The organism is Enterovirga rhinocerotis, from assembly GCF_004363955.1.
Lineage (GTDB): Bacteria > Pseudomonadota > Alphaproteobacteria > Rhizobiales > Beijerinckiaceae > Enterovirga > Enterovirga rhinocerotis.
The window spans coordinates 1,405,886-1,521,228 of record NZ_SNZR01000011.1; the positions used below are offsets into that span (position 1 = coordinate 1,405,886).

The 115,343-nt window shown below is 67.8% G+C and carries 102 protein-coding genes, 1 tRNA gene and 2 pseudogenes (2 of these 105 running past the window's edge); 74 read left to right on the top strand and 31 right to left on the bottom strand.

Annotation, left to right across the window (positions count from 1 at the left end):
- The 10 genes in view from EV668_RS07340 to EV668_RS07385 are tightly spaced (at most 53 nt apart) and all read left to right on the top strand, a layout consistent with a single transcriptional unit that may run on beyond the window.
- Nucleotides 1-326 carry the 3' portion of a DUF1833 family protein gene (locus EV668_RS07340; protein ID WP_133769126.1) on the top strand. The gene continues 217 nt to the left of window position 1, outside the view, so the window shows 326 of its 543 coding nt (coding positions 218-543); its start codon lies off the left edge, out of view; it ends in the stop codon at nucleotides 324-326.
- Entirely contained in the window at nucleotides 323-718 is a 396-nt protein-coding gene (locus tag EV668_RS07345; protein ID WP_208111488.1) for a glycoside hydrolase, read from the top strand. Before EV668_RS07340 ends, EV668_RS07345 begins: the two co-directional genes overlap by 4 nt.
- Complete coding sequence (locus tag EV668_RS07350; RefSeq protein WP_133769127.1) at nucleotides 718-5,724, top strand: host specificity factor TipJ family phage tail protein; 5,007 nt, start codon at nucleotides 718-720, stop codon at nucleotides 5,722-5,724. Before EV668_RS07345 ends, EV668_RS07350 begins: the two co-directional genes overlap by 1 nt.
- A 42-nt stretch (nucleotides 5,725-5,766) precedes the next feature.
- Complete coding sequence (locus EV668_RS07355; protein WP_133769128.1) at nucleotides 5,767-7,401, top strand: carbohydrate binding domain-containing protein; 1,635 nt, start codon at nucleotides 5,767-5,769, stop codon at nucleotides 7,399-7,401.
- Between the two features lie 10 nt (nucleotides 7,402-7,411).
- A complete protein-coding gene (locus EV668_RS07360) occupies nucleotides 7,412-7,771 on the top strand; it encodes a hypothetical protein (protein ID WP_133769129.1) in 360 nt (119 codons plus the stop codon).
- 53 nt (nucleotides 7,772-7,824) lie between these two features.
- Nucleotides 7,825-8,049 (top strand): DUF7940 domain-containing protein, encoded by a 225-nt coding sequence (locus tag EV668_RS07365; protein ID WP_208111489.1) that lies wholly within the window; start codon nucleotides 7,825-7,827, stop codon nucleotides 8,047-8,049.
- On the top strand, nucleotides 8,046-8,525 hold the full coding sequence (locus EV668_RS07370) for a lysozyme (protein WP_133769131.1): 480 nt from the start codon (nucleotides 8,046-8,048) through the stop codon (nucleotides 8,523-8,525). Before EV668_RS07365 ends, EV668_RS07370 begins: the two co-directional genes overlap by 4 nt.
- Complete coding sequence (locus EV668_RS07375) at nucleotides 8,507-8,953, top strand: hypothetical protein (protein ID WP_133769132.1); 447 nt, start codon at nucleotides 8,507-8,509, stop codon at nucleotides 8,951-8,953. Before EV668_RS07370 ends, EV668_RS07375 begins: the two co-directional genes overlap by 19 nt.
- Before the next feature lie 28 nt (nucleotides 8,954-8,981).
- Nucleotides 8,982-9,176, top strand: a complete 195-nt coding sequence (locus tag EV668_RS07380; protein ID WP_133769133.1) for a hypothetical protein — start codon at nucleotides 8,982-8,984, stop codon at nucleotides 9,174-9,176.
- A gap of 1 nt (nucleotide 9,177) precedes the next feature.
- A complete protein-coding gene (locus tag EV668_RS07385; RefSeq protein ID WP_133769134.1) occupies nucleotides 9,178-9,498 on the top strand; it encodes a hypothetical protein in 321 nt (106 codons plus the stop codon).
- Nucleotides 9,499-10,097: 599 nt separating this feature from the next.
- Here the strand turns inward: EV668_RS07385 and EV668_RS07390 are convergent.
- Complete coding sequence (locus EV668_RS07390) at nucleotides 10,098-11,198, bottom strand: F0F1 ATP synthase subunit B (protein WP_133769135.1); 1,101 nt, start codon at nucleotides 11,196-11,198, stop codon at nucleotides 10,098-10,100.
- A gap of 815 nt (nucleotides 11,199-12,013) precedes the next feature.
- Between EV668_RS07390 and EV668_RS07405 the strand changes: the two genes are divergently transcribed.
- The 23 genes from EV668_RS07405 (at nucleotide 12,014) to EV668_RS07515 (ending at nucleotide 37,230) form a co-directional block, all read left to right on the top strand.
- Nucleotides 12,014-14,251: a TonB-dependent receptor family protein gene (locus EV668_RS07405; RefSeq protein ID WP_133769138.1), complete on the top strand. Its 2,238-nt coding sequence runs from the start codon at nucleotides 12,014-12,016 to the stop codon at nucleotides 14,249-14,251.
- A gap of 431 nt (nucleotides 14,252-14,682) precedes the next feature.
- Nucleotides 14,683-15,048, top strand: coding sequence for an NADH-quinone oxidoreductase subunit A (locus tag EV668_RS07410; protein WP_133769139.1), 366 nt, complete (start codon nucleotides 14,683-14,685; stop codon nucleotides 15,046-15,048).
- On the top strand, nucleotides 15,039-15,617 hold the full coding sequence (locus EV668_RS07415; RefSeq protein WP_133769140.1) for a NuoB/complex I 20 kDa subunit family protein: 579 nt from the start codon (nucleotides 15,039-15,041) through the stop codon (nucleotides 15,615-15,617). The genes EV668_RS07410 and EV668_RS07415 overlap by 10 nt, the downstream gene beginning before the upstream one ends.
- A gap of 5 nt (nucleotides 15,618-15,622) precedes the next feature.
- A complete protein-coding gene (locus EV668_RS07420) occupies nucleotides 15,623-16,222 on the top strand; it encodes an NADH-quinone oxidoreductase subunit C (RefSeq protein ID WP_133769141.1) in 600 nt (199 codons plus the stop codon).
- Between the two features lie 11 nt (nucleotides 16,223-16,233).
- Nucleotides 16,234-16,653: a GFA family protein gene (locus EV668_RS07425; protein ID WP_245512915.1), complete on the top strand. Its 420-nt coding sequence runs from the start codon at nucleotides 16,234-16,236 to the stop codon at nucleotides 16,651-16,653.
- Entirely contained in the window at nucleotides 16,646-17,947 is a 1,302-nt protein-coding gene (locus EV668_RS07430) for an NADH-quinone oxidoreductase subunit D (RefSeq protein WP_133769143.1), read from the top strand. The genes EV668_RS07425 and EV668_RS07430 overlap by 8 nt, the downstream gene beginning before the upstream one ends.
- Entirely contained in the window at nucleotides 17,947-19,026 is a 1,080-nt protein-coding gene (nuoE, locus tag EV668_RS07435) for an NADH-quinone oxidoreductase subunit NuoE (protein ID WP_133769144.1), read from the top strand. The genes EV668_RS07430 and nuoE overlap by 1 nt, the downstream gene beginning before the upstream one ends.
- Nucleotides 19,026-20,330, top strand: a complete 1,305-nt coding sequence (nuoF, locus tag EV668_RS07440) for an NADH-quinone oxidoreductase subunit NuoF (protein WP_133769145.1) — start codon at nucleotides 19,026-19,028, stop codon at nucleotides 20,328-20,330. Before nuoE ends, nuoF begins: the two co-directional genes overlap by 1 nt.
- A 154-nt stretch (nucleotides 20,331-20,484) precedes the next feature.
- Complete coding sequence (nuoG, locus tag EV668_RS07445; protein WP_133769146.1) at nucleotides 20,485-22,563, top strand: NADH-quinone oxidoreductase subunit NuoG; 2,079 nt, start codon at nucleotides 20,485-20,487, stop codon at nucleotides 22,561-22,563.
- A 9-nt stretch (nucleotides 22,564-22,572) separates the two neighbouring features.
- Nucleotides 22,573-23,637, top strand: coding sequence for an NADH-quinone oxidoreductase subunit NuoH (gene nuoH, locus EV668_RS07450; protein WP_133769147.1), 1,065 nt, complete (start codon nucleotides 22,573-22,575; stop codon nucleotides 23,635-23,637).
- Entirely contained in the window at nucleotides 23,634-24,122 is a 489-nt protein-coding gene (nuoI, locus tag EV668_RS07455) for an NADH-quinone oxidoreductase subunit NuoI (protein WP_133769148.1), read from the top strand. The genes nuoH and nuoI overlap by 4 nt, the downstream gene beginning before the upstream one ends.
- A gap of 103 nt (nucleotides 24,123-24,225) precedes the next feature.
- On the top strand, nucleotides 24,226-24,849 hold the full coding sequence (locus EV668_RS07460) for an NADH-quinone oxidoreductase subunit J (RefSeq protein ID WP_133769149.1): 624 nt from the start codon (nucleotides 24,226-24,228) through the stop codon (nucleotides 24,847-24,849).
- Complete coding sequence (gene nuoK / locus EV668_RS07465) at nucleotides 24,846-25,154, top strand: NADH-quinone oxidoreductase subunit NuoK (protein WP_133769150.1); 309 nt, start codon at nucleotides 24,846-24,848, stop codon at nucleotides 25,152-25,154. Before EV668_RS07460 ends, nuoK begins: the two co-directional genes overlap by 4 nt.
- A 13-nt stretch (nucleotides 25,155-25,167) precedes the next feature.
- Entirely contained in the window at nucleotides 25,168-27,228 is a 2,061-nt protein-coding gene (nuoL, locus tag EV668_RS07470; RefSeq protein ID WP_133769151.1) for an NADH-quinone oxidoreductase subunit L, read from the top strand.
- Entirely contained in the window at nucleotides 27,228-28,739 is a 1,512-nt protein-coding gene (locus EV668_RS07475; RefSeq protein WP_133769152.1) for an NADH-quinone oxidoreductase subunit M, read from the top strand. Before nuoL ends, EV668_RS07475 begins: the two co-directional genes overlap by 1 nt.
- A 12-nt stretch (nucleotides 28,740-28,751) precedes the next feature.
- Entirely contained in the window at nucleotides 28,752-30,200 is a 1,449-nt protein-coding gene (nuoN, locus tag EV668_RS07480; protein WP_133769153.1) for an NADH-quinone oxidoreductase subunit NuoN, read from the top strand.
- A 4-nt stretch (nucleotides 30,201-30,204) separates the two neighbouring features.
- Nucleotides 30,205-31,017, top strand: coding sequence for a biotin--[acetyl-CoA-carboxylase] ligase (locus tag EV668_RS07485; protein WP_133769154.1), 813 nt, complete (start codon nucleotides 30,205-30,207; stop codon nucleotides 31,015-31,017).
- 53 nt (nucleotides 31,018-31,070) lie between these two features.
- Nucleotides 31,071-32,684, top strand: coding sequence for a ribonuclease J (locus EV668_RS07490; protein WP_133770048.1), 1,614 nt, complete (start codon nucleotides 31,071-31,073; stop codon nucleotides 32,682-32,684).
- Nucleotides 32,685-32,722: 38 nt separating this feature from the next.
- On the top strand, nucleotides 32,723-33,127 hold the full coding sequence (mce, locus tag EV668_RS07495) for a methylmalonyl-CoA epimerase (protein ID WP_133769155.1): 405 nt from the start codon (nucleotides 32,723-32,725) through the stop codon (nucleotides 33,125-33,127).
- A gap of 14 nt (nucleotides 33,128-33,141) precedes the next feature.
- The gene (locus tag EV668_RS07500; RefSeq protein ID WP_245513070.1) at nucleotides 33,142-33,462 is read left to right on the top strand and encodes a DUF1467 family protein; all 321 of its coding nucleotides are present in this window, start codon (nucleotides 33,142-33,144) and stop codon (nucleotides 33,460-33,462) included.
- A gap of 419 nt (nucleotides 33,463-33,881) precedes the next feature.
- Entirely contained in the window at nucleotides 33,882-35,222 is a 1,341-nt protein-coding gene (gene proS, locus EV668_RS07505; protein WP_133769157.1) for a proline--tRNA ligase, read from the top strand.
- Nucleotides 35,219-36,523 (top strand): lipoprotein-releasing ABC transporter permease subunit, encoded by a 1,305-nt coding sequence (locus EV668_RS07510; protein WP_133769158.1) that lies wholly within the window; start codon nucleotides 35,219-35,221, stop codon nucleotides 36,521-36,523. Before proS ends, EV668_RS07510 begins: the two co-directional genes overlap by 4 nt.
- A gap of 5 nt (nucleotides 36,524-36,528) precedes the next feature.
- Nucleotides 36,529-37,230 carry an ABC transporter ATP-binding protein gene (locus EV668_RS07515; protein WP_133769159.1) on the top strand — a complete coding sequence of 234 codons (702 nt, stop codon included), beginning with the start codon at nucleotides 36,529-36,531 and terminating at the stop codon, nucleotides 37,228-37,230.
- 22 nt (nucleotides 37,231-37,252) lie between these two features.
- Here EV668_RS07515 and EV668_RS07520 read toward each other — a convergent pair whose 3' ends face one another.
- Nucleotides 37,253-38,347, bottom strand: a complete 1,095-nt coding sequence (locus tag EV668_RS07520) for an acyltransferase family protein (protein ID WP_166652379.1) — start codon at nucleotides 38,345-38,347, stop codon at nucleotides 37,253-37,255.
- Between the two features lie 176 nt (nucleotides 38,348-38,523).
- Here EV668_RS07520 and dnaE point away from each other — a divergent pair, with 176 nt between their 5' ends.
- Complete coding sequence (dnaE, locus tag EV668_RS07525; RefSeq protein ID WP_133769161.1) at nucleotides 38,524-42,024, top strand: DNA polymerase III subunit alpha; 3,501 nt, start codon at nucleotides 38,524-38,526, stop codon at nucleotides 42,022-42,024.
- Between the two features lie 112 nt (nucleotides 42,025-42,136).
- Here dnaE and EV668_RS07530 read toward each other — a convergent pair whose 3' ends face one another.
- Nucleotides 42,137-43,513: a multicopper oxidase family protein gene (locus EV668_RS07530; protein ID WP_133769162.1), complete on the bottom strand. Its 1,377-nt coding sequence runs from the start codon at nucleotides 43,511-43,513 to the stop codon at nucleotides 42,137-42,139.
- Nucleotides 43,514-43,630: 117 nt separating this feature from the next.
- On the opposite strand from EV668_RS07530, the gene lpdA reads away from it, so the two are divergent.
- Nucleotides 43,631-45,052 carry a dihydrolipoyl dehydrogenase gene (lpdA, locus tag EV668_RS07535; RefSeq protein WP_133769163.1) on the top strand — a complete coding sequence of 474 codons (1,422 nt, stop codon included), beginning with the start codon at nucleotides 43,631-43,633 and terminating at the stop codon, nucleotides 45,050-45,052.
- Nucleotides 45,053-45,132: 80 nt separating this feature from the next.
- Nucleotides 45,133-46,308, top strand: coding sequence for a GGDEF domain-containing protein (locus EV668_RS07540; RefSeq protein WP_133769164.1), 1,176 nt, complete (start codon nucleotides 45,133-45,135; stop codon nucleotides 46,306-46,308).
- Between the two features lie 28 nt (nucleotides 46,309-46,336).
- Here EV668_RS07540 and EV668_RS07545 read toward each other — a convergent pair whose 3' ends face one another.
- Nucleotides 46,337-47,122 (bottom strand): toll/interleukin-1 receptor domain-containing protein, encoded by a 786-nt coding sequence (locus EV668_RS07545; RefSeq protein WP_133769165.1) that lies wholly within the window; start codon nucleotides 47,120-47,122, stop codon nucleotides 46,337-46,339.
- Between the two features lie 94 nt (nucleotides 47,123-47,216).
- Here EV668_RS07545 and lipA point away from each other — a divergent pair, with 94 nt between their 5' ends.
- Complete coding sequence (gene lipA / locus EV668_RS07550) at nucleotides 47,217-48,191, top strand: lipoyl synthase (RefSeq protein ID WP_133769166.1); 975 nt, start codon at nucleotides 47,217-47,219, stop codon at nucleotides 48,189-48,191.
- Nucleotides 48,192-48,203: 12 nt separating this feature from the next.
- Nucleotides 48,204-48,659, top strand: coding sequence for a type II toxin-antitoxin system RatA family toxin (locus tag EV668_RS07555; RefSeq protein WP_133769167.1), 456 nt, complete (start codon nucleotides 48,204-48,206; stop codon nucleotides 48,657-48,659).
- A gap of 99 nt (nucleotides 48,660-48,758) precedes the next feature.
- Here EV668_RS07555 and EV668_RS07560 read toward each other — a convergent pair whose 3' ends face one another.
- Complete coding sequence (locus EV668_RS07560; protein WP_133769168.1) at nucleotides 48,759-49,232, bottom strand: CinA family protein; 474 nt, start codon at nucleotides 49,230-49,232, stop codon at nucleotides 48,759-48,761.
- Nucleotides 49,232-50,443 carry a bifunctional 2-C-methyl-D-erythritol 4-phosphate cytidylyltransferase/2-C-methyl-D-erythritol 2,4-cyclodiphosphate synthase gene (locus EV668_RS07565; RefSeq protein WP_245512916.1) on the bottom strand — a complete coding sequence of 404 codons (1,212 nt, stop codon included), beginning with the start codon at nucleotides 50,441-50,443 and terminating at the stop codon, nucleotides 49,232-49,234. Before EV668_RS07565 ends, EV668_RS07560 begins: the two co-directional genes overlap by 1 nt.
- A 151-nt stretch (nucleotides 50,444-50,594) precedes the next feature.
- On the opposite strand from EV668_RS07565, the gene dusB reads away from it, so the two are divergent.
- From dusB to hflX, 7 genes are all read left to right on the top strand, one after another.
- Nucleotides 50,595-51,533: a tRNA dihydrouridine synthase DusB gene (dusB, locus tag EV668_RS07570; RefSeq protein ID WP_133770052.1), complete on the top strand. Its 939-nt coding sequence runs from the start codon at nucleotides 50,595-50,597 to the stop codon at nucleotides 51,531-51,533.
- Nucleotides 51,530-52,630: a two-component system sensor histidine kinase NtrB gene (locus EV668_RS07575; protein WP_133769169.1), complete on the top strand. Its 1,101-nt coding sequence runs from the start codon at nucleotides 51,530-51,532 to the stop codon at nucleotides 52,628-52,630. Before dusB ends, EV668_RS07575 begins: the two co-directional genes overlap by 4 nt.
- A gap of 10 nt (nucleotides 52,631-52,640) precedes the next feature.
- On the top strand, nucleotides 52,641-54,089 hold the full coding sequence (gene ntrC / locus EV668_RS07580) for a nitrogen regulation protein NR(I) (RefSeq protein WP_133769170.1): 1,449 nt from the start codon (nucleotides 52,641-52,643) through the stop codon (nucleotides 54,087-54,089).
- Nucleotides 54,090-54,206: 117 nt separating this feature from the next.
- Nucleotides 54,207-56,447, top strand: coding sequence for a sensor histidine kinase NtrY-like (locus tag EV668_RS07585; RefSeq protein ID WP_133769171.1), 2,241 nt, complete (start codon nucleotides 54,207-54,209; stop codon nucleotides 56,445-56,447).
- Nucleotides 56,444-57,814, top strand: coding sequence for a nitrogen assimilation response regulator NtrX (ntrX, locus tag EV668_RS07590; protein WP_133769172.1), 1,371 nt, complete (start codon nucleotides 56,444-56,446; stop codon nucleotides 57,812-57,814). The genes EV668_RS07585 and ntrX overlap by 4 nt, the downstream gene beginning before the upstream one ends.
- Before the next feature lie 150 nt (nucleotides 57,815-57,964).
- The gene (gene hfq / locus EV668_RS07595; protein WP_133769173.1) at nucleotides 57,965-58,213 is read left to right on the top strand and encodes an RNA chaperone Hfq; all 249 of its coding nucleotides are present in this window, start codon (nucleotides 57,965-57,967) and stop codon (nucleotides 58,211-58,213) included.
- 82 nt (nucleotides 58,214-58,295) lie between these two features.
- Nucleotides 58,296-59,720, top strand: coding sequence for a GTPase HflX (hflX, locus tag EV668_RS07600; protein WP_133769174.1), 1,425 nt, complete (start codon nucleotides 58,296-58,298; stop codon nucleotides 59,718-59,720).
- A 1-nt stretch (nucleotide 59,721) separates the two neighbouring features.
- On the opposite strand, the gene EV668_RS07605 is transcribed toward hflX, so the two are convergent.
- Nucleotides 59,722-59,988, bottom strand: a complete 267-nt coding sequence (locus EV668_RS07605; RefSeq protein WP_133769175.1) for a hypothetical protein — start codon at nucleotides 59,986-59,988, stop codon at nucleotides 59,722-59,724.
- 143 nt (nucleotides 59,989-60,131) lie between these two features.
- On the opposite strand from EV668_RS07605, the gene EV668_RS07610 reads away from it, so the two are divergent.
- Nucleotides 60,132-61,805, top strand: a complete 1,674-nt coding sequence (locus EV668_RS07610) for a Na/Pi cotransporter family protein (RefSeq protein ID WP_280960100.1) — start codon at nucleotides 60,132-60,134, stop codon at nucleotides 61,803-61,805.
- 18 nt (nucleotides 61,806-61,823) lie between these two features.
- Here the strand turns inward: EV668_RS07610 and EV668_RS07615 are convergent, their stop codons facing one another.
- A complete protein-coding gene (locus EV668_RS07615; RefSeq protein WP_133769176.1) occupies nucleotides 61,824-62,255 on the bottom strand; it encodes a hypothetical protein in 432 nt (143 codons plus the stop codon).
- Between the two features lie 798 nt (nucleotides 62,256-63,053).
- Entirely contained in the window at nucleotides 63,054-63,818 is a 765-nt protein-coding gene (locus EV668_RS07620; RefSeq protein ID WP_133769177.1) for an SDR family oxidoreductase, read from the bottom strand.
- A gap of 214 nt (nucleotides 63,819-64,032) precedes the next feature.
- On the opposite strand from EV668_RS07620, the pseudogene EV668_RS25230 reads away from it, so the two are divergent.
- Nucleotides 64,033-64,222, top strand: a pseudogene (locus EV668_RS25230) (IS3-like element ISMxa1 family transposase); the annotation flags it as partial.
- 1,611 nt (nucleotides 64,223-65,833) lie between these two features.
- Here the strand turns inward: EV668_RS25230 and EV668_RS07625 are convergent.
- Nucleotides 65,834-66,874, bottom strand: a complete 1,041-nt coding sequence (locus EV668_RS07625; RefSeq protein WP_133769178.1) for an AI-2E family transporter — start codon at nucleotides 66,872-66,874, stop codon at nucleotides 65,834-65,836.
- A 1,114-nt stretch (nucleotides 66,875-67,988) separates the two neighbouring features.
- On the opposite strand from EV668_RS07625, the pseudogene EV668_RS25565 reads away from it, so the two are divergent.
- The 3 genes and pseudogenes from EV668_RS25565 to EV668_RS07640 form a co-directional block, all read left to right on the top strand.
- A pseudogene (locus tag EV668_RS25565) lies at nucleotides 67,989-68,915 on the top strand (calcium-binding protein); the annotation flags it as partial.
- A gap of 379 nt (nucleotides 68,916-69,294) precedes the next feature.
- The gene (locus EV668_RS25735; protein ID WP_425359590.1) at nucleotides 69,295-69,630 is read left to right on the top strand and encodes a hypothetical protein; all 336 of its coding nucleotides are present in this window, start codon (nucleotides 69,295-69,297) and stop codon (nucleotides 69,628-69,630) included.
- Nucleotides 69,597-70,010: a DUF2177 family protein gene (locus tag EV668_RS07640; protein WP_133769180.1), complete on the top strand. Its 414-nt coding sequence runs from the start codon at nucleotides 69,597-69,599 to the stop codon at nucleotides 70,008-70,010. Before EV668_RS25735 ends, EV668_RS07640 begins: the two co-directional genes overlap by 34 nt.
- Nucleotides 70,011-70,029: 19 nt before the next feature.
- Here the strand turns inward: EV668_RS07640 and EV668_RS07645 are convergent, their stop codons facing one another.
- Genes EV668_RS07645 through EV668_RS07670 form a run of 6 tightly spaced genes read right to left on the bottom strand, consistent with a single transcriptional unit; the run spans nucleotide 70,030 to nucleotide 74,103 of the window.
- Nucleotides 70,030-71,052: an SAM-dependent methyltransferase gene (locus EV668_RS07645; protein WP_133769181.1), complete on the bottom strand. Its 1,023-nt coding sequence runs from the start codon at nucleotides 71,050-71,052 to the stop codon at nucleotides 70,030-70,032.
- Nucleotides 71,053-71,056: 4 nt separating this feature from the next.
- A complete protein-coding gene (locus EV668_RS07650; RefSeq protein ID WP_133769182.1) occupies nucleotides 71,057-71,851 on the bottom strand; it encodes a DUF1295 domain-containing protein in 795 nt (264 codons plus the stop codon).
- Nucleotides 71,848-72,474, bottom strand: a complete 627-nt coding sequence (locus EV668_RS07655; protein ID WP_133769183.1) for a ChrR family anti-sigma-E factor — start codon at nucleotides 72,472-72,474, stop codon at nucleotides 71,848-71,850. The genes EV668_RS07650 and EV668_RS07655 overlap by 4 nt, the downstream gene beginning before the upstream one ends.
- Nucleotides 72,471-73,061 (bottom strand): sigma-70 family RNA polymerase sigma factor, encoded by a 591-nt coding sequence (locus EV668_RS07660; protein WP_245512920.1) that lies wholly within the window; start codon nucleotides 73,059-73,061, stop codon nucleotides 72,471-72,473. Before EV668_RS07660 ends, EV668_RS07655 begins: the two co-directional genes overlap by 4 nt.
- Before the next feature lie 59 nt (nucleotides 73,062-73,120).
- Nucleotides 73,121-73,492: a DUF2147 domain-containing protein gene (locus EV668_RS07665; protein WP_133769184.1), complete on the bottom strand. Its 372-nt coding sequence runs from the start codon at nucleotides 73,490-73,492 to the stop codon at nucleotides 73,121-73,123.
- Nucleotides 73,489-74,103 carry a hypothetical protein gene (locus tag EV668_RS07670; RefSeq protein WP_133769185.1) on the bottom strand — a complete coding sequence of 205 codons (615 nt, stop codon included), beginning with the start codon at nucleotides 74,101-74,103 and terminating at the stop codon, nucleotides 73,489-73,491. Before EV668_RS07670 ends, EV668_RS07665 begins: the two co-directional genes overlap by 4 nt.
- A gap of 149 nt (nucleotides 74,104-74,252) precedes the next feature.
- On the opposite strand from EV668_RS07670, the gene EV668_RS07675 reads away from it, so the two are divergent.
- From EV668_RS07675 to EV668_RS07700, 6 genes are all read left to right on the top strand, one after another.
- Nucleotides 74,253-75,593 carry an NAD(P)/FAD-dependent oxidoreductase gene (locus EV668_RS07675; RefSeq protein ID WP_133769186.1) on the top strand — a complete coding sequence of 447 codons (1,341 nt, stop codon included), beginning with the start codon at nucleotides 74,253-74,255 and terminating at the stop codon, nucleotides 75,591-75,593.
- Nucleotides 75,590-76,393 (top strand): DUF1365 domain-containing protein, encoded by an 804-nt coding sequence (locus tag EV668_RS07680; protein WP_133769187.1) that lies wholly within the window; start codon nucleotides 75,590-75,592, stop codon nucleotides 76,391-76,393. Before EV668_RS07675 ends, EV668_RS07680 begins: the two co-directional genes overlap by 4 nt.
- Nucleotides 76,393-77,634, top strand: coding sequence for a class I SAM-dependent methyltransferase (locus EV668_RS07685; RefSeq protein ID WP_133770058.1), 1,242 nt, complete (start codon nucleotides 76,393-76,395; stop codon nucleotides 77,632-77,634). The genes EV668_RS07680 and EV668_RS07685 overlap by 1 nt, the downstream gene beginning before the upstream one ends.
- Before the next feature lie 405 nt (nucleotides 77,635-78,039).
- Nucleotides 78,040-78,564 (top strand): hypothetical protein, encoded by a 525-nt coding sequence (locus EV668_RS07690; protein WP_133769188.1) that lies wholly within the window; start codon nucleotides 78,040-78,042, stop codon nucleotides 78,562-78,564.
- Nucleotides 78,565-78,763: 199 nt separating this feature from the next.
- Complete coding sequence (locus tag EV668_RS07695) at nucleotides 78,764-79,192, top strand: hypothetical protein (RefSeq protein ID WP_133769189.1); 429 nt, start codon at nucleotides 78,764-78,766, stop codon at nucleotides 79,190-79,192.
- 104 nt (nucleotides 79,193-79,296) lie between these two features.
- Entirely contained in the window at nucleotides 79,297-79,668 is a 372-nt protein-coding gene (locus tag EV668_RS07700) for a hypothetical protein (protein ID WP_133769190.1), read from the top strand.
- A 21-nt stretch (nucleotides 79,669-79,689) separates the two neighbouring features.
- Here EV668_RS07700 and EV668_RS07705 read toward each other — a convergent pair whose 3' ends face one another.
- The 3 genes from EV668_RS07705 to EV668_RS07715 all read right to left on the bottom strand — a co-directional run bounded on the left by EV668_RS07705 (nucleotide 79,690) and on the right by EV668_RS07715 (nucleotide 82,044).
- Complete coding sequence (locus EV668_RS07705) at nucleotides 79,690-80,544, bottom strand: exonuclease domain-containing protein (protein WP_133769191.1); 855 nt, start codon at nucleotides 80,542-80,544, stop codon at nucleotides 79,690-79,692.
- A 341-nt stretch (nucleotides 80,545-80,885) separates the two neighbouring features.
- On the bottom strand, nucleotides 80,886-81,809 hold the full coding sequence (locus tag EV668_RS07710; RefSeq protein WP_133769192.1) for a tyrosine-type recombinase/integrase: 924 nt from the start codon (nucleotides 81,807-81,809) through the stop codon (nucleotides 80,886-80,888).
- Between the two features lie 145 nt (nucleotides 81,810-81,954).
- A tRNA-Ser gene (locus EV668_RS07715) sits at nucleotides 81,955-82,044 on the bottom strand.
- Between the two features lie 357 nt (nucleotides 82,045-82,401).
- On the opposite strand from EV668_RS07715, the gene EV668_RS07720 reads away from it, so the two are divergent.
- The 10 genes from EV668_RS07720 to mazG all read left to right on the top strand — a co-directional run bounded on the left by EV668_RS07720 (nucleotide 82,402) and on the right by mazG (nucleotide 91,395).
- Nucleotides 82,402-83,043: a ParA family protein gene (locus EV668_RS07720; RefSeq protein WP_133769193.1), complete on the top strand. Its 642-nt coding sequence runs from the start codon at nucleotides 82,402-82,404 to the stop codon at nucleotides 83,041-83,043.
- Nucleotides 83,027-83,338, top strand: coding sequence for a ribbon-helix-helix domain-containing protein (locus tag EV668_RS07725; RefSeq protein ID WP_133769194.1), 312 nt, complete (start codon nucleotides 83,027-83,029; stop codon nucleotides 83,336-83,338). The genes EV668_RS07720 and EV668_RS07725 overlap by 17 nt, the downstream gene beginning before the upstream one ends.
- A 286-nt stretch (nucleotides 83,339-83,624) precedes the next feature.
- Complete coding sequence (locus EV668_RS07730) at nucleotides 83,625-84,617, top strand: septal ring lytic transglycosylase RlpA family protein (RefSeq protein ID WP_133769195.1); 993 nt, start codon at nucleotides 83,625-83,627, stop codon at nucleotides 84,615-84,617.
- Nucleotides 84,618-84,667: 50 nt separating this feature from the next.
- Nucleotides 84,668-85,345 (top strand): dTMP kinase, encoded by a 678-nt coding sequence (tmk, locus tag EV668_RS07735; protein ID WP_133769196.1) that lies wholly within the window; start codon nucleotides 84,668-84,670, stop codon nucleotides 85,343-85,345.
- 1 nt (nucleotide 85,346) lies between these two features.
- Complete coding sequence (locus tag EV668_RS07740; protein ID WP_133769197.1) at nucleotides 85,347-86,369, top strand: DNA polymerase III subunit delta'; 1,023 nt, start codon at nucleotides 85,347-85,349, stop codon at nucleotides 86,367-86,369.
- A gap of 28 nt (nucleotides 86,370-86,397) precedes the next feature.
- Entirely contained in the window at nucleotides 86,398-87,945 is a 1,548-nt protein-coding gene (gene metG / locus EV668_RS07745; RefSeq protein ID WP_133769198.1) for a methionine--tRNA ligase, read from the top strand.
- A gap of 8 nt (nucleotides 87,946-87,953) precedes the next feature.
- On the top strand, nucleotides 87,954-88,766 hold the full coding sequence (locus tag EV668_RS07750) for a TatD family hydrolase (protein WP_133769199.1): 813 nt from the start codon (nucleotides 87,954-87,956) through the stop codon (nucleotides 88,764-88,766).
- Nucleotides 88,763-89,560, top strand: coding sequence for an MBL fold metallo-hydrolase (locus EV668_RS07755; protein ID WP_133769200.1), 798 nt, complete (start codon nucleotides 88,763-88,765; stop codon nucleotides 89,558-89,560). Before EV668_RS07750 ends, EV668_RS07755 begins: the two co-directional genes overlap by 4 nt.
- Nucleotides 89,561-89,757: 197 nt before the next feature.
- The gene (locus EV668_RS07760; protein WP_133769201.1) at nucleotides 89,758-90,447 is read left to right on the top strand and encodes a TerC family protein; all 690 of its coding nucleotides are present in this window, start codon (nucleotides 89,758-89,760) and stop codon (nucleotides 90,445-90,447) included.
- 75 nt (nucleotides 90,448-90,522) lie between these two features.
- On the top strand, nucleotides 90,523-91,395 hold the full coding sequence (gene mazG / locus EV668_RS07765; protein ID WP_133769202.1) for a nucleoside triphosphate pyrophosphohydrolase: 873 nt from the start codon (nucleotides 90,523-90,525) through the stop codon (nucleotides 91,393-91,395).
- A gap of 102 nt (nucleotides 91,396-91,497) precedes the next feature.
- Here mazG and EV668_RS07770 read toward each other — a convergent pair whose 3' ends face one another.
- A complete protein-coding gene (locus EV668_RS07770) occupies nucleotides 91,498-92,082 on the bottom strand; it encodes a DUF4337 domain-containing protein (protein ID WP_133769203.1) in 585 nt (194 codons plus the stop codon).
- Between the two features lie 94 nt (nucleotides 92,083-92,176).
- On the bottom strand, nucleotides 92,177-93,445 hold the full coding sequence (locus tag EV668_RS07775) for a flavin monoamine oxidase family protein (RefSeq protein WP_133769204.1): 1,269 nt from the start codon (nucleotides 93,443-93,445) through the stop codon (nucleotides 92,177-92,179).
- Nucleotides 93,446-93,499: 54 nt separating this feature from the next.
- Between EV668_RS07775 and EV668_RS07780 the strand changes: the two genes are divergently transcribed.
- From EV668_RS07780 to EV668_RS07805, 6 genes are all read left to right on the top strand, one after another.
- Nucleotides 93,500-94,210 (top strand): sulfate transporter family protein, encoded by a 711-nt coding sequence (locus EV668_RS07780; RefSeq protein WP_342636821.1) that lies wholly within the window; start codon nucleotides 93,500-93,502, stop codon nucleotides 94,208-94,210.
- Entirely contained in the window at nucleotides 94,207-95,418 is a 1,212-nt protein-coding gene (locus EV668_RS07785) for an NAD(P)/FAD-dependent oxidoreductase (RefSeq protein ID WP_133769205.1), read from the top strand. The genes EV668_RS07780 and EV668_RS07785 overlap by 4 nt, the downstream gene beginning before the upstream one ends.
- A gap of 122 nt (nucleotides 95,419-95,540) precedes the next feature.
- A complete protein-coding gene (ugpB, locus tag EV668_RS07790) occupies nucleotides 95,541-96,854 on the top strand; it encodes a sn-glycerol-3-phosphate ABC transporter substrate-binding protein UgpB (protein ID WP_133769206.1) in 1,314 nt (437 codons plus the stop codon).
- A gap of 179 nt (nucleotides 96,855-97,033) precedes the next feature.
- Nucleotides 97,034-97,915 carry a sn-glycerol-3-phosphate ABC transporter permease UgpA gene (gene ugpA / locus EV668_RS07795; protein WP_133769207.1) on the top strand — a complete coding sequence of 294 codons (882 nt, stop codon included), beginning with the start codon at nucleotides 97,034-97,036 and terminating at the stop codon, nucleotides 97,913-97,915.
- Nucleotides 97,915-98,766, top strand: coding sequence for a sn-glycerol-3-phosphate ABC transporter permease UgpE (gene ugpE, locus EV668_RS07800; protein ID WP_133769208.1), 852 nt, complete (start codon nucleotides 97,915-97,917; stop codon nucleotides 98,764-98,766). The genes ugpA and ugpE overlap by 1 nt, the downstream gene beginning before the upstream one ends.
- A 172-nt stretch (nucleotides 98,767-98,938) precedes the next feature.
- Nucleotides 98,939-100,000 carry a sn-glycerol-3-phosphate import ATP-binding protein UgpC gene (locus EV668_RS07805; RefSeq protein WP_133769209.1) on the top strand — a complete coding sequence of 354 codons (1,062 nt, stop codon included), beginning with the start codon at nucleotides 98,939-98,941 and terminating at the stop codon, nucleotides 99,998-100,000.
- Nucleotides 100,001-100,014: 14 nt separating this feature from the next.
- Here the strand turns inward: EV668_RS07805 and EV668_RS07810 are convergent, their stop codons facing one another.
- A complete protein-coding gene (locus tag EV668_RS07810) occupies nucleotides 100,015-100,815 on the bottom strand; it encodes a TerC family protein (protein WP_133769210.1) in 801 nt (266 codons plus the stop codon).
- Between the two features lie 11 nt (nucleotides 100,816-100,826).
- Nucleotides 100,827-101,750, bottom strand: coding sequence for a lipid kinase (locus EV668_RS07815; protein WP_133769211.1), 924 nt, complete (start codon nucleotides 101,748-101,750; stop codon nucleotides 100,827-100,829).
- 204 nt (nucleotides 101,751-101,954) lie between these two features.
- Between EV668_RS07815 and EV668_RS07820 the strand changes: the two genes are divergently transcribed.
- Both EV668_RS07820 and grpE read left to right on the top strand, forming a co-directional pair.
- The gene (locus EV668_RS07820; protein ID WP_133769212.1) at nucleotides 101,955-104,672 is read left to right on the top strand and encodes a [protein-PII] uridylyltransferase; all 2,718 of its coding nucleotides are present in this window, start codon (nucleotides 101,955-101,957) and stop codon (nucleotides 104,670-104,672) included.
- A gap of 61 nt (nucleotides 104,673-104,733) precedes the next feature.
- Nucleotides 104,734-105,354 (top strand): nucleotide exchange factor GrpE, encoded by a 621-nt coding sequence (gene grpE / locus EV668_RS07825; protein ID WP_133769213.1) that lies wholly within the window; start codon nucleotides 104,734-104,736, stop codon nucleotides 105,352-105,354.
- A gap of 67 nt (nucleotides 105,355-105,421) precedes the next feature.
- On the opposite strand, the gene EV668_RS07830 is transcribed toward grpE, so the two are convergent.
- The 8 genes from EV668_RS07830 to EV668_RS07865 all read right to left on the bottom strand — a co-directional run.
- Nucleotides 105,422-106,375 carry a hypothetical protein gene (locus EV668_RS07830; RefSeq protein WP_133769214.1) on the bottom strand — a complete coding sequence of 318 codons (954 nt, stop codon included), beginning with the start codon at nucleotides 106,373-106,375 and terminating at the stop codon, nucleotides 105,422-105,424.
- Between the two features lie 108 nt (nucleotides 106,376-106,483).
- Nucleotides 106,484-107,116 (bottom strand): alpha-ketoglutarate-dependent dioxygenase AlkB family protein, encoded by a 633-nt coding sequence (locus EV668_RS07835; protein WP_133769215.1) that lies wholly within the window; start codon nucleotides 107,114-107,116, stop codon nucleotides 106,484-106,486.
- A complete protein-coding gene (dapB, locus tag EV668_RS07840) occupies nucleotides 107,113-107,916 on the bottom strand; it encodes a 4-hydroxy-tetrahydrodipicolinate reductase (RefSeq protein WP_133770062.1) in 804 nt (267 codons plus the stop codon). The genes EV668_RS07835 and dapB overlap by 4 nt, the downstream gene beginning before the upstream one ends.
- Before the next feature lie 12 nt (nucleotides 107,917-107,928).
- A complete protein-coding gene (aroC, locus tag EV668_RS07845) occupies nucleotides 107,929-109,041 on the bottom strand; it encodes a chorismate synthase (RefSeq protein WP_133769216.1) in 1,113 nt (370 codons plus the stop codon).
- A 202-nt stretch (nucleotides 109,042-109,243) separates the two neighbouring features.
- The gene (locus EV668_RS07850) at nucleotides 109,244-113,287 is read right to left on the bottom strand and encodes a Pls/PosA family non-ribosomal peptide synthetase (protein WP_133769217.1); all 4,044 of its coding nucleotides are present in this window, start codon (nucleotides 113,285-113,287) and stop codon (nucleotides 109,244-109,246) included.
- Nucleotides 113,288-113,386: 99 nt separating this feature from the next.
- Nucleotides 113,387-113,974: a histidine phosphatase family protein gene (locus EV668_RS07855; RefSeq protein ID WP_133770064.1), complete on the bottom strand. Its 588-nt coding sequence runs from the start codon at nucleotides 113,972-113,974 to the stop codon at nucleotides 113,387-113,389.
- A complete protein-coding gene (gene fabI, locus EV668_RS07860) occupies nucleotides 113,971-114,795 on the bottom strand; it encodes an enoyl-ACP reductase FabI (RefSeq protein ID WP_133769218.1) in 825 nt (274 codons plus the stop codon). Before fabI ends, EV668_RS07855 begins: the two co-directional genes overlap by 4 nt.
- Before the next feature lie 96 nt (nucleotides 114,796-114,891).
- Nucleotides 114,892-115,343 carry the 3' portion of a DnaJ C-terminal domain-containing protein gene (locus EV668_RS07865; protein ID WP_133769219.1) on the bottom strand. The gene runs 439 nt beyond the window's last position, so the window shows 452 of its 891 coding nt (coding positions 440-891); its start codon lies off the right edge, out of view — the gene reads right to left on this strand; it ends in the stop codon at nucleotides 114,892-114,894.

Sequence of the window (115,343 nt, forward strand, 5' to 3'; positions counted from 1 at the left end):
TCCGCCCGGGCGCGGAGAAGAACGGTCCCACTCCCGGCCGTCTGCGGATCCTCGGGATATCGGGTGAAGCCTACCGGCTCCTGAAGGGAGCGCTCGGTTACGACGCGCCGATCGATGTCGTTCTGCGCGAATACGCCGTGCATTCGAGCGTCGCGGCCCTCACCGGGCCGGGCGCCACCGTCGACGATCTCGAATTGACGGCCGTCGATCTCGACGGCGGCGCGGCCGAGGGGGCGCTCGAATTCCCGGATGGCCGTAATCTCAACGTCCCGACGGGGCCCCACGCCTTCTTCGACCGCTTCGACTACCGGACGCTGTTCGCATGAGCAGGGCCGCCTTCGTCGACGATCTGCTCGGCACCCCGTACGACCAGCGGTCGGCGCATTGCTGGTGGCTCACGGGCCTCGTCCAGCGCGTGGTCTTCGGCCGCATCCTGCCGGGCGCCGACGATCCGCTGCCGGCGCCTCGGGATCGGGCCGGCGCTCTCCGTGACGGCGTAGCCGCCCTTGGCTGGCGTGAGCATCCGGCACCGGAGGATGGCGACGTCGTGATGATGAGCCGCCTCGCCGGCGGCCCGCAGGACCATGTCGGCACCTTCCTCGCCGATCGCCGGGGCGTGCTCCACACCGACACCTGGCACGGCGTCGTGATCGACACCCTCACCGAGCTGCGCCAGCTCCGCCGCTGGCATCCGCACTTCTATCGCCCGGATCGCTGATGACCCTCGTCGTCGCCGTCAACCACCTGCACCGGGAGCAGGGCGGACCCCTCGTGCTCGCCCCGCGTCGGCGGCGCCTGTCGACCATCATGCGCCGTCACGGTCCGGCCGATCGGCGCGTCGTCGCGCTGGTCTTCCGAAAGGGCGAGGATTGGCGCCGGGCCGATCGGTCGATGCTCGACAAGGCGGCGCGGCTCCGGAAGCAATACGCGACGACGCTCGTCGGCCCGCACGACACGGTCGTGCTCGTCCGACCTGCGCTCGGCGGCGGCCAGTCGGGCGCCGGCATCGCAATGGCCATCGCGGCGATGGCGCTCATGGTCGTCGCGCCCTTCGCCGCACCAGCCATCGCGGGGGTCGTTGGGCTCAGCGCCGGATTGGTCCAGGCCGGGCTCGTCCTCGGCGCGGGCGTGCTCGCGGCCGCGGCGATGCAGGCGACTGCCGCGAAGAAGAAAACCGAGGAGGACTTCCTCTCGCTCTCGGCGAGCGGCAACGTCGCCCGCCGCGGCGATCGGCGGCCTCTGATCTATGGCCGCTGCTGGACCTCGCCGCCGCTCTCGCAGCGCGATTTCATCCAGTATGTCGGCAACAAGACGACGATCCTGACGAAGCGCCTGACGGTCGGCCTCGGCAAGTTCGACATCGAGGAGATCAGGGTCGGGGAATCGACCTTCTGGAAGAAGGGCGTCGGCATCCTGCCGCCCTTCAATGCGATCCCGAAATACGCGCCACCGGCGGCCGTCGAGTTCCTCTACGAACAGCCCTCGACGATCCTGCCCGGCGACGTCGCGACCTCCGACAGCGTCGTCGGCCAGGAGCTGCCGCGGCCCGGCGAGAACCCCGAATGGACCCCCTGGTATCGAGCGGCGCCGATCGGGGTCGCGACGAAGAAGGTCTATCTCGCCTGGAACTTCCCGAGCGTCATGCGCCGTGGGAGCAAGGGCGAGGCGAAGCCGATGGATTGCGGCATCGTCTTCCAGTACCAGCGGCTCGACCCCGTCACCGGCAACCCGACCGGCCCGATCCATCGCGACGAGAACACGGCCTACGCCTATCTCGATGAGGGCGGGCATTTCGGCAAGGAGCTGGAGTTTCCCGACCTCGCCCAGTGGCAGGTCCGGGCGGCCAATGCCTGGTTCGACCCTGACACGATCGAGCTCGAAGCCTCGAACGCGGTCTATTGGGACGAGATGTCGGCGCTCCTGCCCGACACTCGCATCCGCGAGAAGACGACCGAGATCGTCATCCGCATCTCGGGCATCAAGGGACTCTCCTCGCTCGGCGACGTCCAGGTCCTCGCGACGCGGATCCTGCCGGTCTGGACCGGCTCAGCCTGGATCGAGCAGCCGACGCGCAAGTGCCTTTGGGCCTATGCCGATCTCGTGCGCAATGAGTACGCGCTCTATCGGCCCGATGCGGCCGACATCGAGAAGACCCTCGCCTATGTGGCTCGGCCCGATCTCGAGGGCTTCGACACCTATGACGGCGTCCTGCCGTCGGTCTCGTCCTTTCCGGACGCCGCAAACGAGGTGCTGGCGCCGCTCCGCGCCGAATACGTCAAGATCGGCTCGATCTACAGCTTCGTGCGTGACGAGAGCGCCGAGGAAGCGGGCGGCCGACGCGTCATCACCCGGCGCCAGACCATCCGGGACACGTCCTCACAGCGGCTCACCTTCGTCAAATCGGACTCGGCGCAGGGCGACGTCATCGTCGAGTTCAATCGCGATGGCGACCCGAAGCGCCCCGACGAGGTGCGGCAGACCCTCTTCGCACCGACCCGCACCCCGAAGCGCTACAAGCCGCCCGGGATTTCCTCGGGCGCGCACGCGCTCGCCTATGTGAACTGGCTCGCGGCGATCGACCGCTATCGCACGGCGGAACGCAAGATCACGGTCGAATGGGAGGGGCGCCTCGTCTATCCGGGGACGCATATCCTTTCGGATCTGTGGTTCCTCGACGGCAAGGCCGCTGTCTCCGTTGTGTGGGCGGAGGGCGCCGTCCTCACCCTCGGCGAAGAGCCGCCGCTTCTGGCCGGCCCGACCTATGCCTCGATCCGAGATCGGCGGGGCCGCGAATGGGGGATCCTGCGCGCCACCTATGACGGCGCCCGCACGCTGACGCTGAACGCGACCGACCTCGCCGCCCGTGTGGCGACCACCGGCAAGGCGCTCGCCGAGATCCTCGCGCTCGACACGCAGGATCCGACCACGGTCACGCTCGGCGATCTCGTCGAGCTGCAGGAGACCTATATCGCCCGGGCGGCCCGGCCGGTCGATGCCGACAACGTCGAGATCGAGATGGTCCTCGACGATCCGCGCGTCTGGCTCGCCCTCGGCGAGACGCCCATCGTGCCGGAGCCGGTCACGCCCGAGGGCCCGCAGGAGATCCTGCGTCCCGTCATCCAGTCCCTCCGGGCGCAATGCCAGCGCACCGAGACCGATATCCGTCTCGTCTGGTCGATCGGCCAGCCGCGCGGCGGCGTCACCTATGACGTCGAGTTTGCCATCGACGACGAGACCGGGCCCTCCGACGACTGGCAGGAGATCCAGAGCAACCTCGCCTCGCTCTCCGGCTCGACGCCGATCCGGCAATCGCCGCTGCCGGTGCGGATTCGGGCGAGGGCCTATGGCCGGACGGGCGAGCCGGGGCCGTGGACGCAGACCACCTTCCAGACCCTCAAGCCCCTGATCGACGGCTCGACGACGGACATCGTCGAGATCTCCCTCGGCCAGCTCACCGGGGAGCTTCAGGACAAGCTCACCGGCACCGGGCCCGGTTCGGTCGGCGAGGCGAAGGCGATCGCCGAAGAGGCGAAGGCCCGCGCGAACACGGCCTTCGGGAACATCGAAGACCTCAAGCTCGCCCTGTCGCCCTCGCCGGCGGATCGGGCGCGGTCCGGCCTCGCCGTCCGGGCGGTTCGGGACGATGTCGAGAGCGCCCTGACCGTCCTGCAGGAGCTGCAGCTTCGCATCGAGACCTATGGCGGGATCCTGACGCAGATCGGCGTCGTCCAGGCCGAAGGCGCCTACACGATCGCGGGCCAGGCGCAGCTCGGCAACCGCATCAACGAAGTCAGCATCTCGCTCGACGCGCTCGCCGGCGAGGTCGCGCTGATCGCTCGGACCGTGATCGACGGCGATCTCGGCGACCTGTTCACCCGCGTGAACGAGGTCTCGCTGCGCCTCGATTCCGTGACGAACGAGCTGGCGGCCAAGGTCTCGGCGGTCGAGTTCGGCGAGCTGTCGACCGAGGTCGAGGACCTCAGCATCACCGTGAGCGGCGTCACCGACACCATCGACCTCCTCGCGACGCAGGCCTCGCTCGAGGCGCTGTCGGGCCAGGTGACGAGCGCGCTCCTCCAGGTCTCGGCCCTCGGCCAGATCGTGGCGGCGACCTCGGCCACGGCTATCAAGCTCGACGGCGACACGCGGGACGCGACGATCGAAGCCATCCTCGCCGAGATCGCGGAGATGAAGAGCACGGTCAGCGCTCAGCTCGCGACGGCGTCGAGTGTCTTCGGCAGCAGCATCGGCGCCATGGGCGAGGCGATCAGCGAGAGCAACAAGACGCTGCTCGCCGTCCAGGGCGAGACCGCGGCCCGCCTCACCGAGACGCTCCGTGTCGTCGCCGACGGTCTCGCGGCCGAGGCCATCGCCCGACGCCAACTCGAGGTGGCCTCCGGCCTTGCCGCCGGGCGCATCGGCACGCTCGAGCACGTCGTCACGAACGCGGACAACCCGTCGAGCCAGATCACGCGGCTCGCGACGATCGAGGGCAAGATCGACGGCAGCGACCCCGCCAATCCGGGCATCAGCGGCCGGCTGACGAGCCTCGAAGACGTGATCCTCGACGAGGATGAAGGCCTCGCGCGCAAGGTCGAGGATATCGAGGTCGGCGTCCTCGGCGAGGATGCGGAGAGCGTGACCTCGCGCCTCTCGGCCGTGACCCAGGTCGTCGGCAAGGCCGCCACCCCGGGCAACCCGGCGACGGGCCTCGTGTCCCAGGTCGGCCTCCTCGAGGCGAAGGTCAACGGCACGGGGGCCGGCACGATCGCGGCAAGCATCGAGTCGGTTTCGACCGTGGCGACGAATGCCGGTACCGCCGCAGCGACGGCGCAGGGCACGGCGGACACGGCCAAGACCACAGCCGACTCGGCCAAGAGCACGGCGGACACCGCCAAAACCACGGCCGACACGGCGAAATCGACCGCCGACACGGCTAAGACCGCGGCCGAGTCCGCCGCGACGACGGCGACGCAGGCCCAGGCTACCGCGAATGGCGTGACCGCGACCGCCCGCTTCGGCATGACCGCGCGGGCCGGCCCGAATGCCGGCGATTCCCTCATCGCCATGGAGATCTCGCGCGACGAGGGCGGTGAAAAATCGGACGGCGGCTTCTACCTGCTCGCCCCGACGGTTGGCGGGCCGCACGCCGTCTTCAACGTCGAGCAGTTCTACGTCGCCCGCTTCGTCGGGTCCGGCATGCAGAACATGACGAAGCTCATGGAGATCGACGCGGCGACGGGCCGCGTCATCATCCCGAAGCTGCTCGTGACGACGGAGCTGATCGCACCCAACGCCATGTTCGACTGGGGCCGAAAGGTCGTGGGCTCGAACATCGCGCTTCTTCTGCCGCCGCGAACCAATCAGCCGATCCCGGAACTGCGGTCGGTCCTGACGGTCAAGAGCCCCTGCGCGATCGAGCTGATCAACACGATCAAGTATTCGTATGGCGGCTTCGTCACGAACAGCAACGTGTCGAACTATCTGTATCTGCGCGTTCTCATTGATGGCGTCGTTCAAGAGACGCTGCCGATCTCGCGGCCGAATATCGATGTCGCCAGCATGACGATCCACCTCATCGAGGTCCTCGAAGGGCCTTTCCCGAAGACCGTGACGATCGACTACGATTACACGAGTAGCTTGGACCCGGTGCAGTACCCCTCGCCGGACCCGAAGGTGCTCCAGTCCAGCTACGTCTGGAAGCTCTATTACCGCGGCGGCTGATCGCCCCCGGCCCGTCTCGCCCCACCTCTAGGACAATCGACGATGCCTTACATCGCACCTTCCGGCGCGACGCTGACGCTTGCCGCCAACGCGACCTCCGGCACGATCGCCGGGACCGTGGGCGGAGGGGTTCAGATCGGCATGGCGCTCGCGCCTGGCATCCGAGGCGGGATCGGCCGCTACGGGACGCGCACGATCACGACTTGGACCGGCACGGAGTTCACCGTCAACGAGCCGTTCACCGATGCCTCCGGCAATCCGGTCGCTCTCTCGGCGGTGCCGTTCACCATCGACGACATGGCCGCGTCGATTTCGCCGTCCGCACAGAACAGTCTCTCGCTGTCCATCCTCCTGAACGAGCAGCGCAAGGTCTTCGGTAGCTCGATCACGCTCGACGGAAAGTCCAAGATCCTGCCGCGGGATCGGGGCGAGGGGGCCGCGACCTTCTTTCGGGACGTGTGGCAGCTCTCGGGCCGCAACTGGTTCGCGCTCGAGCAGAAGACCGTTGCGGGCGCTGGCGAGCGCCTCCTCCTCCAGGCCTTCCCGGACGGGGTGATCCCCGTCGAGGCGATCGACATCGCCGGCGACGGCACCATCGACTTCCTCGAAGGCGAGGGCTCGCTCGCCTCCTCGGCGACCACCAATATCGGCGGCCAGCGTACGCGCCGGCTCGCGATCTCCGGCACGGCGACGATCGCCTCCTTCGGCTCCGGGCGCAACAAGGGTCGCATCCTGCGCTTCCTCGGCGCGGCGACGATCCGACACAACGCCACCTCGCTCGTCATCCCGGGCGCGGCCGACATTGTCATGGCCGCCGGCGACATCCTCCACGTCGCCTCGGATGCGAGCGGCAACTGGCGCGTCCTCGGCGGAACTAAGGGCAACGGTCAACCGATGTTCGGTGGGGCGGCGACGGAATCTGCCGACGGCCTGATGACGGCCGCCGCCCTGAAGCGCCTCAACGGCCTCGCGAACGGGCCGAACCTCGTCCCGAATGGCGGCTTCGAGCAGGGTCTGTCCGGGTGGCCGACCTTCGCCGGTTTCTCGGATGGCGCGACGCAGCAGGTCCTCACATCCATCGACTCCCTGTCTGGCGGATCCCGCCTGCGGCTCAGTTTCGGAGCGAAGACCACCGGCACGCTGAACGCGATCGGGGAGAGGATCCCCGTCGTGCCGGGTGCGAAATACGCCATCGGGTCGTGGCTCAAATCCAACGTCGCGGCTGCTGCGAGCAACGTCGTCTCCGTTCGCGCCCAGTGGTTCAAGTCCGACGGCACGCCCTCTGCCACCGCATTTGCCAACTCCAACTTCAGCACGGCTACGACCTGGACACGGGCCGAGGTCGTCGTGGTCGCACCTGCTGACGCCGGCTATTGTGAATTCCGTCTTGTCATCAACGTGACTGTGGCGCAGCCGCTCGGCATCACTTGGATTGACTTCGACGAGTGCTCCATGACGCCCGTCGCATCGATCGCCGCGGCGAGCCTGCCCTCCTTTACCGTCGCGACCTTGCCCACGGCGAACCTCCAGGCCGGCGACACGGCCTGGGCGAGCAACTGCCGAGCCTTCAACGGCGCCGGCACGCAGGAGGGGGCGGGAGCCGGCACCGGCGCCGTCGTCACCTGGAACGGCTCGGTCTGGAAGATCGCCGGCACCAACGTCACCGCCATCGCCTGAGGAGCCGACCATGGCCGCCTACGTCTACGAGCTATTCTATCGGGGGAGCGATCCCGCGTCCGGGGAGCCCACCGGCACCCATGTCATTCTGGCCGAAGACCTGGTCGACTCGTTCGGGAACCGTACTCGTTCCACGAACGGGCCGATGACGCTGGAGCGGGCCGACACCCTGGGCTACCCGCCCTCGGCCATCTTCGAACACATCAACATGACCGCGCTGGCGCAGATCGACACGTTGTCCGCGCGCGCCTCGACGCTCGAATCCGAGAACGGCGACCTTCGGCTCGAGGTCGAGCAGCTGACGGCCGCGCTCGCAGCCGCGACGCCCGCTCCGACAGCGGATCCTGATCCCGATCCCGCCAACGCTTAATCCGACCCGCCCGGCCGCCCCTCGAGGCGGCTTTCTCGTTTCTGGAGGTCCTTGTGAAACCTGTCGCCAACTGGCGCCGGGTGCTTCGCTATGCCTGGAGCATCCGCCTCAACCTGCTCGCCGCCCTCTTCGGCGGCGCCGAAGTCGCGATCGGCTTCCTGGCAGCCGAGCCCCCGATCCCGCGTGGCTCCTTCGCCGCGATCGCCTTCGTCGTCTCGATCGGCGCGACCGTCTCGCGCCTGATCGCCCAGCAGACCGTGTCGGGAGATCCGCAATGAGCCGCATCAAAAAGGGCGGCCTCATCGGCGCGCTCGTCGGCGCCGTCGGCGCCCTCTCCGTCGCGACCGTCGGCGGCTTCGAAGGTCTCCGAACCCGGGCCTATCAGGACCAGGTCGGCGTCTGGACCCTCTGCTACGGCGAGACCCGCGGCATTCGGAAGGGCATGACCCGCACCAAGGCACAGTGCGACGCCATGCTGCTGAAGGCGCTCGACGAGTTCGCGACCTCCATGGAGCGCTGCGTCCCGTCGACGAAGACGATGCCGGCGCAGCGCTACGTCGCCCATCTCAGCCTGTCCTACAACATCGGCCAGGCCGCCTATTGTCGCTCGACGGTCGCGCGCCGGACGAATGCGGGGAACATCCGCGGCGGCTGTGACGCGTTCCTGATGTGGGACAAGGCCGGCGGCCGGCGCTTGCCCGGCCTCACGCGCCGGCGGCAGGAGGAGCGGGCCATGTGCCTGCGCGGCCTGTGACTGCGCGGCTGCTCCTCGCCTGGCAGGCTCTCTCGCCCTTCGGCTTCGGGCTGGGCTTTTCCGGCCTCGCGCTCCTCGCCGTCGCGACGCTCGGCCTCGTCACTCTGCCGGCCTGGCTGTCGCGGCCGGCGATCGTCGCCGGCGCCGCGCTCCTCGCCGCCGGGCTGCTCTACCAGACGGCCTATGGCCGCGCGACGCTCGAGGCTGCGTTGCGGGCCGAGCGCCAGGCCGCGGCGGCCGAGCAGCTCCGAGCCGAGCGGGCCGAAGCCATCACGCACGACCTCGAGGCGCGCGCCTCGCGCGATCGCGCCGCCCTCGCCGACAGCCGGCGCCAGCTCCAGGACCTCCTCCATGCTCTCGAAACGGATCCGGGCCGCGATCGCGTGTGCCTGCCTGACGACGTCGCTCGCGGGCTGCGTCGCCTCTGAGCGCCAGGCGCCGCCCGGGCGCATCACATTGCCGCCCGCGCCGGCCGACATCGCCGGCTGCCTTCGGGAGCGCTTTCCGGAGATCCCGGCGCGCGCGCTGACCGCCGCCGACGTCGCCCGGGTCATCGGGCACGCCAAGCTCCTCGACCGCGCCAAGACCGGTTGCGGCAACCGCGCTCTCGCCTGGATCGAGGCGGTGCGGCGCGATTTCGGAAAGCTCTGACATGACGACGCTCAACGTCAGCGAGGGCTATGTGGCGTTCCCGCGCCGCCTGTCGCTCGCCATCGCCATCTCGTTCGCGCTGGCCCTCGTCAGCCAGACGGCGGGCCTGTCCTGGTATGCGGCGAAGCTCGATTCCCGCATCGCCGAGCTCGAGCAGGCTGACCGGCGGCTTGCCGCGCGAGGCGACGAACGCTTCCACGCGATCCTGATGCGGATCGAGGTGCTGGAGCGCGATCGCGACAGACTGGCGCGGCTCGAGGAGCGGGTGACGACGGCGACCGAGCTGCTGCGCGAGATCCGTCAGGAGGTGCGCCGGCGTTGAACCGCGGCATCGCCCGACTCACGCGGCTGCCGCGAGCCTCGCGGGCGAGCCGAGGCTCGCTGCCCTCGGGCATTTCCTCCCACGACTTGCACCCGGTCCGCTTCGGCGGGCCGGGTTCTTTTTGCGTTTGAGGGGAGGGCAGGTCGGTGCGGGCGAGGCGCGAAAAAGCCGTTACGCATCAAAGAGGCCGAATTCGCCCGCACTTCGCCGTAAGGCATTGGAGAGACACATTTTATCGACATCTCTCCTGGGCACCATCAGCTCTCGTTAGAGCCTGATGTTGCTAGATCTCCCCGACATATCCCGCGTTTTGGTCGAGGACGCGGCCGAAGCAGCGGGCGAGCCGCGCGTTGTCGGCCATCTGCGGGAAGCCGCTTTTCCAGCTTTCGACTGATTCAACCCGGCTTGTGGCACCGCGGCGGGCGAATCCCTGTTCGCGGGAATGACCGTCGAAAGGGCGGCTTTGCGCCGCCGGAGCGAAGCGATGGCCGCTCGGAGCCCTGCGATGCAGCTGGAGCGGCCGGTCTTCAATCTCAATCGCAGCGAGACAGCCGGACGCCCCGGCTCCTTGATTCGGAGCCGGGGCGGGGGCGCTAGACCTAGACCTTGCGCTGGTAGGACAGACCCTTCCAGATTCGGCCTTCGTCGCGATGGGCGCCGCCCCACGTCGCTCCGATGAAGGCGGCCGCGGCGGCGACCAGGGACGCGGCGGCCAGCAGGAACGCCGTCAGAATTCCCGTCACACGGGTCTTCTCGGCGATCCGCGTAGCCTCGGCCTTGGCCTCCTCGACCGTCTTCCTGGCCTCGTCCGCCACGCGCGCCGCCTGGGCCTTCGCCTCGTCGAGCCTCTTCTGGGCCTCGGCCCTCACGGCCTTGGTCTTCTCGACCGCTTCGTCGACGCGCTTGCCCGCCTCCTCCTGCGTGAGGCCGGTGCGGTTGGCGACGAGGTCCCGCAGATACGCCCGATCGGCATCCGACACCTCTCCGGTGCGAACGATGTTCGCCAGGATGGTGGACATCTGCCGAGCGACCGCGGCCGGATCGGACGATTCCGTCGGTTGCTGGCCGGAACCGGGCCGGTTCATCGTGTCGATCAGGTAGTCGAGAGGATTCGACTGCATTCCCTGCGGAAGCATGTCCGAGAGGCCGGGCTCCAAGGCATTGCCTGCACCACGCGCCGCGCCCCCGACAGCCTGACCGACGCCGCTCAGCACGCCACCAGCGAGCTGGCCGGCCCCTTGGGCAGCGCCTCCGACGGCCGATCCGGCCGCCTGAACCGCCGTGGACGCGGCTCCGCCGACGGCTCGGGCACCGCCGGAGATGGCCGAGAGCGCGAAACTGCCGGCGATCAGCATGCCGAGGCCCCAGACGACGAGGCCGTGAAGCCCGTCGCGCGTGTCAGTCTCGGACGCGGAGGCGAGAGTTCTCCGGCGCATCCGCCCGGCGATGTAGCCGCCGAGCCAGTAGGCGGCGACCATCGAGACGACCGTGAAGAGCCCGGTGAGGGCCAGGCCGATCGTGCTGATGCCGCCGTCGGGTCCGACCGAAATCGACCCCATGCCGAGCGCGCTGGCAAAGGTGGTCATCACGATCGCCGTGCCCGACGCCACGACGGTGCCGGCGAAGATCGCGCCCCAATCCACGGGCTCGGGTTGCGTCACGCCCCCGGGCGCCGTGGTCTGCTCGAATCCGGCCGACATCAGCGTAGCCCCAGCAGCGAGAGCACAAAGAGCACGACGACGACCAAGCCGACTAAGTAGATGATGGAATGCATGACTGCCTCTCGCCCAAGAAGCGGCCACGAAACTGCGCATGTCGGCCCGTCAAGCCCGAGGCCAGCCGAGGATATCCATGCGTCGATGGCCGCGACAATTAGTGCCGATGACGCCAAATAGTTCCTGTGCGTTCGCCGACGGACGAATTCAGTCGCGTCGGGAACGCGGCAGAGGCTGCTTCGTCGACGGCAGGGAGGTCGGCCGGATGGTTGGCGGGCTGGCGATCGCCCCCCGCGGCGAGCGCGCGGTGGGCTTGGACGGCTCGGTGCCCTCAATGCTGCCGTGTGGCCGTCGCGCGATTGTCGAGGTCTAAGCTTGGCTGTAACCGGTCTGGATGCGCGACCGTCGGTCCAGATCGGGGCATTGGCGCGCGATCATCGGCGTGGTCGCGCTCTACGCCCTGTTGCTCCAGGCCTTTCTGGCGGCCGCGATTCCGGCCGGTGCATCCTTCGCCCCTGGTCTGCTTTGCACGGTCGACGGCGAGCATGATCCAGGCGGGAAGTCGGTCCGCCACGATCATCACTGCTGCACCGTCCAGCACCTCGCCAATCTTGTTCCTCCGCCGGCTTGGACATGGGCCGAGCGTCCCCATTTCGCCGTGCCGGTCCGGATCGTCTGGCGGCCGGAGGCCGACCTCCCCCGCACCGGCCCACCGCTTTCCGCCCACCGTGCCCGGGGTCCACCGTCAGCCTGATCGATTGCTCCGCTTTCCGATCAACGTCTGACTTTGGATCCTCATCATGTCCGTCAAGCCGCTGGGCGTCGCGCTCGGCGCGGTCGCATTCGCGTCCGCCTCCTCGCCTGCTTTCGCCCAACCTGGTCCCGCAACATCGCTCCCGCCGGTCGTCGTTCAGGAGCCCGAGGCGCGGCGCCAGGCCAGGCCCGCGCCTCGTCCTGCCGCCGCGGCCGCACGATCGCGTCCCTCCGTCCGGGCCGCGTCACCCTCGGACCAAAGGCCGATCAGGTCTGCGCCCGCTTCCTCCGGACGCGCCGCTGCCGGGCCGGCATTCGGCGCACCCACCTCCGGAGCCTCCGGTCGCTCGCTCACCGTGCCGACCGTCGAGCAGGCGAGGGCCGAGATCGACCGCGTCCCGGGCGGTGTCGCGCTCGTCCCCGACACAGCCTTCAAGAACGGTCCCGCCAACACGATCAAGGACGTCCTCGGCGGCGTGCCGGGCGTCATCGCTCAGATGCGCTGGGGTCAGGATGCCCGGGTGTCGATCCGCGGCTCGGGATTGTCGCGCAACTACGGCAATCGCGGCATCAACTTCTTCATGGACGGCATTCCGATCAATCAATCGGACGGGCTCACCGACCTGTTTGAGATCGACCCGACGGCCTATCGCTATGTCGAGGTCTTCCGGGGTGCGAGCGCGCTGCGCTTCGGCGGCAATTCCCTCGGCGGCGCGGTCAATTTCGTCTGGCCGACGGGACGCGATGCGCCGGCCTTCGATGCTCGGATCGACGGCGGGGCCTTCGGCTACCTGAAGGGATCGGCCAGCGTCGCCGGCGCTCGGGGTCCGGTCGACTGGTCCATCAACGGCTCGGCCCAGCGCGAGGACGGCTACCGCGCGCATAGCGGGAGCGAAGCGCTGCGGCTGAACGCCAATATCGGCTACCAGCTCTCGCCCGATGCCGAGACGCGCTTCTACCTGAACGCCAATTCGTGGCGGGCGCGCATTCCGGGGGAACTCGACAAGGCGACGGCCCTGCGGCGGCCGCGTTCCGCCAACCCGGTCTGGGTGGAGCAGGACCAGCAGCGCAACATCGATTCGGTCCGGCTCGGCAGCAAGACGACGCTGCGCTTCGACACGACGACCGTCGACCTCGGCCTCTTCACCCATCAGAGGCGCGTCGATCATCCGATCTACCGGTATCTCGATTACACGCTGGCCGATTACGGCGGCTTCGTCCGCGCGACGGACGACCGGATGATCGGCGCGTTCCGGAACCGCTTCGTCGCGGGCGTGAACCTGCAGGCCGGCTCGGCCGCCTACAAGGAAAGCGCCAATGTGGGCGCGGCCACCAAGGGTGCCCTGCTGCGGTCAGAGACGCAGAATTCGCAGAACCACTCGCTCTACGTCGAAAACAGCTTCTACGTCCTGCCGACGCTCGCCCTCATCGGCGGAGGCCAGTTCCTGCACGCGGTCCGTGATCGCAAGGACCGCTTCCTCTCGGACGGGGACCAATCGGTCGGCCGCACGTGGGACCTGTTCAGCCCGCGAGCGGGGATCCTGTGGGACGTCACGCCCCATTGGCAGGTCTTCGGCAACGTCTCCCGCAGCGCCGAGGTCCCGACCTACGATTCCTCGACATTCGTCACCTTCGCCGGCCTGCTGCCCAACGTTCGGGTCCAGACGTCGACGACCTACGAGATCGGCACGCGCGGCAGGACCGAGGATCTGACCTGGGATCTGGCCCTGTATCGCGCCGACCTGCGCAACGAGCTGCAATGCCTTCGGACGTCGCCGTACAACCTCTGCTCGGTCGTCAATGCCGATCGCACCATCCACCAGGGGATCGAGGCCGGAATCGGCGTCGCGGTGCTGAAATCGGTCTTCGCGGCCGAGGATCGCTTCTGGCTGAACGCCGCCTACACCTACAACGACTTCCGCTTCGATCGCGACGCTCGCTGGGGCAATAACGAACTGCCCGGCGTGCCGCAGCACCACCTGCGGGCGGAGCTGCTCTACAAGCACGCCAGCGGCTTCCATATCGGGCCGAGCGTCGAATGGATGCCGAAGGGCTTCTATGCGGACAACGCCAACAGCCTGAAGGTGCCGGCATATGCCCTCCTGAATGTCCGGGTGGGCTTCGATCGTGGCACGGGTTGGTCGGGCTATCTCGAAGCGCGAAACCTCACCGACAAGCGCTACATCTCGACCGCGGCGATCGCGGATGTCGCGACGGCCTCGTCGGAGCTCTTCAACCCGGGCATGGGGCGATCCGTCTATGCCGGCCTGCGCTATCGATGGTGATGCCGTCTCTCACCATCGGCCGCGAAGTGCTTCGCGATCGCCCTCCGGCGTCGCGGGGCTCCTGCTGAGGATTCCCGCGCCGGAGAAGCGGGAATCGCTTTGATGAGCCCTCGCACCCGGAGCCGGGTCCCTCCCGGCTGCCGACGCATCGATGCCTCGGCAAAGCGTCCATCGGGCCGACCCTCTGTGACGCGGGGACGCGTATCGACGCTCGCGCGCTTCGTCGCGCGCCGTCGAATCCCTTAACCCCTGCGCTCACGTTGGACCTGCTGAGCTGTTGTGCGCCGCAGCGGGCGCTTGTCACCTTAGAATCGCTGCGATAAGCCCACCGCGAACCGATGGCCGGGCTCGCACCGGTCCGTCGGGGACAAAGTTCAGTGGGCTACGCCCTGTCCTTATCCGAGGGCTGGGACGTCGCTATTGGGTGCAGGATGACCGACCTCGTCGCAGCCTATCTGCCCCTCGCGATCTTCATCGGCGTATCGATGGTGATCGCGGGAGCGCTCCTCGTCGCGCCGTACCTGATCGCGTTCAAGAAGCCGGATCCCGAGAAGCTTTCGGCCTATGAGTGCGGCTTCAACGCGTTCGACGATGCCCGGATGAAGTTCGACGTTCGATTCTATCTCGTCGCCATCCTGTTCATCATCTTCGACCTCGAAGTCGCCTTCCTGTTCCCCTGGGCGATCACGTTCGGCGATCTCGGCTGGTACGGTTACTGGTCGATGATGTGCTTCCTCGGGATCCTGACGGTCGGCTTCGTCTACGAGTGGAAGAAGGGAGCCCTGGAATGGGACTGAGCGCCTCTCACACGGCGATCGCCCCCGCGCCGCGCGGCATCCTCGATCCCGCGACCGGGCGGCCGATCGGCGCCAACGACCCCTATTTCCGCGAGCTCAATTCGGAACTCGCCGACAAGGGCTTCATCGTCACCTCTGCGGAGGATCTCATCACCTGGGCCCGCACCGGCTCGCTGATGTGGATGACCTTCGGTCTCGCCTGCTGCGCGGTCGAGATGATGCAGATGTCGATGCCGCGCTACGACGCGGAGCGCTTCGGCTTCGCGCCGCGCGCGACGCCGCGCCAGTCGGACGTGATGATCGTCGCGGGCACGCTGACCAACAAGATGGCCCCGGCTTTGCGCAAGGTCTACGACCAGATGCCCGAGCCGCGCTACGTCATCTCCATGGGAAGCTGTGCGAACGGCGGCGGGTACTACCATTACAGCTACGCGGTCGTGCGCGGCTGCGACCGGGTCGTGCCTGTCGACATCTACGTGCCCGGCTGCCCTCCGACGGCGGAAGCGCTCCTCTACGGCGTGCTCCTGCTGCAGCGGAAGATCCGTCGCACCGGCACGATCGAGCGGTGAGCGGCATGAACGACCTGCAAGCTCTCTCCGACCACATCGCCGCGAATCTCGGCGAGGCGGTGGTCTCCCGCGCCATCGCGTTCGGCGAGCTGACGATCGTCGCCGAGGCCTCCAAGATCGTGGATGTCCTGACCTGGCTCCGCGACGATCCGGCCTGCCGGTTCATCAACTTCATCGATATCTGCGGTGTCGATTACCCGGCACGGCCGAAGCGATTCGACGTCGTGTATCACCTGCTCTCGCCGCGCCACGTCACCCGGATCCGGGTGAAGGTCGAGACGGACGAGGACACGCCCGTTCCCTCCGCCGTGTCCGTCTTCCCGTCCGCCGAATGGTTCGAGCGCGAGGCGTACGACCTCTACGGCATCCTGTTCTCGGATCACCCGGACCTGCGCCGCATCCTCACCGATTACGGCTTCGACGGGCATCCGCTCCGCAAGGACTTCCCGCTCACGGGCTTCGTCGAGGTCCGCTACGACGACGAGCAGAAGCGCGTCGTCTACGAGAAGGTGAACCTGACGCAGGAGTTCCGCAACTTCGATTTCCTCTCGCCATGGGAGGGGACCGACTACGTCCTGCCCGGCGACGAGAAGGCGAAGGCGTGATGGGCCGGTCCATGCCCATGTCCGGTGGCTGCGTCTGCGGCGCCGTCCGCTTCACCGGCACGCCGACGAAACTGCACATGGACGCGTGCCATTGCAGCATCTGCCGGCGCTGGTCGGCGGGACCGTTCCTCAGCGTGAATTGCCCCGATCTCGCGGTCGAAGACGAGAGCGCGCTGCAAACCTTCGCCTCCTCGGAACATGCCGAGCGGCAGTTCTGCGGCACCTGCGGTTCGACGCTGTTCTGGCGCATGAAGGACGGCTCGATGATCGCCGTCTCCGCCCAGGCCTTCGACGACGCGTCGCGCCTGCCGCTCGAGATCGAAATCTTCGTCGACGAGAAGCCGGCGACCTACGAATTCGCAAACGCGACGGTGAAGATGACCGGAGCCGAGGTCATGGCCGCCTTCGCAGGGAGCACCGCCAATGGCTGAGCATCACGGGCTCGCCGCCGAACGCGAGGAACTGCTCGACAAGCGCCCCGAGCCGGGCGCGTCGAACGATTTCTCCTCGACCGAGTCGCTCGTGCCCTCCGCCGGGCGCGAGCATGACATCCGCAACTTCTCGATCAATTTCGGCCCGCAGCATCCGGCGGCGCACGGCGTGCTGCGCCTCGTCCTCGAACTCGACGGCGAGATCGTCGAGCGCGTCGACCCCCATATCGGCCTCCTCCACCGGGGCACCGAGAAGCTGATCGAGCACAAGACCTACCTGCAGGCGACGCCCTATTTCGACCGGCTCGACTATGTCGCGCCGATGAACCAGGAGCATGCCTTCTGCCTGGCCGTCGAGAAGCTGGTCGGGCTCGAGGTCCCGCGCCGCGGCCAGCTCATCCGGGTGATCTATTCCGAGATCGGCCGCATCCTGTCGCACCTCCTGAACCTGACGACCCAGGCCATGGACGTCGGCGCGCTCACGCCCCCGCTCTGGGGCTTCGAGGAGCGCGAGAAGCTGATGGTGTTCTACGAGCGCGCCTCGGGCTCGCGCATGCACGCCAACTACTTCCGCCCGGGCGGCGTCCATAGCGACCTGCCCGAGGCGCTGATCGACGACATCGACCAGTGGTGCGACACCTTCCCGAAGGTGATCGACGACCTCGACACGCTGTTCATCGGCAACCGCATCTTCAAGCAGCGCAACGTCGATATCGGCGTCGTGACGCTCGAGGATTGCTGGAAGTGGGGCTTCTCGGGCGTGATGGTCCGCGGCTCCGGCGCCGCCTGGGACCTGCGCCGCGCGCAGCCCTACGAATGCTACGAGGAGCTCGAATTCGACATCCCCGTCGGCAAGAATTGCGACAATTACGACCGCCAGGTCATCCGCATGGAAGAGATGCGCCAATCGGTGCGGATCATGAAGCAGTGCCTCGCCAAGATGCGCGAGCCGGCAGGGCAGGGGCCCGTCGCGTCCATCGACGGCAAGGTCGTGGCGCCGAAGCGGGGGCAGATGAAGCGCTCGATGGAGGCGCTCATCCACCACTTCAAGCTTTACACGGAAGGGTTCCACGTGCCGGCCGGCGAGGTCTACGCGGCCGTCGAGGCGCCGAAGGGCGAGTTCGGCGTCTATCTCGTCGCGGACGGGACCAACAAACCCTATCGCTGCAAGATCCGCGCGCCGGGATTCGCGCATCTCCAGGCCATGGATTTCATGTGCCGAGGTCACATGCTGGCGGACGTCTCCGCCATCCTCGGCTCCCTCGATATCGTGTTCGGCGAGGTTGATCGCTGATGTCCGTCCGTCGTCTCGCCCCTGCCGAGGATCAGCCCGCCTCCTTCTCCTTCACGGAGGAGAACGAGCGCTGGATCGAGAAGCAGATCGCCAAATATCCCGACGGCCGGCAGGCCTCGGCCGTCATCCCGATGCTCTGGCAGGCCCAGAAGCAGCATGACGGCTGGCTGCCGCAGCGTGCGATCGAGGCGGTCGCCGCCCGGCTCGGCATGCCCGTCATCCGCGTGCTGGAGGTCGCGACCTTCTACACGATGTTCAATCTGGAGCCTGTCGGGCGCTGGTTCATCCAGCTCTGCGGCACCGTTCCCTGCCACGTGAAGGGTTCGCTCGATCTCAAGCAGGTCCTTCTGGAGAGGATCGGCGACCAGCAGCACGTGACCGCCGACGGCAACTTCTCCTGGCTCGAGGTCGAGTGCCTCGGCGCCTGCTGCAACGCGCCGATGCTGCAGATCAACGACGATTATTACGAGGACCTGACGCCGGACCTCCTGATCAAGCTGCTCGACGATCTGGCCGCGGGCCGCGAGGTGAAGCCGGGTCCGCAGAACGGCCGTCACGCCTCCGAGCCGCACGACGCAGTCAAGACGCTTCAGGATCCCGCCCTCTTCGACGGCTCGCTCGTCGGCTCGTGGCGCAAGCGCTTCGAGCAGCAGGACGTGAAGACGCCGGACGAGGCCAAGGCCGCCGGCGAGGTGGTGCCGCCCAAGGCGCCCGAGCCGGCGCCTGCCGCCGCGCCGACGCCGCAGACGGAGAAGCAGGCCGCGACCGCGACCGGCCCGAACGATCCGAAGCCCGGCCGGCCCGATGCCGGACGCCCCGAGCACAGCGCCGCCGCCGACGCTCCGGCCCAGCGCGCCAAGAGCGGCGAGGAGCCCGTCGCTGCCGCAAAACAGGCCGACGCCTCGGATGCGTCCTCCAAGGAGGGCAGCGAGACGACCGGCGAACCCGTTCCTGCGCCGCAGAGCGAAAAGTCCGAGGAACCGACGCCGTCGCGGCCGAGCGAGGGCAAGCCTGCCGCCGCCGCCGACGAGCCTGAGGCGTCCAAGGCTCCGCGCGGCCGATCGAAGGAGACCGAGTGATGGCCCTCGCCGATCGCGACCGCATCTTCACCAACGTCTACGGCCTGCATTCGCCGGGTCTCGAGGCTGCGCGCAAGCGCGGCGCCTGGGACGGGACGAAGTTCCTCCTCGACCAGGGCATCGACTGGATCATCAACGAGATGAAGGCCTCGGGTCTGCGCGGGCGCGGCGGCGCCGGCTTCCCGACCGGTCTCAAATGGTCCTTCATGCCCAAGGAGGTGAAGGACCGCCCGCACTACCTCGTCGTGAACGGCGACGAATCCGAGCCCGGCACCTGCAAGGACCGGGAGATCATGCGGCACGATCCGCATCTGTTCATCGAAGGCTGCATGATCGCGTCCTTCGCGATGCGGGCGCATGCCTGCTACGTCTATCTGCGCGGCGAATACATCGCCGAGCGGATCGCGCTGCAGAAGGCGGTCGACGAGGCCTATGAGGCCAAGCTCGTCGGCAAGGACAACGTCCACGGCTATCCCTTCGACATCTACGTCCACCACGGCGCCGGCGCCTATATCTGCGGCGAGGAGACGGCGCTGCTGGAGAGCCTCGAAGGCAAGAAGGGCATGCCGCGGCTGAAGCCGCCGTTCCCGGCCAATATGGGCCTCTATGGCTGCCCGACGACTGTGAACAACGTCGAGTCGATCGCCGTCTCGGGAACGATCCTGCGGCGCGGGGCCGGGTGGTTCGCCGGGCTCGGCACCAAGAACAATGCCGGCACCAAGCTCTTCTGCGTCTCCGGGCACGTCAACAAGCCGTGCAACGTCGAGGAGGAGATGGGGATCACCTTCCGCGAGCTCATCGATCGCCATTGCGGCGGCATGCGCGGCGGCTGGGACAACCTCCTCTGCTCGATCCCGGGGGGCTCCTCGGTGCCGCTGGTGCCGGCCGAGCAGATCATCGACGCGCAGATGGATTTCGACACGCTGCGCGGGCTCCAGTCGGGCCTCGGCACGGCGGCCGTCATCGTGCTCGACAAGTCGACCGACATCGTGCGGGCGATCGCGCGCATCTCGTACTTCTACAAGCACGAGAGCTGCGGCCAGTGCACGCCCTGCCGCGAAGGCACGGGCTGGATGTGGCGCGTGCTCTCCCGCATGGCCGAGGGCCGCGCGCAGAAGCGCGAGATCGGCATGCTGCTCGAGGTGACGAAGCAGGTCGAGGGACACACGATCTGCGCGCTGGGCGACGCGGCCGCCTGGCCGATCCAGGGCCTCATCCGCCACTTCCGCGGCGAGATCGAGAAGCGCATCGACCAATATGCAGGGAACCCTCATTCCGAGCCCGTGCTCATGGCGGCGGAGTGAAGACGATGGGTTCCACCGCGCTCCTCATCCTGAGGTGCCGGACGAAGTCCGGCCTCGAAGGACCCTCGACAATTCGTGCGTGCTTCGAGGCTCGCCTGCGGCTCGCACCTCAGCATGAGGAGCGCGGTGGCGCGGCGCTCTTGAGAGTGATCTGATGACCAAGATCATCGTCGACGACGTCGAGGTCGACGTCCCCGCGGACTACACGCTGCTCCAGGCCTGCGAGGCCGCGGGGGCGGAGATCCCGCGCTTCTGCTTCCATGAGCGGCTGTCGATCGCCGGCAATTGCCGGATGTGTCTCGTCGAACTGAAGGGTGCGCCGAAGCCCGTCGCTTCGTGCGCATGGGGCGTCCGCGATTGCCGGCCGGGCCCGAACGGCGAGCCGCCGACCGTCGTGACCAAGTCGCCGATGGTGAAGAAGGCGCGCGAGGGGGTGATGGAGTTCCTCCTCATCAACCACCCGCTCGATTGCCCGATCTGCGACCAGGGCGGCGAATGCGACCTCCAGGACCAGGCGATGGCCTACGGGGTCGATTCCTCGCGTTTCCATGAGAACAAGCGCGCGGTGCCGGACAAGTATATCGGCCCGCTCGTGAAGACCTCCATGAACCGCTGCATCCATTGCACGCGGTGCATCCGCTTCGTCGCCGAGGTGGCCGGCGTGCCCGATCTCGGCGCCACGGGGCGCGGCGAGGACATGGAGATCACGACCTATCTCGAACGCGCGATGGGCTCGGAGCTTCAGGCGAACGTCGCCGATCTCTGCCCGGTCGGCGCGCTGACCCACAAGCCGCAGGCCTTCAACGGCCGGCCGTGGGAACTGATCAAGACCCCCTCGATCGACGTGATGGATGCGGTCGGCTCGAACATCCGCGTCGATGCCCGCGGCCGCGAAGTGATGCGCGTGCTGCCGCGCGTGCACGAAGACATCAACGAGGAGTGGATCTCCGACAAGACCCGCCAGCATGTCGACGGGCTGAAGCTTCAGCGCCTCGACCGCCCGTTCCTGCGCGAGAACGGCCGTCTTCGTCCCGCGACCTGGGCCGAGGCCTTCGCCGCCATCGCCGCGAAGCTGAAGGGTGCCGATCCGAAGCGCGTCGGCGCGATCGCAGGCGATCTCGCCGCCGTCGAGGAGATGTGGGCGCTGAGGTCGCTGATGACGGCGCTCGGCTCGCCCAACATCGATTGCCGGCAGGACGGATCGGTCCTCTCGCCGGCGCACGGCCGGGCCTCCTACCTGTTCAATCCGACCATCGCCGGGATCGAGGAGGCGGATGCCGTCCTGATCGTCGGCGCCAACCCGCGGCGCGAGGCGGCGATCGTCAATGCCCGGCTGCGCAAGCGCTGGCGGATCGGGCCGCTGCCGGTCGGCGTCGTCGGCGAGCGGGTCGATCTGACCTACGACTACGCCTATCTCGGCGCGGGGCCGGAGAGCCTCGCTCAACTCGCCAAGGGCGGTGAGTTCCTCGACCTGCTCAAGTCGGCCGAGCGGCCGCTCATCCTCGTCGGTGCCGGCATCGCCGCGCGGCCGGACGGCGCCGCCGTTCTCGCCGCCGTCGCAAGCCTCGCGGCCGCCGTCGGCGCCGTGACGGAGGGATGGAACGGCCTCGCCGTCCTGCAGAACGCGGCATCGCGCGTCGGCGGGCTCGATATCGGCTTCGTGCCGGGGGAGGGCGGCCTCGCGGCGCCCGCCATGGTCGAAGCCGGCGCGCTCGACGTCCTGTTCAACCTCGGGGCCGACGAGATCGCGATCTCGCCCGGTGCCTTCGTGATCTACCAGGGCACGCATGGCGACGACGGCGCCCACCGCGCCGACGTGATCCTGCCGGGCGCGGCCTATACGGAGAAGTCCGGCACCTATGTGAACACCGAAGGCCGGGTTCAGCAGACCAATCGTGCCGTGTTCCCGCCCGGAGAGGCGCGGGAGGACTGGGCGATCCTGCGGGCCCTGTCGGACGTCGTCGGCCACAGGCTGCCCTTCGACAGCCTGCCGGCCTTGCGCCGCGAGCTCCATGCGGCGCACCCGCATCTCGCGGCCCTCGACGAGATCGCGGCCGGCGACGGCCGGGCGACGCTGGACGCCTGGGCGGCGCTCGGCGGCTCGGCTTCCTCCGCCGGCTTCGTCTCGCCGGTCGCCGATTTCTACCTCACCAATCCCATCGCTCGCGCCTCGCGCATCATGGCCGAATGCTCGGCCCTGCATGTCACGCCGGCGCTTGAAGCGGCGGAGTAAGGGCGCGGCATGTCCTTCACCGATATCCTCTGGACGGTCGGCATCGCCGCGCTGAAGAGCGTCGGCCTGCTCGTCTGCCTTCTCGTCTACATTGCCTTCGCGCTCTACGCGGACCGTAAGGTCTGGGCCGCCGTCCAGATGCGGCGCGGCCCGAACGTGGTCGGCCCCTGGGGCCTGCTGCAGAGCTTCGCCGACCTGACGAAGTTCTTCTTCAAGGAGCCGATCATCCCGGCCTCCGCGAACAAGGGCGTGTTCCTGCTCGCTCCGTTCATCTTCGCGACCCTGTCGCTCGCGGCCTGGGCGGTCATTCCGCTCGCGGAAGGCTGGGCGATCGCCGACCTCAATGTCGGCGTGCTCTACATCTTCGCGATCTCCTCGCTCGGCATCTACGGCGTCATCATGGGCGGCTGGGCGTCGAACTCGAAGTACCCGTTCCTCGGTGCCCTGCGCTCGACGGCGCAGATGGTCTCCTACGAGGTCTCGATCGGCTTCGTGATCGTCACGGTGCTGATGTGCGCGGGCTCGCTGAACCTCACGAAGATCGTCGAGTCGCAGAACCAGTACGGCATCTTCGGCTGGTACTGGCTGTGGCTGTTCCCGATGTTCGTCGTGTTCTTCATCTCGGCCCTGGCCGAGACGAACCGCCCGCCCTTCGACCTCCCCGAGGCGGAATCGGAGCTCGTCGCCGGCTACATGGTCGAGTACTCCTCGACGCCGTTCCTGCTCTTCATGCTCGGCGAGTACGTCGCCATCATGCTGATGTGCGCGATGGGGACGATCCTGTTCCTCGGCGGCTGGCTGCCGCCGGTGCCGTACGCGCCCTTCACCTGGGTGCCGGGCGTGGTCTGGTTCGTGCTCAAGGCCTCGCTGTTCTTCTTCATGATCTCGATGGTGAAGGCCTTCGTGCCGCGCTACCGCTACGACCAGCTCATGCGCCTCGGCTGGAAGGTGTTCCTGCCCATCTCGCTCGTGATGGTGATCCTCGTCGCCACCGTGCTGAAGGTCACCGACCTCGCCCCGAAAAGCCCTGAGCCGCCGCCTGCTCCTGTCGCCACGAAAGCAGTGATCCAATGACCATTGGACAAGCCGCCTCGTCGCTTCTCCTGAAGGAGTTTGTCGCCGCCTTCGTCCTGTCGATGAAGTATTTCTTCCGACCGAAGGCGACGATCAACTACCCGTTCGAGAAGAACTTCTCCTCGCCCCGCTTCCGCGGCGAGCATGCGCTGCGCCGCTATCCCAACGGCGAGGAACGCTGCATCGCCTGCAAGCTCTGCGAGGCGATCTGCCCGGCCCAGGCCATCACCATCGAGGCGGGCCCCCGCCGCAACGACGGCACGCGGCGCACCACGCGCTACGACATCGACATGGTGAAGTGCATCTATTGCGGCATGTGCCAGGAGGCCTGCCCGGTCGATGCCATCGTCGAGGGGCCGAACATGGAGTTCGCCACCGAGACGCGCGAGGAGCTGCTCTACGACAAGCAGAAGCTCCTCGATAACGGCGCCCGCTGGGAGCGCGAGATCGCGCGCAACCTGCGCGCCGACGCGCCCTACCGGTGACGGCATGAGCATGATCGCCGCAACCGTCGTTGTCCCGTCTCGGGCGCGGGCGTATGACCCGCGCCACCTGCCGCTCGCGGCCCGGACCGGAGCAGCCTGAGCCATGACCGCCCTGTTCTTCTACCTGTTCTCGACCGTGGCCGTGGCGTCCGCCTTCATGGTGATCGCCGCGCGCAATCCGGTCCATTCGGTGCTGTACCTGATCCTCGCCTTCGTGAACGCGGCCGGGCTGTTCATCCTGCTCGGGGCCGAGTTCCTGGCGATGCTGCTCGTCGTCGTCTATGTCGGCGCGGTCGCGGTGCTGTTCCTCTTCGTCGTGATGATGCTCGACGTCGATTTCGCCGAGCTGCGCCAGGGCTTCCTGCAATACCTGCCGATCGGCGGCCTGATCGGGCTGATCTTTCTCGTCGAGCTGGTCCTCGTCGTGTCGACCTGGAGCATCTCGCCCGATGCGCTGCAGGTCCCGCTCGCGAGCAATGCGCCGCTCGAGGGCATCACCAACACCGAGGCGATCGGCCGGGTGCTCTACACGCGCTACGCCTATTTCTTCCAGGCGGCGGGGCTCATCCTGCTCGTCGCCATGATCGGCGCCATCGTCCTGACCCTGCGCGAGCGCGCCGGGGTCAAGCGCCAGGACATCTCGGCCCAGAACGCGCGGGACCCGAAGGAGGTGCTGACCCTCCACGACGTCCCCTCGCGCAAGGGCCTGCCGGAGAGCGTGTCATGACCATCGGGCTCGGCCATTTCCTGACGGTCGCCGCGATCCTGTTCACGCTCGGCGTCCTCGGCATCTTCATCAACCGCAAGAACGTGATCGTCATCCTGATGTCGGTCGAGCTGATCCTGCTCGCCGTGAACATCAACCTCGTCGCGTTCTCGACCCATCTGAACGACATCGTCGGACAGATCTTCGCGCTCTTCATCCTCACGGTCGCGGCGGCGGAAGCCGCGATCGGCCTCGCCATCCTGGTGGTGTTCTATCGCAACCGCGGCTCGATCGCGGTCGAAGACATCAACATGATGCGCGGCTGAGGGACAGGCTGCCATGTATCACGCCATCGTCTTCCTTCCCCTCGTCGGGTTCCTGATCGCGGGACTGTTCGGCCGCTTCATCGGCGCGCGCCCGAGCGAGCTGATCACGACCGGCCTCATGATGGTCGCGGCGCTCCTGTCCTGGGTCGCCTTCATCTCGGTCGGCTTCGGCAGCGGCGCGACGCGCGTTCAGGTCGCGAACTGGTTCACCTCGGGTGAGCTCGTCATCGACTGGGCCTTCCGGATCGACACGCTGACGGCGGTGATGCTCGTCGTCGTGAACTCGGTGTCGGCGCTCGTGCACCTCTATTCCATGGGGTACATGCACGAGGATCCGCACCGGCCGCGCTTCTTCGCCTATCTCTCGCTGTTCACCTTCGCCATGCTGATGCTGGTGACGAGCGACAACCTCGTCCAGATGTTCTTCGGCTGGGAGGGCGTCGGCCTCGCGAGCTATCTGCTGATCGGCTTCTGGTACGAGAAGCCCTCGGCGAACGCCGCGGCGATGAAGGCCTTCATCGTCAACCGCGTCGGCGATTTCGGCTTCGCGCTCGGCATCTTCCTCGTCTTCGTCCTGTTCGGCACGACGACCTATTCCGAGATCTTCGCGAAGATCGGCGAGGTGAAGGATGCGCATTTCCACTTCATCGGCTTCGAGTGGCATGCGCTGACGCTGGCCTGCCTGCTGCTGTTCATGGGCGCGATGGGCAAGTCGGCCCAGTTCCTGCTGCACACCTGGCTGCCTGACGCGATGGAGGGCCCGACCCCCGTCTCGGCGCTGATCCATGCCGCGACGATGGTCACGGCCGGCGTGTTCATGGTGGCGCGCCTGTCGCCGCTCTTCGACGCCGCTCCGGCCGCGCTGACGGTGGTGACGATCATCGGGGCGATCACCGCCTTCTTCGCGGCGACGGTCGGCCTCGTGCAGAACGACATCAAGCGGGTCATCGCCTATTCGACCTGCTCGCAGCTCGGCTACATGTTCGTCGCGCTCGGCGTCGGCGCCTATGGCGCCGCCGTGTTCCACCTCTTCACCCACGCCTTCTTCAAGGCGCTCCTGTTCCTCGGCGCCGGCTCGGTCATCCACGCGATGCACCACGAGCAGGACATGCGGAACATGGGCGGGCTGCGGAAGTACATCCCCTTCACCTGGGCGATGATGCTCGTCGGCACTCTGGCCCTGACGGGCTTCCCGTTCACCGCCGGCTACTTCTCGAAGGATGCGATCATCGAGGCGGCCTTCATGTCGGACCGACCCGGCCATGCCATCGCCTTCGTCTCGACGCTCGTCGCGGCGTTCATGACGTCGTTCTATTCCTGGCGCCTCGCCTTCATGACCTTCGAACAGACGGCCCGCTGGGGCGCGGGGCACGGCCATGACGCTCATGGCGACGCCGCTCATGGCGACGCCGGGCATGGCCATGCCGCTCACGCCGACACGCATGCGCATGACGAGCACGCCGCGCACGGCCATGACGACCATCACGGGCACGGGCACGACCACAAGCCGCACGAGAGCCCGCTGGTGATGCTTGTCCCGCTCGGGGTGCTGGCCTTCGGCGCGATCTTCGCCGGGATGATCTTCGCCGGCTCTTTCGTGGGCCATCACGCGGCGGACTTCTGGAAGGGCGCCCTCGCCGAGAGCCAGTACGCCGTGTTCGAGGCGATGCACCACGCGCCCAAATGGGTCGTCTGGTCGCCCTTCGTGGCGATGGTGCTGGGCTGGGCGCTCGCCTGGGTGATGTATATCCGCAAGCCCTACCTGCCCGGCGAGCTCGCGGCCTCCCAGCCGATCGCGTACCGCTTCCTGCTCAACAAATGGTACTTCGACGAGCTGTACGACTTCCTGTTCGTCCGCCCGGCGAAGCGGCTCGGCTACTTCCTCTGGAAGCGCGGTGACGGAACGGTCATCGACGGGATGGGCCCGGACGGGATCTCGGCCCGCGTCGTCGACGTCACCCGAGGCGTCGTCCGGCTGCAGACCGGCTATGTCTACCACTACGCATTCGTCATGCTGATCGGGGTCGCGGCGCTCGTGTCGTGGTACCTGATCGTGGGCGCGGGAGCGCATTGATGTCGTCCTTCGGTATCCTGGCCGGCCTCCTCGCCCTCCCGCTGGTCGGCGCGGCCTTCGTCCTCACGCTCAGCGGCACCGATTCCGAGGTGAAGTCGAACGCGCGCTGGGGCGCGCTCATCACGACGATCATCACCTTCCTCCTGTCGCTCTACGCCTGGGCGAAGTTCGATCCGAACACGGCGGCCTTCCAGCTGACCGAGACGCATGGCTGGCTCGCCGAGACGATCCGCTTCAAGCTGACCGTCGACGGCTTCTCGATGCCGTTCATCCTGCTGACGACCTTCCTGATGCCCTTCTGCATCCTGGCGTCGTGGGAGGTGATCGGGAAGCGGGTGAAGGCCTATTACGTCGCCTTCCTCATCCTCGAGACGACCATGATCGGCGTCTTCGCGGCGGGCGACCTCGTCCTGTTCTACCTCTTCTTCGAGGCCGGCCTCATCCCGATGTTCCTCATCATCGGCATCTGGGGCGGCAAGCGCCGCATCTACGCCTCGTTCAAGTTCTTCCTCTACACCCTCGTCGGCTCGGTGCTGATGCTCCTCGCCATCATGGCGATGTACTGGCATGCCGGCACGACCGACATCCAGGCGCTGCTCCAGCACCGCTTCCCGGCCTCGATGCAGACCTGGCTGTGGCTCGCCTTCTTCGCCTCGCTCGCGGTGAAGATGCCGATGTGGCCGGTCCACACCTGGCTGCCCGACGCCCACGTCGAGGCGCCGACGGCGGGCTCGGTGATCCTCGCCGGCATCCTCCTGAAGATGGGTGGCTACGGCTTCATCCGCTTCTCGCTGCCGATGTTCCCGGATGCCTCGCTCTACTTCCAGCCGCTCGTCTACGCGCTGTCGGTGATCGCGATCATCTACACCTCGCTCGTCGCGCTGGTGCAGGAGGACATCAAGAAGCTCATCGCCTATTCGTCCGTGGCCCATATGGGCTTCGTCACGATGGGGCTGTTCTCCCTGACGCCGCAGGGCGTGCAGGGGGCGATGTTCCAGATGGTCAGCCACGGCCTCGTCGCGGGCGCGCTCTTCCTCTGCGTCGGCGTCGTCTACGACCGGATGCACACCCGCGAGATCGCGGCCTATGGCGGCCTCGTGAAGCGGATGCCGAAATATGCCGTGCTGCTGATGGTCTTCACCATGGCCAATGTCGGCCTGCCCGGCACCGCCGGGTTCGTCGGCGAGTTCCTGACCATGATGGGCGCCTTCCGGTCCAATCCCTGGGTCGCGTTCTTCGCCGCCTTCGGCGTCATCCTCTCGGCCGCCTATGCGCTCTGGCTCTATGCCCGGGTCGTCTACGGCAAGCTCGAGAAGCCGGCCCTTCGCGACATCGCCGATCTCGACCGGCGGGAATTCGCGATGCTGGGCGTGCTGGCGCTTCTCGTCATCTATTACGGCGTCCTCCCGGGCGCGATTTTGGACGTCTTCGCGCCGCCGACCGAGGCGCTGCTGAAGAGCGTTGCGAGCACGATGTCGACCGTGAAGACGGCGGCAGCCGGCGCTTTCTGACGGATCGATCCGATGAACACCTTCATGGCGTCGAGCTTCGGGCCGGCCCTTCCCGAGATCATCCTGGCGATCGGCGTTCTCGTCCTCGTCCTCGTCGGTGCCTTCATGGGCAACCGGTCGAACTGGATCATCGGCACCGCATCCTTCGCGCTGCTGGCGGCCGCCCTGCTGGCCGTCGGCCTCACGCCGCCGACCCGCACGACGATCTTCGCCGGTTCCTTCATCTCGGACGATTTCGCCCGCTACATGAAGGCGCTGGTGCTGCTCGGCTCGGCGGCCGCGATCGCGCTCTCGTCCGACTTCATGGAGCGCGAAGGCTTCGCGCGCTTCGAGTATCCGATCCTCATCCTCCTCTCGACGATCGGGATGATGATGATGATCTCGGCGAACGATCTCATCGCGCTCTATCTCGGCCTCGAGCTGCAATCGCTCGCCGCCTACGTCATCGCGGCCATCCATCGCGACAACGTCCGCTCCAGCGAGGCGGGTCTGAAATACTTCGTGCTCGGCGCGCTGTCGTCCGGCATGCTGCTCTACGGCGCCTCGCTGGTCTACGGCTTCACCGGCACGGTGTCCTTCCCCGGCATCGCCTCCTCGCTTCAGGGCGAAGCCTCGATCGGCCTGATCCTCGGCCTCGTGTTCCTGTCGGCCGGTGTCGCGTTCAAGCTCGCCGCGGCGCCCTTCCACATGTGGACGCCGGACGTCTACGAGGGCGCGCCAACCCCGGTGACGGCCTTCTTCGCCTCGGCGCCGAAGGCGGCCGCCATGGCGATGGCGGTCCGGCTCTTCATCGGCGGCTTCCCGTCGATCACCGAGAGCTGGCAGCAGATCATCGTCTTCGTCTCGATCCTGTCCATGGTGATCGGCGCCTTCGCCGCCATCGGCCAGACGAACGTCAAGCGCCTGATGGCCTATTCCTCCATCGGCAATGTCGGCTACGCGCTGATCGGTCTCGCGACCGGCACGCAGGCAGGCGTGCAGGGCATCATCATCTACATGGCGATCTATCTCGCCATGACGCTCGGCACCTTCGCCCTGATCATCGGCATGCGGCGCGGCAACCAGTATGTCGAGACGATCGCCGACCTGTCGGGCGCGGCCCAGACCCATCCCTGGCGCGCCTTCTGCCTCGCGATGATGATGTTCTCGCTCGCGGGCATTCCGCCGCTCGCCGGCTTCTTCTCGAAGTTCTACATCTTCGCCGCGGCCATCCAGACGGGTCAGATGATGCTCGTCGTCCTCGCCGTGATCGGCGTCCTGACCAGCGTCGTCGGCGCCTTCTACTACATCCGCGTCGTCAAGATCATGTATTTCGACGAGCCGAAGCCCGGCTTCGAGAAGCTGCCGGACGGAGCGCAGGCCGTTCTCATCGCCTGCAGCGTCGTCGTCGTGTTCTTCTGGCTGATCCCGTCCCCGCTGGTCGATTCCGCCGCGCACGCCGCCCGTTCGCTGTTTCACTGACCGGATGGCTTTCTCGCTCCCGGCCGTCGCGATCGGAGCCGGCACGCGTCTGGCCGTCTTCGACACGATCGGGTCGACGAGCACCGAGGCTCTGGCGAGGGCGGCTTCCGGCGAGCGGGGGCCGCTCTGGGTCGTCTCGCCGGAGCAGACGGCCGGCCGGGGCCGCCGCGGCAGCCCTTGGCAGACGATCCGGGGGAACCTCGCGGCGAGCCTCCTCCTCACGACCAGCCTCGAGCCCGCCGTGATCGCGCAGCTCGGTTTCGTGGCAGGCGTCGCATTGGTCGCCGCGCTCGAGCGGATCGGTTGCGGGGACGCGGCGTTTCGTCTGAAATGGCCGAACGACGTCGTGACGGAGAGCGGGAAGCTGTCCGGCATCCTTCTTCAGACAGAGGCGTTCCATGCCGGTGAGCGCAGCGTCGTCATCGGAATCGGCGTCAATGTCGTCGCCGCCCCGCGGGGGCTGACCTACCCGACGACCTCGCTTCGTGACATGGGTTCTGCGGCGGAGGCCGAGACGGTCTTCTCGGCGCTGTCCGAGAGCTGGCTCTCATGCGAGCGCGCATGGGCCGAGGGGCGGGGTTTCGACGGAATCCGCCGCGAGTGGCTGAGCCGGGCTGCGGGGCTCGGCGGCCCCGTATCGGTTCGCATCGGCGATGGCGCATGGCATGGCCGGTTCGAAACCATCGACGAGACGGGCCAGTTGGTGATGCGGTGCGATGACGGATCGTCCCGGACGATCAGCGCCGGCGATGTTTATTTCGGCTCTGCGCATACGGAGCGAGGAGCCAGGCCGGGAGGCCTTGGGGGACAAGCGTGAAAGACAACGACGAGTTGGTGTTCCTGCCGCTGGGCGGGCTTGGCGAAATCGGGATGAATGCGGCGCTCTACGGCTTCGGCCCCGAGCGGTCGCGCAAGTGGATCCTGGTCGATTGCGGAATGGGCTTCGCGGGCGAGGAGCACACGCCGGGCATCGACCTGATGTATCCCGACCTGTCCTTCATCATCGAGCGGCGCAAGGATCTCCTCGGCATCCTCATCACCCACGCGCATGAGGACCATATCGGCGCCCTGGTCGAGATGTGGCCGAAGCTGCGCGCGCCGGTCTTCGCGACCCGGTTCGCCGCCTCGCTGATCGCGACGCGCAAGCTCTCCGAGCCCGGCGCCCCGAAGATCGAGATGACGGAGGTCGCCCCCGGGAAGCGGTTCTCGCTCGGACCCTTCGACATCGAATACGTGCCGGTGTCCCACTCGATCCCGGAATCGAATGCGGTCGCGCTCCGCACCCCGCACGGGCTCGTGGTCCATACGGGCGACTGGAAACTCGATCCGGCACCGACGCTCGGCAGCAACACGTCCGAGGCGACGTTCCGCGCGCTCGGAGAGGAGGGCATCCTCGCGCTCGTCTGCGACTCGACCAACATCGTGCGCGACGGCGAAAGCCCGAGCGAGAGCGAGGTCGCGACGACGCTCGCCCGCATCATCAAGGACTCGCCCCACCGGGTCGCTGTGACCACCTTTGCCTCGAACGTCGCGCGCATCCGCGCGGTGGCCGAGGCGGCCCTCGCCGCCGGCCGCGAGGTCGTCGTGGTCGGCCGCGCGATGGACCGCGTCATCACCGTCGCGCGCGAACTCGGCTATCTCGACGGCCTGCCGGACTTCAAGACGGCGCAATCCTACAGCTACATCGCCCGCGACAAGGTGGTGGCGCTGCTGACCGGCTCCCAGGGCGAGCCGCGGGCGGCGCTTGCCCGCGTCGCCGAGGAACAGCATCCCGACATCGCCCTGACGGCCGGCGACCGGGTGATCTTCTCGTCCCGCACCATCCCCGGGAACGAGAGCGAGGTGAATGCGATCATCAACGCGCTCGTCCGCAAGGGTATCGACATCGTCACGGACAGGCACGATCTCGTCCACGTCTCGGGCCATCCGCGCAAGGGCGAGATGCGGCAGATGTACGAGTGGACGAAGCCGCGGATCGCGGTTCCGGCCCATGGCGAGGACCTCCACCTCGCCGAGCATGCGGCCTTCGCGCGCGCGCAGGGCGTGGCCGACGTGGTGAAGGCGCGGAACGGAACGCTCGTCCGCCTCGCGCCGGGCCGGCCCGAAATCCGCGATCACGTTCGCGCGGGGCGCCTGTACCGCGACGGGGACATCGTCATCCCCGCGCTCGACAAGGCGATCCCGGAGCGGCGCAAGCTCGCCTTCGCCGGCATCGTGTCGGTGGCGATCGCCATGAACAAGAAGGGCGAGTTCGTCGGCGAGCCGGCCGTCGATCAGCTGGGCCTGCCGGAACTCACCCGCTCGGGCGACAAGCTGATCGACGTCGTCGACGACGCGATCCTCGATTGCATCAAGGGATTGTCGCGCGCCGTGCGGCGCGACCCGGACGCCGTCGAGGACGCCGTGGCCCGTGCGATCCGCGGTGCGCTTCGAAATGTCTGGGGCAAGAAGCCGGCCTGCCATGTCATGGTGGTCGAAGTCTGATCGGCCCGAACGGCCGGCTCAACGCGGGGAAACTGTCAATGATCGGGCGTCTCAATCACGTCGCCATCGCGGTGCCTGACCTCGAAGCGGCTTCGGCGCTCTATCGCAACGCTCTCGGCGCCGACGTCACCGAGCCGCAGCCGGAACCGGCCCATGGGGTGACGGTCGTCTTCGTGAACCTGCCCAACACGAAGATCGAGTTCCTCGAGCCCCTCGGCGAGGATTCGCCGATCCGGGCCTTTCTCGACCGCAATCCGGGCGGGGGCATCCATCACCTCTGCTACGAGGTCGACGACATCCACGCCGCGCGCGATCGGCTCGTCGCGGCCGGCGCCCGCGTGCTCGGGTCGGGAGAGCCGAAGATCGGCGCCCATGGCAAGCCGGTGCTGTTCCTCCACCCCAAGGATCTCCTGGGAACCCTGGTCGAGCTCGAGCAGGCCTAACCATGGTTCGTTTGGTGGATCGATTGGCGGGCTCGATCTGGAGCACGCTCGCGGCAGTCCTCGCCCTGACGCTGATCGCGGTGTCGGGCGGCCGCGCCCTGGGCCTCAGCCTCGTGGGCAGCGTCGCGCTTTACTTCGTCGTCTGGTGGATCGTCCTGTTCGCCATTCTGCCGGTACGGATCAAGACCCAGTCGGATGTCGGCGTGGTCACGAAGGGGACGGAACCCGGCGCGCCGGCCGACCCGGCGTTGCTGCAGAGGGCGATCTGGACGTCGGTGGCCGCGATGGCGGTCTTCGTCCTGCTGGCGGCCCTGTTTCCCCTGGCGGGCCTTTGAGAACGTGACAGGAAAACAAAAAAGCAAGGCCTAAGCCTTGCTGGTGCCTTTCGGCAATTTCCGTGATGACCCTCGATATTGACGCTGCCGCTCTTATCGTGAGCGATCCGAGGCTCTTGAAGTCCTCCCGAGACCTGGACCGTCGCGCCTCTGAGCGGGCGCGATCTGGCCTTGGATAGGCCAGGCTTCCGCGTCTGTCACGCTCTTTTTACTTTGCACAGCAGCATCGACGGAAGAATTTGTTTGTTTTGCGCTGCAACAAAGCGAATTGTCCTCGGCAAGCCCCTAGCGTTCCGCCTGACGTGACGTCGGCCGCGTCTTCCCCTCCGATCGACTTGCCTTTTGACCGCGAATGGTTTGTGTGCGGATCGGCCGACGACGCTGACTCGGCCGTATCCTCCTGACACTGCCGATTGCACATGCGGTTCTCCCGATCCCTCGTCCCCACTTTGCGCGAAGCGCCGCGCGAGGCGGAGATCGTCTCGCACCGGCTGATGCTGCGGGCCGGTCTCATCCGGCAGCAGGCGGCCGGCATCTATTCGTGGCTTCCGCTTGGCCTGCGCGTCCTGCGCCGCATCGAGCAGATCGTGCGCGAGGAGCAGAACCGCGCCGGCGCGACCGAGATCCTGATGCCGACCATCCAGTCGGCCGATCTGTGGCGCGAGAGCGGGCGCTACGACGCCTATGGCAAGGAGATGCTCCGCATCCGGGACCGGCACGAGCGCGACATGCTCTTCGGGCCGACCAACGAGGAGATGGTCACGGACATCTTCCGGACCTACGTCAAGTCGTACCGCGACCTGCCGCTCAATCTCTATCACATCCAGTGGAAATTCCGGGACGAAGTCCGGCCGCGCTTCGGCGTCATGCGCGGGCGCGAGTTCCTGATGAAGGACGCCTATTCCTTCGATCTCGACGAGGCCGGCGCGCGCACCGCCTATAACCGCATGTTCGTGGCCTATCTGCGCACCTTCGCCCGCCTCGGCGTGAAGGCGATCCCGATGCGCGCGGATACCGGCCCGATCGGCGGCGACCTCAGCCACGAATTCATCATCCTGGCCGACACCGGCGAGAGCGCCGTCTTCTGCCATCGCGACTATCTCGGCTTCGATATCCCCCCCGCGGATTTCGACTTCCAGGATACGGCCGCGCTCCAGGCGACCGTCGACCGCTGGACGTCGCTCTATGCCGCGACCGAGGAGATGCACGAGGAGGCGGCCTATGCCGCGGTGCCGGAGGCCGATCGGCTCTCCGCCCGCGGAATCGAGGTCGGCCATATTTTCTACTTCGGGACGAAGTACTCCGCCCCCATGGGTGCGACAGTGACCGGACCGGACGGCAAGGAGCATCAGGTCCATATGGGCTCCTACGGCATCGGCCCCAGCCGTCTCGTCGCGGCCGTGATCGAGGCCTGGCACGACGATGCCGGCATCAAGTGGCCGGATGCGGTCGCGCCGTTCGACGCCACGATCCTGAACCTTCGCGTCGGCGACGCCGCGACGAACGAGGCCTGCGAGCGGCTCTACCGCGAGCTCGGCGCCGCGGGCCGCGAGGTGCTCTACGACGACCGCGACGAACGTCCCGGCGGCAAGTTCGCCACCGCCGATCTCCTCGGCATCCCGTGGCAGATCATCGTCGGCCCGAAGAGCCTGGCCGAGGGCAATGTCGAGCTGAAGCGCCGCCAGACGGGCGAGCGCGAGACGATCCCGCTCGAGGCGGTCGCTGCGCGCATCGCGGCCGGAACCACCGCAACCGCATGAGCCAGACCGAGGACCAGGCGACGGGGCGCAAGGGCCAGGACCGGCTCCGGACCTTCCCGTTCGCGCCTTTCGAATGGCTGCTCGCGAGCCGCTACCTGCGCACGCGGCGCCGGGAGGGCTTCGTCTCGGTCATCGCGCTGTTCTCGTTCACGGGCATCATGCTCGGCGTCGCGACGCTCATCATCGTCCTGTCGGTGATGAACGGCTTCCGGAAGGAGCTGCTCGACAAGATCGTCGGCATCAACGGCCACATCTTCGTGTCCCCCATGGACACGCCGCTGACCGATTATGCGGAGGTCGCCGAGCGCCTCTCGAAGGTCTACGGCATCAAGCACGCCATCCCGCTCGTGGAGGGACAGGCCTTCGCCTCCTCCAATGCCGGCGGGGCGACGGCCGGAACCGGCGTCCTCGTCCGGGGCGTGCGCAACGAGGACATCGTCAAGATCCCGGGCATCGCGGGCAACATCAAGCAGGGCACGCTCGACGGGTTCGAGGAGGCGGCCGGCATCGCCCTCGGCCGGCGCGTGGCCGAGACGCTCGGCGCCCAGGTCGGCGACACGGTGATCCTGCTCTCGCCGAAAGGGGCTCGAACGCCCTTCGGCATGACGCCGCGCCAGAAGGCCTACAAGGTCTCGGCGATCTTCGAGATCGGCATGTCCGAGTTCGACTCGACCTTCGTCTTCCTGCCGATCGCGGAGGCGCAGGCCTTCTTCGACCGCGAGGACGACGTCAACACGATCGAGATCTTCCTCAACGACGCCGACAAGGTGGATGACGCGCGCGCCGCGCTGGAGCTTGCGGCCGAGAGACCGATCCTGATGCAGGACTGGCGGCAGCGGAACCGGACCTTCTTCTCGGCGCTCGAGGTCGAGCGGAACGTGATGTTCCTCATCCTCACGCTCATCGTGCTCGTCGCCGCCCTGAACATCGTCTCGGGCCTCATCATGCTGGTGAAGGACAAGTCGTCCGATATCGCCATCCTGCGCACGATGGGCGCGACGCGCGGGGCCGTGATGCGGATCTTCCTCGTCACGGGCGCGTCGATCGGGATCGTCGGCACGCTCGCGGGCTTCTTCCTCGGCCTCCTCATCACGATGAACCTGCAGACGATCCAGCGCACGCTCTTCCCCGGCGCCTGGGACCCGACGATCCGGTTCCTCTCCGAGATCCCCGCCGAGATCAATTCGGGCGAGGTGGTCCAGGTCGTGGCCATGGCGATCGTCCTGTCGGTGCTGGCGACGATCTTCCCGTCCTGGCGGGCCGCCCGGCTCGATCCGGTCCAGGCGCTGCGGTACGGATAGGCACCATGGCGACAGGGAACTCGACGCGCGAGCCGGCGATGCGGCTCGTCGGCGTGGAACGGCGCTATCGCGAGGGCGAAGGCGCGCTCGCGATTTTGCGCGGCGCGAACCTCGACCTCTATCCCGGCGAGATGGTCGCCCTCGTCGCTCCGTCGGGCACCGGCAAGTCCACCCTTCTGCACGTCGCGGGCCTGCTGGAGCGCCCCGATGGCGGCGACGTCCTCGTCGGCCGCCAGTCGACGCGCGACATGCGCGACAGCGAACGCACCCGGATGCGGCGCGAAGAGATCGGCTTCGTCTACCAGTCGCACCACCTGCTGCCCGAATTCTCAGCGCTCGAGAACGTCGTCCTGCCGCAGATGATCCGCGGCCTCTCCCGCAAGGAGGCGTCGAGCCGGGCGGGCGAACTCCTGTCCTTCCTCGGCCTCGGCGAGCGGCTGGCCCATCGGCCGGCGGAGCTGTCGGGAGGCGAGCAGCAGCGCGTCGCCATCGCCCGCGCCGTCGCCAACGCGCCCAGGCTTCTCCTCGCGGACGAGCCCACCGGCAATCTCGATCCCCAGACCGCAGCCCATGTCTTCCAGACCATGGTCTCGCTCGTGCAGGCCTCGGGCGTCGCGGCCCTGATCGCGACGCATAACCTCGACCTCGCCGCGCGGATGGATCGGCGCGTGACGCTGAGGGACGGCCGGGTCGTCGAGACCGACTGACCGGGCGCCATCTCGGCACGCTCTAGGCGCGGCGGGCGGCACCCGAGGCGGCGGACGGATCGCGGCGCTGCTCGAAGCGCCCGCGCAGCCATTGCGTCACGGGACGCTCGAACAGCGCGTAGCCGGCGAAGGCGACGCCGATCGATGCCCCGATCGAGACCAGCATGAACACGATGCCATCGGCCAGGCCTGACGGGACGAGGCCGAGCTTGGTCGCGATCATCCGGCACGCCCACAGCGCCAGGAGATGGGTGAGGTAGAGCGAATAGGAGGCGTCGCCGATCGCGGCGAGCCCGCGCAGCCAGACGCCTCGCCCATCGTCGCTCGCGAGGGTGACGGCCGCGACCAGCGCCAGGGCCGGAAGGCCGCAGCCGACGAGCCGCATCCAGCCGCCGAGGAAGGGCTGCCCGATCTGGATCAGGAAGCCTGCGGCCCCCGCGGCACCGAGCGCGAACGCGGCCGGCCGCGAGAGGCGCCTGCCGGATTCGTAGACGACGCCGAGCAGGATGCCGGCCGCGAATTCGAGGATGATGGGGTTCGACCAGAAGGCGAGGGCGGTCGAGCCCGGCCGAAGAAGTGCTCCCGCCATCGCGATCACGATCAGCGCCGCGATCACGGCCGCGATCGCCCGTCTCCGGGGGAGGAGGACGGCGAGGCCGAACAGCGCGTAGAAGAACATCTCGTAATTGAGCGTCCAGCCGACGACGACGATCGGGGCCACGCTCCCGTCCGGCGCCGCGGCTGGCCAGAACAGGTACGAGGCGAGGATCAATCCGCCCGAACTCGGCCGCGCGAGCGCAGCGGGGATCGCGAGGGCCACGACCACGTAGAGCGTCGTCACGGCCCAGTAGAGCGGCACGATCCGGATCAGCCGCCTGACCATGAAGGTCCGCGCGCCCGCCGCCGTCCCGAACAGGCGCCGGGACGAGACCAGCATGATGAAGCCGGAGATCACGAAGAACACGTCCACCCCGGCCGCGCCGACGATGAGCCGCTCGGCGACGCCGTAGCCGAACCCGAGGAGGAGGTTCAGTTCGGCATGATGCAGGACGACCATCAGCGCGGCGACGGCACGGAGCGCCTGAAGGCCGGGCAGGATGGTCGTCGAGGGGGACACGGGGCGCTCGGAGCTCATGCGACGGAAGCGCGCTATAGGATCGATCCGCCGCGGCGCCAAACTCCGCCCGGCCGCCTCTGCGCCGGGGCGGGTCCACAGATTCGGACGGGTCAAGGAATCGACAGCGCCCGCCGGTCGCGCGAAGGTCGCCTCACACCGAAGAGACGCTGACCGCCGTGGCCATCCTCACCGATATCGGCTTCGTGCATCTGCACGTGCATTCCTCCTTCTCGCTGCTGGAGGGGGCGCTCAAGATCTCGGACCTCGTCAAGCTCGCCGAGGCCGATGGGCAGCCTGCGCTCGCGCTCACGGACACGAACAATCTCTTCGGCGCCCTGGAATTCTCCGAGAAGCTCTCCGGCAAGGGGATCCAGCCCATCGCCGGCATCCAGCTCTCCGTCTGTTTCGAGGAGCCGGACCCCAACAGCCGTGCCGCCGCGCCGAAACCGACCGATATCGTCCTCCTCGCGGGCTCCGAGCACGGCTATCTGAACCTGATGCGGCTCGCGAGCCGTGCCTATTTCGACGTGGAGCTGGGGGACGCGCCCCGCGTCGCGGCCGCGATCCTGCGCGATCACGCGACCGGCCTCGTCGCGCTCACCGGGGGCTTCACGGGACCGCTCGACACGGCCTTGCGGGAGGGCTCCCGCGGCGATCTCGCCGAGCGCCGCCTGATGCAGCTCCAGGAGGCGTTCGGCGACCGGCTCTATGTCGAGATCCAGCGCCACGGCATCGATGCCGAGCGGGCCATCGAAGGCGACCTGATCTCGCTCGCGGACCGGCGCGGCGTGCCGCTGGTCGCGGCGAACGAGCCGTTCTTCGCCAAGGCCGACGATTACGAATCGCACGATGCCCTCCTCGCCATCGCCTCGGGCCGCGTCGTCGGCGACGACGACCGCCGCCGGCTGACGGCCGAGCATCGCTTCAAGACCCGCGCCGAGATGCAGGCGCTGTTCGCCGATCTGCCCGATGCGCTCGCCTCCTCGGTCGAGATCGCGATGCGCTGTCCGTTCCGCGTCCGGACCCGCAAGCCCATCCTGCCGACCTTCGGGACCGGCCGGGAAGGCGAAGCGATGGACGAGGCCGCCGAACTCGCCCGGCAGGCGGCGGAGGGGCTGGAGCGGCGCCTCGCGGCTCACGGGCCGGCGCCCGGCCTCGACGCCGAAACCTACCGCAAGCAGCTCGCCTACGAGATCGACGTCATCACCCGGATGAAGTTCCCGGGCTACTTCCTGATCGTCTCGGACTTCATCAAGTGGTCGAAGGAGCACGACATCCCGGTCGGCCCCGGCCGCGGTTCGGGCGCGGGCTCCCTCGTCGCCTATGCCCTGACGATCACCGACCTCGATCCGCTCCGCTTCGGCCTCCTGTTCGAGCGCTTCCTCAACCCCGAACGCGTCTCGATGCCCGACTTCGACATCGACTTCTGCGTCGAGGGCCGCGAGCGCGTGATCCGCTACGTGCAGGAGCGCTACGGCGAGCAGCAGGTCGGCCAGATCATCACCTTCGGAACGCTGCTCGCCCGCGGGGTGATGCGCGACGTCGGGCGGGTGCTCGAAATGCCCTACGGGCAGGTCGACAAGCTGACGAAGCTCGTGCCGAACAACCCGGCCAATCCCGTCACGCTCCAGCAGGCCATCGAGGGCGAGCCGAAGCTCCAGGCCGCGGCGGAGGAGGAGCCGGTCGTCGGGCGGATGCTCGAAATCGCCAAGAAGCTCGAGGGCCTCCACCGCCACGCCTCGACGCACGCCGCCGGCATCGTCATCGGCGACCGCCCGCTCCAGGACCTCGTGCCGATCTATCGCGATCCCAAGACCGGGATGCGCGTCACCCAGTACAACATGAAATGGGTCGAGCCGGCCGGCCTCGTGAAGTTCGACTTCCTGGGCCTGACGACCCTGACGATCCTCAACCGGGCCGTCGCGCTCATCCGGAGCCGGGGAGGGGAGGTCGACCTCGCCGCGCTCCCGCTCGATGACGAGCGGACCTATCAGACCCTCGGGCGCGGCGAGACGGTCGGCGTGTTCCAGGTGGAATCGGCGGGCATGCGCAAGGCCCTCGTCGAGATGCAGGCCGACCGCTTCGAGGACCTGATCGCGCTCGTCGCGCTCTACCGGCCGGGCCCGATGGCGAACATCCCGGTCTATTGCGCGCGCAAGCTCGGCCGCGACGCGGACCCGGAAGACACCTGGTATCCGCACCCGAAGCTCGCGCCGATCCTGCGCGAGACCTTCGGCATCATCGTCTACCAGGAGCAGGTGATGGAGGTCGCCAAGCTCCTCGCCGGCTACTCGCTCGGCGCCGCCGACATGCTCCGGCGCGCGATGGGCAAGAAAATCAAGGCGGAGATGGATGCCCAGCGCAGCATCTTCGTGTCCGGCGCGACCGAGCGCGGCCTGACGGACGACGTCGCGAACACCATCTTCGACCTGCTCGCGAAATTCGCCGATTACGGCTTCAACAAGAGCCACGCGGCGGCCTACGCGCTCGTCGCCTACCAGACGGCCTATCTGAAGGCGAACCACCCGGTCGAGTTCCTGGCCGCGTGTATGACGATGGCCCTCGACAATACGGACAAGCTCGCGGAATTCCGCCGCGACGCCCAGAGGCTCGGCATCAAGGTCGAACCGCCGGCCGTGAACCGCTCGGGCGTGCTGTTCGAGGTCGAGGAGGACGGCGGCAAGGGCGCGATCCGCTATGCGCTCGCGGCCATCAAGGGCGTCGGGCGCGCGGCGGTCGAGTCGCTGGTCGCGGCGCGGGGCGATAAGCCCTTCAAGAGCCTCGCCGATCTCGCCGAGCGCATCAATCCGCGCCTCCTCAACAAGCGGACGCTGGAAAGCCTGATCGCGGCGGGCGCTCTCGACGAGATCGAGCCCGACCGGGCGCGCGCGGTCGCGGCGCTCGATTCGATGATGGCCATCGCGCAGAACGCGCTGCAGGAGCAGTCCGGCGGCATCGCCAGCCTGTTCGGCGGCATGTCGGACGGGGCCGTGTCGCTCCGCATCCCGGCCTACGAGCCCTGGATGGCCTCCGAGCGGCTGCGCCGGGAATACGAGGCGGTCGGCTTCTTCCTGACCGGCCATCCGCTCGACGAATACGGCGAGTTGCTCAAGAAGCTGCGCGTCCAGAGCTGGGTGGATTTCTGCCGGACGGCACGGGCCGGAAACGGGGCGGTCGGCCGCGTCGCGGCGAGCGTGCTCGACAGACAGGAGCGTCGGACGAAGTCCGGCAACAAGATGGGCATCGTCAACCTGTCGGATCAGACGGGCCATTACGAGGCCATCGTCTTCTCCGAGGGTCTGGCGACCTTCCGCGACCTGCTCGAGCCGGGGAGGGACCTCCTCCTCACGATCCAGGCCAATGTCGAGGGCGAGGATGTCCGCGCCCGGATCGTGACGGCCGAGCCGTTGCAGGATGCGCTCGGCAAGCACCGCAACGACATGCGCGTCTTCCTGCGCGATCCGCGTCCCATCGTCAGCGTGCAGCAGCGCCTCAAGGCACCGGCGGGAGCCCAGGCCGGCGGCATGCGCTCGGAGGGCGAGGTCTCGCTGATCCTCATCCTCGACGACGGGGCGCGGGAGGTCGAGGTGAAGCTGCCCGGCCGCTATCCGGCCTCGCCGCAGCTCGCGGGCGCTCTCCGCGCGGTGCCGGGCGTCATCGAGGTGCAGATGAGCTGAGGGTTCGGCCAGGTGCTCTCCCGCTTCGCCGTCAACCTTCCCCTGGAGGGGGGAGGGTTGGTGTCCCCTGTCCGAACCGGGGGATTCTGACGCCATTTCCCCCGAGAGGCCGTCACACCACCTGGAACGTCGTCCACAGCCCGGTATCGAAGCGCTCGAGGACGGTGGAGGAGAACGTCCACCGCCCGGGATTGTCGGCCATGAAGGCGATGCGGAGCGTGCGGCCTTCGGGCACCTGCATCGTGTCGAGCCAATAGGGCTCCCAGCCGTCGTCGAGCGGATGCAGAAGCCGGAAGACGTGGCCGTGAAGGTGCACCGGCTGGACGAAGGCGGTGTTGTTGGTCACGGCGAGCACGACGGGTTGGCCGCGCCGCGCGCTGAACAGGGGCGGCGCGGCGGCGTCGCCGGGCTTGCCGTTGACGGTCCAGGACCGAGCGGGATCGCTCGGATAGGCCGGCTGGCCATCGGCGCCCCTCGTCGCACCGCCGCCGATGACGAGTTCGGGCCGGAGCGCGTTCTGGAGCCTGATCTCCGGCGGCAGGAGGCCGTTCGGGGGCAGGGCGACGACGTCGGGCCTCGCCGCGGCGCTGCCGGCGCCGGCCGTGAATTCGACGATGGGAAGCCCTTGGCCGATCAGCGCCGACACCGAGCAGCGCGCGCCCGCTTCGCCCGGCATGTCGAAGAAGACGTCGTAGCGCGTGCCCGGTGCGAAGGGCAGGTTCGAGCGCAGCGGCTCGAAGGTGTCGGTCGGCTGCCCGTCGACCGCCGCGACGAAGGCCTTCATCCCGTCGAAGCGGATGCGCATGATGCGGGCATTGCAGCCATTGGCGATCCGGAGCCTGACGCGGGCCCCGGCCGGCAGCGTGACGCTCTTCGGGGCGTCGGCGCCCTCCAAGGCGAGGCGGTTCCCGAGGCGGCCCGCGAGGGCCGATTCTTCCGGCCGGCCGAAGGGCGACAGCGCCCCGGACGGCTCGATCCTCCAATCCCGGAGGAGGAGCGCGAATTCGGCATCGACGGCCGGGGGCTCCTTCTCCTCGACGACGAGAAGCCCCGCGAGGCCGCGACCCGCCGCCTCGCTCGCTCCGCCGACGACGAGGGGGCGGACGAGATGCGTGCCGGGATCAGGCGGCGTGAAGCGGTAGTCGAAGGTCTCGCCCGCGCGGACGGGCGGCTGGGACACGCCGCCGACGCCGTCCTGGTCGGCCGGACCGCGCACCCCGTGCCAATGCACCGACAGGGGCTTCGGCGTGCCGTTCCGCAGCCGCACGCGAAGCTCCTCGCCGTGCCGGACGCGGAGTACGGGGGGAGCCGCCGTGTCGCCGAAGCTCCACAGATCGGCCTCGGACGCGAGGCCCGGCGCGAGGCGGGCCTTGCGCGGCGAGGCCGCGAGTTCGATCGCCGCGCCGGCTGGCTGCGCGCCCGCCTTGAGCGGGACGAGGGTCGCGGCGAGGCCGGCGAGGACGAGGCGGCGATCCGGAACGGGCTGCATGCGTCGCTTCTAGCCGAGCCGGGGCGCGGCGGCGAGCCGGGGTGCACTTGACCCGAGGCCCGGCGCCGCCTTCATGGGGCCAACGCGGTTCGCGGCGGAATTCGGAAGGGAGCACGCATGGCCGAGTCCTACGACATCATCGTCATCGGGGCGGGGCCGGGGGGCTACGTCACGGCCATCAGGGCGGCCCAGCTCGGCTTCAAGACGGCGGTGGTGGACCGCGAGCATCTCGGCGGCATCTGCCTCAACTGGGGCTGCATCCCGACCAAGGCGCTGCTGCGCTCGGCCGAGATCTACCATTACATGCAGCACCCCGGCGATTACGGGCTGAAGCTGGAAGGCAAGGTCAGCGTCGACGCGGCCGCGGTCGTGAAGCGCTCGCGCGGCGTCTCGAAGCAGCTCGCTGGCGGCGTCGGCTTCCTCCTGAAGAAGAACAAGGTCGACGTGATCTGGGGCGAGGCCTCGATCCCGAAAGCCGGCCAGGTCGAGGTCAAGGAGACGAAGCGCGCCGAGGCGCCGAAGGGCGCGAGGGGTGCGGGCACCTACTCGGCCAAGCACATCGTCGTCGCGACCGGCGCCCGCCCGCGCGTCCTGCCGGGCATCGAGCCCGACAAGAAGCTCATCTGGACCTATTACGAGGCCATGGTGCCCGAGGCGATGCCGAAATCGCTCCTCGTCATGGGCTCCGGGGCCATCGGGATCGAGTTCGCCTCGTTCTACCGCACGATGGGCGCCGAGGTGACGGTGGTCGAGCTGCTGCCGCAGATCCTGCCGGTCGAGGATGCCGAGATCGCGGCCCATGCCAGGAAGCGCTTCGAGAAGCAGGGCATGAAGATCATCACCGGCGCGAAGGTGACGAAGGTCGCCAAGGGCGCCGATTCCGTCACCGCCACGATCGAGGCCGACGGCAAGACGCAGGAGATCACCGCCGACCGTCTGATCTCGGCCGTGGGCGTCGTCTGCAACACGGAGCATCTCGGGCTCGAAAAGCTGGGCGTGAAAATCGAGCGCGGCGTGGTCGTCACGGACGGCCTCGGGCGCACCAACGTGCCCGGCATCTACGCGATCGGCGACGTCGCCGGGCCGCCGATGCTGGCCCACAAGGCCGAGCACGAGGGTGTGATCTGCGTCGAGACCATCAAGGGCCTGCACACCCATCCGATGGACAAGGCGATGATCCCCGGCTGCACCTATTGCCAGCCGCAGATCGCCTCGGTCGGCCTCACGGAGGCGAAGGCCAAGGAGCAGGGGCGGGAGGTCAAGATCGGCCGCTTCCCCTTCACCGGCAACGGCAAGGCCATCGCCCTCGGCGAGCCCGAGGGCCTCGTGAAGACGATCTTCGACGCGAAGACCGGCCAGCTCATCGGCGCGCATATGGTCGGGGCCGAAGTGACCGAGCTGATCCAGGGCTACGTCGTCGCCATGAACCTCGAGACGACGGAGGAGGAGCTGATCCACGCCGTCTTCCCGCACCCGACCCTCTCGGAGATGATGCACGAGAGCGTGATGGACGCCTATGGGCGCGCCATCCACATCTGAATGGTCCCGGTCCGCGGCTTGAGGCAGGGAGGGGCTCCCCGACCGGGCCTCGCCTCGGGGGCGGCGGCGGTGGCCGCCTGATGGGCGACGGTGTCGTCCGGATCACGCTTTCGCTGATCCCGCCGGGAACGCTGCTCGTCTTCGGCATGGCGTTCCTGGGGGCCTGGTCGATCGAGCCCCGGCTCCGCTACCTGCCGCTCCTGGCCGCGTCCTGCTTCGTCTTCGCGCTCGGCGCCAGCTCGCAGATTCTGTACTGGCCCCGTGATACCGGCCTGAACGCCGTTATCTCGGGGCTTCTCTACACGGCCGCGCTCATGCTGGCTGTGGAGGGCATCCTCCTCCGCTCCGGGCGGCCGTTCGGGTGGATGGTCGACCTCGCGGCCGTGGCCGCAATCGTCGCGCTCCTCGGATTCTTCTTCTACGTCGAGCGGAACCTGCTCGCGCGCGTCTACATCCAGAACTTCGGCTACGGCCTCATCATTCTCGCCGCCGCCCTGCGGGCGAGGTCGCTGGCCCGCGGCCGCCTCGTCGATCGCGTCCTGTTCTGGGTGCTTCTCGCCTTCGGCGTCCAGTTCTTCCCGCGCACCCTTCTGACGATCGGTTTCTCGGCGCCGGCCGATGCGCGGGCCTTCGCGAATTCGGTGTTCTGGCAGACGCTGCAGCTGTCGCTCGCGGTGCTCGGCGTCGGCGTGGCGCTCGCCGTCCTCCTGGCCGCCTTCAGCGACATCTACGAGACCCTCAAGCGGGAACGCGACGTCGACGGGCTGACCGGAATTCTCAACCGGCGCGCATTCGAGGAGATCACGAAGGCCCACATGGAGCGGGGTGGCGAGGTCTCATCGCTCATTCTCTGCGACATCGATCACTTCAAGCGGATCAACGATGCGGGCGGCCATCATGCCGGCGACCGTGTTCTCAAGGATGTCGGTCTGATCCTGCGATCGAACGCGCGTCGGGACGATGTGGTGGCTCGGCTCGGGGGCGAGGAGTTCGGCGTCTTCCTTCCCGCCACCCGCCTCCGTGACGCTCATGACTGCGCCGAGCAGCTGAGAGCGGCGATCGCGGCGCACGGCTATGCGCTGGGCGCGCATCTGCAACCGATCACCGCCAGCTTCGGCGTGGCCGAGATCGCGCCCGACGACACGTGGGAGGGCCTCTACCGGAAAACCGACGCCCGTCTCTACGCCGCGAAGAAGGCCGGCCGCGACAGGACAGTCGCAAGCGACGATGGCCCCTTCCCCGCGACGGCCGTCTGAACCGCTCCCGGCGGACCGCGCCTCCGGCTCACCAGGGCAGGAGGCTGGCCCGCGCGAGGCCGGCCGCGCCCTGGACGAGGATGTTCCCCAGCGCCGCGACGGCGCCTGTCGTCAGGCGCTTCAGAAGAGGCCGGCCGTCTTCGTCCATCAGCGCCACGACGCCGATCGTCGACGCGATCAGGGCAATGAGGACAGCCTCCTTGCGCATCGAGAACTGAGCGATCTGAGGCAGGGCCAGGAACAGGATCAGGGCCGCTGTCCGGAAACGTGACGACGCGACCGGCCTGACCGACCGGGCCGGCGGCAAGGGCGCCTGAGGCTCCGCCAGCGCGGGCTTCGGCTCGCTCGGCGCAGCGTCGGGAACCAGCCGGTCGATGGCGCGGATCAGCCGATCGACATGAGCGTGGAAATCGCGGCCCGAGGCGACCTCGCAGGCATTCCGATAGGCGAGGGAGGTCAGGGGCGCGGGCAGGTCGGCGGGCTCCGGCATCGAGGCCCCCTCGACGAGGACCGGAATCACCGGAATGCCGCGCTCCAGCGCCGCCTGGACCTCGATCCGGACCGGATCGGTATCCTCCATGATCCGCGGGACGTCGCCCGTGCCCGTCACCCAGCGCGGCCCCATCACCGCGATCACGACGTCGCAGACGGCAAGCACCTCGGCGATATGCTCGCGGAAATCGATCCCGAACGGAATCTCGTCGACGTCGATGAAGACGGAGCCGGTCCCGTAACGCTGGCTGAGCCGGTCGAAGATGCGGCCGGAGATGGCCGCCGAATCAGCCCGGCGATAGGAAATGACGATCCGGGACATCCTGGCTGATCGAGGGTTCCGTTGCGTGTTGGCGAGTGAGCGCTCGCCAGCCTATATCAGTCGCGCGCCGCGTTCCCTGCGGCCTGGTTAGCACATGGCCCTCGTTCTCGATCTCCTGAGCCAGGATCGGCGTCCCCGCCATCCCGAGAAGGCCCATCGGCCCGATCAGCCGGTGGCGAGGAAACCCGACTGGATCCGCGTCAAGGCGCCGGGCTCTCCCCGTTGGGCCGAGACGAACCGGATCGTCAAGGCGAACAAGCTCGTCACCGTCTGCGAGGAGGCCGGCTGCCCCAATATCGGCGAGTGCTGGGAGAAGAAGCACGCGACCTTCATGATCATGGGCGACACCTGCACGCGGGCCTGCGCCTTCTGCAACGTGCGCACGGGTATGCCGGATGCGCTCGATCAGGACGAGCCGGCCAAGGTCGCCGATGCCGTGGCCAAGCTCGGCCTCTCGCACGTCGTCATCACCTCCGTCGACCGCGACGACCTGAAGGATGGCGGAGCGCTGCATTTCGCCCGCGTCATCGGGGCGATCCGCGCGCAGTCGCCCGGCACCACCATCGAGATCCTCACCCCGGACTTCCTGCGCAAGAAGGGAGCGCTCGAGGTCGTCGTCGAGGCGAAGCCGGACGTCTTCAACCACAATCTCGAGACCGTGCCGTCGAAATACCTCACCGTCCGGCCCGGCGCCCGCTACTTCCATTCCGTGCGCCTGCTCCAGCGCGTCAAGGAGCTCGATCCGTCGATCTTCACGAAATCCGGCATCATGGTCGGGCTCGGCGAGGAGCGGAACGAGGTGCTCCAGCTGATGGACGACCTGCGGTCTGCCGATGTCGACTTCCTGACCATCGGCCAGTACCTGCAGCCGACCCGCAAGCACCATCCCGTGATCCGCTTCGTGCCGCCGGACGAGTTCAAGAGCTTCGAAACCTCGGCCTACGCGAAGGGTTTCCACCTCGTCTCCGCGACGCCGCTCACGCGCTCCTCCCACCATGCGGGCGAGGATTTCGCGCGTCTGCGCGCGAAGCGCGAGGCCGATCTCGCGGCCGCCACGTCCCGCTCCTGACGATCGCGCTTCATGCCATCCTTCCGCACCACCCGCCGCGTGCCGCACACGGCCGAGAACATGTTCGATCTCGTGGCCGACGTCGAACGCTATCCGGAGTTCCTGCCGCTCTGCACGGGGCTCCGTGTCCTGCGCCGGATCCCGGCAGAGGACGGCAAGGAGACGCTCGTGGCCGAGATGCGGGTCGGCTACAAGGCGATCGCCGAGCGCTTCACCACCAAGGTGACGACGGACCGGGCCGCGTTCGACATCCACGTCAGCTATATCGACGGACCGTTCAAGTACCTGGAGAACCGATGGGAATTCCGTCCCGTCGAAGGCGGCGGCTCGGAGGTTCGGTTCTTCATCGACTACGAGTTCCGCTCGCGCGCCCTCGGCATGCTGATGGGCACGATGTTCGAGCGCGCGTTCCGGATGTTCACGACGGCTTTCGAGAGCCGGGCGGACCTCGTCTACGGGCGAAGCTGAGCCCGAACGAGCGCTCCGGCCTTCCGCTGCTGCCGGCGAAAGCCGACACCCAGCACCCACGCGTGCCTGGACCCCGGCTTTCGCCGGGGTGAGCGGCGGTCAATCGTCGAGCGCGCCCGCGAGAAGTCCGAGCGCGTCCGCGACGGCCCGGCGCCGGATCTCCTCGCGCCCGAGATCGCCGTAGCGCCGTTCGAGATGGCGCGTCTGCGCGCCCTGCCGCGCGAGGCCGAAATGGACGAGGCCCACGGGCTTCGTCGCCGTGCCTCCGCCCGGTCCCGCGACGCCGGTGATCGCGACCGCGACATCCGCACGCGAACGGACGACCGCGCCTTCCGCCATGGCGCGCGCCACCGCTTCGCTCACGGCGCCGTGATCCGCGATCAGGGCTGCGTCGACGCCCAGCATCTCCGTCTTGGCCTCGTTCGAATAGGTGACGAAGCCGCGCTCGACGACGGCCGAGGAGCCGGCGATATCGGTCAGGCGCCCCGCGACGAGCCCGCCGGTGCAGGATTCCGCCGTCGCGAGCATCCAACCCCGCGCCTTGTAGGCGTCGAGCAGGGCAGGGGCGTCCATCAACGGCTCTCCGGCAGGCGTACGGAGGCCGCCGCCTGGGCGGCGATGCCCTCGCCGCGCCCCGTGAAGCCGAGGCGCTCCGTCGTCGTCGCCTTGATCGACACGGAGGACAGGGGCACGCCCGCGATCTCGGCGATGCGGGCGCGGATCGCCTCGCGATGCGGGCCGATCTTCGGCCGCTCGCACAGGACGGTCGCGTCGAGGTGATCGACGATCCCGCCGGCCTCGCGGACCCGCTCCACGGCGAAGGCCAGGAAGCGGTCGGAGGACGCGTCCTTCCATTGCGGATCGCTCGGCGGGAAATGCGTGCCGATATCGCCGTCCGCCAGCGTGCCGAGGACGGCGTCGGTGAGCGCGTGGAGCACCACGTCCCCGTCCGAATGCGCCACGGTCCCCCGCTCGTGCGGCACCTTCACCCCGCCGAGCCAGACGTGGTCGCCCTCGCCGAAGATGTGCACGTCGAAGCCGGTCGCGAGGCGCGAGACGAGCGTCCGCCCCCCGAGACGGCGCTCCGCCTCGTCGAAATCGGCAGGATGAGTGACCTTCATATTCGCAACGTCGCCTTCGAAGATATGGACCGCGAGGCCCGCCCATTCGGCGAGCCCGCCATCGTCCGTGAAATCGTGCCGGCCGGCCGATGCGGCGCGGCGATGGGCATCGAGGAGGGCAGGATAGGCGAAAACCTGCGGAGTCTGAACGGCGCGGAGTTCGCTCCGCTCGACCGTCTCCGCGACCCGCCCGTCCGGCGCGACGCGTTTCATGGTGTCGGTGACGGCGATGCCGGGAAGGGCGGCCGGATGGCTGCGGCCGGCCGCCAGCGCGCGGTCGAGCAAGGCGGTGTCGACGAACATGCGGGCGGCGTCGTGGACGAGGCACAGGGCTTCCCGGGTGCCCAGCGCCTCCAGCGCGAGACGCACCGAATCCTGCCGCGTCGCTCCCCCATGCGCCGGCTCGAGAAGACGCTCGCGGCCGGGCAGACCGGCCACCGCGGTGTCGTAGAGGTCGCGATCGTCCGGATGGATCGCGCAGATCACGGCGTCGATCCCGGGATGGGTCAGAAACGGCTCGAGCGTGTGGGCGAGGACGGGACGCCCGGCCACGGTGCGGTACTGTTTCGGCAGGCCCTGGCCCGCGCGATGGCCCCGTCCGGCCGCAACGATGATGGCGATGGTTTTCACGAACAGGCCCGGTCGGTCGGATGCGACGCTCAATACGGCGGCATCCCAGCTCTGCAAAGATGCCCCATTGAGAAGCGCCTCAAAATTGACTACTGCTCGTGCAGATAGCGACGTGATTATATTTTAGGCAATTGGTTTGCGCGCAGGCCCCGCCTTCTCCCTGCCCCCGGCGATCCTCGCGCCGATGTCCGGCATCACCGACGTCGCATTCCGGCGCGTCGCCTCGCGTTTCGGGGCGGGGCTCGTCGTCTCCGAAATGGTCGCGGCCACCGGGCTCGTCCGCGGAGACGAGGAAGCACGGCTGCGGTCGGAGGGACAGGGGATCCGCCCACATGTGATCCAGCTCGCGGGCCGCGATCCGCGCTGGATGGCGGAGGGCGCGCGCCTGGCCGAAGCCGCCGGCGCCGATGTCATCGACATCAATATGGGCTGTCCGGCCAAGAAGGTGACGGGCGGGTTGGCGGGCTCCGCGCTCATGCGGGAGCTGCCCCTCGCGCTCCGCATCGTCGAGGCGGTGGTCGGCGCGGTCTCCGTTCCCGTCACGGTGAAGATGCGGCTCGGCTGGGACCACAGGAGCTGCAACGCCAGGGATCTGGCCGTCGGAGCGGCGGGGCTCGGCGCTGTCGCGGTGACGGTCCATGGCCGAACCCGCCAGCAATTCTATACCGGCACGGCCGATTGGGCGGCGATCGCCGAGGTCGTGCAGGGCTGCGCCGTCCCCGTCGCCGCGAACGGCGACGTCGTCGATCTCGCGACTGCGCGGCAATGCCTCGCTGCGAGCGGAGCCGCTGCGGTGATGGTCGGCCGCGCCGCCCTCGGGCAGCCCTGGATCATCGGCCAGATCGGGTCCGCCCTCGCCGGCGAGGTCCGGGCCGCTCCGTCCCATGCGGACAGGAGCGAGGCTGCGATCGACCATTACGAGGGGCTGCTCAGCCTCTATGGAGCCAGGATGGGCATCCGCCACGCCCGAAAGCACCTCGCCGCCTATGCCGATCGGGCGCGGGAGGCGGGTTTCGGTCTTCCGGCGGGCGAGCGTCAGCTCCTCGTCACCACCGAGGAGCCCGAACTGGTGCTCCGATTGCTGTCGCGGCTCTACGAGGAGCCTTTGCGAGACGCCGCATGAGCCAGTCGACCCCCGAGCAGATCGTCAATGCCCTCCCTCTGCCGATCCTGACGATCGGGCCGACGGACGAGGTCGTGGACGGCAACCACGCGGCGGAGGATTTCTTCCAGCTCAGCCTGCGCGTGCTGCGGCGGCAGAAGCTCTCCGACATCGTCCCGTTCGACTCGCCGGCCTACGGGCTGGTCGAGGAGGTCCGTCGCCGCCGCTCCGCGGTGAGCGAACATCGGGTGGAACTCGCAAGCCCCCGCTACGGCTCCGAGCGGACGGTCGACGTCTTCGCGACGCCGCTCGGGGACGAGGGCACGGTCGTCCTCCTGATCCAGGAGCGGACCATCGCCGACAAGATGGACCGCCAGCTGTCGCATCGCGGCGCCGCCCGGTCGCTGACCGCGCTCGGCTCGATGCTCGCCCACGAGATCAAGAACCCTCTCTCCGGCATCCGCGGTGCGGCTCAGCTTCTGGAGACGTCGGTCGACGAGGCGGACCGCGCACTGACGCGGTTGATCTGCGAGGAGACGGACCGGATCGTCGGCCTCGTCGAGCGCATGGAGCTGTTCGGAGACGAGCGGCCCGTGGATCGCGGGCCGGTCAACGTACACGGGGTGCTCGATCATGTCCGGCGCCTCGCCCTGTCGGGCTTCGCCCAGCACATCCGGATCGTCGAGGCCTACGACCCGTCGCTCCCGCCGGTCGACGGCAACCGCGACCAGCTCATCCAGATCTTCCTGAACCTGCTCAAGAACGCCGCGGAAGCCATCGGGCCGGACGCGCTCGACGGCGAGATCGTGCTGTCGACCGCCTTCCGGGCCGGCGTCCGGCTCGAGATGCCCGGATCGAGGGGAGGGCGGGTCGCCCTGCCGATCGAGGTCTCGATCCAGGACAACGGCCCCGGCGTGCCGGAGGACCTCCTGCCGCACCTCTTCGACCCCTTCGTCACGACGAAGGCCCAAGGAAGTGGCCTGGGCCTTGCGTTGGTGGCCAAGATCGTCGGCGGGCATGGCGGCGTCATCGAATGCGACCCCGCGCCGCGCAGGACAACCTTCCGGGTTCGCCTGCCGATTTTCAGCGCCCATGACGGGCGCGCAGCGGAGCTTTGAGGCGGACAGAATGCCGAGCGGACAAATCTTGCTGGCCGACGATGACGCCGCCATCAGAACGGTGCTCAACCAGGCCCTGTCCCGTGCGGGCTACGACGTCAGGTCGACGGGTCACGCCGCCACCCTCTGGCGTTGGGCGGCGCAGGGCGACGGCGATCTGATCATCACCGACGTCGTCATGCCGGACGAGAACGCGTTCGATCTGCTGCCGCGGATCAAGAAGGTTCGGCCCGAACTGCCGATCATCGTCATGAGCGCGCAGAACACCTTCATGACCGCCATCCGCGCCTCCGAGCGCGGAGCCTACGAATACCTGCCCAAGCCCTTCGACCTGAAGGAGCTCGTCGCCATCGTCGGGCGCGCGCTGTCCCGCCCGCGGGGCAATGTGGCGCAGAACGGAATTCCCGATAACGAGGACATCCCGCTGGTCGGCCGCTCGCCGGCCATGCAGGAGATCTACCGCGCCCTGGCGCGCCTGATGCCGACCGACCTCACCGTGATGATCACCGGCGAATCCGGCACGGGCAAGGAACTGGTGGCCCGCGCGCTCCATGATTACGGCAAGCGCCGGAAGGGACCCTTCGTCCCGGTCAACATGGCGGCGATCCCGCGCGACCTCATCGAGTCGGAGCTGTTCGGGCACGAGAAGGGCGCCTTCACCGGCGCGCTCCAGCGCTCGTCGGGCCGCTTCGAGCAGGCCGAGGGCGGCACCCTGTTCCTCGACGAGATCGGCGACATGCCGATGGAGGCCCAGACGCGGCTGCTGCGCGTGCTTCAGCAGGGCGAATACACGACCGTCGGCGGCCGCGTGCCGATCAAGACGAACGTGCGCATCATCGCCGCGACCAACAAGGATCTTCGGATCTCGATCCAGAGCGGCATCTTCCGCGAGGATCTGTTCTTCCGGCTGAACGTCGTGCCGCTGCGGCTGCCGCCCCTGCGCGAGCGCAGCGAGGATCTGCCCGATCTCGTCCGTCACTTCGTGGCGCTCGTCGAGAAGGAGGGGCTTCCGCGCAAGCAGATCGACACCGAGGCGATGGAGCGGCTGAAGCGCTATCGCTGGCCGGGCAACGTGCGCGAGCTCGAGAACCTCGTGAGGCGCCTGGCGGCCCTTTATCCCCAGGAGACGATCACAGGCCCGATCATCGAGGCGGAACTCGACACCGCCCCTCGGGCCGATTCCGCCCCGGGAAGCACGGGTCCCGTCGACGGCGAGACCCTGTCGATGGCCGTCGAGCGCCACCTGACGGATTATTTCAAGCGTTTCCCCAACACTCTTCCGCCGCCCGGGCTCTATCACCGGATCCTGAGGGAGATCGAAGGCCCGCTCCTGGGCGCGGCCCTCGCGGCCACGCGCGGCAACCAGATCAGGGCGGCCGAGCTGCTGGGCGTCAACCGAAACACGCTCAGGAAGAAGGTGAGGGATCTCGATCTGCAGGTCGTGCGGACGAGCCGCTGAACGGATCGCCGAGCCTGCGGCATCCACGCTGCCTAGACTTCGCCCGCGATCGCGCTTATTGCCGGGGTGTTGCCGCAATGCATCACTCCTGATGCCGGCGATCGTCCGAGGACACGATTGAGCGAGAAGGCACAGGCCGCAGGGGCTGATCTGAGGCGCGTGGGCCCACGCGGCCCCGGCTGGCTCGGTGCGCTCGCGGTGGGATTCTCGCTCTGCTCGGCGCTGGTCACGTTCCTCGTGCTCGCCGGCCTGACGCCGATCCTGCCGACCCACGACGTCGTCGTCTGGGTGCTGTTCATCAACATGGTCCTGGTCCTGATCCTGGCGGGGATCGTGGTCTGGGAAGCCTGGGACATCGTCCGCTCGCGACTCGCGGGCGTGGCCGGTGCGGGCCTGCACGTCCGCGTGATCGGGCTCTTCAGCCTGGTTGCGGCGCTGCCGGCGATTCTCGTCGCGGTCGTCGCCAGCCTCACGCTGAATCGGGGTCTCGACCCCTGGTTCGCCGGCTCGCTGCGCGCGCTCATGCAGAACACGGTGGAAATCGCCGAGGCGTATCGCGACACCCAATGCCGGACGCTCGCGCGCGACACGCAGCTCATGGCCTCCGACATCAACCGGGCCAAAGTGCTCTTCGACGCGGACCGGAAGGTCTTCCGCGAGTTCATGTCGTCGCGCGCCGCATCGCTCGGCTTCCCGCTCTCGATGCTCGTCGAGCCGGACGGGCGCGCGGTCGAGACGGTCGAGCTCAAGCCGATCGAAGGGCTCAAGGGGCCGACGGCGAGCGATCTGAAGGACGCGAGCGACACGGAGGCGATCTGCCTCGTCCCGGCCGCCGGCAACATCTTCCGGACCGTGCTCAAGCTGCCGGCCCATGACGGCCGCATCCTCTACGTGGCCCGGCCGGTCGATCCGCGCGCGATCGAGTTCCCGGCCATCGCCGCGGCCGGCATCGCCTATTACACCGACCTCGACAGGAAGCGCGTCGGCATCCAGATCGCCTTCGCCTCGATGTTCGCGCTGATCGCGCTGATCGTGCTGCTATCGGCGATCTGGTTCGGTCTCAGCTTCGCGAACCGGCTCGTTTCGCCGATCCGGCGCCTGATCCATGCGACAGATCAGGTCGCCACCGGGAACTTCTACGTGCAGGTCCCCGTTCGGAGGGCCGAGGGCGATCTCGCCCATCTGGGCGAGACGTTCAACAAGATGACCGCGGAACTGCGTCGCCAGCACGATGGCCTCACGGCCGCGAGCGACCTGATCGACCGTCGGCGCAGGTTCATGGAAGCGGTTCTATCCGGTGTCTCCGCCGGGGTTATCGGCATCGATTCGCACGGGCTCGTCACCATCGTGAACCCCTCCGCCGAGGCATTGCTCGAGGCCGGCCGGAACGACCTTCTGGGCCAGCCCATCACCCAGATCCTCCCGGAGATCTCCCAGCTCCTGGAGGAGGCGAAGGCTGGCCGGCTGCGGCTGATCCAGGAACAGATCCCGATCTCGCGCCGCAACCGCGACCGCACGCTGGACGTGCGCGTCACGAGCGAGCAGGCTCGCGGCGAGGACAAGGGGTTCATCGTCACGCTGGACGACATCACCGATCTCGTGACAGCTCAACGGACCTCGGCCTGGGCCGATGTCGCGCGCCGGATCGCGCACGAGATCAAGAACCCCCTGACCCCGATCCAGTTGTCCGCCGAGCGCATCCGCCGCAAATACGGCAAGAACATCACCCATGATCGGGACATCTTCGATCAGTGCACCAACACGATCATCCGCCAGGTCGACGACATCAAGCGCATGGTCGACGAGTTCTCGTCCTTCGCCCGCATGCCGAAGCCCGCCATGGCGCCGGAGGATGTCAGCGACACGGTGCGGCAGATCATCTTCATGATGCGGACGGCCCACCCGGACATCGTGTTCCGCGACACGCTGCCCGACACGCCCCTGGTCGCGAATTTCGACCGCAGGCTGCTGGCGCAGGCGGTGCAGAACATCGTCAAGAACGCGACGGAGGCGATCACCGCGGTGCCCGAGATCGGCCGTGGTGACGGGCTCGTCGAGGTGTCGGTGCGCCATGCCGACGGCGAGGTCGTCGTCGACATCGCCGATAACGGCAAGGGCTTCCCGGCCGAGGGCCGGCAGCGGTTGCTGGAGCCCTATATGACGACGCGCGACGGGGGCACGGGCCTCGGCCTCGCGATCGTCGGCAAGATTCTGGAAGAGCACGGGGGCGGGATCGAGTTGCTCGACAACCCGGCGGGTCGCGGCGGCCTGGTCCGCCTGCACTTCCCCCTTCACACAGCAGGTGCGGCGGCCTCCGTGCCGCCTGCGACAGACGAGCGGGAGCGCGCCACGGCATGAGCACCGATATCCTCATCGTCGACGACGAGGCCGATATTCGCGAACTCGTCGCCGGTATCCTGGAAGACGAGGGCCACGGGACGCGGACTGCGGCCTCGTCGGACGAGGCCCTCGCATCCATCGAGGCCCGGCGGCCTCACATGGTCTTCCTGGACATCTGGCTTCAGGGAAGCCGCCTCGACGGGCTCCAGGTGCTGGAGCTCGTGATGAAGGACCATCCCGACCTGCCGGTCGTGATGATCTCGGGGCACGGCAATATCGAGACGGCCGTCTCGGCGATCCGGGCCGGAGCCTACGACTTCATCGAGAAGCCGTTCAAGGCCGATCGCCTGGTGCTGGTCGCCGAGCGTGCGCTCGAGGCCTGGCGGCTGAAGCGCGAGGTCAAGGACCTGAAATCCCGCTCGACGCAGGCCAGCCGGATCGCGGGGCATTCGCCCGTGATCAACCACCTGCGGCAGGCGATCGAGCGCGCGGCGCCGACCAATGCGCGCATCCTCGTCGCCGGTGCACCGGGCGCCGGGAAGGAGCTCGTCGCGCGCACGCTCCATTCGATGTCCTCGCGCGCATCCGGACCCTTCGTGGTCCTGAACGCGGCGACGATCACGCCCGACAACATGGAGGCCGAACTCTTCGGCATCGAGGCGAACGGCGACGGCGGACGCCGGATCGGCGCTCTCGAGGAAGCCCATGGCGGCACGCTCTATCTCGACGAGATCGCGGACATGCCGCGCGAGGTGCAGGGCCGCATCCTGCGGGTGCTCGTCGATCAGAACTTCCAGCGCGTCGGCGGCTCGACCCGGGTCCATGTCGACGTCCGCATCATCTCCTCGTCGAGCCGTGACCTGCCGACGGAGATCGCGGCGGGCCGGATGCGGGAGGATCTCTTCCATCGCTTGAGCGTCATCCCGATCCGGGTGCCGGCCCTCTCGGAGCGGCGCGAGGACGTGCCGGAGCTGATCGAGTTCTTCCAGGATCAGATCTCGGCCTCGACCGGGCTCGCGAAGCGCCGCATCAGCGACGAGGCGATGGCCGTCCTGCAATCGCATGACTGGCCCTTCAACGTCCGTCAGCTCCGCAACAACGTCGAGCGCCTCATGATCCTGACGGCGGGCGATCCCGACCAGGAGATCACGGCGGAGATGCTGCCCTCGGAGATCGGTGCGCTCGTCCCCTCGACGCCGAACGGCGCCGGCGGGGAGCGCCTGATGAGCCTCCCCCTGCGCGAGGCGCGCGAGATTTTCGAGCGCGAGTATCTCGTCGCCCAGATCGCGCGGTTCTCGAACAACATCTCCCGCACGGCCGAATTCATCGGGATGGAGCGCTCGGCGCTTCACCGGAAGCTGAAGCTTTTGGGTATCGGGGGTTGACGATTCCAGCGCCTTCCGACGGAAATCTCTTGCGTTGCAGCAAGGACCGGCCTGTAATGGCATGGCCGGTCAAAGGACTCTTCGCGGGTCCGATCAACGACAACAAACGGCCCGATCGGGACCGGCGGACTGGGCCGACAGGACAAACTCATGCCGAGCGAACGCGGCCAAAACCTACAAGATACCTTTCTGAACCATGTCAGGAAGAACAAGGTTCCGCTCACCATCTTCCTGGTGAACGGCGTCAAACTCCAAGGGATCGTCACCTGGTTCGACAGCTTCTGCGTGCTGCTCCGCCGCGACGGACATTCGCAGCTCGTCTACAAGCACGCGATCTCCACGGTCATGCCTGGTCATCCCGTTCAGCTCTTCGAGCCCGAAGAGCTCGACAAGGCCTGAATATCCGGCTGACTGCCGCCGGCTCTCGGACAAGTCCGAGAGCCGCTGCCTCTGCGGCCCGGGCTTCGTCGGGGCCGGTCTCGTGACGGCGCCCCGCGCTCCGGGGGAAGGGCGGGCCGGAAAAAACGCCCTCCAGCGCGATCCGCCGGAGCGGGAGGTCGCGGCCCATACCCGCACGCTCGTCCTCGGCCCCTATGTCGTCCGGACGCGAAATTCCTCCGGCGCCGGGGAGAGGGCAGGGGCTGCCGCCCCCCTTGCGCCGCAGCGTCCCCCCGAATCCCGGCTCGAAGAAGCCTATGGGCTCGCGCTCGCCATCGAGCTCGAGGTCGTGTCGCAGAGCATCATCCCGATCACGACGCCGCGTCCGGCGACCTATCTCGGCAGCGGGAAGGTCGACGAGATCGCGGGCATCGTCGCGGCCGAGGAGATCGAGCTCGTCGTGATGGATTGTGCGCTCTCCCCGGGGCAGCAGCGCAACCTCGAGAAGGCCTGGGGCGCCAAGGTCATCGACCGGACGGGCCTGATCCTCGAAATCTTCGGGCGGCGCGCCCGGACCAAGGAGGGCACGCTCCAGGTCGAACTCGCGCATCTCGCCTATCAGAAGAGCCGCCTCGTCCGTTCCTGGACCCATCTCGAACGCCAGCGCGGCGGCTTCGGCTTCCTCGGCGGCCCCGGCGAGACGCAGATCGAGGCCGACCGCCGCCAGATCCAGGACCGCATGCGACGCATCGAGCGCGATCTCGAGGGTGTGCGGCAGACGCGCACGCTCCACCGCGCGAGCCGGCGCCGCGTGCCGTACCCGATCGTCGCGCTGGTGGGCTACACCAATGCCGGCAAGTCGACCCTCTTCAACCGCCTGACCCAGGCCGAGGTCTTCGCCGAGGACCTCCTCTTCGCGACGCTCGATCCGACCGCCCGCGCGATCAAGCTGCCGCACGGGGCGACGGCGATCCTGTCGGACACCGTCGGCTTCGTGTCCGAGCTTCCGACCATGCTGGTGGCGGCTTTCCGGGCGACGCTGGAAGACGTCGTCGAGGCGGACGTCCTGCTGCATGTCCGCGACATCTCGGGCGTCGAGAGCGAGGCCGAGGCGGCCGATGTCGAGAACGTGCTCGGCCAGCTCGGCATCGACACCAACGACCGGTCCCGGCTGATCGAGGTTTGGAACAAGGCGGACCTCCTGTCGCCGGAGGAACGCGAGCGGCTGGGCGGGACGATCGCGCGCATGCCGGCCGAGCGGCGCCCAAGCCTCGTCTCCGCCCTGAGCGGGGAGGGGATCGCGGAACTCCTGGCGGGGATCGAACGGGCCGTGGCGCGCGGCCGGCCGACCTTCGACATCGCGCTCGACACCACGGAGGGCGCGGCCCTCAACTGGCTCTACGAGGAGGCCGAGGTGATCCGGCGGCACGACGGGGAGGGCGGCACGATCAGCCTTCTCGTCCGGATCGCGCCGGAAAAGGAGCCGCGACTGGCGAGCCGCTTCCCGCAGGCCCGGAAGGTCGCCTGATTCAGGCGGCCCGCGCCCACGGGAACAGCGAGAAGCCGCGGGCCTTCTTGCCGCGACGGCGGCTGGCCAGCTCCTCGCGCAGCGTCTCGATCATGCGCGGATTGAGGATGTCGCCGTCCTGGGTGATGATCCAGGCATGCTCGCCGTCGCCGTCTCCGGCGGCCCGGATGGCGTCGTCGAGCGTCGGGTACACGACTTCTTCCTCCGAACCGTCATCGGCCGGCCAGAAGAAGAGCTTTGCAGGCGCGGCCCAGTTATAACGCGACATCGGACGCAGACCTTCGCTCGAATCGGAGTGGTGGCATTAAGGACATCTCGACGTTATCGTTTGCCTAACACGGGCCCGGATCGCATCGCCCCGAAGCGGGACGGGCGGCGCTGGGCGAACGGCTCTGCCGGAGAACGACCACGATCCTCACCCTCCTCGACCTCGCCGGCTGCGCCGCGCTCCTGCTGTGGGGGCTGCACATGGTGCAGAGCGGCGTCCAGCGCGCCTTTGGCGCGCAGCTCCGCCGGTCGCTGGAAGCCGCGCTGGGGAACCGCTTGCGGGCGGCGCTCGTAGGGCTCGGCGTCACCGCCATCCTGCAATCCTCGACCGCGACGGGCCTGATGGCCGCGTCCTTCGCGGCGAGCGGGGCGGTCTCCGTCGTTCCCGCCCTCGCGGTGATGCTCGGCGCCAATGTCGGCACGACGCTCATCGTCCAGGCCCTCTCGTTCGACATCTCACACGTCGCGCCGATCCTCGTCCTCTTCGGCGTGGTGATGTTCCGGAAGGGTACGTCGGCGCGGACGCGCGATTTCGGCCGCGTCGCGATCGGGCTCGGCCTGATGCTCTTCGCCCTGTCCCGGATGCTGGACCTGCTCCAGCCCTACGAGGACAGCCCTTCCCTCCGCACGTTGCTCGGGCTCATCGCGACGGATCGCGCCGTCGCCATGTTCGCCGCGGCTTTGGTGACGTGGCTCGCCCATTCGAGCGTCGCGGTGGTGCTGCTGGTGATGTCGCTGGCCGAACGGGGCGTCCTGCCGCTCGAAGCGGCGATGGCCATGGTGATCGGCGCCAATCTCGGCAGCGCGATCAATCCTCTCCTGGAAAGCGGAGCGGGAGGCGATGCGGCTGGCCGGCGGGTCTCGGTGGGCAATCTCCTCAACCGCGTCGTCGGATGCCTGATCTTCCTGCCGCTCCTCGGCATCGTGGGGCCGCTCCTGGTCGCCTGGCAGCCGAACGCCTCGCGGGCGGTGGCCGACTTCCACACGATCTTCAACCTGTGTCTGGCCCTCCTCTTCCTGCCGCTGCTCGACCCTCTGGCGGCGATGCTGCGCCGGCTCCTGCCGACCCGGATCGACGCCGTCGATCCCGGCCAGCCCATCTATCTCGACCAGGGCGCGCTGCGGACGCCGGCGATCGCGCTCGGCTTCGCCGCGCGCGAGGCTTTGCGGATGGCGGACGTGCTGGAGACGATGCTGAAGGGGGCGAGCGAATCCCTCGAGAGCGCCGATCGCGGCCGCATCGCCGAGATTCGCCGCACGGACGACGTGCTCGACAGCCTCGACGATGCCATCGCCACCTATGTGACGGGTCTCGATGCCGACGACATGAGCGCCGCCGATCACCGCCGCGCCGCGGCGATCCTCGCCTTCTCGACCAATCTCGAACATGCCGGCGACATCCTCGACAAGAACGTCGTCGCCCTCGCCGGCAAGAGGTTGAAACACGGCGTCGCACCGATGGCCGAAAGCCGCGACCGCGCGCTCGACATGCTCGCGCGCCTCGAGGCGAACCTACGGGCTGCGACCTCCGTCTTCGTCACGGAGGACGTTCGGGCCGCGCGCCAGCTCGCCGACGAGAAATCGATCTTCCGGGACCTCGAAGCGGATGCGGTCGAGGAGCATTTCGAGGCGATGCGTGCCCGCCGGCCCGGCGCGACGAAGGCCGATCCGGCCGATCTCGACATCCTGCGGGATCTGAAGCGGGTCAACGACCACCTCGTGGCCGGAGCGGCCTATCCCGTTCTCCAGAGCCAGGGCGAACTCCTCGCCTCGCGCCTCCGGCGGTCCGACCCGCGCCGCGACCGGCACGACGATTGACCGCGTGACGCGGCGGCGTCAGCGCAGCCGGGCGTGCGATGTCGTCCGGAACGGGCGCCAGGTGAGCCTGCGCGCGTCGCAATCCTCGCGCGTCAGCGTCGAGAAGCGGCGCTCGTTCGGGGCCGAGAAATAGTTCGGCGCGAAGCCGAAGGCGTGCCGATCCGGCTGCGGCTGGCGCGCATAGGGATAGGTGTTGTCGGCCTGGAGGCAGACGAGCCACAGGAGCCGGCCCGTATCGTCCCGTATGAGGACGGGGTCGGACAGCAGCGTCCCTCGCACGGCGGCGGGATCCGCGAAGAAGGCGCGCGACCAGGAGACGATCTGGCTCTTGTAGTCGCGGGCGATGGGCGGCAGATGGCCCGGCCCCACCTCGCGCTGGACCTGCGCGGTGGCACCGCCGGCGATCGAAAGCCCGAGCGCGACCAGGGCGGCACGGCGAACCAGTTTCATCGGACACTCCTCACCGGCTCATCTTTCGTCCGGCGGCCGGCGCGTCAAGCTTACACCCGCACCTTCGACGGATGATCCGCGGCGCTGCGCGAGATCCGGATCGAGGGTTTAGTAGCTCTCCCCCGCCCGTGCCACTCCGTCGCGGCGGGTCCCACGCATACTCTTCCGAACGTCCATGCGCGTGTCAGACGACAGGACACGGCATCGAACCGGCGTACGGAGTTCCGAGGCGGGCGCGCGCGCGAGGCATGGCACCCGCCGAAAGGTCAGAGCGAGCGTTTCGTGATCGGGTCTGCCCGCCTGACACCGCGCTTCGACGCCGGCCTCCGCCGGCTGCGTCGCGCCGCTATCGCCCGGTGGGCAGCACATGAATCCCGCCTGATGGCTGCATGTCGATATCCTAGGGGAGCGCGGAAGAGGCTATGAAGGGCGGTCATCCGCCGCTGCCCCGGCAATGACCGAAGCGCTGCAGAGGAGGAACTGAGATGCTCCCCGCCCGGCTTCTGATTGTAGCGCTGGCTCTCGTCTGGCTGGGGGGATGCGTCTCCAAGCCAGCCCCCAACCCGCCATCGCACCGCTGCGTCACAACTCCCAACAATCTCGTCGAATGCGAGCAGATCCGACCCGAGTGAGCCGATCCCGCCGGACACACAGGCGCATGTCGCCCAAGGCGTGTGCTGGCGGGCCGAAGCCGAGGATACAGGGAACCATGGCTCCGGCCCCCTCCAGAATCGAGCGATAGAACGTCCGATAGTGCATGGACACCACAGCGGCATTCGATGGGCGCCCTGGCCCAGCTCAATCGCCGCGTGCTTTGCGTGCCAAGTCGCTGAGGGCCTCGAAAGCCGCATCAAAGCGCCCCTCGGCTTCGGCGGAGCGCAGGAGACGTGCTCGGGGTACGACGATCTCCTGGGGCGTCGGCTGCTGATTGAACAGGGCCATCACCTCGTCGATGAACTCCCCTAGCGGCTGGTAGCCGGCGCGGGTTTCCTGTCCCGGCGTGAGACCGGTCTGCACGCCAGGCGGCGCCAGTTCGATGACCTCGACCTTGCCCTTCAGCGCCTCGCGCAGCGACAGCGTGTAGGAGTGGATCGCGGCCTTGGTCGCGTTGTAGGTCGGGGTGGTGAACATCGGCACGAAAGCGAGACCCGAACTGACATTGACGATCGCGGCATCGGGCTGGGCGACAAGATGGTCTACCAGAGAGTTGGTCATGCGGATCGGGCCGAGCAGATTGGTGGCGATGGTCGTCTCGGCATCGGCGAGGTCGCGACGGCTCTCCAGCCGCTCCGATCGCATGATGCCGGCATTGTTGACGACGATATTCAGCGCAGGGAACTTCGCGACGATCTCCTGCGCGAATGCGTCGATCGCTACGGCGCTCTCGATGTCGAGCGTCATCGCATGCATGCTAGCCCGCCCTTCGCAGGCGTGATCCAGCGCGTCTTTTCGGCGGCCGGCCACGATCACGGCATTGCCTTCATCGTGGAAACGCTGCGCCAACGCGGCGCCGATGCCCGAGCCACCGCCGGTCATGAGGATGGTGTTGCCGGAGGGTTTCATTAAGAAAACTCCATCATTCGTGACGATCCTTAACTCATCCACGGAATGCGTGATAGAAAGTAGGAACGCAAAAGATTTATTCCACCAGAAAGAAATTTATTTATAAATATTCAGCTTCGATTTATTAGGATGGTGAGCATGGCGAGTTGCGCTTCACCAATCTTGCGCGAAATGTCCCCGGCATCGGCCAGAAGATACTGACGCAGGCCCTCATGGCAGCCAATACACCTCTTTCGCCGTCGGACGCTGCCGTGAAGCCGGCTTTCCATGGGATCGATCGGTCACGCTTACGGAAACGCCATGTCCAAGCGCTTGTTTGCTACCCTGGAATGCGAACTCCTCGCCCGCGCCGCTTCGCCTCTCAACGCGAGGTCAGGATGACTGTCTTCAGCTACATGGAGGGCTAGTACAGTCCAGGATAGCGACACTCCACCCAGAGCTACCTGTTTCCGATCGCCTACGAGATGACGATACAGCCTGAGAGCTGACACCCAACCCCGTCACTATCCACGGAACGGGGTCAACTCCAACTCCGCTCTCCCTGGCTCCAACTCGCGGCGGCAGGAGCCCGGATTCAACGCAAAATCGACCGGACCTAACCTTCGTGCTCGAGAAATCCGTCGTACCAGTAGCTCAGCATCCTCTCGTGGAGATCGCTGTCGATTTGGATGATCGACCGCCCTGAGGCAACCAGGTCGGCTGTAACGTCCGATGGATCGGCATAGGTGAAAGAATGAAGGATGAGCAGGGTCAACGCTCTGCGGCATTCGACATCGAGCCGGCGCGTAGCGACGGCCGTTAGGAACTCGGCTATGCGCGCGCCATCAGCCAGCTCAATCTCCTAATCCTGTTCACGACCATGAGCAGGCAGATCGAACAGCGAATTGATTGCCCGCACAGCATCTGCCGTCGGGCCACGTGTCCCGTCTCATGGAAAAGACTTATCGCGGCGTGTGATTGAATGGGAGGCCGGATCCCGAGAGGTGTCCCCGTGACCGCGAGCGCACGGCGCCACGACTAACTGGACGTTTACGAGTCTGCCAAGCTATCCAGTAACGCTGTAAAATGCCAACCCTATACAAAACAAAAGCACGACAAAGCCAAGATCAAAAAACCCACGCATCCTCAAGATGCGAACTCGATCACGCAAATCTATACCACCGATTATTTTGTCAGGATCCCAGCTAACTCGAAAAGTTATGTGGCGAAATATTGTCCATCTACTAATTTTTACAGCGATTAATGATTCTGTTATTCGTACTAAGCAATATGTCCATAGGGCGCCCCCAAGTGAAATTGCCGCAAAAAAGAGCAGGCCGATGACGTACTCACGGGAGTTCACCCTAATGTCCCCTTCGCCTTGAGCTACTCGGTCATGATGCGCGGATCAGCTCCGACCGGCTCGGCCTATCTGAATGATAGTTGCTGCGGCATCCAGGGGTCCGAGGACAGGCCGATGCCGGAGCATGGCGGAAGGGGTGTCTTTCGCACAATTGACCTAACGATTTGATCTCGCGTCGATAATGGTTTTCCGCCTGCCCATAACCCACGCATTCACCCACGCATTTCCGACCGCCTTGCGCGGGCGAAAGGGGAGGGCGGCGCGAAGTCCGCCTTCCATTATCGGCATCCGCAGACGTCTGATTAGCCGGGTGGAGACGCTGGGATGTCGGCCGGGCGTCGGTCAACGTCGACCGAGCGCGGCCAGTCATGCTGATGCTCGGATCGGGATCTTTGCTGTCATGGCGGAACACGGGCGAGAGGTTGATCATCGTCACAACGGCTCATGCACCGTCGCCGAGCACAGCGGCTGATCTCTTCCGCTTCTCGGCCGAGTTTTATCGCGCCGATGACCCGGTCAGGCTCACGATCGTGACGCCGCAAGGTCGCGTAGCATTCGACCTCGACGCGAGGGTTCAGGACGTCAGCAGGAAGCGCGACATCGCTCAGTTTCGGGAGCGGTGTGCAACGTGGTGGACGCCCTGACGGGCGGCCAATCGGACGCGAAGTGGCGATCATCGAACAGGCGCCGTTGGTTGTTGCTCAGCGCTTACGAGGTCAGCAACCCACATGCTGGGGGAGCACTGCGCACAGAACGATACGACGGCGATCGTGATCGGAACACCGATAAAGGCTCCGAATATCCCCCACAGGTAGGCCCACAGGAACACCGAAGCGAGGACGATGATCGGGGAGATGGCAAGCGCGCTCCCCGAGACGCGCGGCTCCACGTAACTGCCCACGACGAACTGGATCATGCTCAGGCAGATGAAGGTCAGCACGATCGCCTCCCATGATCCGAACTGCGTGACAGCGAAGAGAGTCGGCAGCAGCGTCGCGATCAACGGTCCGATCATGGGGATGTAATTGAGCGCGAAGGCAATAAGGCCCCACTCCTCCGCGAGAGGCAGCCCTGCGATCCGCGCGAAGGCCCAGACGAAGATACCGGTCATGATGCTCATCGCCGTCCGCACCAGCATGTAGCGCCGCAGCTTCCAAGCAGTCGCCGATAAGCCTCCGCGCAGAACCTGCGCGACTTCGCGGTTGCGCAGGTGTTCGACCTTGCGGGCGAAGGCCTCGACCTCGAGGAGGCCGAGGACCACATAGACCATCGCGACGAGCCAGAACGATACGGTGGTGTTAACGCGGTTCGTCACCGAATTCACCACGCCCAGGATCCAGCTCACGCTGAAATTGTCGGTCCAAATCCCCGAAACGGCGATTCCATGACCCTCAAGCCAAGTCGTGATCTGGTCGTAGATTACCTGGAAGCGGGCGGCATCGTTGATGAACCAGCGGCCCACGCGTCCGAGGGCCCAGCCGATGAGAGAGCCGAAGGCCGAAACTACGACGATGATGACGGCGAGGGTGATGAACAGGGCGACCAGACGCGGGACGCTCGCCTGGAGCCGGCGCTGCATCGGCCAGACGACAGCCATGATGACGAGGGCAAGAGCCAAGGGCGCAAAGAATGAACTCGCGACCGTCAGCGCGGCGACCGCCACGGTGATGGCGATGACGATCTGTGCGGTGCCTATCAGCCGACTGTCATGCATCGGAAACTCGTGGCTTCAGGGACGTAGCATACCCGAATCCAAAGAGCTCGATCATGGCTCCGGAATCTCTCCGAGGCGGTAATCGGGCAGCCGGCCTGCAGGCAGGATCGCCAGCAGCGCAAGGCCCGCCTTGTTGCTGCTCGTCATCGCTCATCCGTCCGCCCCTAGCCTTGGCCTATCACACCTCCGAGCCTCAAAAAATAGAAGCCGAGAGCGAAGGCTCCAGCCGTAAGCATAAAGTAGAACGAAGCAGCGAACAGGATCGCTACCGCTCCGCCCAGCGCTGCAAGTCCTCGCGTCAGTTGATCGTTCACGAGTTCCTCCTAGCCCTTACCAAGCTCTCGCTCTCGCCCTCACCCGATCCCGCCCGCATCGAAGCTCCCATCGGAGATCTGTACACCAAAGGTGAAGCCCTCCCCCGTGCTCGCCCATCCCCTGGTCCATGCTGATATCCCGCCGGGCGAACTGGCGAGCCCGGGGGATCACCAGCCCGAACCGAGGCTGCATCGCGGCGTTGGCCTCGCCGGAGGTCACACGCATGGCAACGCAAGGTTACGGCAATCAGGACACGGCGCCTCCGAACGCGGCTCCGTCGCGGTCGCAGGACAAGCCCGGCTCGGACGAGGTGACGGGGCGCAAGGATCCGCCTTCCCGGAAAGAGGAGAGGGATGAGGTCAACACGCCCGGCGATGGCGCTGGACCGGCGCGGACGCCTGACGAGGAGGCCGATCCAGGTGTGGGTTGAGCAGCCGAGATCGCGACCTTCCGCAGGCGACAGCTGGCGAGGCCGGCGGCCTTGCTCCTGCTGTCATCGCTTCCCATATCGCTCGGATCGCCAGGGTGATCGCCCCGAGGGGCTTGAGCACCGGCGGCAGTTTCATCGCCCATCCCGGCACATGGTCGGGCGCACGATCGAGACGCAGAGGCGCCTGCCCGAGAGATCGGAGCGGGCGTTTCGCGGGTACGGCTCATCAGTCGTCCTTCGTACGGTTCGCCGAAATCAGGCCGATCGATCAAATTCAACGGCATTGGACGATGGCCTTTTTAACCGGCGGTGCTGACATGGGTCGGCACTTGTGAGGCGGCCACCTTCGTGGGCGGAAGGCAGAACGACATGGGCTCGATACGGTATACGGCAGGAGGTGATTATGACCCTGCCTCTGATGTGGGAGTAGTTGCCGCAATACCGCTCAGCGCTGATTACTTCTGGGTCCTAAGAGATGTGTCTTCCCGTGCGCCATGGGGGTACGTAGCTTTCCAAGGAGGCGCAAATTATATTCTCGGTGCGCTGCCAGACCACGGTTATGTGTTCTACGAATCCGGCGGACTGTCTTTCGACTTCTCTGACAACAATCGCTATGTCGACATTCTGGGGGGAGACTTCGGCGACATCCTGACCGGTGGGTTTGGCAACGATCGTCTGAACGGCGGCCTTGGCGCTGACACGATGACAGGCGGCGCCGGCAACGACATCTTCGTCATCGACAATGTCGGCGACGTCGTCGTGGAACTCGCGAGCGAAGGCATCGACCAGGTCCGCACGACGCTCGATAACTATGTCCTCGGCGCCAACGTCGAGAACCTGTTCCTGATGGGCACGGCCGATCTCAGCGGCTCCGGCAATACCTTGGATAACGTCCTTCAGGGCAATGGCGGCGCCAACACCCTATGGGGCGGCGCGGGCAACGACAGGCTCGACGGGCGGGCCGGCGCCGACACCCTCATCGGCGGTACGGGCGACGACACCTACTACATCGACGATCTCGGCGACGTGATCGTCGAGGAGGCCGGCGAGGGCTACGACACCGCCATGCTGGGCGTCGACGGCTACGTCCTCGCCTATAGCGTCTCGGTCGAGCGGCTGATCCTGCGCGACGGCGTCACCACCGCGACCGGCAACAACCTCGACAACGTCCTTCAGGGCAACGGGGACGACAACGTCCTCTTCGGCGGGGGCGGCCGCGACACGCTCCGCGGCGGGGCCGGCAACGACACGCTGATCGGCGGCGCGGGCATCGACAGCCTGTATGGCGGAGCGGGCGCGGACACCTTCGTGCTCACCGCGACGACGCCGGACCGCGACATGATCCGCGACTTCGTCGCGGCCGAGGACATGATCGAGATCAGCGCCTCGCTCTTCGGCGGCGGGCTGATCGCGGGCGACGAGCTCACGGACCAGCAGTTCGTGCTGAGCACCACCGGCCGGGCGACCTCGGCGACGGATCGGTTCCTGTACGTCGAAAGCAAGGGGCATCTCTATTACGACGCCGACGGCTCCGGCCGGGACGAAGCCCCGCAGCTCATCGCCGTCCTCACCACCACCCCCCCTCACCGCGACGCATTTCGACATCGTCATCTGAGCGGGAAGCGGCTGTCGGCCTTCCAAGCCGCGGCTCCCTGGCTTCCTGCTCCTGGCCTTCGTGCTGGACCCATGGTCGCGCCGGATCGTCGGCTGGGCCTTCTCGGCCGACCTGAAGGCCCGCGTCGTGCTGGACGCCCTCGTCATGGCGCTCGCGGCCCGCAAGCCGCGGAACGTCATCCATCGCTCCGACCAGGGCTCGCAAGGCAGATTCAAGCGGTCGTCGCAACACTCTGGCGTAGGGGGGTGTGATGCACTTTCGGTGTGGATGGAGCCCGAGAATGCGCGGATCGCCCTCTTGCTCGCGAGACTGAACCGAAGGAGCGGGGGCGACGTATCTTCTGAGCAAGTTCGGAGGACGCTATGCGCTTCGTCGCCAGCTACGTCGCCTTTTTGATTGCATTTGGCGTGTGCGACGCCGTGTGGCTCACCCAGATGGGCTCGCGCCTTTATCGGCCGGCGCTCGGAGACATCCTGTTGGATGCCCCGCGCCTCGCCCCGGCGGCCTTGTTCTATTTCGGGTTCTCGCTCGCGGTCGTCTATTTCGCCGTGATGCCGGCCGTGCGGGAAGGCAACGCGTCGTCCGCGCTCGTCAACGGCGCGCTGATCGGGCTCCTCGCCTACGCGACTTACGACCTCACCAACTACGCGACGCTCCGCGCCTGGACGCTGACGATTACCCTCGCGGACCTCGCCTATGGCACGATCGCTGTCGGGATCTGCAGCTGGCTCGCCTATGTCGCGGCGACGCGGCTCGCGTCCTGGGGCTGGATCTGAGCGGCGACCGCGGCACGGTTCAAGCCGGGCGCAGCCGGTAGTGCTTCACCGCCCAGGCCGAGCCGCCCGAATGGCCGAACAGGCCGCTGGTCGCCAGGAAGAACAGGCGCCAGCGCCGCCGCCAGATCGGCGCAGCCTGTCCGTAGACCTCGCGGAGGATCGGCTCGATCTCGTCGATGCCGCGATCGAAATTGGCCAGCCAATCCTCGGCGGTGCGCCGGTAATGGTCCCCGCTCCACAGCCATTCCTCCTCGACCCGGAAGAGGTCGGGGAATTCGTGGGCTAGGGTTTGGCTCGGCATCAGGCCGCCGGTGAAGAAGTGCTGGGCGATCCAGTCATCCTTGTCGGCCGCCTCGAAACGATAGCAGCCCTTGGAATGCGCGAAGACATGGAGGAAGAGACGGCCGTCCGGCGTCAGCCAGCCTCGGGCGCGCTCCAGCAGGGCGCGCCAATTCGCCATGTGTTCGAACATCTCGACGGAGACGATGCGCTCGAACCGGTCCGATGTCTCGAAATCGTTCATATCCGCGGTCAAGACGTCGAGATTGCCGAGGCCGGCCCGTCGCGCCTTCTCCTCAATGAAGGCCTTCTGCGAACGCGAATTCGAGACGCTGACGATCCTGGCCGCGGGGTAGTGCCTGGCCATCCAGAGGGAGAGCGAGCCCCAGCCGCAGCCGAGTTCCAGGATGCGCTGCCCATCGGCAAGTCCCGCATGTTCGGCAGTGAGCGCCAGGGCTCGCTCCTCGGCCGCTGCGAGGTCATCATCGGCCCGTTCGTAGTAGCAGCAGGAGTACTTCCGGTTCGGGCCGAGGACCCGCTCGAAGAACGCCGCTGGCACCTCGTAGTGCTGGGTGTTGGCGGCATCGGTGTCGTGCGCGATCGGCCTGCCCGTCATGTCTCGCGCGAAGGTCGCCGAATCGATGGGGCTCGCCACGAGCGCGCGGTCGGTTCGGGCGACGAGCGCGCCGATCACGTAACGGCTCACGGCGTCCGGCACCGGAAGCGCCTCTCCCCAGCCCGAGAGCTTGCTGATGATCGTCATGGATTCAGCCTTTCGGCGGGAAGGGAACGAAGGCGCTCGTGCGCTGCTGATATCTGCGGTAGGCGTCCCCGTGCTTGGCGAGCATGTGCTCCTCCAAAGGCGGAATTCCCGAGATGCGCGTCAGCAGGAGCGTCATCGAGATCGGTGCCAGGATTGCGAGCCAACCCCACGGATAGGATGCGGCCACCGCGATGAACGCGTAGGCACTCCACAGGACGCATTCGAAGAAGTAGTTCGGGTGTCGGGACCAGGCCCAAACTCCGCGATCACAGACCCCGCCCCGTCGCGCACGCGCGAAGGCACGGAGTTGCCCATCCGCGACAGATCCCCCGGCAAACCCGGCGAAGAACACGGCGACGCCGATCAGGTCCTGCCAGCCGAGCCATGGCGAGGGATTATGCGCCGCGAGCACGATCCCGAGGGCGAGAGGTAAGCTCGCCAGCGCCTGCATCTGCAGCAGACGGGCGAGTTTAGCCCGCGCGCTGTCTCCCCAATCGCGTTTCAGCCTGGCATAGCGCGGATCCTCGGCGATGCCGCGCGTGCGCCGAGCGACATGCGAGCCGAGCCGCGCGGCCCAGGCGATCGCGAGCGCTGCGACGAGCATCCGGCGCGACATCGGACCGACTCCGAAAGGCAGGAGCGCGCCGATGGCGCCGGTTGTGCCGAGGCCGAAGGTCCAGATCACGTCGATCCAGCCGGAATTGCCGGTGCGTCGCTCGACGAGCGTCGCCGAGGCCATCACCGCAGACATCGCGAACCCCGCATAGAGGACGATGGCTACGAATGAAACGAGCGTCATAAGCGAACCAGAGGCTGCAGGATCCGGCCGAGCCAACCCTGGAACAGGACTTCGCCCGTGACGGCGGAGATGCAGGTGCACCCTTCGACCGGGTCGACGCGCGGCGTGTGGACGTGCTCCTCGCCCGCCTCATCGAAATCGCCGGTCGCGAACCGGCCGTGATCATGCTCGAAAGCGCCCGACAGGATCGTCGTCCATTCAAGCCCGCTATGCTTGTGGTGCGGCAGCGAGACGCCCGGCGCCGCCCGCAGCATGAACACCCGTGCCTCCGCGCCGGGCACATCGACGCGACGCATGGCGATGCGGAACCCGATCTTCCGCCACGGCCCGATGACGTATGGCCGCAAGACCCTCGGCAAGCCCCGCTCGGGCGCCGCGGCGGGTCTCCCGCTGTCCGCAATTCCCCGAGACGCAAGCGGCAGGACGCCGAACGTTCCGCTCATCGCGGCGGGCTCCGCCGCTTCGAGAAGCGCTCCTTGCACGGCTTCGAGATCGCGTAGCCGCTGCCGACTCACGGGATCGATTTCGAGGTGGATCGCGACGACGAGTGCGAGGCCCTCGTCGAGCGTGCCGGCTGCAAAGGCCGCGAGAGCCTCGTCGGACGGGCGATGCACGATGCTCATCGCAGATCCTCCAGCCTTCCTCGCAGATGCGCCATGGCGAGGCGCAGGCGGGATTTGACGGTTCCGAGGGGGATCGAGAGACGGCTCGCAACCTCCTGGTGGCTGCAACCCTGCAGAAACGCGAGTTCGACGACCCGCAATTGATCCACGGAGAGTTCGCTGACGGCCGATCGGACCAGGGCGTCGCGCTCGGCGCCGTACAGCAGGTCGTCAGGCCGCTCGGGCTCGTCCTCGTCCAGGATCTCATAGACCTGAGACAATCGCAGGCGCGTATCGCGACGAGCGATGTCGATCCGCCGATTGCGGGCGATGCTGGCGATCCAGGTCGCGGCGCTCGCCTTCGCCGGATCGAACAGGGAAGCCTTTCGCCAAACGGTCAGCATGGTTTCCTGCGCCACCTCCTCGGCGAGTTCCGGCGGCGCTCCACTCCTCAAGAGCAGCCCTTTCAAGCGGGGCGCAAAATGGTCGAACAGCTTCGCGAACGCATCCCGGTCGCCCGAGCGCGCGATCGCATCGATCAGTGCATTGGGATCGAACAAGGCGACGACCCGGCCTCCATGCGCCCCCGCCATCTCCGTGCGGGTCAAGGCGAGCGCCGCAACCATAGCCTAGATACGGAGCCCCGACGCAGTTGGATCAGCACGCATCATCGAATGGCTCGCCAACTGACGTCCCGGCACACCATCTTTCCGAGAATGCAGCCGCGGGATTGGAGCGCGCCATCGCTCGCCCGAATTGTTATCGAATAGGAGAGATTTCGCTTCTGATCGAAGGCGAAGCCCGAGAAGGTTCCGTCGGCCCCGCGCGAGAGGGTCATCACCAGCCTGTCGCCGACGGCTTCACCCGAGCTTGTATCCTTCACCCACAGGTTGCTCGCGCAGACCTTGTCGCCGCAGGGTGCGATGAGGACGCGCGCATTGCCGTCTCCCCGCATCCAGGTGCCCTCGATCCCGGCCGCCGTCGCGGTCGAGGCGGCCAGCATGCCGGCGATCACGAGGACCGATCGACGCTTCGTCATGATCTCGTCTCCTCACTGTCGTGGCGATTTACGCTGCCACGAGCCTCGCGGATCTCCTCGTCGTGTTCGCTTGCGTTCGCGAAGAGGAGCGAGATCATGACGGTCAGGCCGGCCGCACTGAGGAAGTTCAGCCGCCGCAGGGCCGCGTATTCCTGCTCCGTGTAGGCATGGAGCGGTGCCGGGAAGGCGCTATCCGACAGGACATGGACCGCGAAAGCGACGGCCGCGAAGGCGAAGCCGATGCGCTCCCGGCGTCGGAAGAGCAGTACGCTCAGCATGAGGCAGGGGAAAAGGAAGACCCCGACCCCGGATTGCGGACCGAACACGACGAGACAAAGGACGGTGTTGCCAATGCCGGCCACCAGCAGGACGACGCGTCCGAGCAGCGTGCTGCGCTTCATCACGGTCGGCACGATCGCGAAGAAGGGCGTCGAGAGGAACGTCACCAAGGACGGCAAGACGGCAGGGGAGACGGCCCAGCGGAAATAGAGGGGATAGAAGGGCTGGTTGAAGGCCACGATGAGCGCGACCTTGGCGGCGATTTCCGCGCGCGGATCGCTGTTCACGGTGTAGTCCTTGAGCGCCGCCATCCAGCGTCGGATCGAATCCATCGCTCCTGTCCTCCGAAGCCGTCGTCTCCCAAGCCTCCTACGAGTCTCGCGCGGCTTCGGCTCACCCTCGACCGCGTTTTTGATGGAGCCCACAAATCCAGCGTCGAGGCCGCCTCGTATATCCCTCCGGATCGAACGGAGAGCGCGGCGTGCAGTCAGGGCTTGGTGCGAGACAGAGGATCGCCGTGATCGGCGGCGGGATTTCCGGTCTCTCGGCGGCTTGGCTTCTCGGTAAGGCTCATGACGTCGTGCTGTTCGAGGCTGCCCAACGCCTCGGCGGACATGCCAACACGGTCGATGTCTCGGGTGGCGATGGCGCGAAGATCGCGGTCGATACCGGCTTCATCGTCTATAACGAGGCGACCTATCCGAATTTTGTCGCCCTGATGGAGCATCTCGGCGTCGAGACGCGACCGACCGAGATGTCGTTTGCGGTGTCGCTCGACGGCGGTCAGCTCGAGTACAGCGGAACCAGCATCTCGGGCCTCTTCGCGCAGCGCCGGAACCTCGTCAGCCCGCGCTTCTGGTCGATGCTGCAGGACATCGCGCGCTTCTATCGCTCGGCAACGAAGGATGCGGCTGGGGCCGGCACGGCCTCCGCGTCGCTTGGAGATTATCTCGACGCGGGCAATTTCGGGCCGGCGTTTCGCGACGATCACCTGCTGCCGATGGCAGCCGCGATCTGGTCCGCTCCATGTTCCGAAATCCTCTCCTATCCGGCCCAGGCGTTCCTCCAGTTCCATCACAACCACGGGCTTCTGCAATTGACGAACCGGCCCGTCTGGCGGACCATCGTCGGTGGCAGTCGGACCTATGTCGAGCGTCTGGCTTCCGCCTTCGCAGGCGAGAGGCGGGTCGCCGCCCCCGTCCGTCGGGTCCGACGCGATCCTGGCGAGGTCGTCCTCCAGGGCGACGGTTGGAGCGAGCGCTTCGATGCTGTGGTCTTCGCAACGCATGCCGATGACGCGCTGGCGATGTTGGGCGATGCAAGCCCCCGGGAAGCGCGTCTGCTCGGCGCCTTCCGGTACAGCCGCAATCGTGCCGTGCTGCATCGGGATGCCGCGCTGATGCCCCGCCGGCGCCGAGCCTGGGCCAGCTGGAACCACATCGGTCATCGGAACCGCCCCGACGAGCCGTGTCCCGTGACCTATTGGATGAACCGCCTTCAGGGGCTCGACGACGACCGGAGCGTGTTCGTCACCCTCAACCCGCCCGCCGATCTCCGGGACGATGTCGTCATCCGGGAAGAGAGCTACCAGCACCCGTTATTCGATGCCGCCGCGTTGTCGGCTCAGGCGGACCTTTGGTCGCTGCAGGGCGCAAGGCGGAGCTGGTTCTGCGGTGCCTATTTCGGCGCGGGCTTCCACGAGGATGGCTTGCAATCGGGCCTTGCCGTCGCGGAAGCGCTCGGCAATGTCCGGCGACCGTGGAACGTCGCCGTCGAATCCGGCCGTATCCCGGTGGCCGTGCCGCTGGAGCAGGCGGCATGAGCGGCCATTCCGCCCTCTATGTCGGAAGGGTGAAGCACCATCGCTTCCGCCCGAGGCCTCATTCCCTGGCATACCGGGTCTATTGGACGCTGCTCGATCTCGACGAGATCGACGAGCTGGCGTCCGGACTGCGCTTCTTCTCGCGGAGCCGGTTCAATCTCTACAGCTTCCGAGACGCGGATTACGGCGACCGCACCGGGCGGCCACTTAAGCCGCAGATCGAGGCAATCCTCGCGGATTCCGGGATCGACTGCGAGGGCGGCCCGATCCGTCTCCTGACCATGCCGCGCGTCCTCGGCTACGCCTTCAATCCAATCAGCACCTATTTCTGCCACCGACCGGACGGCTCGCTCCACGCGACGGTCTACGAGGTGCACAATACCTTCGGCGAGATCCACACCTATGTGGCGCCGGCCGCGCCCGACGCTGCCGTGCAACGGCAGACGGTCGGCAAGGCGTTTCACGTCTCGCCCTTCATGGGGTTGGCGATGAATTACCGGTTCAGCGTGGTTCCGCCCGGCGAGCGTGTGTCGATGTCCATCGAAGGACATGACGACGAGGGCCGTCTCATCGTCGCGTCGTTGAACGGCCAACGCGCTCCGTTGAGCGATTCAGCGCTTCTGCGGCTTCTCGTGAGCCATCCTCTCGTGACGCTGAAAGTCACCGCGGCCATTCACTGGCACGCCCTGCGGCTCCTCGCGAAGCGCATCCCGTTCTGGCCCCACCCAGCGCCTCCGAAGCGGTCGGTGAGCCTCGGGGCTACGGTGGCGGCAGCCGCCGAGGGAGCGCGGCGATCATGATGATTCCCGAAACGGATCATCCCGTTGCGGACTCCGTCGCCCCGGCGAGGCGGGAGGGCGCGATGTCGCGCTGGCTTCTCCGTCGCGTCCTGTCCTGCGTCGCAATCGGCCGACTGACCGTCGTGACGCCGGGCGGCGAGCATCTTTCTGCGGGCCCCGCCAGCGCCGGGCTTCAGGCCGTGCTGATCCTCAAGAGCTGGCGCGCCGTGCGGCGCCTCCTGCTGGACGGCGACATCGGGCTCGCCGAGGCGTATCGCGACGGCGACATCGACACGCCCGACCTCACGGCCCTCATCGAACTTCTGGCGCGCAACGCCGCGACATTGCGCCAGCATTTCTCCGGCGCCCTGCCGGCTCGCATGATCAATCGCTTCCGCCATCTGCTGAACGCGAATACGCGCGCGGGCAGCAGCCGGAACATCATGGCGCATTACGACCTCGGCAATGCCTTCTATGCTCGCTGGCTGGACGAGCAGATGGTCTATTCCTCGGCGCTGTACGACACATCCGCCGAAACACTCGAGAGCGCCCAGCAGCGCAAGCTCGACCGCATTGTCGATATGCTGGGTCTAACCGGCCGCGAGCACGTCCTCGAGATCGGCTGCGGCTGGGGGGCTCTGACGGCCAGGCTGGCGCGCGAGGGCTGCCGCGTCACGGCCGTGACCCTGTCGCCTGCGCAGCTTGCGGTCGCGCGCGAGCGCGCCGCACGGGAGGGGCTGGCCGATCGCGTCGACATACAGCTCAGGGACTACCGCGACATCGCAGGTGAGTTCGACCGTATCGTATCGATCGAGATGATCGAGGCGGTCGGGCGAGCCTATTGGCCATCCTATTTCGGGACGTTGGCACGCTCGCTCAGGCCGGGCGGCCGGGCCGTTCTGCAATCGATCACGATCGACGAACGGTTCTTCGAATCGTATCAGCGGGGCACAGACTTCATTCAACGTCACATCTTCCCCGGCGGGTGTTTGCCTTCGGTCACTGCGATCGAACGGGAGGCGGCGCGGGCGGCCCTCCGCGTCGAGGACCGCTTTGATTTCGGCGCGAGCTACGCCCTCACGTTGCGCGAATGGCGCCATCGCTTCGTGCAGAACTGGGGCGAGATTCTGAAGCTCGGCTTCGACGAGCCGTTCCGGCGCTTGTGGGAGTTCTATCTCTGCTACTGCGAGGCAGGTTTTCGAGCCACGACAATCAACGTCCGCTTGTTGACGTTGCGCCACAGCGAACTCCGGTTGTCGTAAAGGCGTCGCATGCATCAGGAGGAGCACGCGGAGCCAGGGGCTGGATGAGCCGACCGCGAGAATGCCCGGCAGGCATTGACCCGCCGCGATAAAACCATCCGATTTGCGGGTGGTATTAATTGATCCTATCCGATTTCCGGGCTAGATTTCGATCATCGGAAGCGGGACGGTCATGGCAGGCTGTTCGCCATCGGCAAGGTCTCGATCAGGGTCTACGCCAACGACCACCTGCCGCTCCGCTTCCATACGTCGACGACGAGGCGCTGGTGACCTCGCCAGCCTCGCGGTGTTGCGGGGCACGGTGCCCAGCAAGGCCGCCATGGCGTGGGCTGCCGAGAACCTCGGCCTCATCCGCGCCGAGTGGAACCGCATCAATCCCGCTTCCCGATCGCATAGGAGAGCAGCATGGACACCAAGCCTCCCGGAATCCAGGCGGTCGAGACCGTTCCCGGCGGAAAGGTCCTCACCGTGACCTGGAGGAACATCGTGTGGCCGGACGGCGGCAAGAGGAAGGCCGTGGACCTCGACGGCTGGATCGCGACCGGCGGCGAGATCCTCGCCCCCCTTAACCGGCGGGAGGTCTTCGAGCGCGCTGCGGTCGGCGAGCATGGCGCATCCGTCACCTGGGACGCGGGGGAAGGCGATCTGTCGATCGACGCCTTCCACCTCGAGCAGATCACGCGCGAGCAGTTGCCGTTCGGGGCCGAAGAGATCGCAGCGTGGCAGGCCGCCCTCGGGATTTCGAACAGCGAGGCGGCCGGCCTGCTCGGCATCAGGACCTCGACCTGGGCGACGTACAAGGCGGGCACGGCCACCATGCCCCACGCGATGCGGCTCCTCTGCCGGAGCACCCTGCGGGACCCCCTGACTCTGCACGCCTGGCTGCATCCCGCCCGCCCGGCCGGGCGGCCGAGGCGCGACGCTGCATAGGCCAGGAGCTCGACAGACGTGCGCGGCCAGATAGGATGCACGAGACGCCGCGCCCTACGGGCGAGTGACGTCCTCGGTCCAAGGCCGCCAAGCCTGCCATCCTATTGCGTCGGCAGATCGGATCGGTGGAGTAGGAACTCGACTAACGGCTATGTCGGACCATACTGATCCCACCAACAATGAAGTTGGTAATGCTTGGATGGTCTACATCCTGAATGAGGTTCAGGTAAACTGGCCGAGCCCCATTAACATCGGGGTGAAGCATGTAAGATCCAGCACCGGCTTGTCGCTAGGCGATGAGCAGAAGGACCTCGTTGCGTTCTCTGGTCTCGTGAATTGGCTGATGCATGAGAAATTAATTCGATATCAGGGGGCGACTTTTGGCAGTGACTTTCTGATGGTCGCGCTTGCCGCGCCGGGCTGGGCAGTGCTCGGGACGAAGTCGCCGTCTGAGCCTGAGAAGACCATAGGCCAGCGCGTAAAGGACACCGCGACGGATATTGCGACGTCCGCGGCAGAGGAAGGCGCAAAACATATGGCGAAAGAGGCGGCGTCCGTTGCAGGTGACCTGCTGGGGACCTTCGTCGGCGCCTATAGCAGATCGGCAGCCGGAACGATGACCGTCTGATGCGGCTCGTGTCGGAGCGAGGCGGTGTCGGGGCGAGGCGGATGAAAGCGACGCTACGGCGCGCCGCTCGGGCAGTCCAATTGGCAGGCCCCCTGACTCTCGCAATGCTGACGGGGTCAGCCGCGGCAGATTTTGCTGACGCTGCAAAGGTGGCAGCTGCCCCCCGTCCCTTCATCGGCAGAACGATCGTTTTTCAGGGCGCGCAATGCGCCGATACCGTGAGGGGCCATTTCCGCTGCCTCATCGGCAGAGGCTCGAGATCGATCCGGATCGAGGCTTCATCCCTCGGGCCCACCACATCCGACGAGATCGCCGAGAAGCTGATTGGCCCGTGCAAGGGCGAGGACAAGCTCGCCTCGGCCTCGTGTCGCTTCACGATCGAGATCACCGTGACCAGTGCCGTGTCAGCACAAGCTGGCGCAAAGTTCGGCGAGCCTTGGACGCATCTGTTCTCGAATTCGATCGAGATGCGGTGACGGCACTCGACGCGCCGGCGCTCACACGCCGACGAGCGCCAGGAAGTCGCTCTCGCCGATAATCCGGATCGTGGAGCCCTTCGCGATCATCGCCTCGGCCTTCCGATGCTTCGAGCTCTTTCCCGTCGTTCCGACGACGCGGATGTCCTGATCGCCGACAACGAGGATCGTCGTTTCCCTCGTCACGCCGTCGTGGACGTCGCAGCCGGCCGCGGCGGCCATCGCGGCGGCGTCAATCCGGAGCATCGAGAGCCGCCCGGTGAAGACGACGGCTTCGGCGGCGAGGGGTCCGGCAGGATCCCCGTTCGTCGCCGCGCGTCCGTTCGCCCGATCAAGATCGATCGGCTGCTCGACCCGCGTGAACCACGCCTCAAGATCCATGCCGGTCTCGGAGATTGCCCGGAGGAGGATCAGACCAGCAGCGCGGGCGTCTTCGCGAGCATCGTGATGCGCGAAGCCGATGCCGAACTGATCGGCGAGCGGCCGGAGGCCGTACCCGCTGCGAGCGACGTGCGACCAAGCCCGCCGAGCCACCCGGGCGCTGTCGAGCCAACGGCATTCGAGTGACGGCCCTCCATGGCGCTCCGCTGCTCGCTGGATTGCCACGCGATCGAAATGCGTGTGGTGGATAACGACGCTGCCGGCGAGGGCCCGGCACATCACCGGCAGGACCTCGGCCATGGCGGGCGCGCCCTTGACCATCTCGGGCCGGATCCCGTGAATGCCGACATTCAGCATATCGAACCGGTCCTGCGGATCGACGAGAAAATGCATCGCGCCGACCATCTGACCGGCTGCGAAACGGCAAAGGCCGATCGCGCAGATGCTTGCCATGTCGGCGTTGGCGGTCTCGACATCCACCGAAATGAAGTCCACGCGCCGCCCCTCCCGATTTTTCAGGAGACGTTACAGAGGTATGAGCGCGCCGCAAGATGCAACGAGGGCTGCCGCCTTCCGAACGTCGGAATGATCGTCCATCATGCCGCCGGGCCAGAGAGCGGCGTGAATGACCAAGTGGCAGCCCTTGTTCTTTTCGATGCTGTTTGCGATCGCGATAGCGTTCGTGCTCAACTCGCTTCCGCCTTGGGTCTGCCCCGTCCCCGACGCGCTTCTGCCTCCGAATCCGACGTCGCCAAGCGACAAGCCTTCGTCGCCTCTTCAGCCCGTTTGCCTCGAATTCTGGTTCAACCGTTATCAAACCTCAGTCGGCGGTCTCTTCACCCTCGCCGCTGCGGCCGTTGCGTTCTACGCGGTATGACGGCAGATCGCGCAGTCTGACAGGATCGAAGCGAAAAGGACCGAGCAGGAATCTCTTGCTGCTCGCGCTTCATGCGCTCGGCCGGGACGGTCCACACCTTCCCCTCGAGGTCCACTTCTGACCAAGGCAGTTCCGTCACCTCGCTTGTCCTCGCGGCGGTGAGGATCGGGAATTCGAGGGCGCGGGCCGCGACGCCTGTGCGTGTCCGGAGCGCAACCAAGAAGGCCGGAACGTCCGGATAGGGGAGGGCGCGATGATGCCCGCGCTGGAGCTTCTTCCGGCGCGGGAGGCGCTGATCGAGATGCCCGCGCCACCGGGCCGGGTTTTCGCCCGAACGAAGCCCCTTCGCCTTCGCCGCGTCGAGGATCCGCTCGATTCGGCCGCGGACCCGCGAAGCGGTCTCGCTCTTCGTCGACCAGATCGGTTTCAGCACGTCGAGCACGTCGTCGGTCGAGACCTCAGCGATGGGCTTCGATCTCAGGGACGCCGCATAGGCCTTCAACGTCGACGTCCACTGTGCGGCGCGCTTCTCGTTCCGAAAGCCGGCAGCGAGTGTCGGCACGAGCTCGTCAGCGAAGTCGCCGAATGTGACGGAGGGCCGCGCCTCAGCCTCGGCCTTCCGCTTCGCCTCAATAGGGTCGCCGCCGGCAGCCAGAAGCGCGCGCGCCTCGTCGCGGCGCCGGCGGGCATCGGCGAGGCCCACAGCTGGATAGCCGCCGAATCCGGCCTCGCGCTCCCGGCTGCGTAGCCGATACCGAAACAGCCAGCGCCGAGCGCCGCTCGCATCGATCACGAGATGGAGGCCACCGCCGTCTGCGAGTCGGCCCGGTCCCGCTGCCGATTTGACGGCTCGATCGTTCAGCTTGTTCAGAACGCGGGCCATGTCTCCGCCATACCCCCCACATTTACCCCCGCACTTCGCGTAGATTGCAGCGGACCCTCGCGCACATTCGCAACCGAACTATGCGCCGAAGATACTGTTTTCAGGGAGATTTTTGGACGGTGGCGAACGTGGAAAAACAAGTCGCTGGCGGAAGGGGTGGGATTCGAACCCACGGTGGAGTTGCCCCCACGGCGGTTTTCAAGACCGCTGCCTTAAACCACTCGGCCACCCTTCCGGACGAGGCCGGACACCGTCGGACTGTTGCCACCGTCGGACCGCACCGGCAAGCGGTCCGGCGCCTTCGCGGCGGCGATGATCGGCCCCGTGTGTGATCCGGGTCTCACGGTATCGGGGGACGACAGGACGACAGGATCCCGGGCCGACGATCCGGGCCGTCGACGCCGGCGTTAACGGTCCCATCGTCGCCCCGGTCCGGTTCCGTTAACCGCCGGCAGCCCGATTTAACGCAACGTTAACCATATTGGCCGCTCCTGGTCCGGTCCTGGTGTCAAAGGATCGTGTGATTCCCGAGATGCCGGCACCGGAGCGGCGAAGCCGGTTCCGCCATGTCACCCCTAGAAGAGGAACGTCGATGAAAGCGATCGCGTTCGTGACCCAGAAGGGCGGAAGCGGTAAGAGCACCCTCTGCATATCGCTTGCCGTCGCCGCCCAGCAGGCCGGGCAATCCGTCTGCATCCTCGAAATGGACCGCCAGGCCACCGTCTCCGATTGGGCCGAGCACCGCCGGGTCGACACGCCGGAAGTGGCGCAGATCGACGCGACACAGCTCGACGACATCATGACCCGGCTGCGCGCCTCCGATTTCGACTACGTCTTCATCGACACGCCCGGTGTCGACAGCCCGGGGAGCCTCGCGGCGATCCGTGCCGCCGATCTCTGCGTCGTGCCGTGCCGGCCGACTCCGGCCGACCTTCGCGCCTTCAAGCCGACCCTCGCGGCCATCTACCGGCTCGAGAAGAAGTTCGCCTTCGTCCTGAACCAGACCCCGCCCCGCAGCTACCGCGTGCGCGATGCGGCCGACGGCCTCGCCGTCCTCGGCGTCCTTCCCGACGTCAACGTCGTCATGCGGAACGACCACCAGGATGCGCTCGGCCTCGGCCAGGGCGTCACCGAATATAATCCGACCGGCATGGCGGCCCAGGAAATCCGGGGGCTCTGGAGCTGGATCGCGAAGCGGACGCAGGGAGTCGCGACGAATGTCAAAGCCGCCTAAACTCAGTCTCGCCTCTATCGTCGCGGCCGCATCCCCGGTCCCCGCACGGCAGCAATCGGCCGACATCGTTCCGATCAGCCCGCATGCCGCGACGCCCGGCGCCAATCCGCGCGGAACGCTCAAGCAGCGGGCGAAACAGCTCTCCGTCTATCTCGAACCGCCCGTCCACGATCAGCTCCGCGACATCGCCTATACGGAGCGGACGAAGATCCACCAGCTGATGCTCGAGGCCCTCGATCTCCTCTTCAAGGCGCGAGGAGCGCTCTCGATCGACCAGCTGGCAAAGGACCGTTAAGCTAAACCCGAACCTTCAGATGCGCCGCCATCCTGTTGCGATGGCGGCGCTTTCATGTTCAGGCGCCTCCTCGGTCGGCCTCGTGTCAATTCTTAGCTCAGTATCTCAACAGACTGGGATAGCTCCATTACTTCGCGATGCCGGGTCGGTTGCCGCCATCCGGGGCTCAAGGAATTCTTAAGGCCGGCGGGCAAGTTTGAGCTTTGGTCCCGAAGGGGACGGCGGAAGGGCCGCCGGCATGGCCGCGCGGATACAGATGCACACGGATCGCGATAGGACGACGCGGATGGCCGACGGGGCGGCCGCGGCGCAACGGACGCGCTTTCAGCGATGGCTCGCTCCGGCGGGTGTCGTGCTGCTCAGCCTCGGCGTCGCGAATTGCTCCGCGGGCCGACAGGCCGTCTCCGGCAAGCACCCGAGCGAACTGAAATACGGCGTCGCCTCGAGCCCGCGGGTCATCGCGGAGGGTCAGCCGGTTCCCAAGGGGGGAGGGCGGGACATGGTCGGCAAGCCCTATGTGGTCGCCGGGCGGACCTACACCCCGCATCCCGGCAGAGGCTACGACCGGGTGGGCTCGGCGTCCTGGTACGGATCGGCCTTCCACGGCCGCCTGACGGCGAATGGCGAGATCTTCGATCGGGAATCGATCGCCGCCGCCCATCCGACCCTGCCCTTGCCGAGCTATGTGCGCGTCACCAACACCGAGAACCAGCGCTCCATGATCGTGCGGGTGAACGATCGCGGCCCCTATGAACGCAGCCGGATCATCGACCTGTCCGAACGGGCGGCGCATGCCCTCGGCTTCCATCGGCGCGGAACGAGCCGCGTCCGGGTCCAGTATGTCGGACGCGCCTCGCTGACCGGAAGCGACGACCGCAAGCTCCTCGCATCCCTGACCACGAACGGGGCGCCGGCGAATATCGGCACGCCGACGCAGCCGATCATGATCGCGCAGCGCGATCCTCCGGCTGTCGCGCAGGGCGAACGGGCGATGCGCGACATCGCGAAGGCCGAGCCCGGCCGCCTGGCATCCTCCCAGCCCGGATCGCAGGCCCGCCCGACGCCCCCGACGGCGGAAGGCGGAGCCCGCGTCCAGCTCGCCGCGCGCGGCGAGCCGCTTCGGCACGAGGCCGGAAACGCGCTCCGGGCGAGCGCCGCGCGGGCTCATGCCGCCGGCCCGACGGGCACACGTTCGGCTAAGACGGCAGGGCTCGAATTGCGGGACGAGCCGGCGAGCCGGCTGCCGCCCCGGCGTCCCGACCTTCGCGGCGCCCGCTGAACCGACGCTGCCGGTTGAGCCGCGGGGTTCGTTGCCGATAAGGAGGAGCGATGTCGCTCGCGCCTCCTTCCCCGCCGCCGGCACGCGGCTTCTTCGTCACGTTCGAGGGGGGAGAAGGCGCGGGCAAGTCGACCCAGATCGACCGTCTCCGGAACCGGCTCGCGGCGACCGGTCGCGAGATCCTCGTGACGCGCGAGCCCGGCGGCTCGCCTCGCGCCGAAGCCATCCGCTCCATCATCCTGTCCGGGCTTGCGAAATCGGCGGGGCCGCTCGCCGAATCCGCTCTGTTCGCCGCGGCGCGCGCCGACCATGTCGACCGCGTGATCCGGCCGGCCTTGGAGCGGGGCGCGGTCGTTCTCTGCGACCGCTTCACGGATTCCACGCGGGTCTATCAGGGGCTCGCCGGCGGCCTCGAGCCCGGTATCCTCGACCGGCTGGACGAGGCGGCCACGGCGGGAATCCGGCCGGACCTCACGATCGTGATCGACGTGCCGGTCGCACTCGGATCGCAGCGGGCGCGACTGAGGCGCAGCGGGCGAGGGGAGGGAATCGACCGCTTCGAGGGCGAGGACGCGCCCTTCCACGAGCGCGTCCGGCAGGGCTTCCTCGACCTTGCGGCGTCCGCGCCGGGGCGCTGCGTGGTCGTCGACGGCTCGCAGGCCATCGACGTCGTAGGCGACGCGATCTGGGCCGAGGTCTCCGTCCCGCGCGGCCGAAAGGGAGCCTGACGTGGCGATCGAGGACATCGCTCACCCGCGCGAGCAGCACGCGCTCTTCGGCCACCAGGCGGCTCGCCGGGCGCTGGGGGAGGGCGCGCTGTCAGGCCGCCTGCACCACGCCTGGCTGATCGGCGGCCCCGAGGGGATCGGCAAGGCGACCCTCGCCTATCGTTTCGCGCGCCATCTGCTCGCATCGCCGGGAGAGCGCCGGCCGGAGGACGACGGGTTCGGAATCGATCCAGAGGGCCGGACGGCCCGCCAGATCGCGGCCCTGTCGCATCCGAACCTGATCGCGATCGAGCGGGCGGGGGCGGAGGACGGCAAGGCCGCCGCGCGCACCATCTCGGTCGAGGCCGTGCGCAAGGCTCTCGCCTTCTTCTCGTCGACGGCGGCCGATGGCGGACGCCGCATCTGCATCATCGACGGGGCCGAGGACCTCACCATCGCGGCGGCCAACGCGCTGCTCAAGACGATCGAGGAGCCGCCGGCCGGGGCGCTCGTCCTGATCGTCAGCCACGCTCCCCAGCGGCTTCTGCCGACGATCCGGTCGCGATGCCGGAAGCTCGCGCTCTCGGCGCTGCCCGACGAGGACGTGCGCGCCGCGCTCTCAAGTCTCGGGACCGATCCCGTGGCCGACATCGCCGCGCGGGCGATCGGAATGGCCGAGGGCTCTGTCGGGCGGGCGCTGACGTTGATGGACCCGAAGCGCATCGCGCTGATCGACGAGCTGACGGCGCTTCTCGATTCCCTGCCCGCGGCGCCCGCCGCCCGCGTCATGAGCCTCGCCGACAAGCTCGCCGACCGACGCTCCGGGGACGAGCTGCCGGTGGCGCTCGACACGCTCGTGCGCTGGCTCTCGCGGCGCGTGGGGGAGGGTGCCCACAAGGGCGCCGCTCGCCTTGCACCCCTGGCGGAGCTGTGTGAGAACGTCCTCGAGGCCGCGCGGACCGTCGAGACCTACAATCTCGACAGGCGGGCCTTCATCGTGTCGACCTTCGGAGACTTGGCCGAAGCCGTCCGCCGGGCGGCCTGAGACCGCTCCGCTTCCATGCAGGTTCCCAATGGCCCGTGAGGCCTATTTCCTCACCACACCGATCTTCTACCCGAACGGCGCCCCCCATATCGGCCACGCCTATACGGCGCTCGCCTCGGACGCGATCGCGCGCTTCCAGCGGCTCGACGGCAAGGACGTCTTCTTCCTGACCGGGACCGACGAGCACGGCCAGAAGATGCAGCAGACGGCCAATGCCGAGGGGCTGACCCCGCTGGCCCTCGCTGATCGCAACTCGCAGCGCTTCCGCGACATGATGGGCGCGCTCGACGTCTCCTACGACGACTTCATCCGCACGACGGAGCCGCGCCACACGGCGGCCTGCCAGGCGATCTGGCGGCGGATGGAGGAGGCCGGGGACATCTATCTCGGCTCCTATTCGGGCTGGTACTCCGTCCGGCAGGAGGCCTATTTCGACGAATCCGAGACGACGGTGGGTCCCGACGGCGTCCGGCGGGAGCCGCTCGGCTCGCCCGTCGAGTGGGTCGAGGAGGAGAGCTACTTCTTCCGCCTCTCCGCCTATCAGGATCGCCTCCTCGCGCTCTACGAGGATCAGCCTGATTTCGTCGGGCCGCGCGAGCGGCGGAACGAGGTGATGAGCTTCGTCCGCTCGGGCTTGAAGGACCTCTCGATCTCCCGCACGACCTTCGATTGGGGCGTGCCCGTGCCGGGCAACCCGAAGCACGTGATGTATGTGTGGGTCGACGCGCTCACGAACTACATCACGGCGGCCGGCTTCCCCGACGAGGCGGCGCCGCGCTGGCGCTACTGGCCGGCCGATGTGCACGTGATCGGCAAGGACATCGTGCGCTTCCATTCGGTCTATTGGCCGGCCTTCCTCATGTCGGCGGGGATCGCCCTGCCGAAGCGGGTCTTCGCCCACGGCTTCCTGTTCAACCGCGGGGAGAAGATGTCGAAGTCGGTCGGCAACGTCGTCGACCCCTTCGCGCTCGCCGATCAGTACGGCGCCGACCAGTTCCGGTACTTCATGCTCCGCGAGGTGCCGTTCGGCCAGGACGGCAGCTATTCGCACGACGCGATCGTCACGCGGATCAATGCCGATCTCGCGAACGATCTCGGCAATCTCGCGCAGCGCTCGCTCTCCATGGTCGCGAAGAACTGCGAGGGGAGGGTGCCTGAAGCCGGCGCCCTGACCGAAGCCGACGAGGCCCTGCTGGCGCTCGCCGACGCCCTGCCCGCGACCTGCCGCACGGCGATGGCGAGCTTCGCGCTCCACACGGTCCTGACCGAGATCTGGTCCGTCGTGGCGGAGGCGAACCGCTATTTCGCGTCACAGGAGCCTTGGATCCTGCGAAAACAGGATCCTGCCCGCATGGCGACCGTCCTCTGGGTGACGGCGGAGGTGCTGCGCGAGGTCGGGATCATGACGCAGCCCTTCATCCCGAATGCTAGCGGGAAGCTGCTCGACCTTCTCGCCGTCGCGCCCGAGGATCGCGTCTTCGCGCGGGTCGGTGCGGAGGGCCGGCTCGCGGCCGGGACGGCGCTGCCCGCGCCGAGCGCCATCTTCCCGCGCTATGTCGAGCCGGAGGCCGCCTGAGCGCCGCGATGCTGATCGACAGCCATTGCCATCTCGATTTCCCGGATCTCGCGCCGCGCGTCCCTGACCTGATCGCCCGCGCGGCGGCGAGCGGTGTCGGGCGGATGGTGACGATCTCGACCCACGTCTCCCGCTACGAGACCTACCGGGCCATCGCCGAGGCCCATCCCGAGGTCCTGTTCACCGTCGGCACCCATCCGCACAATGCCGGCGAGGAGCCGGACGTGCCGGCGTCGGAGCTCGAGGCGCTGTCGCGCCATCCGCGCTGCATCGCGATCGGAGAGGCGGGGCTCGACTTCCATTACGACCGTGCCCCGCGCGACGTGCAGGAGCGCGTCTTCCGCACGCATATCGCCGCCGCCCGCGCGACCGGCCTGCCGCTCGTCATCCATGCCCGCGAGGCGGATGAGGTCATGATCCGCGTCCTGCAGGAGGAGCACGGGCGAGGGCGGTTCGACGCCGTCCTCCATTGCTTCTCCTCGACGGAGGCCCTCGCCCGGGCCGGGATCGAGCTTGGGTTCTACCTCTCCTTCTCGGGCATCCTGACCTTCCGCGGCTCGACCGAACTGCGCCGTATCGCGGCCGAGATCGCCCCGCGCGAGCGCCTCCTCGTCGAGACGGACGCGCCCTATCTCGCGCCCGTGCCGCATCGCGGCCGGACCAACGAGCCGGCTTATGTCGCGGAAACCGCGAAGGTTCTGGCCGAGACGATCGGCGTGACGCCGGCCGAGGCCGCGGCGCTGACGACGGCGAATTTCCTGCGGCTCTTCACGAAGGCCCGGCCCTTCGTCGAGGCCGCTGCGGCCCGCTCGGCGGCATGAGCCTCGCGGTCACGATCCTCGGCTGCGGCTCCTCCGGCGGCGTGCCCCGCGTCGGCATGGGCTGGGGCGCGTGCGATCCGACCGACCCGCGCAATCGCCGCCGCCGCTGCTCCCTGCTCGTCGAGAAGACCGGGCCCGACGGCACGACGACGGTCCTCGTCGACACCTCGCCCGACCTCCGCGAGCAACTGCTCGACGCCGGCGTCTCGCGTCTCGACGGCGTGCTCATCACCCACGACCACGCCGACCATATCCACGGCCTCGACGACCTGCGCCCGCTCGTCATCCATATGCGCAAGCGCATCCGAATCTACGCGGACGAGCGCACCAGCCGGGTGCTCAACGTCCGCTTCGGCTATTGCTTCCGCTCGCCGCCCGGCAGCCTCTATCCGCCGCTGGTGGACGAGATCCGGATCGAAGCCGGCCGGGTCTTCGGCGTCGACGGTCCGGGCGGCCCGATCGAGGCCGAGCCGTTCGAGATGGTCCATGGCGACATCAACGCGCTCGGCTTCCGCTTCGGGGACATCGCCTATGCGAGCGACGTGAGCGCCATGCCGGCGGACAGCGTCGAGCGGCTCCACGGCCTCGACCTTCTCATCATCGACGCGCTTCGCGAGACCCCGCATCCGACCCATTTCTCGGTCGAGGACGCGCTCGCACTGATCGCCGAGGTGAGGCCGCGGCGGGCCGTGCTCACGAACCTGCACACCGACCTCGATTACGAGGCGCTCTCGGCCCGGTTGCCGGACGGCGTCGTGCCGGCTTTCGACGGGATGCGGATCGAAGCGGCCTGAGATTCATGCCGCGAGGCCCGTCCGCAGCTGGTTTGGTTCCATAATATATCTTATGCGATCCAAGTTCTGGGGGAAAACGGCACGGCGCGCGCACTTTCGTCCGCCCTGCCCGCCCGGTGCGACTTGTGGCCCTCCTCTTGCGGCACTACGTCGCCTGGGCGACGAGTGGCCGCAAGCGGCGGACGGGAGACGGGCGCATGGAGATCTTCACTTATACGGGCTTCATCGCACTTCTGCAGGTCATAGCCATCGACCTCGTGCTGGCCGGAGACAACGCGATCGTCATCGGCCTGGCTGCGGCGGGACTGCCGGCCGAACAGCGCAAGAAGGCCATTCTGATCGGCATCATCGCCGCGACGGTGATGCGCATCGGCTTCGCCCTCATCACCCAGTGGCTCCTCCAGATCGGGCCGATCCTTCTGATCGCCGGCGGCCTGCTGCTTCTCTGGGTCTGCTGGAAGATGTACCGGGAGCTCAGCGTCTCCCATGCGGCCGAGCATGAGGCCGAGGAAGCCCTCACGGGCGAGGACCTCGACCAGGACGGCGACGTCGCCCAGGGACCGGCCGCGCCCCGCAAGACCTTCGCCCAGGCGGCTTGGCAGATCGTCATCGCGGACGTGTCGATGTCGCTCGACAACGTGCTCGCCGTCGCCGGCGCCGCGATGGACCATCCCACGGTCCTGATCGTCGGCCTCGCGCTGTCCATCGCCTTGATGGGATTTGCCGCGACCTTCGTCGCGCGCCTGCTGAACAAGTACCGCTGGATCGCCTATATCGGCCTCGTCATCATCTTCTACGTGGCCCTGAAGATGCTGCTCGACGGCGCCGTCGACCAGTGGCCGGAGCATCTGTCCATGCTCAAGGGATGGTTCGGAACGGCCAAGTAAGGGCCGCGGCCGAGCATTGACCGCCGGCACCGCAGCGGCGAGGGCAGGGGAAGCCCCCTACCCTCGCCCGAGCCGATGACCGACATCTCCGCCAAGCCCGACCCCGATCTCGCGCCCTCGCGCGAGATCGACGTCCTCCTTCGCATCATGGCCGCGCTCCGGACGCCGCGGACCGGATGCCCCTGGGATCTCGACCAGACCTTCGAGACGATCGCGCCCTACACGATCGAAGAAGCCTACGAGGTGGCGGACGCGATCGAGCGCGGCGACCTCGAGGACCTTCGCGACGAACTCGGCGATCTTCTCCTCCAGGTCGTCTTCCACGCGCGGATGGCCGAGGAGCGCGGCGCCTTCGATTTCGGCGGCGTCGTCGCGGCCATCACCGCCAAGCTCATCCGGCGCCACCCTCACGTCTTCGGCGACACGCGGGACCTCACGCCGGACGAGGTCAAGCAGCTCTGGGACCGGATCAAGCAGGCCGAGAAGGCGGAGCGCCGCAAGCGGCTGGCGGCCCGGGGCGAGGCTCCCGACGCACCGGCCAGCATCCTCGACGGCGTCACGCGCGCCCTGCCCGCCCTCACCCGCGCCGAGAAACTGACCCGCCGCGCCGCCGGCGTCGGCTTCACCTGGCCGGATGCGGTCTCCGTCATCGACAAGATCGAGGAGGAACTCGCCGAACTGCGCGAGGCCGTTCTCGCCGCACGCCCCGACGAGATGGCGGAGGAACTCGGCGACCTCATCTTTACGGTGGCCAATCTCGGCCGGCAGCTCGACATCGATCCCGAGGCGGCCCTCGCGGCGACGAACGCGAAGTTCGAGCGCCGCTTCCGGTCGGTCGAGGCGGCGCTCGCGCGGGACGGCCGGACGCCTGCGACCTCCGATCTCTCCGAAATGGATCGCCTCTGGGACGACGCCAAGCGCGCGGAGAAGGCGCGCCGGGACGCGTAGGCCGAGGTCTCGCCGGCCGCCCTGTCCTCAAGGCACGGCCGGACCTCCGTCAGAGCCGTGCTGCGAGAGGCCCCACGAGCGGCCCGTCACGGACGATGGCGCTCAGAACAGATGCACCGCATGGGGGGCGAAGAGCGCGATCCCGGTCATGACGAGGCCGAAGACGCCGAGCCCGCCGGCGAGCCAGGCCAGCGCGGCGACGCCTGTGATCAGCATCGCCGAAGCGAGCACGATCGCGATCTGGTAGGCCGCCGAGGCCACCTCGAAATGATGGTACTTGGCGAGATTGGTCTTGGCGCGCTCCTCTGCGGCTTTCGCCCGCGCCGCGAGCTCCTTGCGCCCCTCCCCCGTCTCGGGCTCGCTGTCCCAGCGCTGGGCCGTCGCCTTCCAGGCGTCGATCTGCTTGCCGATCGCCGGGCCGCCCGTGCTGGCCATGGACACGGTCGGCGTGGAGCGCTGGAGTTCGGCCGCCTCGGCCGCCGTCCGCACCACCGTCATGCGGATCGTCTTGGCCTGGAAGAAGGCCCACAGGTTCGACGCGTCGATATTGTCGCCGAGCGCGCTGGTCTGAGCGCTCTTCCCCGCCGTCTCGGAGAGCGCGAGCATCAAAGCCAAGACGGAAATGAGAAGGGCGATCGACTTGTTCGTCCCCTCGAGCGCACCATGACCTCCGTGCCCACCAGACATGCGATGTCCCCCAAACGGCGCTGGCGCCGTGCGGCCGGGATGCACCTAGGATTGCGGCGGCCGCGTGGCGTCCGCGAGGGCCGGATCTTATCCGTTAGACGCGTGGCCTGAGGTCCGTCGCCCAGCGATCCACGGCGCGCGCACCTTCCTCCCAGGCGCCGCCGACCGTCCCCCACATGCGCTTCGAGGACGCTTCGCCGACGATGAGCAGCCGGTCGTCGACCGGGCGCGACAGGGTGAGGCGGTCGCTCGCCCGTCCGGGCGGGACGACCGCCCATGCGCAGCGCGACCAGGGATCGCCGACCCAATCGGTGACGCAGGGAATGTCGAGGTCCCGCGCCGCTCTCTCACCGAACTGCGCGGCGAGCCAGGATCGAGCGAAATCGGCGAGGTCCCCGCGGTCGCGGCCCGCCGCGGTCGCGTGATCGAGTTCCAGGTAATGGAGCGCGCTGCCTTCGAGGCGGCTCATCATCCCGAAGCTGGCACCGGGAGAGACGACCTTCACCAGGCGGTCCGGCTCCTGAAACGGGGAGCCGGGCCAGTTCAGGACGACATGCTCGTAGGTGCCGGGCAGGAACCCGCAGAGTGCATCCGTCACGTCCGGCGGCAGCGCCGGCACGATGTCGATGGCGCCGGCGGCGAGAACCGGAACCGGCACGGTCACGATGACGCGATCGGCGACGACGCGCCCCCGGTCGGTCTCCAGCGCGACCACCCTCCCCGTCCGGTCGATTCGGCGGACGGGCGTGCCGAGCGCGATCGGCAGGCCTTCGGCGAGACGCGCCAGATAGGCTCCATAGCCGCCTGCGACGAACCAGTTGTTGCCGAACTCGTCGCTCGGAAAATCCTGCGTGCTGACCTCCGAGAGGGGGCGCCCGCTGATGAGCGCGAAGGTCGCCATCATCGGCTCCCGCCACACGCCGATGGGCGGGAACACCTCCCCGAGGCTGCGATCCGGCCCGGATTCCGCCGCGGCGGTGATCGCGGCATCGACGGTTTCGAACGCCCTGCCCCAGGCCGCCCGGTCGTCTGGTCCGGCGATCCGCCCGTCGACGACGAGATGGCTCGCCGGCTCAGCCTTCGTCAGGTCCTCGCCTTGTGCGAGCCCGAGCGCGACCAGCGGATTGACGTCGCCGGCATGGAGCCAATGGGCGCCGAGGTCGATCGGCTGCCCGGCGATCGGGACCGTGACCGCCCTCCCCCCGACGCGGTCGCGCGCCTCGAGCACGGCGCAGGTCAGACCAAGCTCACGGCAGCGGCGCGCAGCGGCGATGCCGGCAGCCCCCGCACCGACGATCGCGACCTCGACCTCGTCCGCGACCGGCGCAAGGCGAGGCGAGGCGACGGGTCGAAGCTCGATCACGACAGGTCTCTCGGCAAAAAGCCGCGCTTCCGGCGGGCGCGGGAAGCCTTAAACATGTTCGCGATGATTCTCGGACCCGTTTTCGCCGCCATCCGTCAGGTGATGTCGCCTCCGCTCAGGCGGATGGTGCTGCGCTCGCTCGGCCTGACGATCGTCCTCCTCATCGGCCTCTGGGGGCTGCTGACGAAGCTGCTCGAATGGGTCCTGCGCACCTATCCGATCAGCCGCGACTATCCCCTGGTCGACGGCTTCGTCTATTTTCTCGGCGGGGCCGGCCTCGTCGTCCTGCTCGTCTTCCTGCTGCCCCCGGTCTTGGCCTTCGTCGGCGGCTTCTTCGTCGACGACGCGGCCGCGATCGTCGAGCGCACGGACTTCCCGCACGATCGTCCCGGCGAGCCGCAGACGGTGATGGCCTCGGTGCTCTACGGCCTGCGTTTCGCCGGGCTCGCGCTGCTGCTCAACCTCGCGGCGCTGACGCTGATCTTCATCCCCTTCGTCAACATCGCCGCCTTCTTCGCGGTGAACACCTATCTGCTCGGCCGGGAGTATTTCGAGATGGCCGCCGCCCGCTTCCGCCCCGCCGCCGAGGCGACCGCCCTGCGGCGGGCCAACCGCTTCCGGGTGATGTCGGCGGGCGCGGTGCTCGCGGGGCTGATGCTGGTGCCGGTGCTGAACCTCCTCACCCCGATCTTCGGGATCGCCCTGATGGTCCATGTCCACAAGCGGATCGCCCCCGGCCGGGCGATCGCCGGCCCCTCCCCGTGAGGACCTACGACGTCGTCGTCGCGGGCGGAGGGGCGACGGGATCCTCCGTCGCGGCCCATCTCCTCGCCGATCCGGCCTTCTCGGGCCGAGTCCTCGTCGTCGAGAAGGATCCGACCTACCGGCTCGCGGCCTCCGCCCTTTCGGCGGCGTCGGTGCGCCAGCAATATTCGCAGCCCGTCAACGTCCGGCTCTCGCTCTTCGGCGTCGCCTTCCTGCGCGAGCCGGGCCGCTTCCTTCCGCTCGCCGACGACCCGCCCGCGATCGGGCTGCACGAAGGCGGCTATCTCTATCTCGCCGCCGGTGAGGAGGGTACTGCGGCCCTTCGCGCGAACCACACCGTCCAGCAGGCGGACGGCGCGGAGATCGCGCTGCTCGACCCCGATGCCCTCGCGGAGCGGTTCCCCTGGCTCCGGACAGACGATCTGCGCCTCGGCTCGTTCGGCCTCTCCGGCGAGGGCTGGTTCGACGGCTGGGCTCTGCTCCAGATCCTCCGCGGCTCGGCGCGCCGGCAGGGCGCCGACTACGTCGCGGACGAGGTCGTCGAGCTGCGCCTCTCGGGCGGCCGGGTCGAGGCGGTCCGTCTCCGCGACGGCGGCTGGATCGGCTGCGGCACGCTCGTCAATTGCGCGGGCTCCGGCGGCCCCGCCCTCGCCGCGATGGCGGGGATCGCGATCCCGGTCCAGGCGAAGCGCCGCTCGGTCTTCGCCTTCACCTGCCGGAGCGAACTCGCCGGCTGCCCCCTCCTCATCGACACGACCGGGGTCTGGATGCGGCCCGAAGGGCGTCCGGGACCCGCCGGGCAGACCTTCATCGGCGGCTGGTCGCCGCCGGCCGACGACGACCCCGATTGGCGGGACGACGATCCGGCGAGCCAGGAGATCGACTGGCCCCTCTTCGAGGATCTCGTCTGGCCCGCGCTCGCGGACCGCATCCCGGCCCTCGCCGAGATCAGGCCGGGCCGGGCCTGGACCGGGCCCTACGACATGAACCTCCTCGACCACAACGCCATCGTCGGCCCCGCCGGCGGACTGGCGAACCTTCATCTGTGCAACGGCTTCTCGGGCCACGGCCTGCAGCATTCCCCGGGGATCGGCCGCGGGATCGCGGAACTGATCGTCCACGGACGCTTCCGGACGCTCGATCTGTCGGATCTCGGACACGCGCGCATCGCGGCGCATCGTCCTTTGGTCGAGCGCAACGTCATCTGAGAGGGGCGGTGGCCGGGCGGCGCGTCCGTCACGCCCTTGTCACGGAAACGTCATCCATCCATCGTGAGAGCCGGCAAAGAGACGGGTCGCAACGGACCCCCCGTCCGGCAGGGAGTATTCAGATGCGACTGACCCGGATTGCCGCGTTTGCGGCGGCCCTCGGCTATGCCGGTACGGCGTCCGCGCAGACCGAGATTCAATGGTGGCACGCCATGACCGGCGGCAACAACGAGGTCGTGGTCAAGCTCGCCCAGGAGTTCAACGCCTCCCAGACCGACTACAAGGTCGTCCCCAGCTACAAGGGCAGCTACCCCGACGCGATGAATGCCGGCATCGCCGCCTTCCGGGCCGGCAACGCGCCGCACATCCTGCAGGTCTTCGAGGTCGGCACCGCGACCATGATGTCGGCGCGCGGCGCGGTGAAGCCGGTCTACCAGCTCATGGCCGAGGCCGGCGAAGCCTTCGACCCGAAGGCCTATCTCCCCGCCATCACCGGCTATTATTCGACGGCGAAGGGCGAGATGCTCTCGTTCCCCTTCAACTCGTCCTCCATGGTCATGTGGATCAACAAGGACGCGCTGAAGAAGGCCGGCCTCAACGCCGACCAGCCGCCCAAGACCTGGCCCGAGGTGTTTGAGGCGGCCAAGAAGCTCAAGGCGGCGGGCCACGCGACCTGTGGCTTCTCGAATGCCTGGGCGACCTGGGCGCATATCGAGCAGTTCTCGGCCTGGCACAACCTGCCGCTCTCGACCAAGGCCAACGGCCTCGACGGCTTCGACACGGTGCTGCAGTTCAACGGCCCGACGCAGGTCAAGCACCTCGAGAACCTCGTCGAGCTCCAGAAGCAGAAGGTCTACGACTATTCCGGCCGCACAAATTCCGGCGAGGGCCGCTTCACCTCCGGCGAATGCCCGATCTTCCTGACCTCGTCCGGCTTCTACGGAAACGTGAAGGGCAACGCGAAGTTCGACTGGGCGGCGGTGCCGATGCCCTATTACCCCGAGGTCCAGGGCGCGCCGCAGAACTCGATCATCGGCGGGGCCTCGCTCTGGGTCATGGGCGGCAAGTCGGCGGCGGAATACAAGGGCATCGCGAAGTTCTTCGCCTTCCTCTCGAACACCGACCGCCAGGCGAAGCTGCACCAGGAATCGGGCTATCTGCCGATCACCCGCGCCGCCTACGAGAAGGTGAAGGCCTCGGGCTTCTACGAGAAGAACCCGTCGTTCCAGACCGCCCTCATCGAATTGACCGGCAAGGAGCCGACCGAGAATTCCCGCGGCCTGCGCCTCGGCAACATGGTGCAGCTGCGCGACATGTGGTCGGAGGAGCTCGAAGCGGCGCTGGCCGGGCAGAAGACCCCGAAGGCGGCGCTCGACGCAGCCGTCACGCGCGGCAACGCGCTCCTGCGCCAGTTCGAGCGCACGGCCGGCCGGTGAGAGAGGGCTGCGGCCTTCCCTTCTCCCCTTGCGGGAGAAGGTGGCACGGCGAAGCCGTGACGGATGAGGGGTTCGGCTCCTGGCCCCTTCGGCGTGTCGCCCCCCTCATCCGACCGTCGCTGACGCGAAGGCCACCTTCTCCCGCAAGGGGAGAAGGAGCGGCGGAAGGCGCCTGAGAGATGGAGAAGCGCGCGACCTTCTCCAACCGCTACCTGCCCTATGCCCTCCTGGCCCCGCAGATCCTCGTCACGCTGATCTTCTTCTACTGGCCGGCCGCCCAGGCGATCCGGCAATCGTTCATGCTGGAGGACGCGTTCGGCCTGTCGTCCGATTTCGTCTGGTTCGAGAACTACGTCGCCCTCTTCAAGGACCCCTCCTATTACCAGACGCTCTGGACGACCTTCGTCTTCTCGGGCTCGGTCGCGTTCCTCTCGCTGTCGGTGGCGCTGCTTCTCGCGGTGATGGCGGATGCGGAGATCCGCGGGGCGACGGCCTACCGGACATTCCTGATCTGGCCCTACGCGGTCGCGCCCGCCGTCGCCGGCGTCCTCTGGATCTTCATGCTCGACCCCTCGCTCGGCATGGTCGCGCGGGGCCTCAAGAGCCTCGGGCTCGACTGGAACCCGCGTCTCAACGGCACGCACGCGCTGACGCAGGTGGTGCTGGCCTCGGCCTGGAAGCAGATCTCCTACAACTTCCTGTTCTTCCTCGCGGGTCTCCAGGCGATCCCGCGCAGCGTCATCGAGGCCGCGGCCATCGACGGCGCGCGGGCCTGGCGGCGCTTCTGGACGATCACGCTGCCGCTGCTGTCGCCGACGACCTTCTTCCTGCTCGTCGTGAACATCGTCTACGCCTTCTTCGACACCTTCGGCACGATCGACACGATGACCCAGGGCGGCCCCGCCAAGGCGACGGAGACGCTCGTCTACAAGGTCTATTCGGACGGGCGGCTCGGCGGCGATCTCGGCGGCTCTGCGGCGCAATCGGTGATCCTGATGATCATCGTGATCGGCCTCACGGCCGTCCAGTTCCGGTTCGTCGAACGGCGAGTGACCTACTGATGGTCGAGCGCAAGGGCGCCCTCGCCCGCATCCTGCCCCATCTCGTGCTGCTGACCGGCGTCGCGATCGTCGCCTTCCCGGTCTATCTGGCGCTGATCGGGGCGACCCACGAATCCTCGGTCATCGCCAACGGCCAGATGCCGCTCACCCCGGGCGGCGCGGCCCTCGACAGCTATTACCGGGCGATCGTCATCGGGCCGAGCCGCACGACGCGCGAGCCGGTCGGCACGATGCTGCTCAACAGCTTCACGATGGCGATGCTGATCGCGGTCGGGAAGATCGCGATCTCGCTGCTCTCGGCCTTCGCTGTTGTCTATTTCCGCTTCCCCTTCCGGAAGGCGGCCTTCTGGATGATCTTCATCACGCTGATGCTGCCGGTCGAGGTGCGCATCTACCCGACCTACAAGGTGGCGGCCGATCTCGGCCTCCTCGACACGATGGCAGGGCTGACGCTGCCGCTGATCGCCTCGGCGACGGCGACGCTGCTCTTCCGGCAGTTCTTCATGACGGTGCCGGACGAGCTGGTCGAGGCATCCAAGATCGACGGTGCCGGGCCGATGAAGTTCTTCTTCGATACGCTCCTGCCGCTCTCCCGAACCAACATGGCGGCGTTGTTCGTGATCCTCTTCATCTACGGCTGGAACCAGTACCTCTGGCCGCTTCTCATCACGACCCGCGACGACATGCAGACCATCGTGATCGGCATCAAGAAGATGATCGTCACGAGCGATGCCATCACCGAATGGCAGATCGTGATGGCGACGGCCGTCCTCGCCATGCTGCCGCCGGTGCTGATCGTGATCGTGATGCAGAAGCTGTTCGTGCGGGGGCTGGTGGAGACGGAGAAGTGAGGACACCGGCGCCCTCCTTCTCCCCTTGCGGGAGAAGGTGGCAGCGCGAAGCGCTGACGGATGAGGGGCTCACCTCGACGTCGGCGGCGCACCCCTCATCCGACCTCCGCTCACGCGGAGGCCACCTTCTCCCGCAAGGGGAGAAGGGATACGCGTCAGACGGCGAGCGCATATGGCATCCGTAACCCTTTCGGCCGTCAGCAAAATCTATCACGGCGGCGTCGAGGCCGTGCGCGGCGTGTCCTTCGAGGTGCCGGACGGTTCGTTCTGCGTCCTCGTCGGCCCGTCGGGCTGCGGAAAATCGACCCTGCTGCGCATGATCGCGGGGCTCGAGACCATCACCGGCGGGACGGTCCGCATCGGCGAGCGTGTCGTCAACGACATCGAGCCCGCCGACCGCGACATCGCGATGGTGTTCCAGAATTACGCGCTCTATCCGCATATGAGCGTCTACGACAACATGGCCTACGGGCTGCGCAACCGCGGCACGCCGAAGGCCGAGATCGAGGCGCGGGTCGCCGAGGCGGCGCGGATCCTCGCCATCGAGCCCTTCCTCGACCGGCGGCCGCGGCAATTGTCGGGCGGCCAGCGCCAGCGCGTCGCGATGGGCCGCGCCATCGTGAGGAAGCCTCAGGTCTTCCTGTTCGACGAGCCGCTCTCGAATCTCGATGCGAAGCTGCGGGTGCAGATGCGGGTCGAGATCAAGCGCCTTCAGCGCAGCCTCGGCGTCACCTCGGTCTACGTCACCCACGATCAGGTCGAGGCGATGACGCTGTCGGACGTGCTGGTCGTCATGAATGCCGGCCAGGTCGAGCAGATCGGCCGGCCGATCGACCTCTACCGGAAGCCCGCGACCCGGTTCGTCGCCGGCTTCCTCGGCTCGCCGGCGATGAACTTCCTGCCCGGCACCGTCGTCGACGCACGCACCGTCTCGATCGGCGGCGGCACGCTCCGGGTCGCGCCCGGAACCGGCACCGCCGGGCCGGGGACCACTGTCGAGGTCGGCATCCGGCCCGAGGATCTGCGGATCGCGGCGCCGGGTGAAGGGCTGCGGGTCGCGGTGGAGTTCATCGAAGAACTCGGCGCGACGCAGCTCGTGCATGGGCGGCTCGGCGATGCGCCGCTCACGATCCAGGTCGCGACCGGCGAGGCGCCCTCCGGCGACGCCTTCGAGATCGCAGCGTCGCCGGAAGCCCTCCACCTCTTCGACCCGGCGACCACAGCGAGGCTGTGACCGCCGGGGCGTCGTCAGCCCTGGTTGGCCTGCTCCTGCTCACGCGCCCGCTGCGTGATCGGAGCCTCCGGCTCGTCCGCCTCGCGCGGGTGCTGGCGCCTGCGGCGCGCCAGCATGTTGAGCGACTCGACGAGGATCGAGAACGCCATCGCCGCGTAGACGTAGCCCTTGGGCACATGGAAGCCGAAGCCGTCCGCGATCAGGATCATGCCGATCATCAGGAGGAAGCTCAGCGCCAGCATCACGATGCTGGGATTGGCCTTGATGAAGTCCGCCAGCGGATTGGCCGCGATGAGCATGACGACGATCGCGAAGATCACCGAGATCACCATGATCGGCAGGTGCTCGGTCATGCCGACCGCCGTGATGATCGAATCCAGCGAGAAGACGAGATCGATGACGATGATCTGGGCGATCACGCTCGCGAAGCTCGCGGGCTTCAGCGGGCTGCCGGTCTTCTCGGCCTCGTGCGGCGTGACGCTCTCGTGGATCTCGGTCGTCGCCTTGTAGACGAGGAAGAGTCCGCCGGCGATCAGGATGATGTCGCGCCAGGAGAAGCCCTTCTCCAGGATCGTGATCACGGGCTGCGTCAGGCCGATGATGATCGTGATCGTGAAGAGAAGGCCGAGCCGCATGATCAGGGCGAGGCCGAGGCCGATGTAGCGGGCGGTGGCGCGCCGCTCGGGCGGCAGCTTGTTCGAGATGATCGACAGGAAGATCAGGTTATCGATGCCGAGCACCACCTCCATGATGATGAGGGTGGCCAAAGCCATCCAGGCTTCCGGCTGCGAGAAGAGGGTAATCAGGCTGTCCATGGTCCGTCCGGTCAGAGGATGATGGGCGAGGGCACGTAAACGGTGACGGCTTTGGGCACGACGCGGAACGAGGCCGGCGTCGCGGTCGTCAATTCGCCGTCCGTGTTGACGGAGCGGGCGCGGCGGGTGCGGATGGTGACGGCGCGGGTCCTGAAGGCGCGCACGTCCTGCGCCTCGCCCTGCGTGCCCCGGCGCAAAGCCGGGACGAGGGCGAGAAGACGCGCCCAGTGGCTCACTTCGAGGCTGTAGACATGCAGCACGCCGTCGTCGGGCTCGGCCTCCGGATCGACGGTCATTCCCCCGCCGTAATGCCGGCCGTTGCCGACGGAGATCTGCACGGTCTTCACCTTGTCGGTGGCGTTGTCGTGCTCGATGAAGGCGGTGAACGGATGGGTGCGCATCAGGAGCCGCGCCCCGGCGAGCGCGTAGCCGATGACGCCCCAGCGCTTCTTGGCATCGGCGGTCAGTTCGCTCGCGAGCTGCGCCGAGAAACCGATGGAGGCGACGTTGAAGAACAGGTGGCCGTTGACCTCCCCGATATCGATCACCCGCGTCTCGCCCGCGACGATGACCCGGGCGGCGGCGGCGATGTCGAGCGGGATACCGAGCGTGCGGGCGAGGTCGTTGCCGGTCCCGAGCGGCAGAATGCCCATCGGCAGGCCGCTGTCGCGCAGCGCGGGGGCGGCGCGATTGAGCGACCCGTCCCCTCCCCCGACAATGACGAGATCGATCGAATCGGCCCGATCCCGCAGGATCGTTCCGAGATCCTCGATGTCCTGCGCCGACATCGTCTCGACCGCGATGCCGCCCTCATCGAGGATCGCGGTCGCCGCATCGATCGGCTGCGCTCCCCCTCGCGCGGCGTGATTGACCACGAGGAGCGCGCGCCGCTGACGCGGTTCGGGAGGATCATCCGCCTGTTCGGTCCCCGCCACCAATCGTTCCCCCCGTCGCCCGAAAGTCGCCGCACCGGGACGGAAGATCGGGCAGGCGTCGCCGACGCATAGGTGGACAGCGTCCAGGCGATCTTCAAGCGTGCCGCGTGGAGACCATGTCAAAAACGCGGCGAAATGTTAGAGCCGGTACCGTCCCCCTTGACCGATCGACCTGCCGAGCCGACGCGATCGTCGGAATGGAACATGACGATGCCCGCCATGACGGCCGCGACCGACGCGCCCCCGCCGGCCAGAGAGGCCGACTTCCGAACGCGCCTGATCGGGACGCTGCGCGACCGGCTGGAGACGGGCCGGGCCGAAGCCGAGGCGCTGCTCGTCAAATCGGGTGACGGGCTCGCCTGCGCGAGCGCCCTCTCGACCGCGATGGACGGCCTGATCGTCGAGGCTCACCGGGCCGTCACGGCGAACCTTCCGGGACCTTCGGCCGGGACGGATGCCGGCGATCCGATCACGATCGTCGCGACCGGCGGCTACGGCAGGGGGATGATGGCGCCGGGCTCGGATGTCGATCTGCTGCTGCTGATGCCCGACAAGGCGAGTCCCCGTGCCGGCGCGGTGATCGAGCAGCTGCTCTACGCGCTGTGGGACCTGAAGCTGAAGGTCGGGCACGCGACGCGCACCGTCGACGAATGCGTGCGCGAGGCCCGATCGGACATGACGATCCGGACCGCGCTTCTCGAGGCGCGCTTCATCCTCGGGGACCGCGCCCTGTTCGACCGGATGCAGGCGCGCTTCGCCAAGGACGTGGTGAGGGGATCGGCGGCCCAGTTCGTCGAGGCGAAGCTCCGCGAGCGCGAGACGCGGGTCAACCGGGCCGGTCATTCGCGCTACCTCGTCGAGCCGAACGTCAAGGACGGCAAGGGCGGCTTGCGGGACCTGAACACCCTCTTCTGGATCGCCAAATACGTCTATCGCGTCTCGACGCCCGAGGAATGCGTCGCCGCCGGCCTCTTCACGGCCGACGAGGCCGAGCTCTTCCGGCGCTGCGAGGAGTTCCTGTGGCGGGTGCGCTGCCATCTGCACTTCGCGACCGGGCGGGCGGAGGAGCGGCTGAGCTTCGACAACCAGCGGCTCGTCGCCCAGCGCTTCGGCTACAAGGCGCGGACGGGCCTCTCGGGCGTCGAGCGGTTCATGAAGGCGTATTTCTCGATCGCCAAGCAGGTCGGCGACCTCACCGCCATCGTCTGCGCCGGGCTCGAGGCGCGCCACGCCAAGAAACGTCCGGTCCTCGACCGCGTGTTCGGCCGCCTGAGGCGGCGCCGGGGCGGCCTCGAATCCCCCGATTTCCGCATCGACAACGACCGCATCACGGTCGCCGCCCAGGACGCGTTCCAGCGCGATCCGGTGAACCTCCTGCGCGTGTTCTGGCTCGCCGATCAGCACAACCTGCCGCTTCACCCCGATGCGAGCCGCCTCGTCACGCGCTCGCTCGGGCTGGTCGGCCCTCGCGTGCGGTCGGACCCGGAGGCCAACAAGCTCTTCATGGACATCCTGACCTCGCGCAACGCGCCGGAGGTCGTGCTCCGGCGCATGAACGAGACCGGACTCCTCGGCCGCTTCGTGCCCGATTTCGGCCGGGTCGTGTCGATGATGCAGTTCAACATGTACCACCACTACACGGTGGACGAGCATCTGATCCGGGCGATCGGCGTCCTCGCCGAGATCGACGGTCGGCGCGTCGAGAACGAGCATCCGCTCGCGAACCGGATCGTCCACATGATCCGGCGGCGCCGGGCGCTCTATCTCGCCGTGTTCCTGCACGACATCGCCAAGGGCCGGCTCGAGGATCACTCCATCGCCGGCGAGGAGATCGCCCGCAAGCTCGGCCCGCGCCTCGGGCTCGACGCGACGGAGGTCGAGACCGTCGCCTGGCTCGTCAAGCACCACCTCCTCATGTCGATGATCGCGCAGAGCCGCGACCTTTCCGACCCGAAGACGATCTCGGCCTTCGCCGAGGTGGTCCAGACCACCGAGCGGCTGAAGATGCTGCTGGTCCTCACCATCGCCGACATCAAGGCGGTCGGGCCGGGGGTCTGGACGGGCTGGAAGGGCGAATTGCTGCGCACGCTCTACAACGAAACCGAAAACGTCCTGACGGGCGGCGAATCGGACCGGTTCCATCCGGCCCGGATCAGCGTCATCCACGCCAACCTGCGCGCCGCCCTGCCGGAATGGAGCGACGATTCGTTCGCCGCCTATTCCGCGCGCTTCTACCCCTCCTACTGGCTGAAGACCGTGCCGGAGCGGCAGATCGCGCATGCCCGCTTCATCCGGGAGATGGAGGAGGCGGGGCGGACCGTCGCGACCAAGGTCGAGACGGATGCGTTCCGGGGCGTGACGGAGATCACGATCGCCTCCCCCGACCATCCGCGCCTGCTCGCCATCATCACCGGCGCATGCGCGGCCGCCGGCGGCAACATCGTCGACGCGCAGATCTTCACCTCGGCCGACGGCCTCGCGCTCGATACGATCTTCCTGTCGCGGGCGTTCGAAGCGGACGACGACGAGGTCCGCCGGGCCATGCGCGTCGCCACCGCCATCGAGCGGGCGCTGCGCAGCGAGGTGCGCATCGCCGATCTCGTGGCGGGCCGGAAATCCTCGAAGAAGGTCCCGAAGGCCTTCGTCGTGCCGGCGGAGGTGCTGATCGACAACGACCTGTCGTCGAGGCACACGGTGATCGAGGTGAGCGGTCTCGACCGGCCGGGCCTGCTCTACGAACTCACGACGGCGCTGGGCCAGATGAACCTGAACATCGCCTCCGCCCACGTCGCCACCTTCGGCGAGCGGGCGGCGGACGTCTTCTACGTGACGGACCTCCTCGGCACGAAGATCACGCAGCCGGCGCGCCAATCGGCGATCCGCCGGGGATTGAAGCCTATCCTCGATGGAGGCAAGGCCTGATATCCTCTTGATTTTATTCGCTGTTGTCCTGATATCTCGGGCAGTTTCAGATAGGTGAGGCATGACGACGAACCGTGACCCGCACGAGCAGGCCGAGACGGCCGCTCCCGATGGCGCCACGACGGAGGAGTTCCAGGATCGGCAGGATGGTCCGGCAGCGGAGCCGGACGCGTTCGCCCTCCTCGAGGCCGAGAAGAACGATCTGAAGGACCGCCTCATGCGGGCCCTCGCCGATGCGGAGAACCTGCGCCGCCGCTCGGAGCGCGAGGTGGCGGATGCCCGGACCTATGCGGTGACGAGCTTCGCCCGCGACATGCTGACGGTCGCCGACAACATCCGCCGGGGGCTCGAAAGCGCGAAACAGGCCGGGGAGACGGAGGCGACGAAGCCGCTGATCGAAGGCGTCGAGCTGACCGAGCGCGATCTCCTCGCGACGCTCGCCCGGCATGGCATCAAGCAGCTGGCGCCGGAGGGCCAGAAGTTCGATCCCAACTTCCACCAGGCCATGTTCGAGGTTCCGAACGACCAGGTGCCGAGCGGAACCGTCGTGCAGGTGGTCCAGACCGGCTACGCGATCGGCGAGCGCGTCCTTCGCCCGGCCCTTGTCGGCGTCGCCAAGGGCGGCCCGAAGCCGGCTCCGGCTGCGGCGGAGACCTCCGCGGACGAGCCGCGCGAAGGCTGACCTCGGAGGGCTCGCGCCCCCGAGGCATGAGGTGTTGCGGTGCCGCCGGCCGGCGGCCCGCCTGTCCTCAATCGGTCGAGACGCTGTCGACCACCCGACGGAAGCGGGGAAGGATCTCGTCCCGCTTCTCGCTCCGCACGACCCCCACGCCCCGAACGTAGCCATCCGACTCGAAGCGGATGGTCTGCATCACGGTGATCGGCGTATCGGAGGCGGTGTCCTTCGCCTTCGCCACGATCTCGTGCCACTCGACGCCGCCCTGGCGGTAGCCCTGCGAGCGCTCGAGGACCGCATCCTTGATGAAATTGTTCGCCGTCAGCGCCTGCCGCGCGAACTGCTCTCGCATCGTCGGAGGCGGCGGCGGCGCGAAGGATTGCGCCAGGATCAGGACGGGCTGATCCGCGCCCTTGACGACGTCGTCCGGACCGTCGGTGAAGAAGGCCGAGTTGCCCGCCATTGTCCGGACGAGCCGGAAGCCCCCGCGATCGGCGATCGTGAACGGCAGCGCCGCCATCTGCTCGTCCAGCGTCAGCGGGGCGCGGAACGTGACCGTCCGCAGGGCCTTCTCGATCCCGGAGATGTCGGCGGGGGCCGCCCCGTCCGGCAGCTGGCCGAGCACCAGAGCGGTCATCGACTTGTCGGCCGCGAGGAGGACCGACTTCACGACGCGGCGCTGCCCCTCCATCTGCTCACCCGTGATGAGGATGGCCGAACCGCCCGCGATCTTCGGCTTGTCGCGCGATTTGAGAGCGAAGCCCTGCGCGCGCAGGGCCTGGTCCGTGAAGGTCGCCGCGAGGCCGGGATAGGCATCCGCCGGCATCTCGATCAGGACGATCCCCGCGCCCGTCGCGGTGTTGCGGAAACCGCTGAGGCCGCGGGCCGTCGTCATGTTCGGGGGCGGAACGAGCCCGATCCGCGAGCCGCTCGGGAAGACGGGTTCGGCGGCGACGGCGGCCACGCTGGCCAGGGAACCCAGAACAAGGCTTGCGATACCGGCGATGAGAGCGATCGGTCGGGACATTCCATTCTGCCTTGGAGCTGTTCGCAAACAGGACACGCAATCGGGGCGGAACCGTGGCTCCCGGTCAAGCCCCGAGGCGCGCTCGGAAGGCTTCGCAAAAGCTGGACCTCATCCCCGAGGCGGCGTCACGCGCCGGAGCGTGCAGTTGATCCGCCCTCCCCCCGGCAGCAGCGTCGAGCTGCCGGGCAGGATGCGGTCGATGCCGTGGAAGACGAGCCGGGCCGGGCCGCCGAAGAGGAAGGCGTCGCCCGATGCGAGGCGGATGGAGGTCGTCCGCCCTCCCCGGCTCGTGCCGCCGATGCGGAAGACGGCGGTGTCCCCGAGCGAGAGCGACAGGACGGGGGCGGCGAAATCGGCCTCGTCCCGGTCCTGATGCAGGCCCATCTTCGCCTCGGCCCCGTAGAGGTTGACGAGGCAGGCCTCGGGCGGATGCGGATAATCCGCGAGGTCCCGCCAGGCTTCGAGGAGGATCGCGGGGATCGCCGGCCAGGGCAGGCCCGTCTCGGGATGCGTCGCCTGGTAGCGATAGCCGCGCTCGGCATCGGAGACCCAGCCGAGCGGCCCGCAATTGGTCATGCGGACCGAGAAGGGCTTGCCGGTGCGCGGCATGCGCGGCTGGAAGGGCGGGGCCCCCTCCATCGCCGCGTCGAGGGCGTCGCGAAGCGCGTCCTGGGACGCCCGGTCGAGATAGCCCGGGACATGGACCAGCCCCGGCGCCAGGACGAGGCGGGCTGCGCTCAATCGGCGAGCCCGAGCACGTCGCTCATCGTGTAGTAGCCGGGAGGCTGGTCGCGCACCCAGAGCGCGGCCCGGATGGCGCCTCGGGCGAAGAGGCCGCGATCCTCCGCGCGGTGGGCGAGTTCGATCCGCTCGCCCTCCCCCGCGAAGATGACGCTGTGGTCGCCGATGACGGTGCCGCCGCGCAGCGTCGCGAAGCCGATATCGCCGACGGGGCGAGCCCCGGTCTGGCCGTCGCGGCTGCGCACCGAATGGGCGCCGAGATCGATTCCCCGCCCCGAGGCCGCCGCCTCGCCGAGGAGAAGCGCGGTGCCGGACGGCGCGTCGACCTTCATGCGATGGTGCATCTCCAGCACCTCGATGTCCCAGTCCGCGCCGAGCGAGCGCGCCGCCCGGCGCACGAGGCTCGCGAGGAGGTTCACGCCGAGGGACATGTTCCCCGACTGCACGACACGCGCCCCGCGCGAGACCTCGCGCAGCGCGGCGAACTGATCGGGCGTGAAGCCGGTCGTGCCGATGATGTGGACGAGGCCGCGCTCGCCCGCAATCCGGGCCATGGCGAGCGTCGCCTCGGGCGCCGTGAAGTCGAGGATGCCGTCCGCGCCCACGAGCGCCGTCTCGAGATCGTCCGTGATGGCGAGGCCCGCGGCGCCGACGCCGGCCAGCGTACCCGGATCCTGGCCGAGACCGGGAGCGCCCGCCCGCTCGAGCGCACCCGAAAGCCGGGTCTGCGGCTCGGCATCGACGGCCTTGACCAGCATGCGACCCATCCGGCCGCCCGCGCCGATGACGAGGAGCTTCATCTCGGCCATCGCTCAGCCCTTCCTTCCGTGGGGAGCGCCGTCGCCGATCTGGGCACGGTGGCGCAGCCAGTGATCGGCGAGGACGCAGGCCATCATGGCCTCGCCCACCGGCACCGCCCGGATGCCGACGCAGGGGTCGTGGCGGCCCTTGGTGATGATGTCCTGCGCCTGCCCGTCGCGGTCGACGGTCTGGCGGGGGGTCAGGATCGAGGAGGTCGGCTTGACGGCGAAGCGGCAGACGACCGGCTGGCCGCTGGAAATGCCGCCGAGGATGCCGCCCGCATGGTTCGCGAGGAAGGTCGGCCCGTCATTGCCGGGCCGCATCTCGTCGGCATTCTCCTCGCCCCGCAAGGCCGCCGCCGGGAAGCCGTCGCCGATCTCGACGCCCTTCACGGCGTTGATCGACATCATCGCGGCGGCGAGGTCCGAATCGAGCTTGCCGTAGACCGGCGCCCCGAGGCCGGGCGGGACGCCCTCGGCCACGACCTCGATCACGGCGCCGATCGAGGAGCCGTCCTTGCGGATGCCGTCGAGATAGGATTCCCACTCCTTCGCCGCGACGGGGTCCGGGCAGAAGAGCGGATTGCGGCCGACCTCCTCCCAGTCGAAGCGGGCGCGGTCGATGCCGTGCGGGCCGATCTGGACGACGGCCCCACGGATCGTGACGCCCGGCAGGACCTTGCGGGCGATCGCGCCGGCCGCGACGCGCGCCGCCGTCTCGCGCGCCGAGGAGCGGCCGCCGCCGCGATAGTCGCGGATGCCGTATTTCACGTCGTAGGCATAATCCGCGTGACCGGGGCGGTAGAGGTCGCGGATGGCGGCATAGTCCTTCGAGCGCTGGTCGGTGTTCTCGATCAGGAGCGCGATCGGGGTCCCCGTCGTGCGCGGTCCGTCCGTCCGATCGTCCTCGAACACGCCGGACAGGATGCGGACTTCGTCCGCCTCGCGCCTCTGCGTCGTGAAGCGGGACTGGCCCGGCTTGCGCCGGTCGAGATCGGCCTGGATGTCCTCGGCCCGGAGCGGGAGCCCGGGCGGGCAGCCGTCCACGACGCAGCCGAGGGCCGGGCCGTGGCTTTCGCCGAAGGTCGTGACGCGGAAGAGGTGGCCGAAGCTGTTATGCGACATGGCGTGGGCGGTTTAGGCGGAAAGCGGCCGGGAGTCATCGGTCGCCTCTTCCTTCTCCCCTTGCGGGAGAAGGTGGCCCTGCGAAGCAGGGTCGGATGAGGGGGCGAGACTCGACCTCGACGGAGAGGTTTACCCCTCATCCGTCAGCCCTTCGGGCTGCCACCTTCTCCCGCAAGGGGAGAAGGGAGCGCGGAGGCCTCCCTCACGCCGCGAGCTTCTGCGGCTCGGGCTCGTGGAGGACGGGCACGGCGGGGGCGCCTTCCCACTCGCTGTTCGCGGGGATCGACTCGCCCTTCATGATCACGGTCAGCGGCCGCAGCACCGCGAAATCGCCGACCTTCGAATCGTAGAGCACGGTCGCGTTCGAGCCGACGGTGACGCCGTTCCCCAGTTCGACGCGCCCGACCTTCATCACGCGGTCCTCGTAGAGATGGGTCTGGAGGGCGGCGAGCTCGTTGATGACGCAGAAATCGCCGATCTTCACGCAATCGAATTCGGTGATGTCGGTCGAGATCATGCAGATGCCCTTGCCGGTCTTGGTCCCGAAGAGGCGCAGGATCCAGGGCAGGAAGGGCGTGCCCTGCGTGTGCTCGAGCAGCACCTTGCCCGCGAGGCCCCAATAGAGGACGGCGACGGCCTCCGTCCGCATCGCCCACCACGACCACATCGGCTTCATCAGCGGCTGATAGCGGCCCATCAGCGCCCATTTCACGCCGACGACGACCAGCGTCTGCGCGACCGCGATGGCGACGCTGGCGAGGATGAAGCTGACCGCGAGCCAGCCCCAGTCGCCCCGCAGCACCGCCGGGTAGAAGAGCGTATCGACGGCCGTGATGCCGAACGAGATGAAGAGCATGCCCGGGAAGGAGGTGTGGAGCGTCTCGAAGCCGAGGCGCGCGAGCTTCATCCGAAGGCTCGGCTCGTAGGTCGCTGCGCCCCCCGCATCGATCTTCTGGCGCGTCGGCAGCTTAATCGGCGGCGAGCCGAACCAGGTGTCGCCCTCGGCCATCATGTCGTTCGCGGGCGGCTTGGACTTGATCCCGATCAGCACGTTGTCCGGGATCTTCGTGCCGGGCGGCACGACGGCGTCGTTGCCGACGAAGACCTTGCTCCCGGTCTCGACAGGCTCAAGATACATGTAGCCGCGCCGCACGTCCTCGTCGCCGAAGACCACCTCGTCGGCGACGAAGTTCCCGGCCCCGATGCCGACGATGTCGTAACGCCCCGAGAGGTTCGTCGAGATCTCGGCGCCCCGGCCGATCTTCGCGCCCATCAGGCGATACCAGGCCCGCATGAACACCGTCGCGAAGAGGGAGGACAGCGTCTCGAGCGTGACCTCCGTGCCAAGCGAGACGATCCACTTGCGCATGTAGAAGCCGGAGAAGATCGAGAATCGGCCCGAGCGCAGCGTCGGCAGGACGGCCCAGCGCACGAGCGCGATCAGCAGCACCGTCAGCGCGGTCAGCGCGATGGCCGTCGGCCACGTGATCAGCGGCAGGTACCAGAAATAGCTCACCTCGAAGGTCGCCGAGATCCAGTCGTCGATGCGCTCGAAGATGAAGAAGGCCGGGAAGATCGGCAGCAGGCTCACGGCCGGCATCACGATGAGCATCGCGGCATAGATGCAGCCGAGGAAGATGCGCCGTCCGCGCGTCGCTTCGGCCTGGGGCGGCAGCGCGGCGAGATCGACCATCCCGACCTTGCGGCCCGGCGAGCCGTCCCAGCGTTCTCCCGCCTGCACGACCGCGCCTTCGGGCACCGTGGTGAGGTCGGCGAGTTCGGCGCCGTCATGGATCACGGCGCCCGGCGAGACGACGCAGGAGGTGCCGATCAGGACGTCCGCGCCGACATGGATCGGCGCGATCACGAGTTCGTTGCCGACGATCTCGACATTGTGCAGGCAGACCTTGCTGCCGACGACCGTTCCCGCCCCGACGGTGAGAAGGTCCGGCGCGCCGCAATGGAGATCGGCGATGACGGCGTCCCGCCCGATCTTCGCGCCGAGAAGGCGCAGGTAGATCGCGATGGCCGGCGATCCCTGCAGCCACTTGATGTGGATCAGCGTGAGAAGCCGCGTCACCAGCCACCAGCGGAAATAATAGCTTCCCCAGAGCGGATAGCGGCCGGGCTTCGTCCGCCCGAGGATCAGCCATTTCGCGGCGATGGCGATGGCGCCCGTGACGATGTTGATCATCACGTAGACGGCGAAGATGCCGAGGATCTCGGCCCACCATTCGAGGCCCTCGCCCGCGATGATGAGGTAGGTGAGGAAGACGCCGAGCCATTGCGTCGTCGTCAGCGCGACGAGGAACGGCATCGCGACGGCCTGCGCGAGGCCGCAGAGAAAGCGCCGCCGCAACGGCGGCGGCTCGAAGGACATGTCGCGGATCGCGGTCTCCGCCCCGACCCCGCCGGTGCGGCGGACGAGGTCTTCCGCCATCGCGCGCAGCGTGCGGTGGGTATAGACGTCCTGAAGGGTGATCGAGGCGAGCGCGGGCGTCTCGCGCACGGCGCCGACGAACCGGGCCGCGATCAGCGAATGACCGCCCAGTTCGGCGAAGAAATCAGCCTCGAAGGGAATGGTCTGGTTTCCGAAGGCGCGCTTGGCCGCGACGAGGAGGGCGGCCTCGGTCTCGCTCGCCGGCTCGTCCTGCTCGCCCGGCGCATCGCCGAAGCTGAGCGGGGCGGCGCGCAGCGCCTTCCGGTCGACCTTGCCCGAACTCAGCCGGGGCAACTCGCCGACCGTCTCGAAATGGTCCGGCACCATGTAGGGCGGCAGGTCCCGCCGCAGGGCGGCACGCATCTGCGTCGCCACCGCCTCGGCGCCGCGCTCGGGCACGATGAAGGCGACGAGCCGGTCGAGCCCGTCATCCTGCCGCATCACGACCGCCGCCTGGCCGATGCCCGCGAGATCCGACACGCGCGTCTCGATCTCGCCGAGTTCGACGCGGAAGCCGCGGATCTTCACCTGATCGTCGATGCGGCCGTGGAAGGCGAGTTCGCCCTCGGGCGTCAGCGCCACCGCGTCGCCCGAGCGGTAGAGGATCGGATCCCGGCCGTCGCCGCCGAAGGGGTTGTCGACGAATTTCTCCGCCGTCAGCTCCGGCCGCTTGAGGTATCCGGTCGCGACGCCGGGCCCGCCGATCCAGAGTTCACCCTGCTCGCCGGGGCCGCAGAGCCGGCCCGATTCGTCGACGACATAGGCCGTGTAGTTCGCGATCGGCCGGCCGATCGTCACGGGCTGTCCGGGCAGCGCCTCGCAGGCCGTCGCGACCACCGTCGCCTCGGTCGGACCGTAGGTGTTGAAGAGCCGGCAGCCGGGCTTCGCCCAGCGGTTCACGAGGGGCGCGGGCAAGGCCTCGCCGCCCATCAGGATCAGGCGCAGGCTCGGCACCTCGCGCGAGATCATGGCGAGGAGGGTCGGGACGGTATCGAGGACCGTCACGCCCGCCGCATCGAGGAGCCCCGGCAGGTTCTCGACATCCCCGATCATCGCCGGGGTCGCGACATGCAGCGTCGCGCCGACCATGAGGGGGATCCAGATCTCCTCCATCGAGAGGTCGAAGGCGACCGAGGCGCCCTGGAAGACGATGTCGTCCTGCGTGAAGCCGTAGAGTTCGTTCGCCGAACGCAGGAAATGGCAGATGTTGCGCTGGCTGATGACGATGCCCTTCGGCACGCCCGTCGAGCCGGAGGTGTAGATCAGATAGGCGGGGTGATCCGGCGTGACCCCGGCCGGGCGCGCCGGCACCGCGCGCGTGTCGGCATCGTCGACGAGTTGTGCCGCGGTCAGGATCGGCACGTTGGTCGGCGCGCGGCCCGAGAGCGAGGCGCTCGTCAGCAGCCCCTTCGCCTCGGCATCGTCGAGGCAGACGGCGATGCGGTCGGCCGGAGCGTCGGCGTCGAAGGGCAGCCAGGCGGCGCCGGTCTTGGTGATGGCGATCTGCGCGATCAGGAGGTCCGCGCCGCGCTCCATCCAGAGCCCGACCACCATGCCCGGCCCGATGCCGAGGCGCAGGAGGCCGCGCGCGATCGCATCGGCCTTCGCATCGACATCGCGATAGGTGAGCCGCTGCTCGCCGAAGACCATGGCGGGGTGGTCGCCCCGTCCCGCGACGCTCGCCGCGAAGATTTCCGAGAGCACCTCGTCGCGGACGAGATCGGGACGGATGTCTCCCAAGAGGACGGCCGCGTCGCGGCGCCCACCCTCCGCACCCGGACGGAGCGCGTCTGACGCAACCCTCATCGCCTTGTCAGCCTTCCTGCCTGGTTCCGCTCTGACGAGGGCCGACCGATGCCCGCCGGGTCTTGAACACGGCTTGAACGACGCCCGCCGCCGATCGGTTCAGTGCCAGCGGTAGCCGTTCGCCGCGAAGACGAGAACCCGGCCCTGCCAGATATCGACCAGCGGTGCCTTCTCCTTTGGCACGCCCGCCAGAAGATGCAACAGAGCGCGCGCCACGCCCCCGTGCGAGACGAGGACGCAGGAGGCGGGAAGATCGTCCGCGGCCAGCGCGATCCGCGCCGTCAGGTCGGCATAGCTCTCCCCGCCGGGCGGCCGATAACCCCATTTGTCGCGCTCGCGGCGCGCGGCGAGATCCGCGTGCTGCCGGCGGACCTCCTTCCAGGTCGAGCCTTCCCATTCGCCGAAGCTGAGTTCCGCCCAGCGGGAAACAGCCGTGTAGCCCTCCGCCGGAAGGCCGAGGCCACGGCGCAGGATCTCCATCGTCTCGCGCGTGCGGCCGAGCGGGCTCGCGATGAAGGGCAGCGTCTCGACCTCGGGCGCGATCTTGCGCAGCTTGCGCGCAACCTCCTCGGCCTGAACGCGGCCGAAGGCGTTCAGCGGGATGTCGCGCTGGCCCTGCAGGCGCGCCTCGGCGTTCCAGTCGGTCTCGCCGTGCCGGACGAAATAGACGGTTCGGTCCAGGATCAGCCCTCGCGATCGAGGGAGAGATCGGGCGCCTCGGGATTCTTCATGCCCACGACGTGATAGCCGGCATCGACATGCATGACTTCGCCGGTGACACCCTTCGCCATGTCCGAGGCGAGGTAGGACGCGGTCTCGCCGACCTCCTCGATGCTGACGGTCCGGCGCAGCGGCGCGTTGTACTCGTTCCAGCGCAGGATGTAGCGGAAATCGCCGATCCCCGACGCCGCGAGCGTCTTGATCGGGCCGGCCGAGATCGCGTTCACGCGGATCGCGTTCGGGCCGAGATCGGCCGCGAGGTAGCGGACCGAGGCTTCCAGCGCGGCCTTGGCGACGCCCATCACGTTGTAGTGGGGCATCCACTTCTCGGAGCCGTAATAGGTCAGCGTGATGAGCGAGCCGCCATTCGGCATCAGCTTCTCGGCCCGGCGCGCGACGGCGGTGAACGAGTAGCAGGAGATGAGCAGCGACTTCGTGAAGTTCGCCTCGCTCGTATCGACGTAGCGGCCGGTCAGCTCGTCCTTGTCCGCGAAAGCGATCGCGTGGACGAGGAAGTCGATCGTGCCGAAACGGCGCTCCGTCTCGGCGAAGACCGCGTCGATGCTGTCGGAATCGGTCACGTCGCAATGGCCGACGACCTCGCCGCCCAATTCCTTCGCCAGCGGCTCGACGCGCTTCTTCAACGCGTCGCCCTGATAGGTGAAGGCGAGCTCTGCCCCGTGCGCTCTCGCCGAACGGGCGATTCCCCACGCGATCGAGCGGTTATTGGCGACGCCCATAATGAGGCCCCGCTTGCCTGCCAGCAGGCCCGCTCCCTTATCCGCCATGACCCACCCGCAAAACCCTCGACTGAGAACAGAGAAATTGTTTAGCGGAGCCTCTCCGTAGACGGAAGAGCCTCCCGCCGCTTCGAAAAGCCCCGGTCAACCGACTTTCGCCGCCCGGCGCGACTTTGCATAGTCGACCAGGGCGTCGTCGGCTTGTGGCGGCAGCCTGATCTCGACGGTGGCGAGAAGGTCGCCGTGCCCGTCCTTTCGCGGCAGCCCCTTGCCCCTCAGGCGGAAGGTGCGTCCGGAGGTCGTCATGGCCGGGATGTTCATCTCGACGGACCCGGTCGGCGTCTCGACCCGCACCCTGCCGCCGAGGATCGCGTCCTCGAGATCGACCGGCACCCGCGTCTTCAGGTCCTGGCCTGAGACCACGTACCGCTCCTGCGGCGCGATCTTGACCGTGAGGAGGACGTCGCCCGGCTCGCCGCCGCCCTGCCCCGGTCCGCCGAGACCACGCAGACGGATGGTCTGGCCGTCGCCGACGCCGGCGGGGAGAGTCACCTCGACGTCACGCCCGCCCGACAATCCGATGCGCTGCTTGCGCT

Coding starts and splice junctions, on each gene's coding strand:
- proS (WP_133769157.1), top strand. CDS start 33,882: ATGCGGTTCTCCCGATCCCTCGTCCCCACTTTGCGCGAAGCGCCGCGC.
- EV668_RS07620 (WP_133769177.1), bottom strand. CDS start 63,818: ATGAAACCCTCCGGCAACACCATCCTCATGACCGGCGGTGGCTCGGGC.
- fabI (WP_133769218.1), bottom strand. CDS start 114,795: ATGGCGGATAAGGGAGCGGGCCTGCTGGCAGGCAAGCGGGGCCTCATT.
- EV668_RS07575 (WP_133769169.1), top strand. CDS start 51,530: ATGAGCCAGTCGACCCCCGAGCAGATCGTCAATGCCCTCCCTCTGCCG.
- EV668_RS07650 (WP_133769182.1), bottom strand. CDS start 71,851: ATGACGCTCGTTTCATTCGTAGCCATCGTCCTCTATGCGGGGTTCGCG.
- ugpA (WP_133769207.1), top strand. CDS start 97,034: ATGGAGAAGCGCGCGACCTTCTCCAACCGCTACCTGCCCTATGCCCTC.
- ugpB (WP_133769206.1), top strand. CDS start 95,541: ATGCGACTGACCCGGATTGCCGCGTTTGCGGCGGCCCTCGGCTATGCC.
- EV668_RS07655 (WP_133769183.1), bottom strand. CDS start 72,474: ATGAGCATCGTGCATCGCCCGTCCGACGAGGCTCTCGCGGCCTTTGCA.
- EV668_RS07510 (WP_133769158.1), top strand. CDS start 35,219: ATGAGCCAGACCGAGGACCAGGCGACGGGGCGCAAGGGCCAGGACCGG.
- nuoN (WP_133769153.1), top strand. CDS start 28,752: ATGAACACCTTCATGGCGTCGAGCTTCGGGCCGGCCCTTCCCGAGATC.
- EV668_RS07780 (WP_342636821.1), top strand. CDS start 93,500: ATGTTCGCGATGATTCTCGGACCCGTTTTCGCCGCCATCCGTCAGGTG.
- EV668_RS07665 (WP_133769184.1), bottom strand. CDS start 73,492: ATGACGAAGCGTCGATCGGTCCTCGTGATCGCCGGCATGCTGGCCGCC.
- EV668_RS07490 (WP_133770048.1), top strand. CDS start 31,071: ATGAATGCGGCGCTCTACGGCTTCGGCCCCGAGCGGTCGCGCAAGTGG.
- EV668_RS07810 (WP_133769210.1), bottom strand. CDS start 100,815: ATGGACAGCCTGATTACCCTCTTCTCGCAGCCGGAAGCCTGGATGGCT.
- EV668_RS07605 (WP_133769175.1), bottom strand. CDS start 59,988: ATGTCGCGTTATAACTGGGCCGCGCCTGCAAAGCTCTTCTTCTGGCCG.
- nuoL (WP_133769151.1), top strand. CDS start 25,168: ATGTATCACGCCATCGTCTTCCTTCCCCTCGTCGGGTTCCTGATCGCG.
- mce (WP_133769155.1), top strand. CDS start 32,723: ATGATCGGGCGTCTCAATCACGTCGCCATCGCGGTGCCTGACCTCGAA.
- mazG (WP_133769202.1), top strand. CDS start 90,523: ATGACCGACATCTCCGCCAAGCCCGACCCCGATCTCGCGCCCTCGCGC.
- dapB (WP_133770062.1), bottom strand. CDS start 107,916: ATGAAGCTCCTCGTCATCGGCGCGGGCGGCCGGATGGGTCGCATGCTG.
- grpE (WP_133769213.1), top strand. CDS start 104,734: ATGACGACGAACCGTGACCCGCACGAGCAGGCCGAGACGGCCGCTCCC.
- EV668_RS07645 (WP_133769181.1), bottom strand. CDS start 71,052: ATGACGATCATCAGCAAGCTCTCGGGCTGGGGAGAGGCGCTTCCGGTG.
- hfq (WP_133769173.1), top strand. CDS start 57,965: ATGCCGAGCGAACGCGGCCAAAACCTACAAGATACCTTTCTGAACCAT.
- EV668_RS07720 (WP_133769193.1), top strand. CDS start 82,402: ATGAAAGCGATCGCGTTCGTGACCCAGAAGGGCGGAAGCGGTAAGAGC.
- EV668_RS07355 (WP_133769128.1), top strand. CDS start 5,767: ATGCCTTACATCGCACCTTCCGGCGCGACGCTGACGCTTGCCGCCAAC.
- EV668_RS07560 (WP_133769168.1), bottom strand. CDS start 49,232: ATGGACGCCCCTGCCCTGCTCGACGCCTACAAGGCGCGGGGTTGGATG.
- tmk (WP_133769196.1), top strand. CDS start 84,668: ATGTCGCTCGCGCCTCCTTCCCCGCCGCCGGCACGCGGCTTCTTCGTC.
- metG (WP_133769198.1), top strand. CDS start 86,398: ATGGCCCGTGAGGCCTATTTCCTCACCACACCGATCTTCTACCCGAAC.
- EV668_RS07545 (WP_133769165.1), bottom strand. CDS start 47,122: ATGTCCCGGATCGTCATTTCCTATCGCCGGGCTGATTCGGCGGCCATC.
- EV668_RS07540 (WP_133769164.1), top strand. CDS start 45,133: ATGGGCGACGGTGTCGTCCGGATCACGCTTTCGCTGATCCCGCCGGGA.
- EV668_RS07515 (WP_133769159.1), top strand. CDS start 36,529: ATGGCGACAGGGAACTCGACGCGCGAGCCGGCGATGCGGCTCGTCGGC.
- EV668_RS07710 (WP_133769192.1), bottom strand. CDS start 81,809: ATGGCCCGCGTTCTGAACAAGCTGAACGATCGAGCCGTCAAATCGGCA.
- EV668_RS07770 (WP_133769203.1), bottom strand. CDS start 92,082: ATGTCTGGTGGGCACGGAGGTCATGGTGCGCTCGAGGGGACGAACAAG.
- lipA (WP_133769166.1), top strand. CDS start 47,217: ATGGCCCTCGTTCTCGATCTCCTGAGCCAGGATCGGCGTCCCCGCCAT.
- ugpE (WP_133769208.1), top strand. CDS start 97,915: ATGGTCGAGCGCAAGGGCGCCCTCGCCCGCATCCTGCCCCATCTCGTG.
- nuoG (WP_133769146.1), top strand. CDS start 20,485: ATGACCAAGATCATCGTCGACGACGTCGAGGTCGACGTCCCCGCGGAC.
- EV668_RS07830 (WP_133769214.1), bottom strand. CDS start 106,375: ATGTCCCGACCGATCGCTCTCATCGCCGGTATCGCAAGCCTTGTTCTG.
- EV668_RS07640 (WP_133769180.1), top strand. CDS start 69,597: ATGCGCTTCGTCGCCAGCTACGTCGCCTTTTTGATTGCATTTGGCGTG.
- EV668_RS07690 (WP_133769188.1), top strand. CDS start 78,040: ATGGACACCAAGCCTCCCGGAATCCAGGCGGTCGAGACCGTTCCCGGC.
- EV668_RS07750 (WP_133769199.1), top strand. CDS start 87,954: ATGCTGATCGACAGCCATTGCCATCTCGATTTCCCGGATCTCGCGCCG.
- nuoH (WP_133769147.1), top strand. CDS start 22,573: ATGTCCTTCACCGATATCCTCTGGACGGTCGGCATCGCCGCGCTGAAG.
- EV668_RS07755 (WP_133769200.1), top strand. CDS start 88,763: ATGAGCCTCGCGGTCACGATCCTCGGCTGCGGCTCCTCCGGCGGCGTG.
- EV668_RS07415 (WP_133769140.1), top strand. CDS start 15,039: ATGGGACTGAGCGCCTCTCACACGGCGATCGCCCCCGCGCCGCGCGGC.
- EV668_RS07390 (WP_133769135.1), bottom strand. CDS start 11,198: ATGTCGGCCGGATTCGAGCAGACCACGGCGCCCGGGGGCGTGACGCAA.
- EV668_RS07405 (WP_133769138.1), top strand. CDS start 12,014: ATGTCCGTCAAGCCGCTGGGCGTCGCGCTCGGCGCGGTCGCATTCGCG.
- EV668_RS07760 (WP_133769201.1), top strand. CDS start 89,758: ATGGAGATCTTCACTTATACGGGCTTCATCGCACTTCTGCAGGTCATA.
- EV668_RS07385 (WP_133769134.1), top strand. CDS start 9,178: ATGACGACGCTCAACGTCAGCGAGGGCTATGTGGCGTTCCCGCGCCGC.
- ntrX (WP_133769172.1), top strand. CDS start 56,444: ATGAGCACCGATATCCTCATCGTCGACGACGAGGCCGATATTCGCGAA.
- nuoI (WP_133769148.1), top strand. CDS start 23,634: ATGACCATTGGACAAGCCGCCTCGTCGCTTCTCCTGAAGGAGTTTGTC.
- EV668_RS07475 (WP_133769152.1), top strand. CDS start 27,228: ATGTCGTCCTTCGGTATCCTGGCCGGCCTCCTCGCCCTCCCGCTGGTC.
- EV668_RS07625 (WP_133769178.1), bottom strand. CDS start 66,874: ATGCATGACAGTCGGCTGATAGGCACCGCACAGATCGTCATCGCCATC.
- EV668_RS07700 (WP_133769190.1), top strand. CDS start 79,297: ATGCTGACGGGGTCAGCCGCGGCAGATTTTGCTGACGCTGCAAAGGTG.
- lpdA (WP_133769163.1), top strand. CDS start 43,631: ATGGCCGAGTCCTACGACATCATCGTCATCGGGGCGGGGCCGGGGGGC.
- EV668_RS07850 (WP_133769217.1), bottom strand. CDS start 113,287: ATGAGGGTTGCGTCAGACGCGCTCCGTCCGGGTGCGGAGGGTGGGCGC.
- EV668_RS07725 (WP_133769194.1), top strand. CDS start 83,027: ATGTCAAAGCCGCCTAAACTCAGTCTCGCCTCTATCGTCGCGGCCGCA.
- EV668_RS07460 (WP_133769149.1), top strand. CDS start 24,226: ATGACCGCCCTGTTCTTCTACCTGTTCTCGACCGTGGCCGTGGCGTCC.
- EV668_RS07615 (WP_133769176.1), bottom strand. CDS start 62,255: ATGAAACTGGTTCGCCGTGCCGCCCTGGTCGCGCTCGGGCTTTCGATC.
- nuoE (WP_133769144.1), top strand. CDS start 17,947: ATGTCCGTCCGTCGTCTCGCCCCTGCCGAGGATCAGCCCGCCTCCTTC.
- EV668_RS07530 (WP_133769162.1), bottom strand. CDS start 43,513: ATGCAGCCCGTTCCGGATCGCCGCCTCGTCCTCGCCGGCCTCGCCGCG.
- ntrC (WP_133769170.1), top strand. CDS start 52,641: ATGCCGAGCGGACAAATCTTGCTGGCCGACGATGACGCCGCCATCAGA.
- EV668_RS07670 (WP_133769185.1), bottom strand. CDS start 74,103: ATGGATTCGATCCGACGCTGGATGGCGGCGCTCAAGGACTACACCGTG.
- nuoF (WP_133769145.1), top strand. CDS start 19,026: ATGGCCCTCGCCGATCGCGACCGCATCTTCACCAACGTCTACGGCCTG.
- aroC (WP_133769216.1), bottom strand. CDS start 109,041: ATGTCGCATAACAGCTTCGGCCACCTCTTCCGCGTCACGACCTTCGGC.
- EV668_RS07680 (WP_133769187.1), top strand. CDS start 75,590: ATGAGCGGCCATTCCGCCCTCTATGTCGGAAGGGTGAAGCACCATCGC.
- EV668_RS07820 (WP_133769212.1), top strand. CDS start 101,955: ATGACGATGCCCGCCATGACGGCCGCGACCGACGCGCCCCCGCCGGCC.
- EV668_RS07805 (WP_133769209.1), top strand. CDS start 98,939: ATGGCATCCGTAACCCTTTCGGCCGTCAGCAAAATCTATCACGGCGGC.
- EV668_RS07730 (WP_133769195.1), top strand. CDS start 83,625: ATGGCCGACGGGGCGGCCGCGGCGCAACGGACGCGCTTTCAGCGATGG.
- EV668_RS07430 (WP_133769143.1), top strand. CDS start 16,646: ATGGCTGAGCATCACGGGCTCGCCGCCGAACGCGAGGAACTGCTCGAC.
- dusB (WP_133770052.1), top strand. CDS start 50,595: ATGTCCGGCATCACCGACGTCGCATTCCGGCGCGTCGCCTCGCGTTTC.
- EV668_RS07350 (WP_133769127.1), top strand. CDS start 718: ATGACCCTCGTCGTCGCCGTCAACCACCTGCACCGGGAGCAGGGCGGA.
- nuoK (WP_133769150.1), top strand. CDS start 24,846: ATGACCATCGGGCTCGGCCATTTCCTGACGGTCGCCGCGATCCTGTTC.
- EV668_RS07420 (WP_133769141.1), top strand. CDS start 15,623: ATGAACGACCTGCAAGCTCTCTCCGACCACATCGCCGCGAATCTCGGC.
- EV668_RS07685 (WP_133770058.1), top strand. CDS start 76,393: ATGATTCCCGAAACGGATCATCCCGTTGCGGACTCCGTCGCCCCGGCG.
- EV668_RS07345 (WP_208111488.1), top strand. CDS start 323: ATGAGCAGGGCCGCCTTCGTCGACGATCTGCTCGGCACCCCGTACGAC.
- EV668_RS07370 (WP_133769131.1), top strand. CDS start 8,046: ATGAGCCGCATCAAAAAGGGCGGCCTCATCGGCGCGCTCGTCGGCGCC.
- EV668_RS07360 (WP_133769129.1), top strand. CDS start 7,412: ATGGCCGCCTACGTCTACGAGCTATTCTATCGGGGGAGCGATCCCGCG.
- EV668_RS07555 (WP_133769167.1), top strand. CDS start 48,204: ATGCCATCCTTCCGCACCACCCGCCGCGTGCCGCACACGGCCGAGAAC.
- EV668_RS07410 (WP_133769139.1), top strand. CDS start 14,683: ATGACCGACCTCGTCGCAGCCTATCTGCCCCTCGCGATCTTCATCGGC.
- EV668_RS07425 (WP_245512915.1), top strand. CDS start 16,234: ATGCCCATGTCCGGTGGCTGCGTCTGCGGCGCCGTCCGCTTCACCGGC.
- EV668_RS07485 (WP_133769154.1), top strand. CDS start 30,205: ATGGCTTTCTCGCTCCCGGCCGTCGCGATCGGAGCCGGCACGCGTCTG.
- EV668_RS07695 (WP_133769189.1), top strand. CDS start 78,764: ATGGTCTACATCCTGAATGAGGTTCAGGTAAACTGGCCGAGCCCCATT.